This window comes from Actinopolymorpha sp. B17G11 (assembly GCF_040196095.1).
Lineage (GTDB): Bacteria > Actinomycetota > Actinomycetes > Propionibacteriales > Actinopolymorphaceae > Thermasporomyces.
In genome coordinates this window covers 1-115,343 of the sequence record NZ_JBEFTW010000009.1, presented here as the reverse complement: position 1 = coordinate 115,343, position 115,343 = coordinate 1, and the positions used below count along the sequence as shown (strand labels likewise).

At 68.8% G+C, this 115,343-nt stretch carries 98 protein-coding genes, 1 other RNA gene and 1 pseudogene (1 of these 100 running past the window's edge); 30 read left to right on the top strand and 70 right to left on the bottom strand.

The genetic code is table 11. From position 1 onward, the window contains the following. From ABN028_RS12335 to hppD, 10 genes are all read right to left on the bottom strand, one after another. Positions 1-772, bottom strand: partial view of an acyltransferase family protein gene (locus ABN028_RS12335; protein WP_349696684.1) — the 5' portion only. It extends 509 nt beyond the left edge of the window; 772 of the gene's 1,281 nt are visible here — the first part of the coding sequence; its start codon is at positions 770-772; its stop codon lies off the left edge, out of view. A gap of 139 nt (positions 773-911) precedes the next feature. Next, a complete protein-coding gene (locus tag ABN028_RS12330; protein WP_349327216.1) occupies positions 912-1,772 on the bottom strand; it encodes an ABC transporter ATP-binding protein in 861 nt (286 codons plus the stop codon). After that, positions 1,769-2,782, bottom strand: a complete 1,014-nt coding sequence (locus ABN028_RS12325; RefSeq protein WP_349696683.1) for an ABC transporter ATP-binding protein — start codon at positions 2,780-2,782, stop codon at positions 1,769-1,771. The genes ABN028_RS12330 and ABN028_RS12325 overlap by 4 nt, the downstream gene beginning before the upstream one ends. Before the next feature lie 8 nt (positions 2,783-2,790). Beyond that, complete coding sequence (locus ABN028_RS12320) at positions 2,791-3,825, bottom strand: ABC transporter permease (protein ID WP_349696682.1); 1,035 nt, start codon at positions 3,823-3,825, stop codon at positions 2,791-2,793. Then, a complete protein-coding gene (locus tag ABN028_RS12315) occupies positions 3,825-4,832 on the bottom strand; it encodes an ABC transporter permease (RefSeq protein WP_349696681.1) in 1,008 nt (335 codons plus the stop codon). Before ABN028_RS12315 ends, ABN028_RS12320 begins: the two co-directional genes overlap by 1 nt. A gap of 55 nt (positions 4,833-4,887) precedes the next feature. After that, positions 4,888-6,672 carry an ABC transporter substrate-binding protein gene (locus tag ABN028_RS12310; protein ID WP_349327212.1) on the bottom strand — a complete coding sequence of 595 codons (1,785 nt, stop codon included), beginning with the start codon at positions 6,670-6,672 and terminating at the stop codon, positions 4,888-4,890. A 349-nt stretch (positions 6,673-7,021) separates the two neighbouring features. Continuing rightward, on the bottom strand, positions 7,022-8,416 hold the full coding sequence (locus tag ABN028_RS12305; RefSeq protein WP_349327210.1) for an FAD-binding oxidoreductase: 1,395 nt from the start codon (positions 8,414-8,416) through the stop codon (positions 7,022-7,024). 269 nt (positions 8,417-8,685) lie between these two features. Beyond that, complete coding sequence (locus tag ABN028_RS12300) at positions 8,686-9,648, bottom strand: quinone oxidoreductase family protein (protein ID WP_349327209.1); 963 nt, start codon at positions 9,646-9,648, stop codon at positions 8,686-8,688. A gap of 206 nt (positions 9,649-9,854) precedes the next feature. Next, positions 9,855-10,358 carry a CHRD domain-containing protein gene (locus ABN028_RS12295; RefSeq protein ID WP_349696680.1) on the bottom strand — a complete coding sequence of 168 codons (504 nt, stop codon included), beginning with the start codon at positions 10,356-10,358 and terminating at the stop codon, positions 9,855-9,857. A 100-nt stretch (positions 10,359-10,458) separates the two neighbouring features. Continuing rightward, positions 10,459-11,778 (bottom strand): 4-hydroxyphenylpyruvate dioxygenase, encoded by a 1,320-nt coding sequence (hppD, locus tag ABN028_RS12290; RefSeq protein WP_349327206.1) that lies wholly within the window; start codon positions 11,776-11,778, stop codon positions 10,459-10,461. Between the two features lie 195 nt (positions 11,779-11,973). On the opposite strand from hppD, the gene ABN028_RS12285 reads away from it, so the two are divergent. Continuing rightward, entirely contained in the window at positions 11,974-12,468 is a 495-nt protein-coding gene (locus ABN028_RS12285; RefSeq protein ID WP_349696679.1) for an Lrp/AsnC family transcriptional regulator, read from the top strand. Here the strand turns inward: ABN028_RS12285 and ABN028_RS12280 are convergent. The 6 genes from ABN028_RS12280 to ABN028_RS12255 form a co-directional block, all read right to left on the bottom strand. Next, the gene (locus ABN028_RS12280) at positions 12,465-12,953 is read right to left on the bottom strand and encodes a YbaB/EbfC family nucleoid-associated protein (protein WP_349696678.1); all 489 of its coding nucleotides are present in this window, start codon (positions 12,951-12,953) and stop codon (positions 12,465-12,467) included. The genes ABN028_RS12285 and ABN028_RS12280 overlap by 4 nt on opposite strands. Before the next feature lie 29 nt (positions 12,954-12,982). Then, positions 12,983-13,618 (bottom strand): pentapeptide repeat-containing protein, encoded by a 636-nt coding sequence (locus ABN028_RS12275; protein ID WP_349696677.1) that lies wholly within the window; start codon positions 13,616-13,618, stop codon positions 12,983-12,985. Then, positions 13,618-14,628, bottom strand: coding sequence for a WXG100-like domain-containing protein (locus ABN028_RS12270; RefSeq protein WP_349696676.1), 1,011 nt, complete (start codon positions 14,626-14,628; stop codon positions 13,618-13,620). The genes ABN028_RS12275 and ABN028_RS12270 overlap by 1 nt, the downstream gene beginning before the upstream one ends. Next, on the bottom strand, positions 14,628-14,966 hold the full coding sequence (locus ABN028_RS12265) for a hypothetical protein (protein WP_349327200.1): 339 nt from the start codon (positions 14,964-14,966) through the stop codon (positions 14,628-14,630). Before ABN028_RS12265 ends, ABN028_RS12270 begins: the two co-directional genes overlap by 1 nt. A gap of 75 nt (positions 14,967-15,041) precedes the next feature. Continuing rightward, positions 15,042-15,686 carry an O-methyltransferase gene (locus ABN028_RS12260; RefSeq protein ID WP_349696675.1) on the bottom strand — a complete coding sequence of 215 codons (645 nt, stop codon included), beginning with the start codon at positions 15,684-15,686 and terminating at the stop codon, positions 15,042-15,044. Further along, positions 15,683-17,620 carry a DEAD/DEAH box helicase gene (locus ABN028_RS12255; RefSeq protein WP_502879177.1) on the bottom strand — a complete coding sequence of 646 codons (1,938 nt, stop codon included), beginning with the start codon at positions 17,618-17,620 and terminating at the stop codon, positions 15,683-15,685. The genes ABN028_RS12260 and ABN028_RS12255 overlap by 4 nt, the downstream gene beginning before the upstream one ends. 291 nt (positions 17,621-17,911) lie before the next feature. Here ABN028_RS12255 and ABN028_RS12250 point away from each other — a divergent pair, with 291 nt between their 5' ends. Next, positions 17,912-18,247, top strand: a complete 336-nt coding sequence (locus ABN028_RS12250; protein WP_349696674.1) for a hypothetical protein — start codon at positions 17,912-17,914, stop codon at positions 18,245-18,247. 12 nt (positions 18,248-18,259) lie between these two features. On the opposite strand, the gene ABN028_RS12245 is transcribed toward ABN028_RS12250, so the two are convergent. Next, positions 18,260-18,655 carry a VOC family protein gene (locus ABN028_RS12245; protein ID WP_349696673.1) on the bottom strand — a complete coding sequence of 132 codons (396 nt, stop codon included), beginning with the start codon at positions 18,653-18,655 and terminating at the stop codon, positions 18,260-18,262. Between the two features lie 253 nt (positions 18,656-18,908). Here ABN028_RS12245 and ABN028_RS12240 point away from each other — a divergent pair, with 253 nt between their 5' ends. Next, positions 18,909-19,061: a hypothetical protein gene (locus ABN028_RS12240; protein WP_349327194.1), complete on the top strand. Its 153-nt coding sequence runs from the start codon at positions 18,909-18,911 to the stop codon at positions 19,059-19,061. Between the two features lie 150 nt (positions 19,062-19,211). Here ABN028_RS12240 and ABN028_RS12235 read toward each other — a convergent pair whose 3' ends face one another. The 5 genes from ABN028_RS12235 to ABN028_RS12215 form a co-directional block, all read right to left on the bottom strand. Further along, positions 19,212-19,481 carry a DUF3039 domain-containing protein gene (locus tag ABN028_RS12235; RefSeq protein ID WP_349327193.1) on the bottom strand — a complete coding sequence of 90 codons (270 nt, stop codon included), beginning with the start codon at positions 19,479-19,481 and terminating at the stop codon, positions 19,212-19,214. 64 nt (positions 19,482-19,545) lie between these two features. After that, the gene (locus tag ABN028_RS12230; protein ID WP_349327192.1) at positions 19,546-20,109 is read right to left on the bottom strand and encodes a YqgE/AlgH family protein; all 564 of its coding nucleotides are present in this window, start codon (positions 20,107-20,109) and stop codon (positions 19,546-19,548) included. Positions 20,110-20,194: 85 nt separating this feature from the next. Next, entirely contained in the window at positions 20,195-21,634 is a 1,440-nt protein-coding gene (locus ABN028_RS12225) for an NAD-dependent malic enzyme (RefSeq protein WP_349696672.1), read from the bottom strand. Positions 21,635-21,869: 235 nt separating this feature from the next. Then, positions 21,870-22,667: an ABC transporter permease gene (locus tag ABN028_RS12220; RefSeq protein WP_349327190.1), complete on the bottom strand. Its 798-nt coding sequence runs from the start codon at positions 22,665-22,667 to the stop codon at positions 21,870-21,872. Then, entirely contained in the window at positions 22,664-23,737 is a 1,074-nt protein-coding gene (locus ABN028_RS12215) for an ABC transporter ATP-binding protein (RefSeq protein ID WP_349327189.1), read from the bottom strand. The genes ABN028_RS12220 and ABN028_RS12215 overlap by 4 nt, the downstream gene beginning before the upstream one ends. A 492-nt stretch (positions 23,738-24,229) precedes the next feature. Between ABN028_RS12215 and srmL the strand changes: the two genes are divergently transcribed. After that, positions 24,230-25,366 (top strand): PheS-related mystery ligase SrmL, encoded by a 1,137-nt coding sequence (srmL, locus tag ABN028_RS12210; RefSeq protein WP_349696671.1) that lies wholly within the window; start codon positions 24,230-24,232, stop codon positions 25,364-25,366. Positions 25,367-25,955: 589 nt separating this feature from the next. Here the strand turns inward: srmL and ABN028_RS12205 are convergent. Beyond that, positions 25,956-27,152 (bottom strand): MFS transporter, encoded by a 1,197-nt coding sequence (locus ABN028_RS12205; RefSeq protein ID WP_349327187.1) that lies wholly within the window; start codon positions 27,150-27,152, stop codon positions 25,956-25,958. Between the two features lie 205 nt (positions 27,153-27,357). Here ABN028_RS12205 and ABN028_RS12200 point away from each other — a divergent pair, with 205 nt between their 5' ends. Beyond that, complete coding sequence (locus tag ABN028_RS12200; protein ID WP_349327186.1) at positions 27,358-27,840, top strand: VOC family protein; 483 nt, start codon at positions 27,358-27,360, stop codon at positions 27,838-27,840. Here ABN028_RS12200 and ABN028_RS12195 read toward each other — a convergent pair. The 5 genes from ABN028_RS12195 to ABN028_RS12175 form a co-directional block, all read right to left on the bottom strand. Beyond that, on the bottom strand, positions 27,837-28,463 hold the full coding sequence (locus tag ABN028_RS12195; RefSeq protein WP_349327184.1) for a DUF1707 and DUF4870 domain-containing protein: 627 nt from the start codon (positions 28,461-28,463) through the stop codon (positions 27,837-27,839). The genes ABN028_RS12200 and ABN028_RS12195 overlap by 4 nt on opposite strands. A gap of 228 nt (positions 28,464-28,691) precedes the next feature. After that, entirely contained in the window at positions 28,692-29,759 is a 1,068-nt protein-coding gene (locus tag ABN028_RS12190) for an alpha/beta hydrolase (protein WP_349696670.1), read from the bottom strand. 3 nt (positions 29,760-29,762) lie between these two features. Then, positions 29,763-30,017 (bottom strand): hypothetical protein, encoded by a 255-nt coding sequence (locus ABN028_RS12185; RefSeq protein WP_349327181.1) that lies wholly within the window; start codon positions 30,015-30,017, stop codon positions 29,763-29,765. Further along, positions 30,010-30,729, bottom strand: coding sequence for a response regulator (locus ABN028_RS12180; RefSeq protein ID WP_349327180.1), 720 nt, complete (start codon positions 30,727-30,729; stop codon positions 30,010-30,012). Before ABN028_RS12180 ends, ABN028_RS12185 begins: the two co-directional genes overlap by 8 nt. Beyond that, positions 30,726-32,096, bottom strand: a complete 1,371-nt coding sequence (locus ABN028_RS12175) for a sensor histidine kinase (protein WP_349696669.1) — start codon at positions 32,094-32,096, stop codon at positions 30,726-30,728. The genes ABN028_RS12180 and ABN028_RS12175 overlap by 4 nt, the downstream gene beginning before the upstream one ends. Positions 32,097-32,298: 202 nt before the next feature. Between ABN028_RS12175 and ABN028_RS12170 the strand changes: the two genes are divergently transcribed. The 3 genes from ABN028_RS12170 to ABN028_RS12160 all read left to right on the top strand — a co-directional run bounded on the left by ABN028_RS12170 (position 32,299) and on the right by ABN028_RS12160 (position 35,785). Continuing rightward, positions 32,299-33,018, top strand: a complete 720-nt coding sequence (locus ABN028_RS12170) for a class I SAM-dependent methyltransferase (RefSeq protein ID WP_349696668.1) — start codon at positions 32,299-32,301, stop codon at positions 33,016-33,018. 150 nt (positions 33,019-33,168) lie between these two features. Beyond that, the gene (locus ABN028_RS12165) at positions 33,169-33,954 is read left to right on the top strand and encodes an NAD-dependent epimerase/dehydratase family protein (RefSeq protein ID WP_349696667.1); all 786 of its coding nucleotides are present in this window, start codon (positions 33,169-33,171) and stop codon (positions 33,952-33,954) included. A 37-nt stretch (positions 33,955-33,991) separates the two neighbouring features. Continuing rightward, on the top strand, positions 33,992-35,785 hold the full coding sequence (locus ABN028_RS12160; RefSeq protein WP_349696666.1) for a sulfatase: 1,794 nt from the start codon (positions 33,992-33,994) through the stop codon (positions 35,783-35,785). On the opposite strand, the gene ABN028_RS12155 is transcribed toward ABN028_RS12160, so the two are convergent. The 3 genes from ABN028_RS12155 to ABN028_RS12145 all read right to left on the bottom strand — a co-directional run bounded on the left by ABN028_RS12155 (position 35,757) and on the right by ABN028_RS12145 (position 38,202). After that, on the bottom strand, positions 35,757-36,938 hold the full coding sequence (locus ABN028_RS12155) for an esterase-like activity of phytase family protein (RefSeq protein WP_349696665.1): 1,182 nt from the start codon (positions 36,936-36,938) through the stop codon (positions 35,757-35,759). The genes ABN028_RS12160 and ABN028_RS12155 overlap by 29 nt on opposite strands. 114 nt (positions 36,939-37,052) lie before the next feature. After that, the gene (locus tag ABN028_RS12150; protein ID WP_349696664.1) at positions 37,053-37,571 is read right to left on the bottom strand and encodes a hypothetical protein; all 519 of its coding nucleotides are present in this window, start codon (positions 37,569-37,571) and stop codon (positions 37,053-37,055) included. Between the two features lie 43 nt (positions 37,572-37,614). Next, on the bottom strand, positions 37,615-38,202 hold the full coding sequence (locus tag ABN028_RS12145; RefSeq protein ID WP_349696663.1) for an HdeD family acid-resistance protein: 588 nt from the start codon (positions 38,200-38,202) through the stop codon (positions 37,615-37,617). Positions 38,203-38,796: 594 nt separating this feature from the next. On the opposite strand from ABN028_RS12145, the gene ABN028_RS12140 reads away from it, so the two are divergent. After that, positions 38,797-39,627: an MEDS domain-containing protein gene (locus tag ABN028_RS12140; protein WP_349696662.1), complete on the top strand. Its 831-nt coding sequence runs from the start codon at positions 38,797-38,799 to the stop codon at positions 39,625-39,627. Then, entirely contained in the window at positions 39,624-40,571 is a 948-nt protein-coding gene (locus ABN028_RS12135; RefSeq protein WP_349327167.1) for an anti-sigma factor RsbA family regulatory protein, read from the top strand. The genes ABN028_RS12140 and ABN028_RS12135 overlap by 4 nt, the downstream gene beginning before the upstream one ends. A 4-nt stretch (positions 40,572-40,575) precedes the next feature. Here ABN028_RS12135 and ABN028_RS12130 read toward each other — a convergent pair whose 3' ends face one another. From ABN028_RS12130 to ABN028_RS12100, 7 genes are all read right to left on the bottom strand, one after another. Further along, complete coding sequence (locus ABN028_RS12130; RefSeq protein WP_349327166.1) at positions 40,576-41,076, bottom strand: peptidoglycan-binding domain-containing protein; 501 nt, start codon at positions 41,074-41,076, stop codon at positions 40,576-40,578. Between the two features lie 780 nt (positions 41,077-41,856). Beyond that, positions 41,857-42,230: a transfer-messenger RNA gene (ssrA, locus tag ABN028_RS12125) on the bottom strand. A gap of 148 nt (positions 42,231-42,378) precedes the next feature. After that, positions 42,379-44,241, bottom strand: coding sequence for an ABC transporter ATP-binding protein (locus ABN028_RS12120; protein ID WP_349327163.1), 1,863 nt, complete (start codon positions 44,239-44,241; stop codon positions 42,379-42,381). Positions 44,242-44,246: 5 nt separating this feature from the next. Then, positions 44,247-45,179: an ABC transporter permease gene (locus ABN028_RS12115; protein WP_349327162.1), complete on the bottom strand. Its 933-nt coding sequence runs from the start codon at positions 45,177-45,179 to the stop codon at positions 44,247-44,249. Then, positions 45,176-46,171 (bottom strand): ABC transporter permease, encoded by a 996-nt coding sequence (locus tag ABN028_RS12110; protein ID WP_349327160.1) that lies wholly within the window; start codon positions 46,169-46,171, stop codon positions 45,176-45,178. Before ABN028_RS12110 ends, ABN028_RS12115 begins: the two co-directional genes overlap by 4 nt. A 217-nt stretch (positions 46,172-46,388) precedes the next feature. Further along, a complete protein-coding gene (locus tag ABN028_RS12105; protein ID WP_349327159.1) occupies positions 46,389-48,074 on the bottom strand; it encodes an ABC transporter substrate-binding protein in 1,686 nt (561 codons plus the stop codon). Next, a complete protein-coding gene (locus ABN028_RS12100; RefSeq protein WP_349327158.1) occupies positions 48,071-49,138 on the bottom strand; it encodes a LacI family DNA-binding transcriptional regulator in 1,068 nt (355 codons plus the stop codon). The genes ABN028_RS12105 and ABN028_RS12100 overlap by 4 nt, the downstream gene beginning before the upstream one ends. A 132-nt stretch (positions 49,139-49,270) precedes the next feature. On the opposite strand from ABN028_RS12100, the gene ABN028_RS12095 reads away from it, so the two are divergent. Next, a complete protein-coding gene (locus ABN028_RS12095; protein WP_349696661.1) occupies positions 49,271-51,682 on the top strand; it encodes a beta-galactosidase in 2,412 nt (803 codons plus the stop codon). A gap of 185 nt (positions 51,683-51,867) precedes the next feature. Here ABN028_RS12095 and ABN028_RS12090 read toward each other — a convergent pair whose 3' ends face one another. After that, positions 51,868-52,488 (bottom strand): cellulose binding domain-containing protein, encoded by a 621-nt coding sequence (locus tag ABN028_RS12090; protein ID WP_349327154.1) that lies wholly within the window; start codon positions 52,486-52,488, stop codon positions 51,868-51,870. Between the two features lie 154 nt (positions 52,489-52,642). Between ABN028_RS12090 and ABN028_RS12085 the strand changes: the two genes are divergently transcribed. Continuing rightward, the gene (locus ABN028_RS12085) at positions 52,643-53,626 is read left to right on the top strand and encodes a phosphatase PAP2 family protein (protein WP_349696660.1); all 984 of its coding nucleotides are present in this window, start codon (positions 52,643-52,645) and stop codon (positions 53,624-53,626) included. A 59-nt stretch (positions 53,627-53,685) separates the two neighbouring features. Here the strand turns inward: ABN028_RS12085 and ABN028_RS12080 are convergent, their stop codons facing one another. Then, a complete protein-coding gene (locus tag ABN028_RS12080) occupies positions 53,686-54,678 on the bottom strand; it encodes a hypothetical protein (RefSeq protein WP_349696659.1) in 993 nt (330 codons plus the stop codon). Between the two features lie 257 nt (positions 54,679-54,935). On the opposite strand from ABN028_RS12080, the gene ABN028_RS12075 reads away from it, so the two are divergent. Further along, complete coding sequence (locus tag ABN028_RS12075; RefSeq protein ID WP_349327148.1) at positions 54,936-56,855, top strand: acyl-CoA dehydrogenase family protein; 1,920 nt, start codon at positions 54,936-54,938, stop codon at positions 56,853-56,855. A 192-nt stretch (positions 56,856-57,047) separates the two neighbouring features. Then, positions 57,048-58,067: a LacI family DNA-binding transcriptional regulator gene (locus ABN028_RS12070; RefSeq protein WP_349327146.1), complete on the top strand. Its 1,020-nt coding sequence runs from the start codon at positions 57,048-57,050 to the stop codon at positions 58,065-58,067. A gap of 132 nt (positions 58,068-58,199) precedes the next feature. Here ABN028_RS12070 and ABN028_RS12065 read toward each other — a convergent pair whose 3' ends face one another. Beyond that, on the bottom strand, positions 58,200-59,312 hold the full coding sequence (locus tag ABN028_RS12065) for a GlxA family transcriptional regulator (RefSeq protein ID WP_349696658.1): 1,113 nt from the start codon (positions 59,310-59,312) through the stop codon (positions 58,200-58,202). Between the two features lie 192 nt (positions 59,313-59,504). Here ABN028_RS12065 and ABN028_RS12060 point away from each other — a divergent pair, with 192 nt between their 5' ends. Then, on the top strand, positions 59,505-60,788 hold the full coding sequence (locus ABN028_RS12060) for an MFS transporter (protein ID WP_349696657.1): 1,284 nt from the start codon (positions 59,505-59,507) through the stop codon (positions 60,786-60,788). Positions 60,789-60,864: 76 nt separating this feature from the next. On the opposite strand, the gene ABN028_RS12055 is transcribed toward ABN028_RS12060, so the two are convergent. After that, complete coding sequence (locus tag ABN028_RS12055) at positions 60,865-62,247, bottom strand: MFS transporter (RefSeq protein ID WP_349696656.1); 1,383 nt, start codon at positions 62,245-62,247, stop codon at positions 60,865-60,867. A 161-nt stretch (positions 62,248-62,408) separates the two neighbouring features. Here ABN028_RS12055 and serA point away from each other — a divergent pair, with 161 nt between their 5' ends. Further along, entirely contained in the window at positions 62,409-63,629 is a 1,221-nt protein-coding gene (gene serA / locus ABN028_RS12050) for a phosphoglycerate dehydrogenase (RefSeq protein WP_349696655.1), read from the top strand. Positions 63,630-63,719: 90 nt separating this feature from the next. Here the strand turns inward: serA and ABN028_RS12045 are convergent, their stop codons facing one another. The 18 genes from ABN028_RS12045 to ABN028_RS11960 form a co-directional block, all read right to left on the bottom strand. Then, entirely contained in the window at positions 63,720-64,460 is a 741-nt protein-coding gene (locus tag ABN028_RS12045; protein WP_349327138.1) for a class I SAM-dependent methyltransferase, read from the bottom strand. Between the two features lie 95 nt (positions 64,461-64,555). After that, a complete protein-coding gene (locus tag ABN028_RS12040; protein WP_349327137.1) occupies positions 64,556-64,999 on the bottom strand; it encodes an HNH endonuclease in 444 nt (147 codons plus the stop codon). 189 nt (positions 65,000-65,188) lie between these two features. Then, positions 65,189-67,663, bottom strand: a complete 2,475-nt coding sequence (locus tag ABN028_RS12035; protein WP_349696654.1) for a glycoside hydrolase family 31 protein — start codon at positions 67,661-67,663, stop codon at positions 65,189-65,191. Between the two features lie 93 nt (positions 67,664-67,756). Next, positions 67,757-68,842 (bottom strand): acyl-CoA dehydrogenase family protein, encoded by a 1,086-nt coding sequence (locus ABN028_RS12030; RefSeq protein WP_349696653.1) that lies wholly within the window; start codon positions 68,840-68,842, stop codon positions 67,757-67,759. 44 nt (positions 68,843-68,886) lie between these two features. Continuing rightward, on the bottom strand, positions 68,887-69,771 hold the full coding sequence (locus ABN028_RS12025; protein ID WP_349696652.1) for a hypothetical protein: 885 nt from the start codon (positions 69,769-69,771) through the stop codon (positions 68,887-68,889). 258 nt (positions 69,772-70,029) lie between these two features. Continuing rightward, positions 70,030-70,509, bottom strand: a complete 480-nt coding sequence (gene smpB, locus ABN028_RS12020; RefSeq protein WP_349327133.1) for an SsrA-binding protein SmpB — start codon at positions 70,507-70,509, stop codon at positions 70,030-70,032. A gap of 130 nt (positions 70,510-70,639) precedes the next feature. Further along, entirely contained in the window at positions 70,640-71,923 is a 1,284-nt protein-coding gene (locus tag ABN028_RS12015; RefSeq protein WP_349696651.1) for a peptidoglycan DD-metalloendopeptidase family protein, read from the bottom strand. Between the two features lie 52 nt (positions 71,924-71,975). Further along, the gene (gene ftsX / locus ABN028_RS12010) at positions 71,976-72,875 is read right to left on the bottom strand and encodes a permease-like cell division protein FtsX (RefSeq protein WP_349327131.1); all 900 of its coding nucleotides are present in this window, start codon (positions 72,873-72,875) and stop codon (positions 71,976-71,978) included. 58 nt (positions 72,876-72,933) lie between these two features. Further along, complete coding sequence (gene ftsE, locus ABN028_RS12005; protein ID WP_349327130.1) at positions 72,934-73,623, bottom strand: cell division ATP-binding protein FtsE; 690 nt, start codon at positions 73,621-73,623, stop codon at positions 72,934-72,936. An 868-nt stretch (positions 73,624-74,491) separates the two neighbouring features. Next, a complete protein-coding gene (gene prfB, locus ABN028_RS12000; RefSeq protein WP_349327129.1) occupies positions 74,492-75,601 on the bottom strand; it encodes a peptide chain release factor 2 in 1,110 nt (369 codons plus the stop codon). Between the two features lie 67 nt (positions 75,602-75,668). After that, positions 75,669-76,211 carry a pilus assembly protein TadG-related protein gene (locus ABN028_RS11995; RefSeq protein WP_349327128.1) on the bottom strand — a complete coding sequence of 181 codons (543 nt, stop codon included), beginning with the start codon at positions 76,209-76,211 and terminating at the stop codon, positions 75,669-75,671. 8 nt (positions 76,212-76,219) lie between these two features. Further along, entirely contained in the window at positions 76,220-76,702 is a 483-nt protein-coding gene (locus tag ABN028_RS11990) for a hypothetical protein (RefSeq protein WP_349327127.1), read from the bottom strand. Continuing rightward, positions 76,699-77,148 (bottom strand): TadE family protein, encoded by a 450-nt coding sequence (locus tag ABN028_RS11985; protein ID WP_349327126.1) that lies wholly within the window; start codon positions 77,146-77,148, stop codon positions 76,699-76,701. The genes ABN028_RS11990 and ABN028_RS11985 overlap by 4 nt, the downstream gene beginning before the upstream one ends. Next, positions 77,148-77,360, bottom strand: coding sequence for a hypothetical protein (locus ABN028_RS11980; RefSeq protein WP_349327124.1), 213 nt, complete (start codon positions 77,358-77,360; stop codon positions 77,148-77,150). The genes ABN028_RS11985 and ABN028_RS11980 overlap by 1 nt, the downstream gene beginning before the upstream one ends. Before the next feature lie 56 nt (positions 77,361-77,416). After that, complete coding sequence (locus tag ABN028_RS11975) at positions 77,417-78,355, bottom strand: type II secretion system F family protein (RefSeq protein ID WP_349327123.1); 939 nt, start codon at positions 78,353-78,355, stop codon at positions 77,417-77,419. Further along, a complete protein-coding gene (locus ABN028_RS11970) occupies positions 78,352-79,218 on the bottom strand; it encodes a type II secretion system F family protein (RefSeq protein WP_349696650.1) in 867 nt (288 codons plus the stop codon). The genes ABN028_RS11975 and ABN028_RS11970 overlap by 4 nt, the downstream gene beginning before the upstream one ends. Then, on the bottom strand, positions 79,218-80,456 hold the full coding sequence (locus ABN028_RS11965) for a TadA family conjugal transfer-associated ATPase (protein ID WP_349327121.1): 1,239 nt from the start codon (positions 80,454-80,456) through the stop codon (positions 79,218-79,220). Before ABN028_RS11965 ends, ABN028_RS11970 begins: the two co-directional genes overlap by 1 nt. Before the next feature lie 400 nt (positions 80,457-80,856). Further along, positions 80,857-85,818, bottom strand: a complete 4,962-nt coding sequence (locus ABN028_RS11960) for an NAD-glutamate dehydrogenase (protein WP_349327119.1) — start codon at positions 85,816-85,818, stop codon at positions 80,857-80,859. Positions 85,819-86,093: 275 nt separating this feature from the next. On the opposite strand from ABN028_RS11960, the gene ABN028_RS11955 reads away from it, so the two are divergent. The 3 genes from ABN028_RS11955 to ABN028_RS11945 all read left to right on the top strand — a co-directional run bounded on the left by ABN028_RS11955 (position 86,094) and on the right by ABN028_RS11945 (position 87,483). Then, the gene (locus ABN028_RS11955) at positions 86,094-86,669 is read left to right on the top strand and encodes a DUF2505 domain-containing protein (RefSeq protein WP_349696649.1); all 576 of its coding nucleotides are present in this window, start codon (positions 86,094-86,096) and stop codon (positions 86,667-86,669) included. Then, entirely contained in the window at positions 86,666-87,184 is a 519-nt protein-coding gene (locus ABN028_RS11950; protein WP_349327116.1) for a ribonuclease FAU-1 family protein, read from the top strand. The genes ABN028_RS11955 and ABN028_RS11950 overlap by 4 nt, the downstream gene beginning before the upstream one ends. Before the next feature lie 113 nt (positions 87,185-87,297). Continuing rightward, positions 87,298-87,483 carry a hypothetical protein gene (locus ABN028_RS11945; protein WP_349327114.1) on the top strand — a complete coding sequence of 62 codons (186 nt, stop codon included), beginning with the start codon at positions 87,298-87,300 and terminating at the stop codon, positions 87,481-87,483. Between the two features lie 91 nt (positions 87,484-87,574). Here ABN028_RS11945 and pruA read toward each other — a convergent pair whose 3' ends face one another. The 7 genes from pruA to ABN028_RS11910 form a co-directional block, all read right to left on the bottom strand. Further along, entirely contained in the window at positions 87,575-89,200 is a 1,626-nt protein-coding gene (gene pruA, locus ABN028_RS11940; protein ID WP_349696648.1) for an L-glutamate gamma-semialdehyde dehydrogenase, read from the bottom strand. Positions 89,201-89,378: 178 nt separating this feature from the next. Continuing rightward, complete coding sequence (gene ku, locus ABN028_RS11935; RefSeq protein WP_349696647.1) at positions 89,379-90,353, bottom strand: non-homologous end joining protein Ku; 975 nt, start codon at positions 90,351-90,353, stop codon at positions 89,379-89,381. 311 nt (positions 90,354-90,664) lie between these two features. Continuing rightward, positions 90,665-91,630: an N-acetylmuramic acid 6-phosphate etherase gene (gene murQ / locus ABN028_RS11930; protein ID WP_349696646.1), complete on the bottom strand. Its 966-nt coding sequence runs from the start codon at positions 91,628-91,630 to the stop codon at positions 90,665-90,667. Then, the gene (locus ABN028_RS11925) at positions 91,627-92,550 is read right to left on the bottom strand and encodes a MurR/RpiR family transcriptional regulator (RefSeq protein ID WP_349327107.1); all 924 of its coding nucleotides are present in this window, start codon (positions 92,548-92,550) and stop codon (positions 91,627-91,629) included. The genes murQ and ABN028_RS11925 overlap by 4 nt, the downstream gene beginning before the upstream one ends. Before the next feature lie 129 nt (positions 92,551-92,679). Beyond that, positions 92,680-94,407, bottom strand: a complete 1,728-nt coding sequence (locus tag ABN028_RS11920; protein ID WP_349696645.1) for a serine hydrolase domain-containing protein — start codon at positions 94,405-94,407, stop codon at positions 92,680-92,682. A 52-nt stretch (positions 94,408-94,459) separates the two neighbouring features. Beyond that, a complete protein-coding gene (locus tag ABN028_RS11915) occupies positions 94,460-95,806 on the bottom strand; it encodes an exo-beta-N-acetylmuramidase NamZ family protein (protein WP_349696644.1) in 1,347 nt (448 codons plus the stop codon). Positions 95,807-95,851: 45 nt separating this feature from the next. Beyond that, entirely contained in the window at positions 95,852-97,699 is a 1,848-nt protein-coding gene (locus ABN028_RS11910) for a glycoside hydrolase family 3 protein (RefSeq protein WP_349327104.1), read from the bottom strand. Between the two features lie 336 nt (positions 97,700-98,035). Here ABN028_RS11910 and ABN028_RS11905 point away from each other — a divergent pair, with 336 nt between their 5' ends. Both ABN028_RS11905 and ABN028_RS11900 read left to right on the top strand, forming a co-directional pair. Further along, a complete protein-coding gene (locus ABN028_RS11905) occupies positions 98,036-98,410 on the top strand; it encodes a response regulator (RefSeq protein WP_349327331.1) in 375 nt (124 codons plus the stop codon). A 55-nt stretch (positions 98,411-98,465) separates the two neighbouring features. Beyond that, positions 98,466-99,650: a glycoside hydrolase family 5 protein gene (locus tag ABN028_RS11900; protein WP_349327103.1), complete on the top strand. Its 1,185-nt coding sequence runs from the start codon at positions 98,466-98,468 to the stop codon at positions 99,648-99,650. Between the two features lie 98 nt (positions 99,651-99,748). Here ABN028_RS11900 and ABN028_RS11895 read toward each other — a convergent pair whose 3' ends face one another. Together ABN028_RS11895 and ABN028_RS11890 are read right to left on the bottom strand one after the other, a co-directional pair. Next, complete coding sequence (locus ABN028_RS11895; RefSeq protein WP_349327102.1) at positions 99,749-101,401, bottom strand: GAF domain-containing sensor histidine kinase; 1,653 nt, start codon at positions 101,399-101,401, stop codon at positions 99,749-99,751. Continuing rightward, positions 101,398-102,045: a response regulator gene (locus ABN028_RS11890; RefSeq protein WP_349327101.1), complete on the bottom strand. Its 648-nt coding sequence runs from the start codon at positions 102,043-102,045 to the stop codon at positions 101,398-101,400. Before ABN028_RS11890 ends, ABN028_RS11895 begins: the two co-directional genes overlap by 4 nt. 441 nt (positions 102,046-102,486) lie before the next feature. On the opposite strand from ABN028_RS11890, the pseudogene ABN028_RS35330 reads away from it, so the two are divergent. From ABN028_RS35330 to ABN028_RS11850, 9 genes and pseudogenes are all read left to right on the top strand, one after another. Then, positions 102,487-102,903: pseudogene (locus ABN028_RS35330) on the top strand (GtrA family protein); the annotation flags it as partial. A 25-nt stretch (positions 102,904-102,928) separates the two neighbouring features. After that, positions 102,929-104,233: a glycosyltransferase gene (locus tag ABN028_RS11885; RefSeq protein ID WP_349327100.1), complete on the top strand. Its 1,305-nt coding sequence runs from the start codon at positions 102,929-102,931 to the stop codon at positions 104,231-104,233. Then, positions 104,223-105,794 (top strand): ArnT family glycosyltransferase, encoded by a 1,572-nt coding sequence (locus ABN028_RS11880; protein WP_349327099.1) that lies wholly within the window; start codon positions 104,223-104,225, stop codon positions 105,792-105,794. Before ABN028_RS11885 ends, ABN028_RS11880 begins: the two co-directional genes overlap by 11 nt. Positions 105,795-105,848: 54 nt before the next feature. Next, on the top strand, positions 105,849-107,255 hold the full coding sequence (locus ABN028_RS11875; protein WP_349693451.1) for a hypothetical protein: 1,407 nt from the start codon (positions 105,849-105,851) through the stop codon (positions 107,253-107,255). A gap of 54 nt (positions 107,256-107,309) precedes the next feature. After that, positions 107,310-107,822, top strand: a complete 513-nt coding sequence (locus ABN028_RS11870; RefSeq protein WP_349696643.1) for a hypothetical protein — start codon at positions 107,310-107,312, stop codon at positions 107,820-107,822. Then, the gene (locus tag ABN028_RS11865) at positions 107,819-109,735 is read left to right on the top strand and encodes a PAS domain S-box protein (RefSeq protein WP_349327094.1); all 1,917 of its coding nucleotides are present in this window, start codon (positions 107,819-107,821) and stop codon (positions 109,733-109,735) included. Before ABN028_RS11870 ends, ABN028_RS11865 begins: the two co-directional genes overlap by 4 nt. After that, the gene (locus ABN028_RS11860; RefSeq protein WP_349696642.1) at positions 109,732-110,565 is read left to right on the top strand and encodes a response regulator; all 834 of its coding nucleotides are present in this window, start codon (positions 109,732-109,734) and stop codon (positions 110,563-110,565) included. Before ABN028_RS11865 ends, ABN028_RS11860 begins: the two co-directional genes overlap by 4 nt. After that, entirely contained in the window at positions 110,562-111,968 is a 1,407-nt protein-coding gene (locus ABN028_RS11855; RefSeq protein WP_349696641.1) for an MFS transporter, read from the top strand. Before ABN028_RS11860 ends, ABN028_RS11855 begins: the two co-directional genes overlap by 4 nt. Positions 111,969-112,082: 114 nt before the next feature. Further along, entirely contained in the window at positions 112,083-112,628 is a 546-nt protein-coding gene (locus tag ABN028_RS11850) for a hypothetical protein (protein ID WP_349696640.1), read from the top strand. 32 nt (positions 112,629-112,660) lie between these two features. Here the strand turns inward: ABN028_RS11850 and ABN028_RS11845 are convergent. Continuing rightward, positions 112,661-115,343 (bottom strand): NEW3 domain-containing protein (locus ABN028_RS11845; RefSeq protein WP_349696639.1); only part of this gene is annotated, 2,683 nt, incomplete at its 5' end.

Genomic DNA, 115,343 nt, shown 5'->3' with positions numbered 1-115,343 from the left:
GCAGCCACCAGCCGCGTCGTACGAGCCGTCCGCGCGCCCAGGAAACGCCGAGCTGATAGGCGAAAAGCCAACCAGGCAACAGGTTCACCAGGCCGACCCAGCTTGGCACCGCGTCCTGCCACGGTCCGTAACGCAGCAGGTCGCCGGCTGCGACGATGGCGAAGAGGGGGAGTGCCGCCCACGCGCCCAGACGGCGGTCGGCGGCGACGGCGTACCTGGTCAACGCCGTCAAGGCCGCGTAGACGAGGACGAACCAGAACGGCTGGACCAGTAGAACGACCCAGGTACGCAGCGTCCCGGTGGGTACCCCGACCGCGCCGAGCACCAGGAGACACGCCGCCGACACCGAAATGGCCGCCACCACGGGACGCCCGAGCCGGACGAACCGCCGCAGCACCCAGTCGCGATAGGACTCGCCGCGCGACTGCGCGCGCGCCTGGCTCGCGACTGCCGAATAGCCGCCGACCAGGAAGAACAGGCCGAGCATCTGCAGCATCCAACTGGCCGGGCCGAGCCAGCCGAGGGTCTGCAGCGGACTCGAGATCTGCAATGCGCCGTCCGGCTGGACCACCAGCGCGCCCACCAGCCAGTGGCCGACGATCACGCCGAGAGTCGCCAGGGCGCGCAAACCGTCGATGGCCCGGTCACGCTCGGGCGGCGTCGCGGCATCGATCCGCGAGCGGAACGACTCCCCACGCGACGAACGTTGCCGGGGCGGCAGTGGTTGCGGAGCCGGCGCGGCAGCGGGCTGACCCGCGACGACATCGGTCATACCAGCGACGCTAGGAAGAATTCACCGCCGCTCCCATCCGGAACGCCCCCGAAAGCGTGCCGGGGTCACCCGGGGATTCCCGCTACCGCAGGACAATATCGGCCCCAGGGTCACTCTCCAGGGACTCGACGGACCGAACTCAGTCGAGGATGTTCTCGTGCAGGCGGGGGACGTCGGCGAGCAACCGCTGGGTGTACTCGTGCTGCGGGTTGAAGATCACGTCGTCGGTCGGCCCCTGCTCGACAAGCTCGCCCTGACACATGACGAGCACCCGGTCGCTCACGTAGCAGGCCTGGCCGATGTCGTGGGTGATGAACAGGATCGTCAGGTCGTAGTCGGTACGCAGGTCACCGAGCACGTTGAGGATGTTCGCCCGTAGCGAGGCGTCCAGCATCGAGGTGGCCTCGTCGGCGACGAGAATGCGCGGCTGCAACATCAGGGCCCGGGCGATCATCACCCGCTGCCGCTGTCCGCCGGACAACTGGTGCGGCCACTTGTCGAGCACCTCGGCCGCCGACATGCCGACGTGCTCGAGTGCCCGCGCCATCTGCGCCTCGGCATCGTCGCCGGCGGCTTCGGAGGCGAGGGACAGCGACCGGCGGAGCAGCCTACGTACGGTGAAGAACTGGTTGAACGCACTGAACGGGTCCTGGAAGACCGCCTGCACGTCACGCCAGTACGTCCGCAGCCGCCGGCCCGTCAGCGCTGTGACGTCCTGGCCGTCGAGGTGCACGGTGCCGGCCGTCGGGTCGAGCAGGCGCAGCAGCAGCCGCGCCAGGGTCGACTTGCCGCTGCCGCTCTCCCCCACGATGGTGACGACTTCCTGCCGTCCCAGGGTGAACGACACGTCGTCGACAGCCCGGACGAGACTGGCGCCGTGGCCGAACGTCCGGCTGAGACCACGGGCCTCGAGCAACGGTGCCTTGTCGCCAGCCGTTCCTCGCGCAACGCCGCGCGACTGGTCGACCGCCGTGCCGGTGGATCCGTCCTGCGAGGTCACCCTCCCACCTCCACCGACTCGCCGGGATGTTGGTCAGCCCACCAGCACCGCGAGAAGCGCAGCCCTGCGCCCACCTGGGGTGGTTCGTCCGTACGACAGACGTCCATCACCATGCCGCACCGGGGATGGAACCGGCAGCCACTCGGCGGGCTCGCCAGGCTGGGCGGCGCGCTGGGGATGCCGCGGACCCTCGTGCGTCGCATCTGCGGCTCCGGGACGAGGACGGAGGACAGGAGCGCCGCGCTGTACGGATGCCTCGGGCGGTTGATGATCTCGCTGGTGTAGCCGACCTCGGCGATCTGGCCTGCGTACATGATGGCGATCCGGTCGGCGATGGTGTTGAGCACCGGAAGGTCGTGGGTGATGAAGATGACGCCGCCGATGATCTCCTGGCTCAACATCTCCCGCAACATCTCGATGAGGACGCGCTGGGACGACACGTCGAGAGCGGAGGTGGGTTCGTCGGCGATGAGCAGGCGCGGGTCGAGCAGGGCCGACACCACCGTGACGACGCGCTGCTTCATGCCGCCGCTGAGCTGGTGCGGGTAGTAGTCGAGCACGCGGGCGGGCAGGTCGAGCTGCTCCAGCCGCTGGCGGGCCCGGTCGATGGCCTCGTCCCGCTTGACGCCGGGTCGGTGGGCACGCGTCACGTCGTAGACGAAGTCGCGGATCCGGAGGGTCGGGCTCAGGGAGTTCATGGCTCCCTGCGGCAGCAGTGACACGACCTCACCGCGCCACTCCCGTGGCGGGTTCCGGTCGGGACCGAGGTCGAGTTGTTGACCGTCGACCTCGAGCTCGCCGCCGAGCACGAACAACGGCGGGCGGACCGTCAGCGACAGGACCGCGCCGAGCGTGGACTTGCCACACCCCGACTCCCCCGCCACGCCGAGGACCTCGCCCCTGCGGACGTCGATCGACACGTCGTCGACCGCCACCACCTGACCGCCACCGATGCTGTAGGCGGCACGGAGGCCGCTCGCCCGAAGCAGCGACTGAGTGGACGTCGTCATCAGATCGCTCATCCTCTGCTCGCCCCTTCGTTCGAGCCGGCCGCGGACGCCGACCTGCTCGGCCCGGTCGATCCATCGTCGGCTCCGGGTCCTGGCAGATCGCCGGCGTCGAGAGCGACCGGCTCCGGCTCCGGTTCCGGTGGTAGCGCACTCTCGCCCACGACTCCCACCTGCGCCAGCGCGGCACCCGCACCGCCGCCGGTCCGGCGAAGGCTCTGCCCCCGCCGCAGCCGCGGGTTGAAGACCTCGTCGAGGCTCGACTGCAGCATCAGGAGGGTGAATGCCACCAGGGTGAGCAGCAGTGTAGGAGGTACGAAGGCCCACCATGCTCCGGTGCGCAGGGACTCACCGACCAGCGCCCAGTTGAGCATGATGCCGAGCGAGACACCGTCGCTCGGGCCGAGTCCCAGCAGCGACAGCCCCGCCTCGGCGAGGATCGCGCTCGACACCTGGAGGACGAAGGCCATGGCGATGTAGGACATGAGATACGGGAGGACGTCCCACAGCAGGATGTTCCAGGTGCCTGCTCCCGACAACCGGGCGACGTCGAGGTGCTCGCGGGTCCTGACACTGCTCGCCTGGGCCCGCACGGCCCGCGCGGTCCACGGCCAGCTGGTAATGGCAATCACGATGGCCATGGCGAAGATCGACCGGAAGTCCAGAGCGACCGAGAGCAGGATCAGGACGACGATCGAGGGAATCGCGAGCGCGACGTTGGTGACACCCATCAGCGCTTCTTCGAGGACGCCACCGTGGTATCCGGCGAACAGACCGATGGCGACGCCGATGAACGTCGCCACCGCTCCTGACACGAGGCCGATGATGAGCGAGGTGCGGGTCCCGAACATCAGGCTGGTGAAGATGTCGTGCCCGAGGTCGTCGAGGCCGAGCCAGGCGTCGGCTGACGGTGGTTCGTACTGACCTCCGACGCTTTCACCGATCTTTCCGCCCAAGAACATCGGGCCGAGAATGCCGAACGCCGCCACGAGGAGGAAGAACAGCCCCGAGATCCAGAACCGCGGTGTGAACCGGACCATCCGCATCAGCGCTCACCTGCCTGTGCCGCCCGGATCCGTGGATCGACGAAGCCGTAGGCCACCTCGACGAGGAAGTTGGCGACCAACACCGCGACGACCACGATCAGGGTGATCGCCTGGATCACCGGATAGTCGTTCTGTCCGATCGCGCTGAACAACAGATAACCGATCCCTGGATAGGAGAAGACGATCTCGGTGATCAGCGAGCCACCGACCAGGGTGCCGATCGACAGCGCCAGACCCGTCACCTGCGGCAGCATCGCGTTGCGGAAGATGTAGCGCACGATTCGGCTGTCGGGCAGTCCTAGCCCACGACCGTAGTTGACGTAGTCGGAGTTCAGCTCGTAGATCGCCATCGACCGCATGCCCACCGCCTGCCCGCCGACGAAGATGATGACGAGCGAGAAGAACGGCAACCAATAATGTCGAAGCACGTCGATGATGAACGGGAACGTCAGCGCAGGGGTGTGGATGGGTTCGTATCCGCCGCCGGGCGGCAGCATCGGCAGCGCGACAGCGAAGCCGTAGAGCAACAGGATCGCCAGGCAGTAGTACGGCATGCTCGACAGAAAGAGTGAGCCGAGAAACGCACCACGGTCGAACCATCCGCCCTTGAACGCCGCGATCGCGCCGAGCGCGTTGCCCACCAGCCAGCCGATGAGGATGGCCGGCAGCTGAAGCCCGATGCTCCACGGCAACGCCTCGAGGATCAGGCCCTCGACCTTCGCCGGGTACAGCGCGAACGACGTACCCATGTCGAAGTGCAGGAGGTTGACCACGTAGGTGATGAACTGCTGCCACATCGGGTCATTGAGGCCGAACTCCGCGACGTAGTGCTCATGGATCCGCTTGAGTGCCTCCGCCTGGGTGCCCGACCGGCCGAGCTGCGCGACGATCGCGTCGACCGGGTTGCCGGGTACCAGGCGAGGCAGCAGGAAGTTCAGCACGATCGCCACGAGGAGCGCGCCGACGTACCAGAGCGTCTTGCCTACCAGGTAGTTCCGCAGCCGCATTGCGCTCCTTCACGTCCGCGGGCAGGTGTCATGGGCGTGAGCTTCCGGCGACGACTCACGCCTCCGACAGGCGCTTGATCTTGTAGAGCCACGACACACCGGCACCCTGGAACATCGGTGGCGCGTAGTCGTTGTCCTCGCTCGGGAAGTTGGTCCAGTTGACCTCGTTGAACTCGAAGAACTCCAACGGCCGGTACATCAGCGGGACCATCGGCGCGTTCTGCATGAAGATCGTGTCGAGCTCGGTGTAGATGTCGCCGACCTCAGCCTCGTCTGCTGCCGCCGCCTGGTCGAGCAACTTCGCCACCGCGGGATCGGAGAACCGGCCGTAGTTCCAGAACGCCGGCTGGCCGAGCTTGGCGACCCCGCGATCGTCGAGGACATCGCGGAAGCGCTGCCACGGCGTACCGGCACTGGTGGCGGCGACGCCCCACAGAGCGACGTCGAAGTCGCCGGCCTGCACGGCGGTCGTGACGGCCGGTGCCTGCGGGAACTTCGTTCGGATCTCGATGCCAGCTTCCTTCGCGTTGGCCGCGACGATCCGCAGCGCCTGCTGCCAGTCGCTCCATCCCGTCGGGCACTGCGCCGTCCACGGTCCGAGGCGGGTGCCGTCGGTCAGCACGTAGATGCCGTCCGATCCCTTCTTGGCGCCGAGGTCGTCTTCGAGAATCTTCCTGGTCTGCTCCGGGTCGTATGTCCAGCCGTTGGCGTCGACGTTTTCCTGGTTGAAGAACTTCTCTTCGGCGCCGACCGGAAGGATGACGCTGGAGTTCGCCGGCTGGGAATACCGCGACATCGCCTTGTCAGCGATATCGGCGTAATTGATCGCGAAGGCGAGAGCGCGGCGAACCTGCGGGTCGTTCAGGCCTTTCTTGGTGGTGTTGATGACCAGCATGGGAATGCCGCCGGGAACGTGGTAGGGCTCCTTCTTGAACCACGTGGAGACCGCGAGGTCCTTGTCTTCCCACATCTTCCAGATGCGCGGAGTGAACTGCTGCATCACGTCGACGCCACCGCGCTCGAACGAGATGTCGCCGTCCTGGTTGCCCTTGAAGATCGGGTGGATGATTCGCTTCGGCTTGGGCAGTCCGCCGTTGACAGTCTTGCCCCAGTAGTCGTCGAAACGATCCAGCGAGGTCTGCTGCTGGTTGTATGCGCCGAGCTTGTAGGGCCCGGATCCGACCGGCTCGAGGTTCTCGTGCTCGCCCATCGGCTTGCCCTGCTTCTCCAAGGGCTCCCAGACATGCTTGGGCAGGATGTAGGTCGTCGCGAGGTTGTTCTTGACCAGGGCGGGGTTGTAGGTCTTCTGACTGAGCCTGACCGTCACCGTGGCGGGATCGGTGGCCTCGACGGCGTCGACGTAGTCCCAGAACGACGCATAGGACAACTCGGTGTGCTGCTTGGCCAGCTCAAAGGTGTAGACGACGTCATCGGCAGTAAGTGGCTTGCCGTCCTGCCACGTGGTTCCTTCTTGGAGCGGGACGACGAAGGTGTTCTCGTCGGGCTCCTGAAGCTCCGTGCCCAGGCCCGGCTCCAGGCTTCCGGTGAGCAGGTTGAAGCGGACAAGGGTTTCGTAGATGAGCTGCATGTTGTTCTGCCCGCACGGCCACGCGGTCGCCTGCCCCAAGGGATTGAAGTGGCTCTGTGGACCCCACTGGAAGCCCGCGATGAAGAGGATCTCGCCTTCTTCGCCCGCCCGCCCCGTCGAGTCACCGCCTCCGGCGCCACCCTGGCCGCAGGCCGCCAGCGCACTGCCCCCGATCCCCGCCGCAGCACTGGCCAGCACTGCCCCGCGCAGGAACTGGCGGCGCGACCGCCGCGCCATACCGAACTCAGACATCGTTGCACGTCCCTTCGGAAACCCTGGCCTTCGCGACGCGAGAAACCTCACGCGCAGTCATCGGGTGCTGGATGCCCAGCAGGTTACGGCCAACGAGTTTGGGAAACCAGAACTACGCCGCAACGAAATCCTTTCGTTGCGTTCGAGACACGGAGACAAGTCTTGCACTTCAGCTGCCTTTGGCTACGAATTGAATTCGCACAATCGCCGTCGGTATTTGGCGACCGGATGCGGCCAGAATTGATGTCAAGACATGAACGCACAGCCGCGTCCGAACCGTCTCTGGACAGGGGACACTCCCGTCGTCCGGGATTTCACGGGCCCAGGATTTCCACCGACTTGCGCGTCCTCAGGCGAGGACCTTCCCGGGATTGAGGATGCCCGCCGGGTCTAACATCCGCTTGAGGTCGTGATGCACCCGTAATGACACCGGACCGAGCTCCTGAGCGAGCCAGTCCCGCTTCAGCATCCCCACGCCGTGCTCCCCCGTCACCGTGCCGCCCATCGCCAGTCCGAGCCGCATGATCTCGTCGAACGCCTGACGCGCCCGGCGCACCTGGTCCTCGTCGCCGGCTTCGAAGACGACATTGGGATGGACGTTCCCGTCGCCCGCGTGGCCGACGACCGCGATCGTGAGATCGACGTCGGCCGAGACCTTCTCCACGTGCTGGACGAACTCGGCCAACCGGCTGACCGGAACGCACACGTCGTCGATGAGGCGGCCGGTGCTCAGCTCTTCGAGCGCGAAATGCATCTCCCTGCGGGCCGCCAGCAGCAGTTCTCCCTCGGCCGCGTCGTCGGCCTCGACCACATCGAACCCTCCGGCGTCGGCGAAGACGCTCGCCGTGGCTGCGATGTCCGCACCCGCCTGGTCGCCGGCCGCGTCGGACTGGGCGATCAGCATGGCCGCGGCATGCTCGGGCAGGCCCATGGGGCGATAGGCGTTCGCGGCCCGCAGAGACGCCTGGTCCATGAACTCCAGCAGGCTCGGCACATGGCGCCCCGCCACCACCCGCGCCACGGCATCACCGGCGGCCGCCACCGTGGGGAACAGCGCCGCCACGGTGCGCGGCTCGTGGCTTGCCGGTCGCAGGGCGAGTGTCGCCTCGGTGATGACGCCGAGCGTTCCCTCCGAGCCCACGAACAACCGGGTCAGGTCGTAGCCCGCGACACCCTTCGCGGTACGCCGGCCGGTCCGCAGGACCTCGCCGCTCGCGAGCACCACCTCGAGCGAACGTACGAAGTCGCTGGTGACGCCGTACTTCACACAGCACAGGCCACCTGCATTCGTCGCGAGGTTGCCGCCGATCGTGGAGATCTCCCAGCTGGACGGATCGGGCGGATAGAAGAGCCCGTGCTCGGCGACCGCGCGGGACAGGACGGCGTTCTTCACCCCCGGTTGGACGACGGCGATCCGGTTCGCCGGGTCGATCTCGACGATCCGGTCCATGCGTTCGAGCGAGAGGGTGATGCACCCGTCGATGGCGTTGGCGCCGCCGGAGAGACCGGTCCGGCCACCCTGGGGAACTACCGGTACGCCGTGCCGGGACGCCACCGCGAGAACGTGCTGCACATGAGCCACCTCCCTGGCCAGCACCGCGGCGACCGGCTTTCCCGCTGGGCAGAACGACGCCATGTCCCGCTGGTACGAGCTGAGCCGGTCGTGGTCGGTCACGACCACCTCAGCCGGCAGGCGGGCGGACAGCTCGGCAACAAGATCGGTGAACGGAGCCTCCTGGGTCATAGGACCCACCGTACGGGCGACCCGGCCGGCCGCGAATGACCACGCTGAGCAGGCCTGTGTACGGGCGACCTGGCCGGCCGCGAATGACCACGCTGAGCAGGCCTGTGTACGCCAGACGGGTGTCGACGCCTGTTCCAGGTACCACAGGCCTGCTCAGCGTGGTCATTCGCGCGGGCAACAGGCCGGGCAACGGGTCGGGCAACGGGTCGGGGCGCTGGGCCAGGCCGTGAGTCGGGCGCTGGGCAGGTCGCCCTGTGGGCGTTCGATGGTCAGGGCACGAGCACGAGTTTCCCCGTCGTACGCCGGCTGTGCAGGTCCTCGTGCGCGCGCCGCGCGTGGGTGAGCGGATAGCGCCCGCCGATCCGGACGGAGAGGAGTCCGGTGCCGATCCAGCTGAAGACCTCGCCCACCCGGTCGAGCAACTCGTCGCGGTCGCGGGTGTAGTGGGCAAGGGTCGGGCGGGTGACGTAGAGCGAGCCCTTGGTGTTGAGCAGCTGCAGGTCGAGCGGAGGGACCTGCCCACTCGACGCGCCGTAGAGGACCATCATCCCCCGCGGCCGGAGCGCGTCGAGGCTTCCGTCGAAGGTGCTGCGGCCCACGCCGTCGTAGACGACCGGGAATCCCTCGCCGCCTGTCAACTCCTTGGCCCGGTTCACGAACTCGTCGTAGCTGGCCACCTCGTCGGCACCGGCCTGACGGGCCAGCTCGGCCTTCTCCGGCGTCGACACGGTGGCGAGGACGTGCCCGCCGCACAGCTTCACCATCTGGGTGAGGAGGAGGCCGACACCGCCCGCGGCGGCATGAACGAGCGCCCAGTCGCCAGGCTGGATCTCGTACGTCGACTTCACCAGGTAGTGGGCGGTCGAGCCCTGGAGCAGAGACGCGGCCGCAAGCTCCTCCGAGACCCCGCTGGGAAGCGGGACGAGCTTGTGGGCGGGAACGACGGCCTGCTCGGCGTAGGACCCGAGTACACCGCTCCAGGCCACCCGGTCGTTGACCTTGACTCCTGTGACGCCCTCGCCGAGTGCGCGGACGGTCCCCGCGCCCTCATTGCCCAGGACGAACGGCGGCTTGACGTGGTACTGCCCGCTGCGGTGGTAGGTGTCGATGTAGTTGACGCCGGCGGCCGTGACGTCGACTAGGACTTCGCCAGGCCCGGGTTTGGGCGACGGGAGGTCGGCGAGTACCAGTACCTCGGGTCCACCGTGCTGCCGGACATGGATTGCGCGCACCACATCACCTCTCTGCGATCGTCGGCCATGTCATCGTCATGTCATGTCGTGGACGCATCCTCACCCCGCGCGGAAACTTTCGGCAGTACGCCGGGCAAGGAGTACGCAGCGAAAGGGCCCCTGGAGCACGGATGCCGACAAGGGCCCTATTTCACACTACAACGCGCCGCTGGGTACGGCGTCAGAACAGACACTCGGTGCCGACGTCAGAACAGCTGACCGCGGATCGCACCTGCCGGGAAGCTCGCGGTGTGGACGTTGACGTAGAAGCCGGACCGGTCGGACCGGATCGACGCCAGTTCGCTCTCCGACAGCGTGGCCGTGGAGTTCTGGTCATCGGGAACCGCACGGATGCAGTCTGCTGAGTACCCGCCGACCGGAGCGATGAGGCCCACCACGATCGGGCCAGCTGCCCCTTCCGGGGCGACATGAATGTGCGCGGCCATCGGTTCCTCGATCCTGCGGGCCACGAGCACATAGCAGAGCAGGTCGCCCTTGACCTTGCCGACGAAGAGCCCGCGACCATCGTCGTCTCCCGGGCCCGGAACCTCCGCCGCGCCGGTCAGAACGGCACCCAGCACCGTTCCCCCATGGGACCGCGCGTCCACGTTCCCCGCCGCCGTCGCCGCCTGAGCTGGTACCGCCCCGGCGGCAAGGACAGCGCCCATGCCGGCGAGAAACACCACTGTCCGCAGACACCATGCGCGCATCATTTCCTCCTCGCGCGAACCCCGGACCATCCGGGATCATTCACGAGGGGCACGTGCCCACCAGGCAGAAGGTTCAAGCTTCTGCCGCAAAGGTGTGCGCTCAGAGGTTTCCGCGGCGTTCCTGTTCGCGTTCGATGGCTTCGAAGAGCGCCTTGAAGTTTCCTTTTCCGAATCCGAGCGAGCCGTGCCGTTCGATCAGCTCGTAGAAGACCGTCGGGCGGTCACCGACCGGCGTCGTGAAGATCTGGAGAAGGTAGCCGTCCTCATCGCGGTCGACGAGGACGCCGCGCCTCGCCAACTCCTCGACGGGTACGCGTACGGAACCGATGCGGGCTCGCAGCTCCTCGTCTTCGTAGTACGACGCTGGAGTGGCGAGAAACTCGATGCCGTTCGCCCGGAGAACGTCGACCGCCCGGAGAATGTCGTTGGTCGCCAGGGCGATGTGCTGGCACCCGGGCCCCGCGTAGAACTCGAGGTATTCGTCGATCTGGCTCTTCTTCCGGGCAACGGCCGGCTCATTGAGGGGGAACTTCACCCGGTGGTTCCCGTTGGCGACGACCTTGCTCATGAGTGCGGAGTACTCGGTGGCGATGTCGTCACCCACGAACTCCGCCATGTTCACGAACCCCATGACCCGGTGGTAGAACTCGACCCAGTAGTCCATCCGGCCGAGTTCGACGTTACCGACGCAGTGGTCGACGGCCTGGAACAACCGCCTGGGGTGCCCGGGTGGGCGGGTCACGGTCGTACGGCGTTCGACGTAACCGGGTAGATAGGGGCCCGAGTAGCGCGAGCGGTCGATGAGACTGTGCCGGGTCTCGCCGTAGGTGGCGATCGCGGCGCGGCGGACCGTTCCGTGTTCGTCGGCGTCGTCGTACGGCTCCTGCAGGATGGTGGCGCCCTGGGCGCGGGCGTGTGCGACGCACCTGTCGACGTCGGGCACCTCCAGCGCCAGGTCGATGACACCGTCGCCGTGCCTGCGGTGGTGGTCGAGCAGCGGGCAGTCCGGAGTGGCGCCGCCCTCGAACACGAACCGCGCCGATCCGGACTCGCAGACGTACGACCGGCGATCGGATCGCCCACTCACGGGGTCGGTGTATCCGGTCTCCGGCCCGGCGTAGGCCACCAGGTCCATGCCGAACGCGAGCTGGTAGAAGGACGCGGTCTGGGTCGCGTTGCCGACGCAGAAGACCACGGCGTCCATCCCGGTCACCGGGAAAGGATCATGGGAGGCGTCGTAGTCGACCAGGCCGACGAGCTCGCGGAGTTGGTCGAGACGGAGATCCGCCGACCGCTCGCGCGGGGTGAGCGCGCTGGTGCCCGGGCTGCCCTGCTCGGGGATGCTGGTGGCCTCGCCGATCTGGGCGTCTCCCCGTTCACTGGGGATACGGCTACCGGCGAAACGGTCGCTGTCGGACATGGCGGCCTCCTGTTCTCGCTGGCCTCTTCCTGGCGCGAGCCTGGTCCGACGTCAGCAACTTGCGCAACTGTCTGAGGTTTGGCTGGTCATACTGTTCAGACGTACGGCAGAATGAGGCGACACACTGTCCAGGGTGCCCATTCCCAGGCCGGCCTTTCCTGACTCACGCGGAACCTTGCTGTGGAGGCGCACAACGTGCCCGGACCCGTCGACCGGCTCGACGCCGAGATCGTGGCCCTGTTCGCCCGGGAACCGCGGGTCGGCGTCCTCGAGGCCTCCCGCCGACTCGGTGTCGCGCGCGGCACCGTACAGGCCCGGCTCGACCGGCTCGCGCGCAGCGGTGTCGTGCGCGGATGGGGGCCCGAGATCGACGCCGAAGCGCTCGGGTTCGGCGTGACGGCGTTCGCGACGCTGGAGCTCCAACAAGGCGTCGGCCACTCTGTGGTCGCCCGGCACCTTCGGACGATCCCGGAGGTGCTGGAGGCGCACACCATCACCGGGAGCGCCGACATGATGGTCCGGCTCGTCGCGCGTTCGAACGCCGACCTGCAGCGGGTACTCGACGAGGTGCTCGCCGGCGGAGGTGTCGTGCGTACGTCCACCGTGATCGCGCTGGCGACGCAGGTGCCTGCGCGCGCTCTGCCACTGCTCGGGAAGGCAGCGGATGGATCCGCGTCGCCCGACAGTTAGGTCGGGCGGCGGCGGTGGAGCTCGGAGATCCGCTGGACGGTCGCGATCGCGTCACGAATTCCCCGGCTGGACTCCGCCATCGCCCTGAGCGACTCGGCGGAGAACTCGTCGAGGGTGCTGGTGAGATCCGCCAGCGAAGGGACACCGGGGAGTCCGGAGGTCACCTCGGCGTTCTGCGCATCGATCGCCGCGTTGGTCGCGTCACGGATCGCCGCGGCCAACTCCTCGCTCGGCGTACGCAGGGCACGCGGTTCCAATACGACCTCGCTGACGTGGCCAGCCGACACCGTGATCCGTACCTTCCCGTCGAGCGCCTCGCCGATGCCGGTCGGCGACCCCGCGCCACCGGTTGGATCGGCGCCGGCGTCGCCAGCGGCGTCCAGGTCGGCGTCCCGCTGATCGGGTGGCGCCGCATGCTCGAGGCGCGCCAGCTCTTCGCGCAGCCGGTTCACGATGTCCTGCGACGCACGAGACGGATCCGTCATCGGCCTTCCTCCGCCACGCCACGGGTTGCTCATTCGCCGATCTCCGGCTGTTGGCCGGGCCGGAATTCGCTCACCTGCGCCCCCGCCGCGTTCAACGCCGCGACCGCGTCAACCGGAGAGCCGTCGTCCTCGACGACAACGGTGCTCCCTTCGAGGATGTACCCCGTACTTCCCGTGAAGTCTGCACCGCCGATCTTGTCCTCGCTGAATCCGGTACGACTGAACCTGGCACCTCGAAATTGGGCTCGTCGCAAATCCGTGTGGAGAAAGAAAGTCTTGGTGACCTCGCAGCGGTCGAGGGTCGCCTCGACCATCACGGCCCGAGGACAATCCGTGCGCAACAGCCGCGCCGCGCTGAGATTCGCTCCGCTGAGATCTGCTTCGGTCAGGTTCGCCTTGTAGAGATCAGCATCCACAAGGCGCGCACCTTGAAACTTCGCACCCATCATCAGGGCATGGGTGAAATCGGCACCGGTCAGGTCACACCCGGCGAGGTCAGCCTCGATGAGAATCGACCCGTCCAACGCGACACCGCGCAAGTCCAACCCGCGCAGTGATCGTCGCGTGAGGTCCAACTGTCGGCCGTGGTCGCGACCTATCCGGTTCCATTCCCCGTGTTCGCGTACGAGCGTGTCAAATTCTGATTGCGATATCGAGCCGGACACTAGTAGATCACCACCTTGTCACCCCACTCCGGGTGATTGGCGACGAGGTCCTGGAGATCCTGGAAATCCTCAGCGGAGAGCTTGCTGGTGTCCAAGGCGACGTTCTCCCCTGCCTGCAACTCCAAGTGGATTGCTGATTCGGCATCAGTCCGATCATAGGTACCACGCTCGCCGGGGTAGGTACCAAACTGCTTGACGTCCCAATCCTGGCCCGAACCATCTGTGAAATCAGCACCTGCGTGCTGAGGCCGCTCCATCGGTGGCTCAACGGTACCGGTCGCCTCGAGCGCGAGCGCCACCTCGGCTTCGCGCCGACTCTTGTCGCTAGCCGCGCCGCCATGCGCTGGGTCCATCGCCAACTCATGCTTGCGGCGTTCGTACTCGTGGGCTGCTTCTTCGCGTTCCTCGCGGGTCTCGTACGCATCGACTCCGTGTTCGGACGCGTGGATCGGCCGACCGTCGAGACGCTGGACCTGTTCGTTCAGGAGGTCGCGGACCAGCCGTGCGAGCACGGGACCGAGCGTGCGTACCAGCGTGGTCGTGAGTTGGACCGCGATGACGATCACCCGGTTCACCGTGACGGCAGCCTCGGCCGCCACGGCCAGCGAGGCGCCGACCGTGAAGAACGCGGCGGCGATCGCGGCGGCGAGGATGATGGTGAGGGCAATGAGCTGGACGATGACGAGCAGCTTCAGCACCAACACCAGCATCGCCGCCTGGAAGAACGCGACCGCGATGCCGATGGCGACGATCTCGGAGCTGACGAGGTAGCCGCGCTCGCCCGCGACCTTCTCCCAGTAGTCCTCGAACGCGTCGATCCCCGGTCCCTCGTTCTCCCGGGCCATGCCGTCGACGGCGAGCACCGCCTGCTCGGAGCTTCCCTCGGCGCTGAAGGCGAAGCCGAGCCAGGCCTCGCCGCAGCGCTGCAGCGCGGTCTCGTCGGCTTCCGGCCAGTAGCAGCCGGCGTAGTGGAGGGCCTGGACGAGACCGGGCGGAAGTTCGAGACCCATCAGGGAGTGTCCAGGCTGTCCAGGATGGCCTCGACCCTGGTGGCCTGCTCGGTGTTGTCCGCCTCCACCCTGGTGTAGGCATCAGCGAGCTGGTTCATGGCGACGGCCGTCTCCACGACGCAGAATCCGGTCTCGGCGAAGTAGGTCAACGCGGCCGGGCCCGCCGCTTCGTACATCTCCTTGAGCGCACTCCCGAGCCCGTCGCCGCCGTACGGATCCCCGGTGGCGTCCATGTGTGAGGTCAGCTCCTCGACGGACTCACCCCAGTCCTGGCCCGCCCCGTCCACCTTGCGCGCGGCAAGGTGGATGCTTTCGGGACGTACATGGACCTCCGCCATGCCGGAACCGTAACAAGATCAGCGCGCTCCGCAATGATCTTGCTCACGGCCGCTGTGGACAACTGCCGCTCCTGGTCAGGTCGCGGAGACGACGGACAGCGACAGGCCATCGCCGAGCGGCAGGACGGTCGAACGCAGCCGCGGGTCGCTGGCGATCCGTTCGACGTAGGTGCGGATGGCACGCACGCTGGCGTCGTCCTCGGAGGCAGCGGCCAGCCGGCCACGCTGGTGGATGTTGTCGGCAAGGATCAGCCCGCCGGGCCGGACCAGGCGCAGGGCGTGGTCGAGATAGCTCGGGTAGCCCTCCTTGTCGGCGTCGATGAAGACCATGTCGTACGCACCATCCAGCGACGCGAGCGTCTCCCCCGCGTCTCCCAGGTGGACGGTCACCTTGTCACCGACGCCAGCCCGGTCGAACCACTCCCGTGCGGCTTCGGCGTGGACCGGCGAGAGTTCGAGAGTGTCGAGGTGACCTTCGTCGGGGAGCGCGCGGGCGAGCCAGGTCCCGCTGTAGCCGAAGAGGGTGCCGACCTCGAGGATCCTGGTGGCCTTGACGGCGTGGACCAGGGTGGCGAGGGTCGCGCCGGCCTCGGGGCTGATGTTGATCCGCGGCGCACGCGCGGCGATGTCGGCGCGCAGGTCCTTCAGGAGCTGGTCTTCTGCCCAGAACCGCCCGGCGAGATAGTCGTCAAGGGCGGCTTGCGATGTCTGCTCGGTCATGAGACCGCAGTACAGCACGATCGTGGGTGCGGTGTGGCCGACTGTGTGCGACACCACGTGGCGTGGGCGGATGTTGGCCAGCGTCGTGGGTCGCCCCGAGCCGACCAGCCCGGGACCTGCGGGCGGCCGGCACCTGGTCCGGGCCGCGTCAGGAACGGCGAGCGGTAGCCCAGGACCTGATCATGTCGATCCGGTCCTGCAACTGTTCGGCCGACGCCTGGATCGCGAGCGGTCCGCCGCAGACCCGGCGCAACTCGGCGTGGATGGCGCCGTGCGGCTGGCCGGTGCGATGGTGCCAGGCGGCGACCAGGCCGTTGAGTTCGCGGCGGAGGACCCCCAACTGTTCGTACGCCGGACCGGGCGCGGCGCGCTCCGTACCTGCGGAGCCACCCGCCGCCGTTGCCCCACCCGTCGTCGGCGCCGCGTGCGTCGGCGGAGGGCGAAGGAGACGTACGCCGCCGACGCAGCAGCTCGCTGACCTGATGCGGCTCCAGCAGCCCGGGAATGCCGAGGAACTCCGTCTCGTCCGCGCCCAGCTCTCCCCCGAACTCGTTGCCGTCGTAGACCAACCGGTCGAACGCCGCCTGCGATCCCAGCGCCTGGAACCGCTTCTCCTCCAGCAGGTCGGCCTCGGAGTCGCCCCGCGCCGCCTCTGCGAGCAGCGCCTCCTCGGCGGCAAAGATGTCGTCGTCGTCATGGACCGGCTTGCCCAGGACGTGGTCGCGGACGGTCTCCATCTCCGCGGCGTACTGCAGCAGCACCGGGACCGTCGGCAGGAACAGGGACGCCGTCTCGCCACGTCGTCGCGCCCGCACGAAACGCCCCACCGCCTGTGCGAAGAACAGCGGCGTCTGGGTGGCGGTCGCGTAGACGCCGACGGCCAGCCGCGGGACGTCGACACCTTCGCTCACCATGCGCACGGCGACCATCCAGCGGCGTTCGTCGGCGGCGAACTCCCCGATTCGTTTGCTGCCGCTCGGTTCGTCGGACAGCACGACGACCGGTCGTTCACCGGCGATCTTGCCGAGGATCTTGGCGTAGGCGCGGGCCGACTCCTGGTCGGTCGCGATCACCAGGCCGCCGGCGTCGGGCACGTGCCGGCGTACTTCGGTGAGCCTGGTGTCGGCGGCTCGCAGCACGGACTGGATCCAGTCGCCGGCCGGATCCAGCGCGGTACGCCACGCCTGGGCCGCCATGTCCTTGGTGAGCGGGGTTCCGAGCCTGGCTGCCACCTCGTCGCCGGCACTGGTGCGCCACCGAAGATCGCCGGAGTACGCGAGGAACAGAACCGGTCGCACGACCCCGTCGGCGAGTGCCGGCCCATAGCCGTAGCTGTAATCGGCGGCACTGCGCGGCGCGCCGTCGGTGTCGGACACATAGGTGACGAACGGAATGGGGTTGGTGTCGCTGCGAAACGGCGTGCCGGTGAGACTGAGCCGCCTGGTCGCGGGCTCGAACGCCTCCCGCACCGCGTCGCCCCAGGTGAGCGCGTCGGCCGCGTGATGGATCTCGTCGAGGATGACGAGCGTCTTGAACCGTTCACAGCGCACCCGCAGGGCGAGCGTCGCCGCCGCCACACCGGCGTAGGTCACGACCACACCGGCGTAGTCGCGGCTGGTGCGCCCCTTGCGTCCGGAAAACGCCGGATCGAGCGCGATCCCTCCGCGAGTCGCAGCGTCGGCCCACTGGCGTTTCAGGTGCTCGGTCGGAGTGACGACGATCAGGCGTTCGACCACCCGGCGGGCGAGCAGGTCGGCGGCCACGGTCAACGCGAAGGCGGTCTTGCCCGCGCCTGGCGTCGCGACCGTGAGGAAGTCGCGCGGGCTGGCCGCCTGGTAACGCTCGAGTGCCTCCTGTTGCCATCCGCGGAGGTGTCCCCACGGTCCTGGAACGGCGGTCTGGCGAAGCTGGCTTGTCGACCCGGACGCTGTCACACCCGTCCCTTCCGATCGAGCAGGACATACCGACGAATCTGCGCGAGCCTAACCCGGCCCGCGGACATGTCCCGCCGGGCCCGGACGGTCCTGCCGTCGCGGCGGTTTGATATCCGGGCCGCACTGGTAGGTGGATGGCTGGTGGGTCCGCGACGCGGCGCGGCCTTCGGCGATTTCCTTGAGGAGGCTTGACCAACCTGTAATCATCTGGCAACCGAGTGTGGGGAATATCGGAGCAGAGACCGACCTCGGCGCACACGCCATGTCGGGGGGACGCACTGAGGAGCAACGATGGCCGACGATGCCGCAGCGGGGTCTGGCGCGACATCCGTACCACCCGCACCACGAAGCTTCGTGGACACCGCGCGGAGGGTCGTCGGACGGATGGTCGCCTGCCTCCCCGGCCTCGACGGCGACGCCGCGCAGCGCAACGCCTGGGAGGCGGTCTGCGCCGACCTGCAACGCCGCCAGCAGTGGAACGACGTGGTCGAACTCACCCTCAACGCGACCAGACACCCGGCAGGGACTCCCGCCGGCCGTTCGACCAGGCGTCCGACCCGGCGGCGTACGACCGCGCCGGTGTCGGGAGGGACCAACCGCCAGGCAACGTCCCGAGCCCAACCCTGAGGCTGCGCGTGGTCAGGGTCCTTCCCGCTGGGCGGACGCCTCGGGCTGGCGCGGCGGGAGGACACACAACTCGTTGCCCTCGGGATCGGCCAACACCACCCAGCGCGCCTCGGCCTGACCGATGTCCACGCGCCGCGCACCGAGTGCAAGCAGGCGCTCGACCTCGGCGTCCTGGTCGGCCGGGCGAAGGTCGAGGTGCAGCCGGTTCTTGCCGCGCTTTTCGTCGGCGACCTTGACGAAGAGTAGGTCGGGTACGACGTCGACCAGGCCGCTGTTCTCCGGTGGTTCGACGACCGACTCGGCATCGTCTTCGTACGTCACCCGCCAGCCAAGTGCGGACGCCCAGAAACGGGCAAGCGCCGCAGGTTCTCCCGAATCGATGACCAGGCACTGAATTCGGATAGTCATGGCTGAAGCCTGTCGTACAGTTCCGATGCCGACCAGCTGTCTCCGGTACGAACTGCGGCCGAATCCCCTGGCCTGGCACGGTTTTGCCGACCTGCCGTCGACGGGGTTTGACCCCGCGGCAATCAGGACGCAACATAGCGCGGAAAGCATGGGGGCAGCAGTAAACGCCGTCGGAAGGAAGGCCGCCATGGCACGTTCCGCGACCGCAACCACTCATACGCGGAGACCGGCAGTCACATCGCGGCGAAGTGCCATGGCGGCCGCCCGCGGTCTCGTGGGCGGCCTCGCCGTGCGACTCCCGGTCTTCGACACCCGCGCCGCACGGCGCAACGCGTGGGAGGCCGTGTGTGCCGACCGCGAACGCCGCCGCCAGTGGAACGACGAGTCGCCGACAGCCCTCGGCTGAGGCAGTGACCCTCGGCTGAGCCAGGGACCCTCGGCTGAGGCAGGGAGCTGAGGCGGGAGCCTCAGCCCTCACCGCGGCTGCCGGCTCTGGGCTGAGGCGGGATCGTCAGCCCTCACACTTGCTGCCAGCTCTGGGGATGAGGCCGGAACCTCAGGACTCGCCGTCGCCGTCGCCGCCCTTGGGGATGCCTTCCCAGATCTCCTTGCATTCCGGGCAGACCGGATACTTCTCCGGGTCCCGGCTCGGCACCCACACCTTGCCGCAGAGCGCGATCACCGGGGTTCCGGTGACCATCGCGTCGACGAGCTTGTCCTTAGGCACGTAATGGGAGAAGCGCTCGTGATCGCCGTCGTCGCCGTGCGACGGGACCGTGCGCGTCTCTTCGACCGTCTGTGCACCGGGGCTCAGCTGCGTACTCACGCCGGCCAGTGTAGTCACGGGTAGCCACCGGGATCACGGGTCGCGCGGCCCTGGCGATCGGGTGTCAGTTCATGGTCGGGTCGTCGGGGAACGTCGCGACCAGGGCCAGCTCGTCCCGCTGGCGGCGGAGGACGCGGCGCCACAGCCCGGCGGGATCAGCGGTGAACGCGTCACCGTGCTCGGCGTCCACGACGTACCACCCGCCGTCCTTGATCTCGAGCTCGAGCTGGCCAGGCGCCCACCCGGCGTAACCGGCGAAAACTCGGAGGACCTCGAGACCACCGGCGAGTAGTTCCGGCGGGGCGTCGAGATCGACCAGCCCGAGCCGGTCGTAGAGCCGCTTCCACCCGACCGGGCCTCCGCCGACACCCGCAGGCAGCTCGGCCAGGCCGAGGGCGGAGTCCGTCGCCACCGGACCGCCCTGGAACAGGACGTCGGGTTCGCAGACCAGGCCCGTCCACGACTCGAGCACGGACGTGACCGGCAGCTCGGTGGGCCGGTTGACGACGACGCCCAGTGCACCGTCGCTGTCGTGGTCCAGCAGGAGAACGACGCTCCGTGCGAAGTTCGGGTCGCGCAGGACCGGGGAGGCGACCAGGAGCTGCCCGGTGTAGTACTCCTTGCTCATAGGTTCATGATCTCGCGTACCACGCCGTCAGACGAGCGGACCTGCCCTCCACGCCGTCAGACGAGCGGACCTGCGCTCCACGCCGTCAGCTCCCGCCGGTCGCGCCCGCCGCCCCACCGGCACCTGGCGCGCCCGCCGCACTCGCGGAGACGGCAGAGCGCACCGCCGCCGCCACCGCACCGTGGACGTCCGGGTGGAAGACGCTCGGGATCACGTAGTTGGCGTTGAGCTCGTCGTCGGTGACAACGGCGGCGATCGCCTGGGCGGCCGCGAGCAGCATGCCCTCGTCGACCTTGTGGCTGTGCGCGTCGAGCAGCCCGCGGAAGACACCAGGGAACGCCAGGACGTTGTTGATCTGGTTGGGGTAGTCGCTGCGGCCGGTCGCGACCACCGTCGCGTGCTCCCGGGCCTGTGCCGGGTCGACCTCGGGATCGGGGTTGGCGAGCGCGAACACGATCGCGCCCGGGTTCATCGTCGCGATGTCGGCGCCGGTGAGGATGTTCGGCGCCGAGACGCCGACGAAGACGTCCGCGTCGGCGACCGATCCGCGAAGATCGCCGGCATACTGTGCGTGGTTCGTACGGTCGGCGATCCAGCGCAGCTCCGGCGACAGTCCGTCGCGTCGGGCGTGGATCACCCCCTCGACGTCGGCGACGATGACGTCCTTCGCCCCCGCCGCGAGCAACAGGCGCAGGATCGCGCTGCCGGCCGCGCCCGCGCCGGACATGACGATGCGGATCTGGGCGATGTCCTTGCCGACGAAGCGCAGGGCGTTGGTGAGGGCGCCGAGGACCACGATCGCCGTGCCGTGCTGGTCGTCGTGGAAGACGGGGATGTCGAGCTGTTCGCGCAGCCGGCGTTCGATCTCGAAACAGCGGGGGGCCGAGATGTCCTCGAGGTTGATACCGGCGAAGCCGGGGGCGATGCACCGGACGACCTCGACGATCGTGTCGGCGTCCTGGGTGTCGAGACAGATCGGCCAGGCGTCGATCCCGGCGAACCGCTTGAACAGTGCCGCCTTGCCCTCCATCACCGGCAGGGCTGCCTGCGGGCCGATGTTGCCGAGCCCGAGTACGGCTGAGCCGTCGCTTACCACGGCGATGCTGTTGCGCTTGATGGTGAGTCGGCGGGCGTCGTCGGGGTTGCGGGCGATCGCCTGGGAAACCCGGGCGACGCCGGGTGTGTAGACCATCGACAGGTCGTCACGGTTGCGGATCGGGTGCTTCGCCTGCATCTCGATCTTGCCGCCGAGGTGCATGAGGAAGGTCCGGTCGGAGACCTTGTGGATCGTGACGCCGGCGACCTCACGCAGGACCTCGACGAGCTGGTCGGCGTGGGCCGTGTCGGTGGCCGCACAGGTGACGTCGATCCGGAGACGTTCGTGGCCAGAGGCCGTGACGTCGAGTGCGGTGACGCTGCCGCCCGCGTGCTCGACGGCGGCCGTGAGCTCACTGACCGCCCGCCCGCCGGCGGGGACTTCCAGTCGTACGGTGATGGAGTACGAGATGCTCGGAACCGAGGCCACGGCCGTCCTCTCTGACGAACGCTGATCCGCAGGTGGTGGTCTGCTGCGGCTCCGATCGTCTCACTGCCCGCCCTTCCAGCCCAGTCACCCCCGCCCGCCGCTGGGACGGGGAATGATCACGTTTGCGTGATCATTCCCCACGATGCACGGCAAGTTCGGCGTGCATCGCCCAAGAAATGGCGTGCATGGTTTCCCCCGCGGGGCGGCATCCCCGGAGCTGTCGGGCGCGCGGGAGTCAGGCGTCGCGGCGGTGGAAGAGGGCGATGGCCGGCGCCAGGATGACCGCCACCCACGCGGTGAACGTCACCGCGCTGGTCGCCCGTCCCGGCGCGTCCCCGAACGGCGACTCCGCGCCCCCGCCGAACGCCGACGGATCCACCGACTGCGACATGGCGTTGCCGGCCGTGAACGGCAGGTAGTAGACGAAGTCGCGGATCGACTCGAGCGCCGGCAGGAGTGCGAGCGCGCTGATCAGGGGCTCCACGACGAGGGGGACGACGAGCAGGATCACGATCGCGGCCGGGAGGTTCCGCAGCAGCGACCCCAGGCCGAGGCCCAGCAACGCCCACAGCACCACGTAGCCGAGATATCCGATCAGCGCCGGACCCGCGGGGTCGTCGGTGACGGGCAGCGACTGGCCCGCCAGCGCGCGGGCGACCGTCCAGTTGAGGCCGACGCTGACGGCGGCGGCCACGAAGGACCACACCGCGAGGACGACACACTTCGCGACCACCAGCGCGGTGCGGCGCGGCGCGGCCGTCAGCGTCGACAGGATCGTGCCGTGGCGATACTCGTGGCCGAAGGCGAACACCCCGATGATCCCCATGAAGACAGCCGTGAACGGCAGTGGGCTGAACGCCGTGCCGCCGGTGAGAATCACGCCGGCCTGACCGGCGTCGATCGGGTCGTCGCGCATGACCCAGGCGATGATGCCCGCGACCGCCGCGCTCAGCAGCAGGGCCAGGCCGGTCAGCCAGTACGTCGAACGGAGGGTACGCATGCGTACCCACTCGAATCGCAGTGCGTCGATCATCGGCCGTCTCCCCTGGTGGTCTCGGCGTCGGCGTGGCGTCCGGGCGCAGCCGCTGGGGCGGTCGGCGGTCCGGCCGGCGGAACACCGGTCCCTGGCAGGCCGCCCCCTGACGGGCCCCCTCCTGGCATTGCGCCCCCTGACGGGCCCCCTCCTGGCGGGCCGCCGAGCTGGGCAACGTACTCCTGTGCTCCCCCGGTCGCGGAGAGGAACGCCTCCTCCAACGTGGCCGTCTTCGTCGTCAGCTCGTGCAGGACGACGCCTGCCGAGAACGCCAGCTCGCCCACCTTGGCCTGGTCAGGTCCGCTGATCACGTAGGCGCCGTCGGGCTGCGGCTCCACTGTGGCGGCCACGTTCCTGAGCGCGTCGAGCAGTTGCTCCGGCTGAGGCGTACGCACGAGAACCGACCGGCTCGACACCGAGTGGACGAAGCTGTCCACGCTGCCCTCGGCGATCAACCGGCCGAGCCCGATCACGACGAGCCGGTCGGCCATCAACGCCATCTCGGCGAGCAGGTGGCTGGAGACGAACACCGTCTTCCCGCCGGAGGCGTACGACTTGAGGAAGGTGCGCAGCCAGGTGATCCCCTGCGGGTCGAGGCCGTTGGCGGGCTCGTCGAGGATCAGCGTGTGCGGGTCGCCCAGCAGCGCGCAGGCGAGGCCCAGTCGTTGGCCCATGCCGAGGGAGAACGTCTTGGGTCGCTTGCGTGCCACGTCGGTGAGTCCGACGTACTCCAGCACCTCGTCGACCCGCTGACGCGGGATCCCGTTGGCCGCCGCGAGCATCCTGAGATGGTTACGCGCAGTACGGGTCGGGTGGAACGCCTTCGCCTCGAGCACCGCCCCGACGTGACGCATCGGATGGTGCAGGTCGCCGTAGTGCTTGCCGTCGAACGTCGTCTCACCCGGCCCGTGGTCGAGGCCGAGCATGAGCCGCATCGTCGTCGACTTGCCCGCGCCGTTGGGGCCGAGGAAGCCGGTGACTACACCCGGCTCGACCGTGAAGGAGAGTCCGTCGACGGCGAGCTTGGAGCCGTACCGCTTGGTGAGGTTGGTCGCCTCGATCCGTGCCACAGTGTCTCCTCCGGATGCGGCCTCCGGCCGCATCGTGGTTTCGGGTACCGGTTCTGACCGGCCTGCCTTCCCCGGGTTCTTCACCGTATGCGTACCGATGGGCCGGGATCTGGATCGGCAGGCCGAGTTTGTCCCGGCCGGCTCTCCACCCTGAGGAGGAGGGGCCGTCGTTTCCGTTCTCCCCTACACTGGACGGGTGGACGTAGGAAGTAGGCGATTTCTTCGCCCCGGCCGGCACAGTGGTGCCGTCGGGGTGAGCCGCCTGGTGCGCTCTGCGATCTGACGATCTCCTGGTCTGACCCGTCCATCTGGCCGCCGTGGTCCGCGCGGCCTCGATCGGACCGGGACGTGATCGGACCGTTTCTCGCGAGCGGGCCGTCGTCCTGCCTCACCGGAATCTCCACGGCCGACCGGGGTGTGCGACACCTCCGTGCCCAGCGCCGAGGCTGCGCCGACGCGTGCGCCGACCACCTTCCTCACAAGGAGATTCCCGTGTCGATCTCACCTGCCCACCTGTCCGCCGCCGAGTTGCGGCGCTGTCTCGACCTCCGCGACCTCGCCGATCCGGCGCACGGCCCCCATGCCATGCAAGCCATCGTTGACAGCCTCGTCACGTCACTCACCGAGGCGTGGCGTGGCGATCTTCGCGTCGTACGCACGAGTCCGGTCGTCACCATGGCGGACAACTACGACAACCTCGGCTACGCCCCTGACGCGGTGACGCGGGAGGAGCGGTACACGCGGTACGTGGACGCCGGCCACGTCCTGCGGAGCCATTCCACGGCCGCCATTCCCGGTGCCCTTCGCGCGCTGGCGGCCGAACCCACCCCACCTCGCGACCTGCTGATCGCGACCCCCGGCGTCTGCTACCGGCGTGACGCGGTCGACTGGCAGCACACCGGAACCCCGCAGCAGCTGGACCTGTGGCGGCTGCGCCAGGGTCCCGGGTGTGAGGACGCGGACCTGGAGGAGATGATCGGGCTCGTTGTCGATGCCGCCTTGCCTGGAGCGATATGGCAGACGATTCCGAAGGTCCATCCGTACACCGAAGGCGGGCGGCAGATCGACGTCCGCTGGCACGACCAGTGGATCGAGATCGGCGAGTGCGGGCTGGCGGGACCTGCCGTGCTGCGTCGTTCCGGCCTCGACATACCGCCGTGGTCGGGCCTCGCGATGGGCCTCGGGCTCGACCGGTTGCTCATGCTGCGCAAAGGGATTCCCGACATCCGGCTGCTGCGGTCGACCGATCCCCGGGTGGCCGCGCAGATGCTCGACCTCGCGCCGTACCGTCCCGTCTCGCACATGCCGCCGGTACGCCGGGACCTGTCGATCGTGGTCGGTCCCGACGTCGACGAGGAGGTGCTGGGCGACCGCGTGCGCGACGCCCTCGGTAGCGACGCCGACGCCGCGGAGACCGTCGAGGTGCTGAGCGCGACGTGGTACGACGACCTGCCGGCGGCGGCGCGGGAACGCCTCGGAATCGGTCCCGGCCAGCGGAACCTGTTGATCCGGCTGGTCCTGCGTCCGCTGGACCGGACCCTTACCGATGGCGAGGCGAACGAACTCCGCGACCGCGTTTACGCCGCCCTCCACGAAGGCACGGCCACCCAGTGGGCGGCCCGGGGGTGAGCCGGTGGGCGGCCCGGAGGTGAGCGCAGCGGGTGACCCGGAGGTGAGCGCAGCGGGTGACCCGGAGGTGAGCGCAGCGGGTGACCCGGAGGTGAGCGCAGCGGGTGGCCCGGGGGTGAGCGCAGCGGGTGGCCCGGGGGTCGCCTCGGTCATGATCATGCGCGGGAAACCGGTGGTTTCGACTCCCCGCAGCCACCGGTTTCTCGTGCATGATCATGACCGAGGCCGACCAAACCGGGTCCCCATATGACGACAGCTCGATGCCGTGAGTCCGCCGATCGGAGGCAGCGACCCCGGCCCGGCCGCGGCGGTAGCGACCATCGCCTCCATCGACGCACTCGCCTTGCTCATCGCCTCGCCGGCGGCCGGGCCGTGGCCTGTGCTGCCAGGAGAACGTCGCGACAGTCCGGAACGGCCCGAACGACGCCGCACCCGACCACGGCGACGCCGGTGAAGGGTGTGCGCACTGCCGCCCGTGTCTTCATCACGGCCCTGTCTTCATCACGGCCCTGTCTCCATCACGGCCCTGTCTCCATCACGGCCCTGTCTCCATCACGGCGGCCGTGACGACGCCACGCAGATGCGTGGCTCAGCCGTCGGTCGTCGCCGGGCCGTGGGCGTGAATCGCGACGTCCGCGGACTCCGTCCCCGCACCCCCGGCCGCCCCTCGGAGCAGACCCGCCGCGACGATGATCAGTACGACGAACCCCAGCGGAATCGCCAGCGCCCATGCCAGCCCCACGTGTTGCGCGACCACCCCGATCACCACCGGCCCGACGACCGCTCCGACGTATCCCGCGGAGACGACCGGCCCCAGGACCGACGACCGCCGTCTGGTCCGCGTGTTGCCCGCGGCGCTGAACACCACCGGCACCGCCGGTCCGAGACCGAATCCCGCGAGCGAGAAGCCGATGAGAGCAAGGACGGGCGACGGCGACAGCAGGAAGACCACATAGCCCACGGCGCTGATCGCCGCCCCGGCCCTGGCCACGACGACGGGACCGAACCGGGTGCCGATCCGGTCCGCCACCAGCCGCGACGCCGCCATCGCCCCGGAGAAGACCGATAGGCCCAGCGCCGCGAATGCCACCGACGTGCCGAGGTTCTCGTTCAGGTAGACCGCACTCCAGTCGGCGATCGCGCCCTCGCCGAGGAACGATCCGAACCCCATCACCGCCATCATGATCACGACGAACAGCGCGGCCGGCGGCCGGGCCGCCTGCGAGGTGGCGACGTCATGTCCGGTGATGGCGGCCTCGCGATCAGGCTTGAGCAGACCGGTCAGGAACGGCGCGCTGACCACCGCGACCAGCACCCCCGCCACGATGAAGTGGAGGCGTACGTCGACGCCCTCGCGGGCCACGAGCGCGGCGATCGCCGAGCCGACCATCGACCCGATGCTCCACGCACCGTGGAACCCGGACATGATCGGCCGGCGGTAGAGGCGTTCGACCGCGACGGCGTGGGCGTTCATGGCGACGTCGAGCATGCCGCCGAGCAGCCCCAGGAACGCGAGGGCGACGGTCAGGGTGAGGAGGTCGATGGCGTACGCCGGTGCGATCAGTGCGGCCGACTGCGCGGGCACGAGGATCCGTATCGCCAGACCGGTCCGGCCACGTTTCTCCATCCGCCCGGTGAGACGCGTGCCGATGAGCAGGCCCACCGCGAGCCCACCGAGCGCGATGCCCAGATCGTCGTGGTCGAGCCCGAGCCCCTGCTTGATGGACGGGATGCGGGGAGCCCACGTCGCGAAGGTCGCCGCGTGGACGAGGAAGGTCACGGTCACCGCGAGGCGTGCACGTCTTACCTCACGTGACGGCGAGGTCGCGCGCATCACCTGGCGACCCTAACCGTGCGCTGCCCGTGGTCCGGCACGGCCCGGGCTGCCCGTGGTCCGGCACGACCTGCGCTGTCGGTGGGCGGGCGTACGGTCTGCACCGTGTGTGGCGCTCATGATCCTGCCGGCGGTCCACGGAAGGACGGTCCCACCGATGCGCATGACCCACCTCCGGTTACTTGTCGATGAGTACGACGCCTGCTTTCGGTGGTACCGCGACGTCCTCGGTCTTCGGCCGTACTGGGGCGAGGAAGGTTCGGGATACGCCGACTTCACGGCCGGTGAGGGCAGTAACGACCTCGCGTTGTTCAGCCGTTCGGCCCAGGTCGAGGTCAGCGGATCGCTCGGCGGCGGTGATCGCGACCGGGTGGCACTGGTGTTCCGCGTCGACGACGTAGACCGGACCGCACAGGCCATGCGCGCCATGGGTGTGGCGGTCGTCGCAGGCCCGAAGGATCAACCAGGCTGGGGCATTCGCACCCTGCACCTGCGCGATCCCGACGGCAACGTCGTCGAGCTCAACTCACCCCTGCCCGCCGATCGGTGGTCCGAGGATCTGCGCGCGGATGCCCAGCGGTTCGAGGAGCAGTACGCCGGCCGGCGCGAGCCCGGCCAAGATCCACCGGATACCCCCTAGTGTCCTCCGCCGAGGACGCGGACATTCCACGGGTAGCGCCAGCGGTTGCCCACGGCGGCGGACAACCCACCCATGCCCGTGAGGACGAGCCACACCATCGCGAGCGGGACGAAGAGCAGGCCGGCAAGCCCGAAGGTGAACGCGGTCGCCATCCCGACCGCGATGTTGGCGCCGATGAACGTGAGCTGGAAGTTCGCGGCCTCCCATGCCTGCGTACGCACGAACTCCGACGTTCTGCCCTTGGTCATCGCGATCAACGCGGGTACGACGAACAACGTGAAGATCCCGGACCAGTGTGCCGCGAGGGCCCACAGTCGTTCGCTCCCCGACGGAGCAGGCGGGGAAGCGTCGGGGCCAGGCGCAGGTACCCCCGCGCTCCGCGTAGCCGTCCGCTGAGGCGCTGGCGGAAGCCCGCGCAACGCGCCGGACAGGTCGGACCGGTCGCGCGCGTTCAACGCCTCCCCCACGCGATGATCCAGTTCGGAGTGGTCGATCCGGCCTTCGGCATAGGCGTTCTGCACCATCTGCACCGCCTGCTCGCGTTCCTCGTCAGAGACCCGCAGCGCCTGGGCGGTCGGCTCGAGTGGATTGTCGCGCCGCGACGGCGGTGGAGGCTGGCTCATGCCCCCATCGTCGCCGCGACCGGCTGGACGGACATCCGGTAAGTCCCTGAACGCTTCCCTGACCACGACACCACCGACGGACGGCCCGGCGCAGGCGAACCTCGCCGGCGGGCAGGAGCACCATTGATCATGGACGTCGAGGGGTCTGCCGGGCGGCGACCTGTTGATGATCATGGATGCCGACGCCGGTCTCCTGGCGTCTCCGCGATTGGCACAGCCGAGCGCGGCTCATCGGTTGGGCGCCGTGAGACTGACCTCCGTGGTCCGGTCGAGGGCGATCCGGGCGAAGTTGCGAAGTGACTCGCTTCCGATGTCGACGTAGCCGCTGTGGCCCTGCGCGCCCGATGTCGCCATCACCCGCGCGCCGAACGCCGGATCGACCGGGTTGGGACCGTGCCCATAGTCGCCGAACCGCATCGCCGGAAGCCACCGGATCGGGTCACTGTCGGCGAGGGCGGCCCAGACCCGTGCGGTCCGGGAGAGTCCGGTCGCGGTGGCATGACGTACGCCGGGACTTCCGTACACCACGATGTCGCTGACCTGCTTCGGCAACGGGGTCATCCCGCAGACCACGGAACCGTAGCTGTGGCAGAAGAGCCCGATCGGCGCGGAAGTGTAGGCCGCCAACCCGGCAAGGAAACGATGCAGACGCCTGGCCCCGTCACGGGCGAGGTCACCCTGCATGGCCGACGGATCCGGTTCGTTCGGCGTGGGGTAACCCGCCCAGGCGACCACCGCGAGGTTGGTGCCCGGCTCCTGGCGTTCCGCCTCGGCCAGCAGCGCACGCGCACTGGCGGCGACCCCGCCGCGGGTGTCCAGATGGTCCAGGTCTGCTCCGGCGCCAGGCACGATGACGGCAACGCGGTCGGCGGTACGCAGGTCACCGACGACCTCCACCGCCAGGCCGCGGTCCCGCGGATCGAGGGCCAGGAACTGCCGGCCGCGAAGATCGATCCGGTGGTCGACTCCCTGGCTCGCGGCCTCCTTCTGGTTGGCGGCGTACCGGAGTCCGGGAGGGGCTCCGTCGAGGTTTCCGACGATGGCCGGGAACCGGCGAGCAAGGGCTCCGCCCTCGGTGAGTGGCAGCGAGTCGAAGAAGTCGGCCACCGCTGCCGGGGAGGCGCTGACGGCAGCTCGCATCGGCAGGCCCGCCTGGCGCGCCGCACGCCACGCCGCGGCTCCCGGGAAGCTGGTCAGGACGTCGCCGGCGATCGTGGGCTGTGCACTGGGACCCGCACCGCTGGCGAGCACCACAGTCGCCAGCGCGGCCACCACGATTCGTCGTGTCCGGGCCATCGGCTACGTTCCTCCGTTCCCTTGCCGGCCGTCGAGTACGACCCGCATCGGAACGGTACGGACCGGGTAGGTGCCGAGAAATCCCCCTGGAGTGCTGCCTTCGGCGTAGCGCCGCAAGGTTAGGCCAGCCGCACCTTCACCCACCAGGGCGGCGTCCAGGCTCGGCCGATGATCAAGATCTGCCCCCTCATACGGTACGAATCGCCACAAGCCAACCGCCGCCTTGGCGATGATCGTGCCGGGGCCGCCGTCAGCCACGTACCCCACGCACACCGCGCGCCGAACCTGTCCCGACCTCGCCCGCGCCAGGGGCGACCAGCCCGCTCTCGTACGCGAAGACGACCGCCTGCGCACGGTCGCGCAGGTCCAGCTTGGTGAAGATCCGGCCCACGTGTGTCTTGACGGTCTGCTCCGCGACCACGAGGTGGGTGGCGATCTCGGTGTTGGAGCAGCCGCGGGCGATGAGGGTGAACACCTCCCGTTCGCGGGCGGTCAGCGTGGCGAGCCGCGGCGAGCGGGTACGCACGGCCGGCCTGGCGCGGGCGAACTCCTCGATGAGCCGCCGGGTCACCGTCGGCGCGAGCAACGCCTCTCCGGCGGCCACGACGCGGACGGCACCGATGAGGTCCGCCGGTGGAGCGTCCTTGAGCAGGAACCCACTCGCGCCCGCCCGAAGCGCCTCGTACACGTAGTCGTCGACGTCGAACGTCGTGAGCATCAGGACCCGCGGCCGGTGCTCGACGCCACGGGGAGGGTCGAGGAGTTGCCGGGTCGCCTCGAGCCCGTCGAGCTCAGGCATCCGGATGTCCATGAGGACGACGTCAGGACGCAGCCGTCGCGCCATCGCCACCCCGGAGCCGCCGTCACCGGCGTCACCGACCACCTCGAGGTCGGGTTGCGCGGCGAGGAGCGCGGCGAAGCCTGCCCTGACCATCGCCTGGTCGTCGACGATGAGTACCCGGATGTTCACCTTCCCCTCCGTTCGCCGATGGATCGGCCGCCGGAGGTGGCCCGCTGGAAGCTGGTCTCCTCGTTGACCGCCCTCGTCCCGCCAGCGTTGCCGGAAACTCGGCTCCCCACGACCTCCCCGTCCGCCGGCGCGGACCGGTCGGTGGCCGGACGCAGCGGCAAGGTCGCCTTGACGGCGAAACCGCCGCCCGCGCGCGGGCCGGTCTCGAGATCGCCACCGAGGATCTGGACACGTTCCCGCATCCCGGCCAGCCCGTGACCGGCCCGTGGCGCCTCCACGGGGGCGACCGGCTCAGGCGGCTGGTCGTTTTCGACGGCGACGACCAGCCCACCGTCGTCGCATCTCATGCCGACGCGAGTCGTCGCACCCGGGCTGTGGCGTACGACGTTGCTCAGCGCCTCCTGCACGATGCGGTACGCCGTCAGGCCGACCAGCTCAGGCAGGCCGGGTGGCACGGAGTCGACCGCGAGGCTTACCGGCGTACCCGCCCGGATCGTCGCGTCGACGAGCTGAGCGAGATCGTCGACCCCGGGTTGCGGGGTACGCGGCCGGTCGTCGTCCTCGTCGCGGAGGACCCGCAGGAGCCGGCGCATCTCGGTCATCGACTCCCGCGCCGCCCGACCGATCGACGCGAACTCCTCCCGGGCCGACGGCGTGAGGCCGTCCAGGCGGTACTCCGCGGTCGAGGACTGCACGGCGATCATCGACATGTGGTGCGCCACGATGTCGTGCATCTCGCGCGCGATGCGAGCGCGTTCCTCAAGCAGGAGCCGGCGCGAGCGTTCGCCCTCGGTGAGGCGTTCCTCCTCGGCGAGGCGCACCTGGGCCCGCTCCCAGAGCCGCACCGACGTGCCCACGACGAGCGCGAACGCCGACAGCAGGGTGAACAACAAGACGTCCTGGCCGGCGTCCAACCGCTCTGCCCCGGTGTCGGCGACCACCATCACGGACAGGACGCCCAGCAGCCACGTCGGCACCGCGACCAGCAGCCGGTGGCGACGCGCGACGGCGTACTGCACGACCAGGTAGGCGATCAACGCCGTCGGGAGCAGCGGCCACGGTTCCGAGGGATCGATCGGCCGCACCGCCAACGGCACGACAAAAACCGAGGCGATGAACGCCGACCAGCCGACGAACGGACGGAAGAGCGCGATGAGGACCGGCATCGCCTGCCACACGGCGAACCAGATCGCGAACTCCGGCGCATAGCCGACCAGCTCGTAGTTGGTGCGGGTGAACGTCGCGCCAGCGGCACCGAGGATCAGCGTCAACGCGATCGCGGCGGTCGTCAGCAGGGGGCGACGCCACCAGCCGGTCGTGGTCAATCCCACACCGGCCAGCGTTCTTGCCCGCCGTTGCCTTGTCATCGGCGCCAGCCTAGAGCTCGGGGGCAACCCCAACCCGCACCCAGGGGATGTCCCGTAGCTCCGAGGTATCACCTCGCCACGGTGAGCACGGCCTCCCGTCGTGGTGGTGTTTCCCTCCGTCGTACGACGAGATCGGCCCCACCACCGCCCTAGCGTCCCGGCAGCCGGACCGACGAGTCCGTTGGACGCCACGGGAGGACCCATGCCGGAGATCACGGAACGTTTCGTTGCCAGGTTGTACGACAAGCACGCCGACGCACTGCTGGTCGCCCGCAAGGAACAGCGGGAACTCCGCGCATCGCTGCCCCACATGAAGGCACAACTCGACGACATCGAGGCCGAGATCACCTACCTGCTGCTCCGCGAGTTTCGGCCGAGCATCGTCGTCGAGATCGGCGCCCTGCACGGCTGGTCCACGACCTGGATCCTGCGGGCGCTCCGCGACAGCGGCCGCGGGCACCTGCACACCTACGACCGGGTCGACCATGCGGTACGCAATGTGCCGCCCGAACTGTCGGCGCGGCGGTGGACGTTCGTGCACGGTGATGTCCGCGGACATGTCGATCGGCTGCCGTACGGCATCGGCTACCTGTTCATCGACGCAGCGCACAGCGGTCGGTCCGCCCGGTGGTATCTCGACCGGCTCCTGCCGCGGGTCGCACCCGAGACGCCGGTGAGTGTGCACGACGTGTTCCACGGCAGGAGGCCCTGGCCGTTCAGCGAGGGAGCGGTGCTGGTCCGGCGGCTCGCCGACCGAGGGATGCCGTTCTTCACGGCGGCGCGGGCGAAGGCGCCGGACACCCATGCCCGACTGGACGGGCACCGGGTCCGACTGGGCCTCGTCGAGCCGATCGGCACACGTACCGCCAACCCCATGGTGTTCTTCCGCGCCGGCCAGGTCCGGCCCCCTGCGCCGCGATGAGCAGGTCACGGGGTTCGCCCGTGGCGGGGACGAGCCCGTCGCGGGACGGCCCCTGTCGCGGGGGATCGGTCCCGTCGTACGGTCGAGTGTCGGCAGTTCGCGATCGTCCGGTGGACCACTGGTCCGCCTTGACCGGCGGAGGGAGACCTTGTGCGAGTCCTCGTCATCGGTGGGTCGGGCCATGTCGGGAGTCTCGTACTCCCCTATCTCGCCGAGCATCACGACCTGGCCGTGTTCGACCTTAAGCCGCCGATCGCGGGTGTCGAGGTGGAGTACCTTCCGGGTGACCTGCGCGACGTCGCCGCCGTACGCCGGTCCTTCGACGGGATCGACGCCCTGGTGTTCATGGCGATGGGGCCGCTCTCGGGCTGGGGAAGCCCCGAGAACGCCCAGGCGCACCTCGACGTCGCGGTCCCCGGCCTCTATGCCGCACTCGCCGCGGCCCACGACGCGGGAGTCGACCACGCCGTCTACACCAGCAGCATGTCGGTGTTCGCCCTGCGATACGACGGCCGCGCGGGCACGCACGGCACCGAGGATGGAGCACCGGTCGGTACGAACGATGGTGCGCCAGCCGGCCCGCCGCGCTATCCGGACGAGTCGACGCCGCCCGACGCCACCGATTTCTACGGCCTGGCGAAGCGGCTCGGCGAGGAGGTCTGTCGCAACGCCGTCGCCGCCTGGGGTATGAGCGTGGTCGCCCTTCGACTCTGCCATCCGACGGCCGACGCCGAGTTCCCACGGACCGAGAGCCCGATCCGGCAGACCATCTGTACGTCCGCTCGGGACACTGCGGCGGCCATCCTCGCCGGTCTGGAGTATCGGGGACACGGTTTCGAGGCGTTCGGCATCTCCGGCGACGCGGCCGGGCGGACGGTTTCGATCCGCAAGGCAGGCGAGCTCCTGGGCTGGCAGCCGCTCGACCGTACGACCTGACACGCGCCGAGAAAGGACTACCGATGAAGGCGATCCCATGAAAGCGATACTGGTGTTGTTCGACACGCTGAACCGGCGCTATCTCCCGCCCTACGGCAACGACTGGGTGCACGCACCCAACTTCGCCCGGCTGGCGCAGCGTTCGGTGCGGTTCGACAACTGCTACGGCGGGAGCATGCCGTGCGTACCCGCCCGCCGGGAGCTGCACACCGGGCGCTACAACTTCCTGCACCGCGGCTGGGGCCCGCTGGAACCCTTCGACGACTCGATGCCGGAACTCCTTCGTGGCAAGGGGATCTACACCCACCTCGCCACCGACCACCAGCACTACTGGGAGGACGGCGGCGCGACCTACCACGGACGCTACAACTCCTGGGAGTTCTTCCGCGGCCAGGAGGGCGACGCCTGGAAGGGCCACGTCGGCGACCCGGACATCCCCGACGCCGTGAAACTTGCCCGCGGCGAGACCTGGCGGCAAGACTGGATCAACCGTGGCTACCTGCAGACCGAGGAGGACCATCCGCAGACGCGGACCTTCGATGCGGGGGTCGAGTTCCTGCGGACGAACGCGGGCCACGACAACTGGTTCCTGCACCTGGAGACCTTCGACCCGCACGAGCCGTTCTTCACGTACAAGCAGTACAAGGATCTCTACCCGCACGACTACGCCGGCCCGCACCACGACTGGCCCGACTACAAGCGGGTCACCGAACGGCCAGAGGTCGTCGACCACGTGCGGTACGAGTACGCCAGCCTGCTGAGCATGTGCGACCACTCCCTCGGCCGGCTGCTCGACCAGATGGACGCGCTCGAGCTGTGGGACGACACCATGCTGATCGTCTGCACCGACCACGGTTTCCTGCTCGGTGAGCACGGCTGGTGGGCCAAGAACGTCCAACCGTGGTACGACGAGAACATCCACAACCCCTTGTTCGTCTGGGATCCCCGGGTCGGCCACGCGGGTGAGAGCAGGCGCAGCCTGGTGCAGACGATCGACCTCGCGCCGACCCTGCTGGACTACTTCGACGTCGTACGCCCGCCTGACATGCAGGGCATTCCCCTGCGCGACACGATCGCCACCGACGCCCCGGTGCGCGAGGCGGGGCTCTTCGGCAGCTTCGGCGGTCACGTCAACGTCACCGACGGCCGCCACGTCTACATGCGCGCCTGCGTCGACGAGACGAACGGTCCCCTCTACGAGCACACGCTGATGCCCACCCACATGCGGAGTCGGTTCTCCCCCGAGGAGCTGCGCGACATCGAGCTCGCCGAGCCGTTCGACTTCACCAAGGGCTGTCGGCTGATGCGGGTCGCCGGACGGCCGCAGGTCAACACGTTCGCACACGGGTCGATGCTGTTCGACCTCGAGACCGACCCACACCAGGATCACCCGTTGGTCGACGACGCCGTCGAGCTGCGGATGGCCGGGCTCATGGTCGCGCTGATGCGGGCCAACGACGCACCGGCCGACCAGTTCGAGCGGCTCGGCCTGCCCGTGACTGGCGACGTCGGTCCCGAGCACCTGCTGCTGCGGCAGCAGTACGAACGGGTGACTCAGGTGCGCGCGCCCCTCCCTGACCTCGACGACCTGCCGGTCGGGCGCTACGACCTGCACACGCCGGTGTCGGATCTCCTGGCCGATTCCGATGCGGTCACCGCGATGCGTGCCGCCGTTCCCGGCCTGCTCGACAACCCCCGGCTGGCCACGCTCGCCCACCTGTCCCTTCGGGAGGTCGCCGCCATGGCACCAGGCGTCCTCGACGGCGTGCGCCTGCGTACGCTCGCCACCGGACTGGCGTCGGTCAGCGCACGCGCAGAGCCAGAGCGATGACCTGGCTCACCTGTGGGGCGTTGAAGTTGTCGTCGGACACGAGGACCAGGGTGCGTTCGCCGGTCGGGAGGCGCGGGCCCCACGCCATGCCCTCGACGTTGTCGATGTGGGACAGGTCCAGGTCGGCGAGATCGACCACCAGCCGCTTGCGGACCGGTCGGTAGTCACCGTCGGCGAGGCTGGTGTCGTCGAGGGTGTTGGTCGCGCCCCGCACGTCGATCGCGTAGAGCCGGATGCTGTTGCCGACACCGGAGATGAACGCCCGCTCCAGCACGAGCAGCCGGTGCTGGTCTATCGGGAGCAGTTCGACGACGCCGTTGTCCGCTCCGGCCGTCGGCGGGTCCGGCACCGCGGGGATCGGATCGATGTCGTAGGCGAACTGCCGCACGGGCGCGCCGCTCCGCTTGTCGTACCACGTCAACCGGCTCACCGCACCGGTCGTCGGCGTCGGCAGCGGGCCGTCGTCGTACAGCGGCCCCTCGAGGGAAGCCACGAGCTCCCGGCGGTCGGCGGTCAGCGTGAGCCCTTCGAAGACGGCGTTGCGTCGAGGGCCCTGCTCCCCTGCGCTCATCGTGAACTGCGAGGGCTGACGGAACTCACGAATGTGCCGCCCGCCGAGTGTCATCTGGCGTACCCACGGATCGACCAGCGCCGCCGGTGAGCCGTCGGTGGGAACGTCCCGCTTGCCCTCGCTCGACCAGTAGAGCGTGCGGCTGCGGGGGTCGAGCCGGATCGCCTCGGGATCGGCCACTTCGGAGTCGTCGCTCGCGAGCGGCGGGAACGGCGTGCCGTCCGTGCGCAGGATCCGGGTGGCGCCGATGAAGCGCACCCGTGACAGGCCGTGGGCATCGAGGTCGAGGTCGGCGGTGTAGAAGCGTGCCGGTGCTTCCTCGGAGTCGTCCGAGATGAGGTACCACAGGCCGTTGCGGGCGTCGTAGTCGATCCCGGACAACTCGCCGATCGGCATCCCGTCGACGGCGAGGCCCTTCGGGATCGTCTCCTCGCCGAGGACGCGGACGGCAGGCCGGTCCGGGCGTTCCGGGGACTCCGCCGGAGCCGCGGTCGCGGACACGGCTGCCACGACCGCCGTCACGGCGACAACAGCGACGGCCACGACCAGTCTTCGTACGGCAAAGGGCACGCGAAGTCTCATGGCTCCCATCCAACCGGAGCCCGCCGACAGGTGGCCATCACCCGAGCCCGAACGTGTCACAGCATTCATCCTCCGGACACTCTCGCGGCGCTTGGGCGCTGCGCTCACGAGGTCTCAGTGCAGGCCCACCTCCAGCAGGACGATCAGCAGGCCGAGCACCAGGTTGCCCACACCGGAGGCGGCGACCCCCCGCCTGCGTACTCCCGCGGCCGCCGCCGCGACCATCGCCCACCCGACCTGGCCAGCCACGGCGATCCCGAGCGCCGCCCACGTCACCGCCCCGGCCGGGAAGCCGGCGAAACCGCCGATCAGCGCCACCGCCGCCGGCGGCAGAGCAGCCTCGACCATCGGCCACTCCCTGCGGGCGACGTCACCCACTCGCTGCGCGGTCAGACTGACAGCTTCAGTTCGCGAGTCACTCCGCGAACCGGCTCCTGGTGAACCCGGGCGTGGCCGCTCCCCGACCACGCGTGCGTAGACGTGGGCGGCCCAGAACACCACGCCGGTCCCGACCAGGGCGATCGCCAGATCCGTCGGCGCGAGCGGGGTGCCGTCGGCGCCCGCGCCCACCACCACCGCGGCGGCGAGAAGCGATCCGTAGACGGCACCGGCGTAGTCGGTCTCCTTCCGCACGCGACCGGTCCGGGCAGAACCTGTACGGACGGAACCGGCCACGTCAGCCGGTAGCCACCGCGTGCTGGTTCGGGGTCCGGCCGTCGCCTCTCCCTACGCGCCGCATCTGCCACGCGACACCCGCGGTGAGCACACCGAACACCACCAGCCAGCAGCCGAAGATCACCGTCAGGACGACCAACGACGGGCTCGGGTAGACGAGGACGACGATCCCGGCCGCGATCGCGAGGAACCCGGAGAGGACCGTGAGGCCACGCCCTGGTCGGGCCCGTCCGAAGAACGCCAACATGACGGTGATGACGCCGACGGCGATCCAGAACAACCCGAGGAGAGTCGCCAGCGCCACGACCGTGTGGGTCAGGTCGCGCAGGGCGAGCACGCCGACGATGAGGGCCACCACACCCATCACAGCGGCCAGGACGCGTCCGCCCCCCTCACCGTCTTCCGCGGTGATGGCGTGCGCCACGCAGTACACGCCGAACAGCAGGATCTGCAGGGCCACCAGGATGGCGACCACGCCGAGCGTCGCCCCCGGCCAGACCATCACGAGCACGCCCAGCACGATGCTCGCGACGCCGAGGAACATGACCGAACCCCAACTGTCGCCCATCGCCAACAGCACGGTCGCCATGCCGCGACTCGGGCCGCGGCGGGTCGTCGGCGGACGGCGGTTGTGGTCCCGCGCCCTCGGCTGTTCCCGTCCGCGTTCGTCCTGAGTGGGAATGGCCCCTTCGGCAGCGCGTCGTTCACTTCCGGACGACTGCTGCGGAGATGTCTGTTCCGGAATGTCACGGCGGGTGCCGTGCGGCGCTTCGTCCGAGCCGGGCCGGGACGGTTCGGACGGGCGTCCCGATCCGGTCGAGCCACCCGAGACTGGATCAGACGGCATCGCTTTCGCCCCCTTTTGGTGCGGGTCGCCTTGCGGGCGTCCCCTCAGGTCGTACGACCGGACTGAATGCGTGCGTACGACGAGATCTCCGTTGTCGATCTGACAAGAACCTCATCCATTTTCACGGATCGGCGCCCTCAGGTTGGCGATATTCCGGAGCGAAAATGTCATCCACCAGGGGTGAGTCCGCTGACGATTCGAAGAGGTAACGGCAGGCACGAAGGCGATGAACCATCGGCTGGGCCTGGCAGTCACTGTCACGCTCAGGTGAGCGTCGTATGCTGGTGACAGCGTGAGGCACAGGCTCCGCGTCACGCCACGAAACGGGTAAAAACTGTGGTGTTTAGCGAGGAACTCCAAAGCGCTCTCGGCTGGGACGGCCACCTTCTGCTGCTGCACCAGACGGAGCCGGAGCGGCATCTCGAACTCGCCGCGTGGGTACGGCATGGCCTGAAGCGCGACGAGAAGATCATTTATACCCAACTCGAGGACGAGCCGCCGGCCCGCTCAATTCTGACGCTGCTGGCGAACCAGAACATCAACATCAACGGCGCTCTCCGACGCAAGCAATTCGAATTGCTGCCACTTCACGAATTCTATTCACCCGATGGCCAGCTACCGCTCGTCGAAATGGCACTTGCCGAGGGTTATCGGGCGGTACGGCTGTCAGCTGAGGCCAACGCCGCACTGTCGATTCTTCCCAAGGCGAGGCACCACGAGCTGGAATCCGCCATGGAGGAAATGTGCCGGACCCACCCGGTTTCGGCACTGTGCCAGTACGACCGGGCGATGCTGACCGACGACCGTCTCCATGAGGTGGCATCCACCCATGTGAGAGGCGTCCGCGCGTCCCAGTTGCACACCGGTGGCCAGTCCGACCACCTGGTCCTCGCCGGCGAACTCGATGCCTCGACCTCCGACCTGCTCGCCGCGGTCCTTCGCGCGGCCGGGACGGGTTCGCCCGGTGTGCTCAGGCTCGACCTGAGTCGGGTCACCTTCCTCAGCGTTGTCGCCGCTCGCGCCCTCGTCGAAGGCACGCAGGGCTTCCGCGCCTGCGGGGGCAGGGTGCTGCTCGTCGCGCCACCTACCGACATCGAGTGGTTCATCCGCGCCCTCGGAGTCGACCGGCGCGTCCGCGTCGAACTGGCGGGGGAGGCGGCACTGTGACCAAGCCCAAGCCGTCCAACTACGTACACGACGCTCTGTTCTACGCCTCTGACGACGAGTTGCTCACCGCTGCGGTTCCGTTCCTTTCAGAAGGTCTCGCCCGGGACGAGACCGTCCTGGTGGAATGTCGCGACCACATCAACCGGTTGCTCACCACCGCGCTCGACGACGATCCGCGCGTCGTGTGCTTCCCCCGGCCCGGTTCCAGCGGCCGACCCGCCGGCACGATCGCGTGGTACCAGGAGACCCTGCAAGCCGAGGTTGACGCCGGCATCAGCCAGGTGCGTGGAGTCGGGGAGGTCGACTTCGGTCCCACGCCCGCGCAGTGGGCGGAATGGGCGCGCTTCGAGTCGGTCATCAACCAGGCGTTGGCACGGTATCCCTTGTGGGGCGTCTGCATGTACGACACTCGCGTACTCCCCGAGGAGATCGTGCATGCCGGCGAACGCACCCACCCGCACCTCATGACGACGAAGGAGCGGATCGCGAACCCGCAGTACGTGGATCCCACCGACTTCCTGCGCAGCATGCCCCCACCCGGACCCGATCCCCTGGCATCCGCTCCACCGGACGTGCACATCCCCGACCTCACCAACCTCGCGGACGCGCGGCGGAGGATCCATCGCGCCTGCCTGGCCGGTTCGGCCGTACCGAAGAGCTCCGTGGCGGAGTTCGTCTACGCCATCAACGAGGTCGCGACCAATGCCGTCCGCCACGGGCGCAGGCCGGTGTCGGTCCGGCTGTGGACCTCGCCGGAACGGCTCCTGTGCACCGTCACCGACCACGGCACCGGATTCAACGACCCCCTCGCCGGATACCTGCCCGGTTCCTCCGACGCCGCCGAGCCAGGCCAGGGACTCTGGCTCGCCCGGCGACTCTCCGACCACGTGGACGCGGCCCGTACCTCCGAAGGGTTCTGCGTACGTTTGACCACCGGACGATGACGGGCTATGGGCAACCTGGCCCGTCGCCTCTCAGCAACGTCATCATCGCGGCCGACTGCGGGCCGTAGACGCCGTCGACGACAAGCCCGAATATCTGTTGGAAGACCCGTACGGCTGACTCGGTCAGCGGACCGAAGTCGCCGTCGACGGCCAGCCATCCGCATCCCATGACGGCGTTCAGGTCACGTTGCAACTCTTTGACCGCCTCGCCCTGCGAACCACGCCGGAGGGATCCGATACCTAGCTTGGGATCGGCCTCCCGCGGAGTGGCACGTGGAGGCGCGGGTTCGGACTGCGGCGTCGCCGTCCCGCGGGCCGACGGCGGCCCTGTCCGGGGGACCTGCGAAGGCGGGCCGGGCGTGGCTGTGGCGAGCGGGGATGTCGTCGAGGGGGACGCCGTGCGGTCCGCAGCAGGAAGCGCGCTCGGCGCCCTGTCCTGACGATCGGAACAGCCGCCGAGTATGACGAGGACGCTCACGGCGACCGCGACCAGGACATTGCTCATAATCCCCCCGCCAAAGTGCACGACCGTTTCACCCACAGGTCCGGCTGATCTTGTTTCGGTTACGCCCGACCCGCGGATCCGACCCGATTGAGAACCCCTCGACGACTTCTGGCGTACCGGGAACATCACCCAGGCCTCGAGCGAGTGGGAGCAGATCATGAAGGCACGAAGCGTCACCCGGCTGGCCCTGCTCGGCATCGCGGCCGGACTGGCCGGGCGAGGGTGATCCCAAGACGCCGGTCCCGGCCGAGCCGATGCCCGACACTGGACAGGCTCGACTCGCTCCGTCCGACCACCAGCGCACGCGGAGTGGACGCCTTCGTCGCCTCGGCGAAACGCCGGAATGTCGACGACAACGAAGCGATCGCTCCTTTCGACTGGTCCGTGGAGGCCTACGCGGTCTGCGGCCGCAACCTGCCTGGTTACCAGCACGTCGTCGCCAAGGACGTCGCCCTCGACCAACTGGCACCTGACACCGACGGGCAGGTCCGTGACCGTCACCGGCGTCGACGACACCACCGACGGCGTGCGGCCGGCGTTCCGCAGCGTCGGACGAGACGGGCCACACCGTCATCTCCGAAGCGATGTTGGCGCAGTTGGTCGCAGACCCAGGTCGTACGGCCCCCTCGTCTACGAGGATCACCGCGAAGAACGTCGAGTCACTGTAGGAGAACGACCTCACGGCGGTCACGATCTGCGCCAGCTGACGGTCGTCGCTCAGCCAAGCAGCGGCGCACACGCGAAAGCCGCGGCCGGCAGATGCCGGCCGCGGCTTTCACACGGTGGAGGTGGCGGGATTCGAACCCGCGTCCTTCGTCGATGTTTCAGGACTTCTCCGGGCGCAGCCTGCATAGTCGTGTTACTCGGCCCCGGCGCTCTCGCAGGCAAGTCGCCGACAGGCCCAGCCGCAGTGAATGTCCCCGCACGGCCCCGCGGCCGGTCCGTGCGGGTGAGCCTCCTTCATGAGGCCAGGATCCGGGTCGGAGGCGTCCCCGGGCTGACCCTTCGCGTTAGCTCGCCTTAAGCGGCGAGGGCGAAGTCACTGCGCTTGGAATCGGCAGTTATTGGTTTCCAAGGATCGTTAACGAGATGACCCTGGGTCCTCGGCCCGCTTCTCCTGAAGCGATCGAGCGAAGTCGAAACCATTCACCCCCCTGTTGAGTTGTCAAACCCGCCAAGGACGGACGAACCGTCCCGACGAGGCCCACCATACCGTCAACGCGCCCGAGGATCACCCGCATTCCCGCCGCGTGATCGTCCGGCCCCTGCCGATCACGGACCGGAGCCGTCGCGGCGCTCCCCTCAGGAACGCTGGCCCGCGAACGGGTTCGGGATGGCGTCGAGCAGTTTGCGGGTGTAGTCGTCACGTGCTTCGCGGATCACCTGCAGTGTGGGTCCGGTTTCGACCAGCTTGCCCTGGTGGAGTACGAACACCTCGTCCGCAAGCACCCGCGCACTGAGAAGGTCGTGGGTGATGTAGAGCATCGCGATGCCGCGTTCGCGGACGAGCCCGTCGAGAAGCTCCAGAATCTCCGCCCGGATCGACACGTCGAGCATCGAGATCGGCTCGTCGGCGACGATGATCTCCGGATCCGGCGCGAGCGCCCGCGCCACCACGACCCGCTGTTGCTGCCCGCCGGACAGCTGGTGCGGGTACTTGTCGACGTACATCGAGGCCGGCGAGAGCCCGACGGACTCCAGTAGGTCCGCGACCCGGCCCGTCAGATCGCGGCGTCGGACGTCGCGGTAGTTCGCCAACGGGCGACTCAGGGTGTACCCGACGGTGTGGGTCGGGTTCAGGGCGGCGAACGGATCCTGGAAGACGAGCTGGATGTGTTTGCGGTACGCCCGGAGACCGCGGCCGCGAAGCCGGTCGACCCGCAGGTCGCCGAAGCTCACCGTGCCAGTCGTCGGGCGTTCGACACCGGTGACCATCCGCGCCAGCGTCGTCTTTCCGCTACCGCTCTGGCCGACCAACGCCGTCACGGTTCCCGCCCGCAGGGTGAGCGACACGTCGATCAAGGCGTCGGTCGTGGTGACCTTGAACCCACGCCGGGTGCGGTACTGCTTGTGCACCCCGTCGACTTCCAGAATCGGCGTACGCTGGTCGATCCGGGCCTCGCGGTTGACTGACTTGGTGAAGATCTCTCCCGCCCGAAGCGCGTTCTCACGCAGCCCGTCTCCCCCGGCGTAACCCGCCTCGGCGACATGGCATGCCGCCTCGCCCGGCCCCATCGCCAGCAGCGCCGGCTCGTCGACGCTGCACCTGTCAATCGCTTCTTGACAGCGAGGCGCGAAGAGACAACCGCTTCCGGGCAGCGACAGGTCCGGCGGCCGTCCCGGGATGTAGGCGATCTCCACCGTCTCCGACCGCGGATCGGCGTAGGCGCCCAACAATCCGCGGGTGTACGGATGCATCGGCTCGGTCAGCATCGTCGCCGAGGCCTGGTCCTCGACGATCTTCCCGGCGTACATCACCATCACCCGGTCGGAGACCTCCATCACCGTGCCCAGGTCGTGGCTGATGAGCAGGACCGCGAAGCCATGCTTGCGTTGCAGGGCTCGTACGTTGTCCAGGATCGATCGTTGCACGATCACGTCGAGGCCCGTGGTGGGCTCGTCGAGCAGGACGAACCGCGGTTCCAGCGCGAGGGCCAACGCGAGCGCGACCCGCTGCTTCATCCCACCGGAGAGCTCGTGCGGATAGAACCGCATGTACGACGGGTCGATCATCACGGTCTCGAGCAGTTCGGCGACCCGTCGCCGAACGTCCGACCCGCGGGTCGACGTGTGTTCCTCGATGACGTCGCGGAACTGCGTCTCGATGGTCAACACCGGGTTGAGAGAGTTCATGCTGCTCTGGAACACGGTCGACATCTCGCGCCACCGCAGCCTTCGCAACGCCTCCTGCGAAGCGGTGGTGATGTCGTTTCCCAGGAAGCTGATAGTGCCGCCACTGATCTTGCCAGGCGCCGGAAGCAGCCGCAGGATTGCGTTGCCGAGTGTGGTCTTGCCGCTTCCCGACTCCCCGAGCAGACCGACGAACTCGCCATCGCCGATCTGGAACGAGACCTCCCGCACCGCTCGAGTGGCGCCATAGGACACCGACAGCTCGCGGATGTCGATGAGACTCGACGTGCTCGGCCTCGACTGGACTGTCGTCACCAGTGTCACCCTTCCCGCAAGTGTGGGTTACTCAGGGCGTCCACACCGAAGTTGACGAGCGTCAACGACGTCAACAGGAATGCGATCGCCAGCCCGGGAGCTCCCAACCAGATCCACTGTCCGGTCGACATGGCTCCGGAGTTGTTCGCCCAGAAGAGCATGGTTCCCCAGCTGACCGTGGTCGGATCGCCGAGGCCGAGGAACGCAAGGCCCGCTTCGGCCCCGATCGCACCACCGGCCGCACCGAGAAATCCCGCCACCACGAGCGACATCATGTTCGGCATGATCTCGGCGAAGACGATCCGACCCATGCCCTCGCCGGCGAACTTTGCCGCTGTGATGTAGTCACGTGCCCGAAGGGTGAGAATCTGTGCCCGCTTGATCCGTGCTCCCCATGCCCAGCCGGTCACCGAGATCACGAAGATGATCAGCCAGAGTCCGCGTACGCCTTCTGGTGAGTACGCCGCCAACGTGACCATCAGGGGCAACACGGGCACGACCAGCGCAAGGTTGATGAGGAAGGACAGGACCTCATCGACAACGCCTTGCAGATAGCCGGCGGTCAGTCCGATCAGCAAGGCGATGAGGGTGACCAGAAGGCCGGCAACGAGTCCGACGACGATCGACGTGCGAGCACCGTAGACCAACTGCGAGAGGATGTCGTTCCCGTTGGCCGTCGTACCCAGCGGGTGCGTCGCGCTGGGCGGAAGGGTCCCCGCGAAGTCGCTCACCCGCGGATCGTGGGGCGCCACCAGCGGCGCCAGGAGGGCCACGAGCACGAACATGCCCAACACGATGAGGCCGAGCCGACTCTTCTTGTTGGCCCACAAGATGGTGAGCCACCGAGGCATCCGTGACGCGCGAACCACGGCGGCTTCGCGGGCGATCTCGGCGCTGGACTCCTCAGCCGTCTGCACCTGGCCGAAAGGGGTGGTCATGCCTGTGCCTCCCGTCGTACCCGCGGGTCGAGGATGCCGTACAGGATGTCCGCGAAGAGGTTGGCGAGCAGCACACCGATCGTGGTGAAGAGGAAGATGGTCTGCATCAGCGGATAGTCGCGGTTGGTGATCGCAGTGAAGAAGAGCTGCCCCATGCCGGGATATCCGAAGATCATCTCGACCATGAGCGTGCCGCCGAGAATCGCGCCGAGGCCCAGGGCGAAGCCCGTGACATTGGGCAGAATCGCAAGTCTGGCGCTGTAGGTCAGCATCACCCGACGCGGCCGGAGCCCTTTTGCCTGGGCCAACCGCGTGTAGTCCTCCCCGAGCGTGTGCACCATGTTGTTCCGCATCTGCAGGATCCAGCCGATCGGCGCCGTGAGGAGCAACGCGAGTCCGGGCAGCAGGCTGTGATAGAGGGCGTCATACAGGAAGGGCCACGACAGCGAAGGCTCGATCGCTCCGCTGTAGCCCCCGGCGGGCGGGAACCATTGCACGGAGAATGCGAACACATAGATGAGGATCAGCGCTGTCCAGAAGAACGGAATGGTTCCCAGAAAGGTCGAGCCCAGGCTGACCACGGCGTCGAACTTGGTGTTGCGCCTCCATGCTGCCGCCGCACCGAGAAACGTGCCGATGATGAATCCCAGCACGTGGGTGACGCCCACCAGCACGATCGTCCAGGGCAGCGCCTGGACGATGACGTGCGTCACGCTGTACGGAAAGTAGGTGTAGGAGACCCCGAAGTCCAGATGAACAAGGGCTTTGAGGTACTCGACGTACTGCTCGAAAAGGGAGCCGGTCGGCAGTCCGAGCATGATCTGGACCGCCTTCACGGCGGCGGGATCGACCGCCTCGGTCTGACCGGTGAGCCGCTGGACCATGTTCTTCGCGGGGTCACCGGGCTGCAGGCGAGGGATGATGAAATTCAGCGTCACGGCCGCCCACAACGTCAGGACGAAGAAGCCCAATCGGCTCAAGAAATAGCGCATGCGCTCCCTCTCTTAGCTCGCACTCTCTAGGTCGCACTCCCTTGGCCGCCCTGTCGCGGGACTCGCGTGTTGTCCAGAGAGCACGGCAGGCAGGCGGCGGGCCCGGGCTGTGCCCAACGCTATGAGCACAACCTCGGGTCCGCCTGTGCAGCGGCCAAGTGCCTGGGCGACCGACATGAGGCCGGCCGGATTCCGCCCGGCCTCATGTCCAGGATCCTCAGCTACCGCTGTCGCCCGGGGGCCGCAGGCGAGTCATGATCTCGAGGGAGTCACCCGACCCGGCGTACGGATCCTCCTCACTGGGCCACCCCACGGCATTTTCCGTGCGGTATTCGAACCACTTGGCGCCGTACCAGAGCGGGATGGTCGGCACCTTCTCCACCATCATCTGCTGGAGCCCGTGCACGATCTCCTTCTGTGCGGCCTCGTCTTCTGCCTTGACGAGCTGGTCGAGGAGCTCGTCGGTTTCGGCGTCCTTCCACCGGATCATGTTGGTGGGCGCGGGCTTTCCGATGGGCGCGGTCTGACTACTGGCGAACGGGTCGTGGTAGGCGCTGTAGAGGTTGCAGTCGCCGCCGAACACGCCGAACGCCATGTCGAAGTTGCCGGAGGCGACATCTTCGCCCACCACGTCCGGGTTGGAGTTCTGCACCCTCATGGTGATGCCGATGGCCTTGAGGTTCTTCTCGATGATCTGCGCCGCCTGGATCCAGTCGACCCAGCCGGCCTGCACCTTGAACGTGAAGGAGGGCAGCGGCTTGCCGTCCTTGCCGAGCAACTTGCCGCCAGGGCCGGCCTCGTATCCCGCTTCGGCGAGAATCCGCTTGGCCTCTTCGGGATCGAAGGGCACGTAGCCCTCGTCCTCGATGCCCGGCGCCATCCACTCGTCGTGCAGGGAGTAAGTCAGACCGGTCTGGCTCGCGGTCTCGACATAGCCGAACTGCGGCTTCTCCTTGATCTCGTCCTTGTCGATCGCGTAGGTCAGCGCGCGACGGAACTCAACGTCGTCGAACGGCTTCTTGGTGAGGTTCATGTAGAGGCTGATGTTGCCGCCCGAGGCGAACCAGTACTTGTTGTGCTCGGGATCCTTCGCGACATAGGTCTTCTCGATGTCCGGCACGAACATCGCCGCCCAGTCGAACTCTCCCCGGCTGAGCTGGAGCTTCTCGACCTCGGCACTACCGGTCGGCTTGGTGAACTTCAGCTGCTGGACCTTGATCTTGTCTGCCTGCCAGTAGTCCGGGTTGCGTTCGAGGATGAGCTGCTGTGGGTTGATGCTCTTGACCTTGAACGCACCAGTCCCGACGGCATCCGGGTTGGTGAACTTCTCCACGTCGTCCTGCTTCGCCCAGATGTGCTCAGGAACGATCGGCACGCCTTCGGCAATCTGGTTGAACGTCGGTACCGCGGCATCCTTGAAGGAGAACGTCACCTGGCTGTCGCTGTCCGCGGTGACGCTCTCGAGCTTCTGCCAGAGACCTTGGAAGTCGAACGCCGGCGCGGCCTTGAGCATGTTGAACGTGAACGCGACGTCCTTGGCGCTGAACGGCCGCCCATCGGACCACTTCACTCCCGACCGGGTTTCGACGACGAGAGTGGCCGGGTCCTGCCACTCGTACGACGTACCCAGCAAGGGGTTGGCGTCACAGCTGATCTCGTTGATGTCGAACAACGACTCGAAGGTCCACGAGGTGGTGCTCGTGGTCGGTAGGTACGGATTGAAGATGCGCTGCGGGGTCTCCAGCTCGCTGAACTTCCCAAGGCTGAGCTGGGGGATCATGCCTTTGGCGGCCGATTCCGGCTTCTGCTCACTACCTGGCGAAGCACACGCGGCGCCCGCCACCGTCACCGCAAGTGACAGCAAGCCGGCGACCGTCCATCGTGCCCGAGCTCGTCTATTCACGTAGTCCTCCTGGATCGCTTTGCTAACGATCCCCCGTGGAGCCTTGCATCCCCGTTCTCGTCCGCACCGCAGCCGCAGCTGCCGCGGATCACGACCTGCGTCTCGAGCACGCGGTCGAGTGACGCATCGATCTGTCCCTCCACATGGCGAAGGAGTTGTCGCGCCGTCTCGGCGCCGAGCTCCCGCATGGGTTGGTGGACGGTGGTGAGGCCGGACGCCATGAGCCCAGCCATCGGGATGTCGTCGAACCCGGTGACCGCGATGTCCTCGGGCACCCGCAGCCCGCGGTCCATGACGGCGACGACGGCACCAAGGGCGGTTTCGTCGTTCGCACAGACGATCGCGCGTGGTTGCTCGCCGTCGTCGAGCAACCTGCTGACAGCGATGAACCCGTGTGACTGTTGGAGTCCTGTCCGGATCGGCTCACCAGGGGGTTCGGCCCCGGTACGCCTGTGCGCCTGCAGGAAACCCTGCCACCTCGCAGTGGCGTCCGGTGACCCGTCGGGATTGCCGACGAAGACCAGCTGCTCGTAGCCGTGGTCGGCCAGCAGGTGGGTGGTGAGCCGCGCCATTGCGGCGGTGTTCTCCGTACGTACGGTCGCAACGCCGACCATCGGGCCGCTCGCCAACAGGACAACGGGTTCACCGCGGTCGGTGAGGCGACGGACGGCCTTTTCCGGGATCACTCCGCCCATGACCGCGAGACCGTCCACGCGGTCGGCCATGTCGAGGACCATGTCGACGGACTGCCGCAGGAAGTGTGTGCCCATGATGAGGACACTCACTCGGGCGTTGATGGCCTCTTCCTCGAAGCCGTTGATGACATCGGAGTAGTAGGGCCCGGACAAGCCGGGGAAGACGATGCCGAGCGCAGAGTGCCGACGTTCGACGAGCGCGCGTCCGGCGTGGCTCGGCCGGAAGTGGTACTTGTCGATCGCCTCCTGCACTTTGCGCCGGGTGGCGGGTGACACCTGGCCCACTCCTCGCGCGACCCGCGACACGGTCGCGATCGAGACCCCGGCATCCGCCGCGATCTCCTGCAAGGTCGGACCTCGTCTGCCCATCGCCATCCTGTCGACGTTCACAAGCCGGTCAGGCGGCCGTGTAACGTGTTGCGGTAAACGTTTGCAGTGCAAAGTTTTCAGGATCGTAACGACCGAGCAATGCACCCGCAAGAGGCTGTGAAGGAGCGTTTCGTGATCGAGATCAGCCGCAAGCGCATCGTGATCGACGGTTCACCTCGCGTCCTGCTCGGTGGGGAGGTGCACTACTTCCGCCTGGCCCGCGAGGACTGGGCGGACCGACTCGACAAGCTCGTGGCGGCTGGTTGCGACACCGCGGCGTCGTACATTCCCTGGCTCTGTCACGAGAAGCCCGACGGCAGCTTCGACCTCGATGGCCGGACCCGGCCAGAGCTCGACCTCGGCGCGTTCATCGACATGTGCGCCGAACGCGGGTTGTACTTCCTCGCCCGTCCCGGACCGTTCCTGATGGCCGAGCTCAAGAACGAGGGCCTGCCGTTCCGGCTCTACACCGAGAACCCCGAGACCCACCCGGTGACCTGGGACGGGGCGCGGGTGACGAGCCGCACCGTGGACTACCTGGCGCCGGCGTACCTCGCCGAAGCCAGGAAGTGGTACGCCGCGGTCATGCCGGTGCTGGCATCGCGCCTGGTGACGAACGGTGGGCCCATCATCGGCGTCCAACTCGACAACGAGGTCGGGATGTTGTCATGGGTGACGAACTCCCCCGACCTCACCGACCACCTGCTGGACGACCTCGCCCGCTGGTTGGGCCAGCGGTATGACGCGGACGCACTCGCCGCGCGCTACCCCTTCGACCTCACCGACGCCGCGGCACGCGCCGAAGGCATCAGGTCGCCGCGCGAGGACTACGCACCCGCCCTGATGGCCGATCTCGGCACCTACATGCGCGATCGGTTCGCGCGCTACTTCGCGACGCTGCGGGAGTACGCCGAGGCCGAAGGCGTCACGGGCGTCCCGTTCTTCGTCAACATCCATGGCACCGGACACGGACGCGCCTGGGACTACCCGATCGGCATCAGCCAACTGATGGACAGCTACTCCGGGCTACCCGGCATGTTGGCCGGTTCCGACCACTACCTCGGCGACCTCACGACTCGTAACGCCGCGGACCTCTACCTGATCAACGCGTTCGGCGACGCCGTGCAGGACTCCGACCAGCCGCTCACGTCGCTCGAGTTCGAAGCCGGTGACGGTGACTACGGTCGCGACCTCACCCACCTGCACGACCCGTCGACGATCGACCTCAAGACCAGGCTCTGCGTCGCCCAGGGCAACCGGCTGATCAACTACTACCTGTTCGCAGGCGGCATCAACCCACGCCTCGACATGCCGGTCGGTGACGGCAACGACCGGATCAGCTTCACCGGCGAACGGCACGGCGTGGGTGCGCCGGTGGGGCCGGAAGGCCAACTGGGGTTGACATATCCGCGTACGGCCGAGGTCGTGCACGCGGTGCGCGCGGTCGCGGCGAAGCTCGCCACGATGGACGAGGAACACGACGACCTCGCGATGGGGTTCATCCCCGACTACTTCATGACCGAGTCGGTCTACCCGCAGGGCAAGGCGATGCGGGAGATCGTCGACAACCTCTCCCGGTACCGGTTCGGCGGACCGGGGCAGCTGATGGCGCGCGCGCTGCTGCTCGCCGGCTACCGGCATGGTGCGGTCGACCTGCAGAACGCGCCAATCGGGTCCGAGGCCGTACCCGTTCTGGTGCTCGCGGCCGCGCGCTATCTCGACGGGCGGGTGCAGGAGTCGCTCGCGGCCTACCTGTCCGGTGGCGGGAAGCTGCTGCTCGTCGGCGAGGTTCCGTCGTACGACATGGAAGGTCGGGAGTGCACGGTCCTGCGCGACGCGCTCGGCCTTGTCCCGCAGGGTTTCCGTCAGGGCGACCATGCGTACTTCCTCTCGGTCTGCGCCAGGGGGTGGGCGGCACCGCGCCCGGAGGTGGCGGTCTCCTACGCGCAACTCTTCGACGCCGAGCGCGGTGACGTCGTGGTGTACGAGTACGACTCCGGCCACGGATGCGGCTTCGACATCCCCGTCGGCAACGGCCGGGCGGTCGTCCTCACCACCAGCTATCCCGGTAGCGACATCGGGTTCTACCGCAGTGCCGTCGAACGGTTGGGCTGCACACCAGCCCTGCGCCACGACGCCGAGCGGGCGAGCCTGCTCATCACCTCGACCGCGAACGACGCCGGCGAGCGCTTCGTCCACGCATTGAACCTCGAGGGGTACGACGCGGTCTTCGGGCTGACCGAGAACGGCCGGCCGCTGTTCGGCGGGCATCAGGTTTCGCTGCCGGGACGGCGTGGCCTCATGCTGCCGGTCGACCTGGCGTTCGACGGTGCGCGGCTCGCCTACGCGACGAGTGAGATCGCTTCCCTGCAAGGGGATTCGGTGCGGTTCACTCCGCGTCAAGGCTCTCTTGTCGCGGCGTTCGAGTCCGACCGGAAGCTCGCCGTCGACGGGCCGGCCGAGGTGTGGACGGAAGCCGGTCTGCAGCTCGTCCGCGCGAGGTCCGGGGAGGTTGGCGACGGCGTGACCGTGACTTGGACCTGACGGCCGCCGCAAATGACCACGCTGCCCATGCCTGTCCCGCCGCAAATGACCACGCTGCCCATGCCTGTCCCGCGCAAATGACCACGCTGAGTGGGTCTGCGGTATCCAGACAGGTGTCGGCACCTGTTCCAGGTGCTGAAGACGTACTCAGCGTGGTCATTTACGCGACGAGCAGCCCCGTCCCCTCAGCCGCGACGGATGCGGCAGGACTGGCCGTTGAGGGTGCAGTCACCGACCCGTGGACGGTCGGTGCCCTCGGCGCGGAAGCCGAACTCCACGCGCTCGCCGGGCGCGACGACCGCGTTGTAGTCGAGGCCCCGCGCGACCACGACACCGGAGTCGGACTGGTCCAGGGTGGCCTGCCACACGTCGTCGATCTCGGCATCGTGGAGCTCGAAACTGAGCTCCCACGTCAACGGTGCCGCGGTCGTGTTGGTGATCGTGACGACGCCCACGAACCCGTCGTCCCAGCTGCTCGCCGGCCGGAAGGTCACGGTGGGCCGGTCACGACCGCGAACCGGTGCGACACCCGCCGCGGTGGACCGGCGCGACACGGTGGGCGAGGGTGAGGTCGCCCTCGCCCTCGCGGTCCTGGGAGTACGCGCGGAGTCGGCGGCGGGTGTCGCCCGTGTGGTCGACACGGTGGGCGTCGCCGCCGAGGCGTCCAGACGTGCCTGTGTGCTCGACCCGCTGCTGGCGAAGACGGCGGCCAGAACGAACGTCGTGGCCATCGCGGCCGCGATCACGCCCACGAGAACGATCGTGCGCTCCTGCGTCGACAGCGTGGGCACCTTGCGGCGCTCCATGGTGGTCCCTCCCCTGGACCGGCAGAGCCGGTTTCCGCCAGACGTTGACCGGGCCCAAACCCCCCAGCCGGACCCGCATGCGCCGAACACGGACGATTGTGCCACGGCGTCGAAGGTGGCACTTCTCGCGCGCAGGCTCGTCTAGCGTGGCGGTATGCCGTCCCGCACCCGCTGGCCACTTGCCGTCTGGCTGGTCTTGTTGGCGTTCGCCCAGGTCGGGGCGCTTGCCGTTATCTGGTGGGTGTTCGTACGCACCGCGGACGGTCAGTCCCTCGACGCGGTGGCCCTGTCGGGCAGATCCATCGGACAGACCAGGGTCGACGGGTTGGTCACCAGAGCCCTCAACACCATCACGGCGGTCTCCGTCATCGCCGCGACCATCGCCATCGGGTTCGTCGCGCTCGCCCGACGCCGGTACAGGCTCGCCGTCGTCGCCACCCTGCTCATCGTGGGCGCCAACCTCACCACCCAGCTGCTGAAACGCTCTCTCATCGAACGACCGGACCTGGGCGTCGAGGGGGTCGAGACCAACCTCAACAGCCTGCCCAGTGGGCACACCACGGTCGCCGCCTCGATGGCCGTCGCCGCGGTGCTCGTCCTACCGCCGCGGCTCCGTGGCGGAGTGGCGCTCGCCGGCACCTGCTACGCCGCCCTCGTCGGGATCGCCACGCTCGCCGAGGGGTGGCACCGGCCGAGCGACGCAGTCGCCGCCTTCCTCGTCGTCGGTGCGTGGTCCGCGGCTGCCGGTTTCGTCCTGGTCGTCACCGAGCGCGAGTCAGAGCGCTCGACTCCGCCGTCCGGCAGGGAAAGGCGTTGTTCGCCGGCATCAGGGACGTCCTGGTCAGACGGCGCTCATCCGTACGCGCTGACCCTGCTGTTCGTCGCCGGTCTGGCCCTGCTCACGGTCGCGGCGGTCGCGCTCGGCATCACCGATCAGACCCCTCACCCCGCTCCGGAGAACCTGAGCTGGCGCCGCCTCTTCGCCGCGTACTCCGGAGCAGCCGCGGGGATCGCCGGCACCGCGTGCATGGTGATGGTGATGGTGCTCGCGACGGTGCACCGTGTGGTGCCGAGCCGGGACACGTCGCAGCCACCCGGACCGTCGAGGCGAAACGCCGTCACGACAGGCCCGCACTGATCCTCCGCCGTAGCCGCCGAAGCCGCCGGAGCGTCAGGGTCTCAGGGCCCGGCAGCGCCTCAGAGCCGCCACATCCGGCCGGAGTACCGGTCGCGGAGCCAGCCGAACTGTCCGTACGACGCGACTGTCATACCGAACTGGTCGGGCGACGGACGGTCGCTGTCGACCCACCAGCGGTACGCCTTCTCGACCATTCCCCACAACGTGGAGAGGCCGTAGTGCTCCCAGTGCGGGTCACGGCCATCGGCGGAGACGCTGACGCCGGCCCACGCCTCCTGGTCGTACACCCAGCGCATGATCCGGCCGGATCCGTCCGGGAACTCGGCCTGGGTGAACCGGAGATCCGGAAGCTGCATTCCCAACGCGAACAGGGCATCGCGGTCCGACCAGAGGGCGTCCGGGTCGAGTCCGCAGGAGGCGGGCGCGCCGGAAAGCAACGTGTCGGCGTGGATGTCGAACACGTTGGTGTCACCGGCTGTGGCGTCGCCCGAGTGCGCACCTCTGTGGTCGCCCGAGTGCGCACCTCTGCGGTCGCTCGAGTGCGCACCTCTGCGGTCGCTCGCGCGGTCACCGGCGCGGGCGTCCGCCTGCTCGCCCATGGCTGGAAGTGGAGTGACGAACCGTCCGTACGCACGTTCGTCCTCAACCGTGAGCCTGGCCAGGCTCGGTCCGGCGAGCGGGTTGGCCCACGGCACGAGCAGCGTGCCACCGTTGCGGACGGACTCGACCAGTGCGTAGGGAACGACCGCCAGCGGCACACTGACCAGCACGCGGTCGTAGTCGGTACAGCCCGGCAACGCTGGATCGGTGGGAGAGCCGCCTCCGGCACGCTCGGGCGGCCCCAGGTCCGGCGGCGACAGGTGGCCGGCCGAGAGATGGTCGACCGGGATCACGTCGACGGATCCGCGATGAACATGGTCGTGCAGCTCCGCGCTCGGGTGCGTAGCGCCGGCCGTCACCTCGAGCACACGCACCCCCGGTGCGAGGTCCAGATGGGACACCATCGTCGCCACGGCCGAACCCTCAGGTCCCTCGGTTCCCTGCGACCCCATGCCTGCTCACCTACCCACCGATTACGACGTCAGACAGACATGTCGGTTATTCCGCCATCTTCTCGGCAGAATCGGGCAGAGGGGGCGAGCTGTCAATGGCGGCCTTTGTCACGACGCTCTCGCGCGGTTGACGCCTGCCGCAGCGTCTCGCCATGCGGACGCGCCACGCATCGCCAGGAGGTTTGACGAAAGCGCTTGGCGGCGTGCTACCAGCGAGTAACACTGGTGGGTAGCAACAGGCGAAAGGGTGAGAAGCCATGAGCCAGACCCGCCGCGTTTCCGAAGTCGACGCCCGCGCTGTCGCCGAGGCGGCCCGCGAGGCCACCTGGGTCAAGCCGAGCTTCGCGAAGGACCTGTACCTCGGCCGATTTCGCCTCGACCTCGTCCATCCGGCACCCCGCGTGCCGGAGGACAAGGCGGCGAAGGGAGCGGCCTTCCTCGAACGCCTCAAGGCGTACTGCGCGACTCTCGACGGCCAGGTCATCGAGCGCGAGTCCCGGATCCCCGACGAGTACGCCAAGGGCCTGGCCGCGCTGGGCGTCTTCGGGATGAAGATTCCCGAGGAGTACGGCGGCCTCGGGCTGTCGATGCTCGACTACGGCCGGGGCCTCATGCTCGCCGGCTCGGTCCACCCGAGCATCGGTGCGCTGCTCTCTGCCCACCAGTCGATCGGGGTCCCCGAGCCGGTCAAGATGTTCGGTACCGAGGAGCAGAAGCGCGAGTTCCTCCCCCGCTGCGCACGCGGGGCGATCAGCGCGTTCCTGCTCACCGAACCCGACGTCGGTTCCGACCCGGCCCGGCTGTCGATGACCGCGATGCCATCCGAGGACGGTTCGGAGTACGTCCTGGACGGGGTGAAGCTCTGGACGACCAACGGTGTCGTCGCCGAGCTGGTCGTCGTCATGGCCCGGGTGCCCGAGAGGGAGGGGCACCGGGGTGGTGTGACGGCGTTCGTCGTCGAGGCGAACTCGCCTGGCATCACCGTCGAGAACCGCAACGCCTTCATGGGGCTGCGCGGCATCGAGAACGGCGTGACCCGCTTCCACCAGGTGCGGGTGCCTGCCGCGAACCGGCTGGGCAAGGAGGGCCAGGGCCTCAAGATCGCCCTGACGACACTCAACACCGGCCGGCTCTCGATCCCGGCACTGTGCGCCGGCGCCGGCAAGTGGGCCCTCAAGATCGCGCGTGAGTGGTCCGCCGAGCGCGAGCAGTGGGGACGACCGATCGGCCAGCACGCCGCGGTCGCGCACAAGATCTCGTTCATCGCGGCCACGTCGTACGCCTTGGAGAGCATTCTCGAACTCTCCGCCAACATGGCCGACGCCGGAACCTACGACATCCGGCTCGAGGCGGCGATCGCCAAACTGTACGCAAGTGAGAAGGCCTGGACGATGGTCGACGAACTCGTCCAGATCCGGGGCGGCCGCGGGTATGAAAGCGCGGAGTCCCTTGCCGCACGGGGCGAACGTGCCATCCCGGCCGAGCAGATGCTCCGCGACATGCGGATCAACCGGATCTTCGAGGGATCGACCGAGATCATGCACCTGTTCATCGCGCGGGAGGCGGTGGACGCCCACCTGCAGGCGGCCGGCGAGCTGGCCAACCCGCACGCCCACGCGGACGCGAAGTTCCGGGCGGCGGCGAAGGCGAGCGGCTTCTACGCGAAGTGGCTGCCACGGTTGATCGCCGGAAAGGGGCAGTTCCCGCTCTCCTATGACGAGTTCGGGACGCTGGCACCGCACCTGCGGTTCGTCGAACGCTCCTCGCGCAAGCTGGCCCGCAACACGTTCTACGGGATGGCACGTTGGCAGGGCAAGCTAGAGTTCCGCCAGGGCTTCCTCGCGCGGGTCGTCGACATCGGGGCGGAGCTCTACGCCATGACCGCGGCATGCGTACGCGCCGAGATGCTCCTGCGGGAGGATCCCGCCCGCGGTGAGGAGGCCTACGAGCTGGCGGACGCCTTCTGCGCCCAGGCACGGGTCCGCGTCAAGGAGCTGTTGACGCGGCTTTGGCGCAACGCCGACTCCAGTGACGACGCGCTGGCCAAGCAGATCCTCGAAGGCCGCTACACCTGGCTCGAGGAAGGCGTACTCCATCTGTATCCCGACGCACCGTGGATCGCGTCCTGGACGCCGGGAGACTCGCAGAAGGAGAACCTCGCCCGCCGGATGATCTGACGGCGGCGGCGGCAATGACCACGCTGCCCATGCCAGTGGGCCCAGGACAGGCGTGTACGCCTGGCTGGGGTACCGCAGGCATGGGCAGCGTGGTCATTCGCCCCAGGGGGCATGGGCAGCGTGGTCATTCGCCCCGGCGGCAGGGACGGCGCGGCGGTGAGGGCCCGCGGAATGCTTTACGCTGCCCTTGCGATGCCCACGATCTACGATGTCGCCCGCCACGCCCAGGTCTCGCCCTCGACCGTCTCCCGCGTCCTCAACGGCAAGCAGACGGTCGACCAGGCCCTGGCCGATCGGGTGCGCGCGGCAGCCGAGGCGCTCGACTATCGGCCCAACGCCCTCGCGCGGAGCCTTCGCCGGAGCCAGACCAACCTCTGGGCCGTCCTGGTCTCCGACATCAACAACCCGTTCTTCACCGCCCTCGTGCGTGGTGTGGAGGACGTCGCCCAGACCTCGAGGTACTCCGTCGTGCTCTGCAACAGCGACGAGGATCCCGCGAAGGAGGCGGGATATGTCGCCGCGATCCTCGCCGAGCAGATAGCTGGCGTCATCATCTCCCCGACCAGCCACGGCGAACACGTCCGCGACCTGGTGGACGCCTCGGTGCCCATCGTCGCCATCGACCGGCAGGTACGCGGCGCCTCCGTCGACATCGTCACGGTCGACAACGAACGCGCCGCCCAGCTCGCCGCCACCCACCTGATCGACGAGGGTTTCGCGCGGATCGCCTGCATCACCGGCCCCCGCGACATCAGCACAGCGCGGCAGCGACTCGAGGGATACCACCGTGCCCTCGAGGCGGCCGGACGCGCCGTCGACCCGCGCCTGGTGAAGTACGCCGACTTTCGCGAGACCGGCGGCTACACCGCGATGGCCGACCTGCTCGACCACACGCCCAGACCCGACGCGGTGTTCCCCACGAACAACCTGATGACGGTCGGCGTCCTGGAGTGCCTGGCCGACCGGGGCGTCCGGGTTCCCGAGGACGTCGGGATCTTCGGCTTCGACGACGTACCCTGTGCGGCCCTGATCCGGCCCCCGCTCTCGACCATCACCCAGCCGACGTACGACATCGGCAGGACCGCGGCGGAGCTGCTGCTGCGCCGCATCGCCGAGCCCACCCGGGCGCCGTCGGTCACCGTACTGCCCACCGAGCTGCACGTCCGCGCGAGCTCCCTCAAGCGAGCAGCCACCACGTCAAGCCACCCGTGACGCCCGGACGTGTCGGCCCGCGCGGCTACCCCCGGACGCCTCCACCAAACGCCGGGTGATCAGGTTCCGACCATGGTCATGCGTCACGAGCGGTTCTTCCGAGCGCCGGAAACGGCCATGAGTGACGCATGATCATGAAACGCCACGGAAGGTACGCCGGTAAGCCAGCGGTGCCACGCCGAGCGCCGTCCGCAGGTGCTGGCGCATCGACGCCGGCGTACCGAATCCGGCGTCACGCGCCACCTGGTCGACGGGCAGATCGGTCTCCTCGAGCAGGTGCCGCGCGCGTTCGATCCGCTGTCGGACGAGCCAGATGCCCGGACTCAGCCCGGTCTCCTCGCGGAAGCGCCGGGTGAAGGTCCGCACGCTCATCCGCGCGTTCCTGGCCATGGTCGCGAGGTCGAGCGGTTCGCCGAGCCGGCTCAACATCCAGGCCCTCGTGGGTTCGGTCGTCGAGCCCGCCACCGGTGGAAGCGGGCGTTCGATGAACTGCGACTGCCCACCGTCGCGCCAGGGAGGTACGACGCACGTGCGTGCCGCACCATTCGCGACCTCTACTCCGTAGTCGCCGCGGATCAGGTGCAGGCAGAGGTCGATGCCGGCACCCACCCCGGCCGAGGTCAGCACGTCACCGTCGTCCACGAACAGCACGTCAGGGTCGAGCCGCACACGAGGATGGAGCTGACGGAACCGCCGCGCGTACTTCCAGTGGGTCGTCGCCCGGCGACCGTCGAGCAGGCCTGCCGCGGCGAGGACGAACGCCCCCGTGCAGATCGACACCAGCCGCCTTCCCGCCTGGGCCGACGCGCGCAGTGCCTCCGCGACCTTGGGGTCGATGGTTCCGTCCTCCACTGCCGGACCGTGGTGGATTCCTGGTACGAGCACCGTGTCGGCGTCGCTCACCACGTCGAGGGAGTACTCGGGCTGCAGGTGGAACCCTGCGGTCGTACGCACCGGCCCGCCGTCTGCCGTACACACCTGGACCGCGTACAGCCGCAGGCCGGAGGAGTCGCGGGCCGAACCCAGGACCTGCGTGGCCGTGCCGACGTCGAACGGCACCACGTCGTCGATCGCGAGAACGGCGACCCGATGCGGCCGGACCGGCGTCCGGTCTGTCGGGGCCGTCGGGTCCGGCAGGTTTGGTGGGCCTGGCAGATCTGGTGGGCCTGGCAGATCTGGTGGGCCTGGCAGATCTTGTGGGCCTGGCGGGTCCGGTCGGCCGGGCAGACCTGGCGTAGCGGGCATGGCCGGATTCTTTCACATGATGGCTTTCGGGCCACTGGCCGACGAGCGGGCGGAACGGACAGGCTGGTCATCGTGACGCCGACCGAACCTCGCGATCCCGCCACACCCGATTCTTCAGGACAAGGCCCGGCCGGTCCCGCTCTGTCCGTCCCGCATCCCGCCGCTCCGCGGTCCCCCCGCGGGCGCGGCAGGATGAAGCGCCCGAGCATCCACCGGGCGTGGATCGTCGCGGGCGTCGCGCTGCTCGCGCTCGTCGGCGCCGCCGGTTTCGGCGCTGTCCCCGGCGTCCTGGTCACCCCGCTGCAGGAGGAGTTCGGGTGGTCGCGAGGCACGATCTCGCTCGCCGTGTCGATCAACCTCGTGCTGTACGGCGTGACCGCACCTTTCGCGGCCGCCCTGATGGAACGCTTCGGCATCCGCCGGATCCTCGCGGGCGCCCTCGTCCTCATCGCCGTCGGCAGCGGGCTCACCCTGTTCATGACGGAGAGCTGGCAGCTGGTGCTGTGCTGGGGCGTCCTCGTCGGGCTCGGTACCGGCGCCATGGCCCTCGCGTTCGTCGCCACCATCACCGGACGGTGGTTCGTCCGCCACCGCGGCCTCGTGACGGGCATCCTCACCGCCGGCGGCGCCACCGGCCGGCTGATCTTCCTTCCGCTGCTCGCGAGCCTGGTCGTGTGGTCGGACTGGCGTGCGGCGGCTCTGGTGGTCACGCTCGCCGCCCTGGCGGTCGTGCCCCTCGTTCTGCTCGTCATCCGGAACCGGCCGGAGGACGTAGGACTACGCCCTTACGGCGTACCCGACGACGCCCCGGTCGCGGCCGCCGACGCGGTGCCGACCCCGCATCCGGCAGCCGGGACGGCGCTGGGAGTCCTCGCCGGTGCCGTACGCACGCGCGCGTTCTGGCTGCTCGCCGGCGGCTTCGCGATCTGCGGCATGTCGACCAACGGCCTGATCCAAATCCATTTCATCCCGGCGGCGCACGACCACGGGATGGCCGAGCCGGTCGCGGCGTCACTGCTCGCCGCCATCGGGATCCTCGACATCGTGGGTACGGTCCTGTCCGGGTGGCTCACCGACCGCCTCCCCGCGCCCTTCCTGCTCGCCATGTACTACGCCCTTCGCGGCGCTTCCCTGCTCCTGCTCCCCTTCCTGATGGACGACACGGCACACCCGAGCCTGCTCGTCTTCATCGTGTTCTACGGGCTGGACTGGGTGGCAACAGTCCCGCCGACCATCGCCTTGTGCCGCCAGCACTTCGGCAGTGCCGGTCCCGTTGTGTTCGGGTGGGTCTTCGCCTCCCACCAGATCGGCGCCGCGATCGCCGCCACCACAGCCGGGGTCCTGCGCGACACGACGGGGAACTACGTCCTGGCGTTCACCGGAGCTGGACTGCTCTGCTTCGTCGCCGCCGCGCTCTCGGCGCGGGTGGGCGTTCATCCGCCGACGCCCCGGCCATCCGTCGGGAGCGCACACTGACGGGACGGCACGTCGTCGTCCCCGAGAACGATCCAGGCCCGCGGCTCGGGCACCGGCAACGGTCGCGGGTCAACCGTCATGCAGGGCGTCGCCCGACCGCGACCAGCCCGACCGCCCCGAGCACACTGGTCGCCGTACAGATCATCATCACCCCCGTGTAGGTCCCGCTTTGCGCGTGCAGCCACGCGGCTCCCAACGGTGCGGCCGCCTTCGTCACCATGAGAAACGCCGCCAGCAGACCGCTCAACGTCGCGTACGCAGCGACACCGTAGCGATCGGCCACGAGCGCGGGGCGGGCGATGGTCCCGACGCCGAAGCCGATCCCGACCGCCAGGACGCAGGCGATCGCGCCGACCAGCCGGTCACCGACCCAGGGCAGGAGAAGCGTCCCCATCGCCTGTAGGACGAAGATCGCCGCGACGACGGCCGTCAGGCGCACGCGCCGGCTCACTGCCGTCGTCACCACCCGCCCGGTCACCGACAGGACTCCCAGCAGGCCGGCGACCGTGGCGGCGGTGGTCGGCGCGTGACCGAGTTCGGTGAGGTACGCGACGACATGAACGCTGATGACGAAGGTGCCGATGCCCTGGGCGACGAACGACACGGCGATCAGCCAGTACGCCGGATCACCGAACGCCGTGCGCAGGGCGGCCGAACGCCGGTCCGCCGGGTCCTGGTCGGCGTTGGCCCGATCCGTGCGCGCCCGTTCGGTACCGGCCCGATCCGTACTGGCCCGATCCGTACTGGCCCGTTCGGTACTGGCCCGATCCGTACTGGCCCGATCCGTCCGGGCATCCGAACCGGTGACGGATTGGCTGGCGATGCTCGGCGTACCGCCGGATCCGGGCTCGTCGGCACCGACAAGGGCGAGCGGTCGGCGTACGACCAGGTGCAGCGGGACAGTCACGGCGCCGTAGATGACCGCAAGCACGACAAGCGCCTGCCGCCAGCCGTAGAACTCGACCAGCAGACCGGACAACGGCAGGAAGATCGTCGAGGCGAACCCTCCGACGATCGTGATCGCGAGGATCGCAGTCCCGCGACGCTGGCCGTGAAACCACGTGACCACCACGGCGAACGCCGCCTCGTAGAGCACACCCGCCGCCGCGACGCCGAGCCCGACGAAGACGGCGTACAGCGCGACGACGTTCTCGACCCGCGACCAGGCGAGCAGACAGCCGGTGGCGAGCACCGAGCTGAGGACCATGAGCCGTCGCCCTCCACTCCGGTCCAGCCATCGCCCGACAGGAACGGCGACGGCCGCGGAGGTGAGCAGGCTGAGGGCCGGGGCCACCGTCAGCGCGGTCCGGCTTGCGTGCAGGTCGGCCTGCATGGGGACGAGGAAGACCGCGAACGCGTAGGCGAGTGCGCCGTAACCGGCGGTCGTCGTCAGCGCCAGAGCGGCGACGATCCACCAGCCGTACGACACTCGGGTGGGAGTCAACCGGACGGCGCTCACCCCGCTGCGGAGGCGATGTCGGCATCCACGTCCCCATCCTCCCGGACTCACCCGAGTTGTCAATACAACTTCCCTCACGCCCGACTCGACCAGCAGCCCGGCCCTGCCGCGCTGCCCGCCCCCGCGCTGCCGGGTCACTCCCGGCGCGGCACGATGGAGCCATGAGCCCGATCGCCACGAACGAACTCAGCGCCCTCCTGCTGGAGAACATCCACCCCGACGCGACCACACTGCTGTCCTCGGCCGGATGCAAGGTCGAGACGTACGAAGGAGCACTGAGCGCGGATGAGCTCGCGGACCGGATCAGCGGCGTCCACCTGCTGGGGATCAGGTCGACGACGCAGCTGACCGAGGCGGTCCTCGACAAGGCCAGCGATCTCGTGGCGGTGGGTGCGTTCTGCATCGGTACGAACCAGATCGACCTGCCGGCGGCGACCAAGCGCGGGATCGCGGTCTTCAACGCCCCGTTCTCCAACACCCGCAGTGTCGTGGAGCTGGCGATCGCGGAGATCATCGCGCTCACCCGGCGGCTCACCGACAAGAGTCGCGACATGCACGCGGGCATCTGGGACAAGTCGGCTGCGGGCAGCCACGAGATCCGCGGGCGGCGGCTCGGCATCGTCGGTTACGGCAACATCGGCAGCCAACTCTCCGTCCTCGCCGAGACCCTCGGAATGTCGGTCTCCTTCTTCGACATCGCCGACAAGCTCGCGCTGGGCAACGCGACGCGCTGCGCGTCCCTGGAGGAGCTGCTCGAGTCGGTCGACGTGGTGACGCTGCACGTCGACGGACGGCCGGGCAACCGGGGAATCTTCGGCGACGCGGAGTTCGCGCGGATGCGGCCGGGCTCGCTCTTCCTCAACCTCTCCCGCGGGTTCGTCGTCGACCACGCCGCGCTGCGGCAGCGGATCGAGTCCGGGCATCTCGCGGGTGCCGCGATCGACGTGTTCCCACGCGAGCCGAAGCGGCGTGGCGAGGCGTTCGAGTCCGAGCTGCGCGGCCTGCCCAACGTCATCCTCACCCCACACGTCGCCGGATCGACCGAGGAGGCGCAGCAGGACATCGGCCGATTCGTGGCCTCGAAGCTGCGGCACTACGCCGTGGACGGCACCACGTCGCTCTCGGTCAATCTGCCGGAGCTCGCGCTACCGGAACGGGCGGGTACGCACCGGCTGGCACACGTCCACGTCAACACACCCGGCGTACTCGCGACGATCAACGGCGTTCTCGCCGAGCACGGCGTCAACATCGAGGGCCAGTTCCTCGGCACCCGCGGCGAGGTGGGGTACGTGATCACCGACATCGGCGCGCCGGCCGAGTCCGATGTCGTGCGTACCCTCCAGGACATGCCCGAGACGATCCGTCTGCGCCACCTCTCCTGACCACACCGACCGCCCATGCGGCCGACCGCCAACCCAGGCCGCACCCGACTACAGCGCCGCCGTCGCTCACCGGGTGACCGTGCTCGTCGATCAAGCGCCAGTGGCGATGGTGATGATCTCAGGCAGTTGCTCGGTGAATGGACGCCGATCCCAGAGGCCGTAGCGCTCCATGACCGCCAACCCCGCCTCTGACAGGAATTCGTCGAGCTCGTCGACCTCGACGAACCGGAAGCGGCTGGGGCACAGCACCTCGTACTCCCAGTGTGGGCTGGCGAATCGGCCGACCACCTCGACGATCCCGCGCTCCACCAGCCGCGGGTTGGTGTTCGCGGCGCTGACCACGGCGCCATCGGAGGCGACGACCTCCGCCTGGTTCGTCCACGTCTCCCAAGGGCGTAGCCCGGGGTTCAACGTCTCGAAGGCGAACCGGCCACCGTCGGTCAGCGCTGCCTGGACCGCCGTGAGTGCCGCCGCGATCTCGTCGTCGGTGAGATACGCCTGGAAGACGTGACGGGTCATGATGACGAGCTCGTACTCCTGACCGTAGGAAGCGGTCCGGAGGTCGCCCAGGATCCAGTCGACATCGGTACATGACTTGGCCTGGTCCAGCATCGCCGCTGCGGGTTCCAGACCGACCAGCCGCCCGGTGTGGCCGGCCGTGCGCGCCCTCCGAAGCACACTGCCGGTGCCGCAACCGACGTCCAGCACGGACTCTGCCGCCATGACGAGGTTGAGGTAGAAGTCGAGATCCGGCCCCCAAGGGTTGAGCTGGTCGTAGAAGACCGCGAGGCGAGGGTCGGTGTAGTCGTCGCTGTACTCTCGCCGGGGCATGCGGACAGTGTCGCGGCGAGATCACGCAATGTCGCCTCGATTCCCCGAGCAGGTGGCCCGCCGACGCGATGCCAGGCCGCCGAGGCACCGCCCGATCAGCGCCGAGCCAGAGCCGCCCACGACGGGGCTACCAGCGCCCACCGCAACCTCATACCCGCCTCGACGGGCGTGCGGTCTCCCTTGGCGCCGTTGCAGCCGCCGCACGCTGCGACGGTGTTGGTCCACGTGTTCTTCCCGCCCCGACAGCGGGGTAGGACATGATCGACGGTGTCCGCGAGACCACCGCAGTAGCCGCACCTCTTTCGGTCCCGCGCGAGGACGCCGCGCCGAGACCAGGACGGACCAGAGTTGTAGCGCCATCGCGTGACGACGTACCGCACGAGGCGTACCACAGTCGGACGGGGCCAGGCGCCGATAAGCCGGTCGGGCACCGCCTCATGCACCTCGGCGACTCGACGGACCAGCATGCCGACCGCGTGTCGCAGACTGACCCGGTGGAGCGGTCCGAGATCGGCGTTGATGACGAGAACGGTCTCCACCAGATCCTCCTCCTCTACGGTCTATGCCTGCGATGGTAGAGGGACCGGACGGGCGAGGACTCGAACCAGTTGCTCCAGGGTTGAGAACCCGACGACCTCATCCATGGTCGAATCGGCGTACCGCGGGAAGGTTTGCGACGAATCGTCCCGAAGATGGCCAGATCGGGCGCTCTCACCGGACCGGGCGGCTCAGCTGTCGCCGCGGAACCAGCGGACGTCGTACGGAAGTGAGTCGGCGGGACCGTCATAGGCCACCACCGGTTCGCCATCGGCTCCCACGGCGATCGTGAACCGCTCCTCGACCGGCGGCTCGTAGCCGTCCCCAGCGTCGCTCACGAGCGACCCGCCCGGCCCCGGATCGCTGTCGGCGGGGAGGTACGCCTCCAGAACCACCGTGCCGTCCTTGTCCACCGGGACGACGGCACCCGCCCGCACCAGGACAGGCGTCTCGTCGAGCGGCGCCTCGACGGTCACATGCCCAGGCCCGTCATGGGCGACGCCGGTCCGCCGGTCGTACCAGCGTCCGCGCGGCAGCCGGATCGTGCGTTCGCGGGCTCCCTCTGCCAGCACCGGCGCCACCAGCATCGCCTCACCCAGGAGGAACTGGTCGTCCTCCCAGCGCAGGCCCGTGTCGGATGGATCGGCCCAGAGCAGCGGCCGGACGTACGGTGCGCCCGTCCGGTGCGCCTCCCACGCAAGGGTGTACCAGTACGGCAGGAGTTCGTACCGCTCCCGCAGCGCCGGACGGACCTGGGCGAGCACCTCAGGCCCCAGTGCCCACGGCTCGCGGGCGGGCAGGGCGGCGGCGCAGTGCACCCGGAAGAACGGCAAGTAGGCGCCGAGCTGGAACCACCGGACGTACAGCTCATCGGACGGATGCCCGTCGAAGCCGCCGATGTCCGGGCCGGAGAACGGCATCCCGGAGCAGCCGAGTCCGAGCGTGAACGTCAGGCTGATCCGCAGGCCCTCCCAGGACGTCCCGATGTCGCCGGACCAGGTGCCGGCGTAGCGCTGGATGCCGGCAAACCCCGACCGCGACAGCAGGAACGGCCGGCGCTCCGGCCGCAGCCTGCGCACACCGGCGAAGCCGGCATGGTTGAGCAGCAGGGCGTAGACGTTGTGCGCCTCCCGGTGGTCGCCGGACTTGCCGTCGAGGTCATGCCGCGTCGACAACGGCAGGGTCCCGTCACCCCATGCGGCGAACACGGATGGTTCGTTCATGTCGTGCCAGAAGCCGTCGACGCCGAGTCGGACGTAGGTGTCGTAGCGCTCGCTCCACCACTGCCGGGCGGTGGGCGCGGTGAAGTCGGGGAACACCGTGGAACCCGGCCACACCACGCCAGTGATCACGTGGCCCCTGGCGTCGCGGCAGAAGACGTCGGCGGCGAGGCCGTCCTCGTAGGTCGGTTCGCCTGGCTGCTTGGCGATCCCCGGATCGGCGATGACCACGACGTGGGTGTCCCGCTCGGCCAAGGTCGCCGTGAGGGCGCGCAGATCGGGGTAGCGGGTCTCGTCGATCGTGAACGGCCGGTTGTCGACCGAATGGTCGATGTCGAGCCAGAGGCCCGACACCGGCAGGTCGTGGCCGGCGAACTGCTCCGCCACCTCGGTCACGACCTCCTGGCTGGCGTAGCCCCAGCGGCACTGGTGGTAACCCAGCGCCCACCGCGGTGGCAGCGCCGGGCGCCCGGTCAGCGCGGTGTAGCGCTCCAGTGTCGCCGCCGGCTCCCCCGCGAACACGTAGTAGCGCAGCGGCCCACCGTTCAACCGCGCGACGATCTCCTCGCCGACCTCGGTGGTGCCGTCACAGGTGTTGTCGTAGAAGGCGAGGTGGCAGCCCGCGTCCGCGACGACCGTGTAGACCGGGATCGACAGACAGAGCGGGTCGTCGCCGAGTGCATAGGTGCCGCCCGGGTCGGAGTTCCACAGCCGATACGTTCGACCCTTGCGGTCCAGCCGCGCGCTTCGACCCCCGAGGCCGAGCACGGCGGCATCGCTGTCGAGCACGCTGCGATGGGTCCACGCGGCGCCGTCCCAGTGTGGTGCGGCATCATGCCGGAGCGGTACGTCGGGAACGTCGTCGCCCGCTCGGTCCCCCGTCCGGAACGTCAACGCGCCGGCGGCGCCGACCTCCACACCGAGAGCGGGCGTATGCACCGACCAGCCGGTCCCGGCCCGCGTCAGCTGGCTGTCGGTGGCGTAGTCGATCTGCGTGGCGTCGGCGCCTTCGAACGTACCCAGGGAGTACGACGGCGTGGGCGCGACACCGTCCCAGCCGACGAAGACGCCGCCACCTGCGAGGAATCGGACCTCGAGGATGAGAGCCGTCGCCGAGGCCGCCTCCGCGCCGCCGCCGGGCCCGGTCGTGAACGAGAACCGCGCTCCGCCGGGGACCGTCTCGGCCGCCTGGAGTACGCCTGGCTCGCGCGCCGGCGCCGGGCCGGTGTCCAGGGCCACCGCGCGGTCGAGCCGGTCGCGGCGCAGGCTGTAGGAGACCGCCAGCATGCTGTTGCGCCACCCGATCAGCTGGAACGACTTCCACAAGGCATGGATGCGGTCGAAGACGCTCTCCCGGGCGCGCAGGCGAAGGTGGCGCAGCCAGCCACCCCACCACGAGGGCGGCTTCTCGGCGGGCTCGGACGACGGGAACCCGATCGGCTGCATGCGTACTCCGTTCCGGACTCAGAACGCAACGGTTGGCCCAGCTTAGGGCGCCGACCCGACATTTCAGGCCCCTGCCGGACGGGAGTCGGACCCTCAGCTCACCCACTGCCGTAGCAGCACCTCACGAGCGGGTCGGGTCTGAGCCTGGACGAGGAGGAACGCCGCCTCCCGGGCGAGCCGCTGGGCCGGATCCGTCAACGTCAACGAGCGTCCAGCCCCGGCGACCACGAGTGCGGTCGTCGCGTCGACCATCAGTCGCTGGACCTCGGCACGGAAGGCGAGCCGTTCGTCGTGTGCCTCGTCGGGGGGTACGTGGTCGAGCAGACGGTCGGCCTCGGCCTGCGCCGCGGCGAGGCGCTCACCCAACCGCCGGGCGGCTGCGACGCCCACCGCCAGGTCGGCGTCCTCGCTCCGGGTGGCCAGGTGACGGATCGCCGCCTCGGTCACACCGAACACGGCGGGGTTCGGATTGACGGTCTGCCGGCGGTCGGAGCGCAGCCACGGCTCGATCGGCGTCCGCGAGACGATGAGGGAGTCGGGTACGACCAACTGGTCAAAGCGCAGCCGCACGGTCCGCGTCGCCGTCATCGCGGCCATCCGGATCGGGTCCGACGCCATGAGCCCTGGTTGAGGCCGGGCGTCGATGATGCCGAAGACCACTTCCCCGTCGGTCGTCGCCCCGCCCAGGGCGCAGACGTCGTTCAGGCCCCAGCCGGTGAACCACGGCGCGTCGCCGGTGAACCGCCAGCCGCCGGACACCCGCTCCGTCTCGACCGGGCGGTCCGGCCAACGGCGCAGGTGGGCGAACGCCGTGCCCGCGATCTGCTCGCCGGTGACCAGCCGGGGCAGCAACTCCCGCCGACACTCAGCATTGCTGTCGGCGACCATGCGTACGGTCCCGTGGTGTTGGGCGGACACGAACCAGGTCGCGCAGTCGGCACCGGCCAGCACCTGCTGGATCCGCCGGGCGAGAGCGGGCGGCGCGTCGCTTCCGCCGTCCTCCCCCGGTGCCGCGATGCCCAGCAGGCCCGCCTTCCCGAACGCGTCCAGGTGCGTACGCGGGACCGTCGAGGCGTCGACCTCGGCCGCGTGAGGGGCGAGCAGGTCCCTCGCCAACCGCTCGGCGGCTCGCCACAAGGGCGACGCACGCCAGTCCTCCGAACCTTCCGCCGGTTCCACGCCCCGCATCCTGCCATGCACGCCGGTCCAGTCGGTCGCGCTGCTCACCGGGCGCGGGCCGCGTCCCGGAGAGCGAGTTCGCCCGCGTCCACCTGGCGCATCCGGGTGCTGAGGCGGGCCACCTCGTCCTCGTGCACGTCGCCGTGGTCGAACTCGAGCCGTACCAACTGGTCCCCGACCGTCACAAGGAAGCGTTGCGCGGTGTTCCGCTCGAAGCCGGTCCAGGCCGGCGTGCCGTGCCGCGCGCCCGCCCCGCCCGTCGTGTCGCCCTCGACCGGGCCGCTCTCGACGGCCGGGCCGCCCACCGGCCCCAGCAGGTCGACGGAGAGTGAGTTGTCCGCGCCCGGATTCTCATAGCCCACGCTGACATACCGCCGATCCGGCGAGACGTAGACGTAGTCCAACTCCCAGGCCGGGTCCTCGACGACGATCGGGCGTACGCCGGTCGAGAGGATCTCCCGCCGTTTGACCGCGACGTCCAGTGAGCCGGCACACCACCATTCGCAGACCGCGAGGGCGCCGAGCGCGGCGAGCAGCCCGAACCGCAACGACCACGACCGGCCGGGCGCGGCCGCCCACGCCCACCAGCCGGCCGCCAGCATGACGACGAGCAGGGCCGCACCGGCGACCGTCAGGCGTACGACAGTCGCGCCCAGGAAGAGCAGCCGGCCGAGGCACGCGGACACGATGACCGCACTGCCCGCCGCGAGCACCGGCACGAGCCCCGGCCTTGGCACGTCGAGGTACCACAGGAGCGCCGACGAGATGAGCCACATGAGCGGCAGGGCCACGACCAGCCGCGCAAGGTCGAGGTCGTATCCCGTGGCCAGCCACCGCACCCGCGCCACCCGCTCCCCGGCGAGCCACAACCGTGACACACCGAGGACCGCACCACTACATCCGAGCGCCGCAAGAATCGTGTCCCGCATCGGCGTCCTCCGAGACTGTTCGACGAGACGGTGTCACCGCCCGTGTGATGGAGGCTCCGCACATCGACAAGCTTGCTGGCCCGCAGGATGTCGTCACATGAGTACGCCGACCCAGATCGCGGTGGGTGAACTACTCAAAGCGCGGCGTCACAAGCGCTGGAGGGCAAGCGGCGGCGGGGATGTGCCGACCGCGTGCGGCGTCGCCCCTCCGGCTCGTCACACCTCGTCGTGGCCGCGCTGAGCGCGGACGACTGCCGCTCAGCGGTCGCGACCGCTGTTCTTGTGCGCCATCGCGCGGGCGGTCTCCCGGTCGGCCTCTCGCTTGGCGATGGCCTGCCGCTTGTCGTAGTTGCGCTTGCCGCGGGCCAGACCGATCTCGATCTTCACCCGGCCGTCCTTGAAGTACATCGCGAGCGGGACGATCGTGATCCCGCTCTCCCGGGTGGCCGCGCCGATCCGTTCGATCTCCTTGCGGTGCAGCAGCAACTTCCGGGTACGCCGCGGTGGATGGTTGGTCCAGGTGCCTTGGGTGTATTCGGCGATATGGACGCCTTGGAGCCAGATCTCACCGTCCATGACCACGGCATAGCCGTCGGCGAGGGTCGCACGTCCGGCGCGGAGGGACTTCACCTCCGTACCGGTGAGGACGAGACCAGCCTCGAACGTCTCGTCGATGTGGTAGTCGTGCCGCGCCTTGCGGTTCTGCGCAATCAGCCGGCGTCCGCGCTCCTTGGCCATCCCTCCATCTTCCCGGACGGCCGCAAGCGCCTTTCGGGAGGATCCCTCGCGACGTGACGCTCATCCGAAAATCGACGGTCAGTGGGCAGCCGGACGCTGCCGGCCTGCCCACTGACCGTCGATTTTCGGATCAGAGGTAGTCCATGGGATCCACCGTGTCCCCGTCGCGGTAGACCATGAAGTGCAGGTGACAGCCGGTCGAGTAGCCGGTCGAGCCGACGTAGCCGACGATCTCCCCCTGACTCACCCGCTCGCCGCTGCTGACGGCGTAGCTGGACAGGTGGTTGTACGCCGTGACGATCGAGTCGCCGTCGATCAGCCCGTGGGAGACCAGCACCCGGTTGCCGTAGCCCTCGTTGTAGTAGCGGGACATGACCGTGCCCGACGCGGCGGCCCGGATCGGCGTCCCACAACTCGCGCCGAAGTCCGTACCGTCATGCAGTTTCCACACCCGCAGGACCGGATGGAACCGCATGCCGTACTGCGAGGTGATCGGCGCGTCGACGGGTCGGATCAGGTCCCCGACTGAGCCACCGCCGCCGCCCGCCCGATCGCGCTCGGCCTGCTCCCGGAGGATGCGTTCGATCCGCTCTCGCTCCGCGACCAGCGCCTTGTACCTGCGTGTGTCCTCCCGCTTGGCCCGCTCGGCGGCCGCCTTGGCCGCCTGCCGCTCGTCCACGAGCTGGCGTACGGCGGCCTCCGCTGAGCGGGCCTGACGCTCGAGCTGCCGCATCCGGTCGAGGTTCTCCGCCGCCAGCTGCCGGTGGGCCTGCACCGCCTGTTCCGCCGTGACCCGCGCGTCCCGCCGGCCGGCGAGAGCGACCCGGGCGGCGTCGAGCCGGTCCATGGCTGTGCGCTGCGAGTCACTGACACTCGCAACGATCTGCGCCGCCGAGAGAAGGTCGGTGATGTTCTTGCTCTTGAGCACGGCCGAGATCTCCGCGGCCCGCGATCCCTGGTAGCTCGCGTTCGCGAACGCGGCGATCTCGCCAACCTGGGCCTCGAGCCGTTCCTCGGCACGAGTCTCCGCTGCGACGGCGGCGCTGACCGCGCGACGCGCATCGGCGAGTTGGGCCGCCATCGCGGCGTCCTTCGCCCGCGCCGCGGCGAGCTTTCCCCTGGCCGCCGCCAGTCTGGTTCTGGCCGTCGCCAGCGCCTTCTGGGCCGACGACGCGGCACGGATCGCCGCGACCAGGTGTGCCGAGGAATCGTCGAGGTCGGACTTCGCACCGTCGATCTGGCGTTCGACCCGGCGCTTGTCATCCTCCGGATCGGCGAGTGCCTGCGGCAGCCCCGCGCAGACGGTCAGCACCGCCAACGCGACCGCGACTCCGATCAGTCGGCGCCGACGCCCGCTCCGGTTGGTGTTCCACGACGCACCGTTCCCGCCGATATCGGGGAATTGTCCGACCACGACCCGCCCCTCATTTGTTCCGGATGTCCGGGACGACAATAGGGGATAACGCTCAGACGGAGAGGTATTTCCGGAGAGTGACGAAAGATGCCACAACCGCGAGTAAACCGCCGACTCCGATAAGCACCGGCATTGCCGTAAATGTCTCTTCCCACCCGATCCACGGAACCACTCTGATATCGGTCCGTAGCCGGGACGTGACATAGGGGGTGAACGCGAGCGTCCCGCAGGCAAGTAGCGCACCAACGAGTGCCGCCACAACGCTTTCGACGATGAAGGGCAGTTGGATATAGAAGTTCGACGCACCGACCAGCCGCATGATGCCGATCTCACGTCGGCGGCTGAACACCGTCAACCGGATCGTGTTGCTGATCTGCAGAACACCCGCTATCAGCAGGCCCCCCGCCAATCCGATCGAGATCCACTGGAGGCCGTTGAGGCCCTTGAAGAGCGGCTCGAGCACCTCACGGGAGTCCTGCACGCTGAACACGCCCGGGAGTCCCTGCACGGCCGACTGAACACCCTGATATTCCTGCGGGTCCTTCAGGCTGACCCGGAACGACTCCTGCAGATGCTTTGCCTCGACGATGCCCGCTGTCGCCGAATCCTTGTAGATCTCCTGGTAGCGCTTGAATGCCTGCTGCTGCGACTCGTGAAAGACCCGCTTGACCTCAGGATTGCTTGTCAACGCCTGCTTGATGTCGCTCTTCTGTCCGGCATTAACCGCGCCGCTCGCACACTGCGGTGCCGAAGACACGTCATTGCACATGAATACGGCAATTTGGACTTTGTCGTACCAAAAGCCCTTGACGAGATCCACTTCGGAACGGACGAGAAGGCCGAGCCCGAACAGCACGAGTGAGATCCACACGGTGACGATGACGGCCACCGTCATGGTGACGTTACGGCGGAGGCCGGTGCCGAGTTCGGAGAAGGCGTACCTGATCTGCATGACGTCCTAAAGTCGGGTCGGGGGCATCTTCATGGCGGGCGAGGCCGCGGCGTGCGCGCTAGGTCTGGTAGCCGTAGACGCCGCGGGACTGGTCGCGGACAAGCCGGCCCCCTTCGAGCTCGATGACCCGCTTGCGCATCTGGTCGACGATGTTGGCGTCGTGCGTGGCCATGATCACCGTGGTGCCGGTGCGGTTGATCCGGTCGAGCAGCTTCATGATGCCGACCGACGTCGACGGGTCGAGGTTTCCGGTCGGCTCGTCGGCGATGAGGATCCTCGGCCTGTTGACGAACGCCCGCGCGATCGCCACCCGCTGCTGCTCGCCTCCGGACAACTCGTCCGGCATCCGGTCCTCCTTGCCGTCGAGACCGACGAGCGCGAGGACGTCCGGCACGACGCGGCGGATCTGACCACGCGGCTTGCCGATCACCTGGAGGGCGAAGGCGACGTTCTCGAAGACGGTCTTGTTGGGGAGCAGGCGGAAGTCCTGGAACACGGTGCCGATCTGGCGTCGCAGCCGGGGGACCTTCCAGCTGGCCAGCCGGTTGAGCTCCTTGCCGGCGACGAAGACCCGCCCCCGTGACGGGCGCAGCTCGCGGAGGGCGAGCTTGAGGAAGGTGGACTTGCCTGAGCCGGACGTGCCGACCAGGAACACGAACTCGCCCTTGTCGACATCGAGGGACACCTCGGCGAGCGCGGGGCGGGTCTGTCCGTCATAGACCTTGCTGACGTTCTCGAAGCGGATCACGGCATGCTTCCTGGCCGGGTCGGGGGGTTGCCCACCGCCGAGCGACATCCCCGAGGTTGGGGCCGGGGGGGACGGCGCCACCACGAAAGGCGTGGGCATGTGCGGCCAACGCCCGAGTGTACGACGCGAACCGGCCGCAAGCGCCCATGTCCCCGCTTTGTGCCGGATTTCCTGACCCCACCCGGACGGCCTTTCCCCCTCGGCCGCCCGCGCCCTCCCCCGTGATCATGATCGTGATCATGAAGACTTTCGGGACGTATTGCCCCGTCTGCCTTCATAGTCCGGTTTCGCTTCATGATCAGGCGACTGGACGCCCGGGCGGACGGACTCAGGGGCCAGTGCGGGGAGGCGGGCGCCGCGCGGCGGGATGCGGGACGGCCGGGCGAGGGCGCGGCGAGGCTGCGGGGGTGGGCGAGGCTGCGGGGGTGGTGCGGAGGGCGGCGAGGGCGCGGGGCGGTGGCATTCGGCACAGGGCGGACCGGAGGTTCGACCGAGCGGAGGTTCGACCGAGCGGAGGTTCGACCGAGCGGAGGTTCGACCGAGCGGGCCACGGAATCGGCCGAACGCCCACGGCCGCCCACATCGGCACCCACACGGACCAAAGCATCGAGGGAGCAGTCCACGGGGCTCGACGGTCCCCGCCCGGACGCTCGGGTGCGCACCTGCACCTGCGCCGGGAGCTTCGGCGCCGGCCGGGCACCGTCTCCCTCGAGAGACGATCGCACGGATCATGAAGCCAAAGCGGGTCGTGAAGCGAAACCGGGTGATAGACCCCGGAAGCCTTCATGATCACGATCATGATCACGGGAGAGAGGGCGGTCGGCGTTGCGCCGGGCCCGACGACTACTGGATGCGCGGTTGGCAGCTCCTACGCGGCGTCGCTGGTACGCCGCCAGCGGATTCCGGCCTCGATGAAGTCGTCGATCTCACCGTCGAAGACCGCCTGCGGGTTCCCGGTCTCCTCTTCGGTACGCAGATCCTTCACCATCTGGTACGGGTGCAGGACGTAGGAGCGCATCTGGTCGCCCCACGAACCGGCGACATCACCCCGGAGTGCGTCGATCTTGGCCCGCTCTTCCGCCTTCTTGAGCGCGAGCAGCTTGGCCTTGAGGATGGTCATGGCGGTGGCGCGGTTCTGGATCTGGCTCTTCTCGTTCTGGCAGGAGACCACGAGTCCGGTCGGCAGGTGAGTGACGCGGACGGCCGAGTCGGTGGTGTTGACGCTCTGTCCGCCCGGCCCGGACGAACGGTAGACGTCGATCCGGATCTCGTCCTCAGGGATGTCGATGTCATCGGACTGCTCGACGACCGGCACCACCTCGACGCCGGCGAACGACGTCTGCCGGCGGCCCTGGTTGTCGAACGGCGAGATCCGGACGAGCCGGTGCGTGCCCTGCTCGACCGAGAGCGTGCCGTAGGCGTAGGGCGCCTTCACCGCGAAGGTCGCCGACTTGATGCCGGCCTCCTCGGCGTAGGACGTGTCGTAGACCTCGGCCGGGTACTTGTGCCGCTCGGCCCACCGGAGATACATCCGCAGCAGCATGTCGGCGAAGTCGGCCGCGTCGACGCCACCCGCACCGGCCCGGATCGTGACCAGTGCCTCGCGGGAGTCGTACTCCCCCGCCAGCAGGGTGCGGACCTCCAGCGCCTCGATCGCCCGGCGCAGGTCGGCGAGCTCCTTCTCCGCTTCGGCGCGGGTGTCGGCGTCGTCCTCGGCCTCGGCCAGCTCGATCAGGACGGCGAGGTCGTCGAGGCGCTGGCGCTGGCTGGTCACGCGGTCGATGTCGGCCTGCTTGACCGACAGCCGGCTCGTCACCCGCTGCGCGTTGGCCTGGTCGTCCCAGAGGTCAGGTGCGCTGGCCTGCTCACTCAGCTCGGCGATCTCTTTGCGCAGTTTGTCGAGGTCAAGCACGGCCTCGATGCTGCGAAGCGTCGAATCGAGGGCCTTGAGCTCTGCGTCGAAGTCGGGTCCAGCCACAATGACCAAGCCTACGCGCAAGGCGCCTCCGGCCAGGCGAAGGTGGGCGGCATGCCAGCGCGCAGGCTCACGGTGTCGCGAACGTCTCCGCGGAGGACTGGACCTCGATGGTGATCGTTCCCTGTCCGGAGATCGTGTTGACGATGGGCAGCGTCATCGTTCCGTTGCAGGTCACCGTGGTCTCGGTGAGCGTGGCGTTGACGTCGGCGTCGCAGCTCACCGGGCCGTTGTAGTTGCCGGCCGCGACGTACTGGTCGACCTCCGCTTGGGCGAGCCCCTCGCTGAGGAGCACGCGATCCTGGACCCCACCTTGGTAGATGGCTTCCTTGTCGATGCCGTTGCTCGCGGCGAGGACCGCGCCGTCGGCGATGGCGTTGAGGGCGCGCCGGTACGTGAACGCCTGCGCGGCATCCACCACTACCGAACACAGCAGGACGACGATGATGCCGAAACCGATGATGAGCGGGATGAGCTGCCCGCGCTCGTCGGGTGCCTGCGTCCCCCGCCATGACCGCCGCGTGGCACCCCGCCACACTCCCTGCGTTGACCGGCACCACGACAGCCGCTGCGCCAGGTGAGGAGGCCGCTGCTGGACGACTCGTCTCCGCATCGTCGCCATCACCTCGACTGCCGGTAGTCGCCGTAGGGAGTGCGGTGGACGCTCGTCACCGGGAACGACACCAGCGGTCCGCCGATCGCGTCCGGGATGAACGGGAACCTTACGACGTAGCGAACGGTGATCTCGACACTCGACCCGGACTGCAGGCAGCCGCCCTGGCAGGCGGATCGGAAGGCGTAGCCCTGTCCCAGTCCCTGGTCCGCCATGGCGATACGCGCCGCCTCCCGGGCACGCGCCTCCGCCTGGCCGACGTTCGCCGACAGGACGTACGCACGGCCGGCGTCGCGGGTCGCCGCCGAGACGCCGTACATCGCTCGCTGCACGTCGAAGACCGCCAGCATGATGTAGACCAGCGGGACGAGGAACAGGATCCCCAGGTAGCAGAACTCCACGATGGCGTTGCCGCGTTCGCCACGCGTGCCGCGTCCGGCGCCGCCGACGCGCGCGCGGACCTGACGGGCCCACCATCGACCGACCCTCACGGCGTCGGCTCCTTGACCGCATGTCCTTCCACCGTGAAGTCGAACGTCGGACCCCAGAGGCCCATCGCCGGCATCGTCGCGGTGACCCGCATGACGACGAGATCCTGGCCGGCCGCGGAGTCCGGGACAGGGTCGATGTCGCGGGCCATGCCGGCCGACAACACCCCGCTGATGCAGTCGAAGGTCGCGGCCCGCCCGTCACCGAGGGAGGCGTCGTAGTTCGCGGCCTGCCGGGCCCCCTCGTGCGCACACGCCACGAGGGTGTTGCGGACATGGAGAAACAACCCCAGCTGCAGAATTCCGAGGAACAGCGGCAGCAAGATGATCATGACCAGGACGAACTCGACAGCTGCCGATCCCTCCTCCGCCCGTCGCCCACCGCTTCTCACGACACGCCGCCCAGTGCCGTGCCCCGGCCGACGTTCGAGGCCAGCTCCATGCCTCATCAGGGCATGCTGCCCCTCGCCCTCATGATCGCCTGCCGGAGCAGCTGCTCGAGCTCAGGGCCCAGGAAGGCCCACAGGACGGCGATCAGTCCGGCGGTCATCACAGTGATCAGGATCCAACCCACCAGGTCGCCGCGCTCGCGTCCCCGGGTGACGACCCGCGCATGGAGCCGCGCCGCCAGGGTCCGGAGCGTAGGTGTTACGGCGTTCATCGTCGGTCCTCTCTCAGTGACTTTCACGGGAGATCTCTGGCTTGTCGGACAACACGTCAGGGGGAGATCATCTGTAGTCCGATGACACCCGGGAAGAACGCGAAGAGCACGGTGACGGGTAGGACGAGGAAGACGATCGGCACCATCATCCCGATCTCCTTGCGCCCGCCCGCCTCGATGAGCTGCCGCTTGCCGGCCTCGCGGACATCGGCCGCCTGGGCGCGCAGGACGTCGGCGAGCGGCGTGCCGCGTTCGACGGCGATCGCGATGCCGTCGACGAACCGGGCCAGGATCGACACGTTGGTCCGGTCGCCGACGCTCTCCAACGCCTGCACGAGGTTGGCGCCGGTGCGTGCCTGCGCCAGTGCGTACTTGAACTCGCGTGCCAGCTCTCCCCTGCTGACGTTGGCGACCCGCTCGAGCGCGGCCACCGGTCCCTCGCCCGCGGTCACCGACAGAGCGAGCATGTCCGCGACCGTCGGGAACTCCGCGAGCATCTTCGCCTCCCGCTTCTTGACCTGGTCGACGAGCCGCCGGTCGCGCAACAGCACTCCCGCGACGAACGCCGTGACACACAGGACCAGCAGCGGAATCGCGTTGGTACCCCGGCTGATCAGCACCATCACCGAAAGCGCGAGCGCACCGGCGAAACCGCCGGCGCCCCAGAGCAGCTGTTCGACCCGGAACTCCTCCACTCCGATGTCGAGCCCCGCCTGCTGGAGCCGACGACGGATGAGGCTGGTGCCGCCCAAGGTGCGTTCGAGCCCCCGCGCGCCGCTCGCGAGGTACGGACGGAGGATGTGTTCGAGCGTCGGGAACGGCGTGAACGTACGGTCGGACAGGTCGTAGGCGCCGGGACCGGCCGCGTCCCGCACGTAGGGTCCGAGCCGGCTCTCCAGCGACGGCCGGCGCAGCATCGGCAGCCGGAAGATCGCCAGCGCCAGACCGAAGCCGGCGATGAGTCCGAGTAGTGCGCCGTACCAGCTGAGGTTCATCGCAGCACCCGCTCTTCTTCCGGCAGCCGTCCGATCCGCAGCATCAACCGATAGGCGACCGCGCAGACAACCGCACCGATGAGGAGAACGAGGAAGCCGACCGGGGAGTTGTAGCGGGCGATCACGTCGCGCTGGAAGGACATGAAGGCAAGGACCATCCAGGGCGCCGCCACCGCCAACCGGGCGCCGTTGACCGTCCACGACTGGCGGGCTTCCAACTCCGACCGCGTGCGGGCGTCCTCCCGCAGGAACGACGAGAGGGTACGCAGCAACCGGCCCAGATCGCTCCCGCCGACCTCGCGGGCGATCCGCAGGGACTCGACGATCCGGTCACCCACCGGGTCGGCGAGGTTGCGCTTGAGCCGGTCGAGGCAGTCGTTGAAGCGTCCCGTGGCGCGGTAGTCCTCGGCGAACCGCTGGAACGGGCGCCGGAGCGGTTGCGGTCCGCGGACGCTGATCTGGGTGAGCGCCTCGGACAGCGACAGTCCCGCCCGGACGCTGGAGGCGAGGTTGTCCACGACGTCCGGCCAGAGCTCGCGCAGCTCCTGGCGTCGCGCCCGGGCGCGGTAGCGCACCAGCGCGAACGGCGCGTACGCCGCCATGAGGCCGAAGGCCAACGCCACCGGCACCGCACGGGACACGACGAACATCACCAGGAAGATGAAGAACCCGACGCCGATGCAGGCTCCGAGAAGCTGGCCGGGTGTCACCGACTCGATGCCCGCCTGGACGAGCAGCTCGTCGGCCCGGTCCCGCAGCGAACGGCCGGACGCCTTGCCGGCGGCCCTCGGGGTGGGCGCGACGAAGGTCCTGATGATCAGGACGAGGCCGAGGCCCAGCATGAGGCCGAGCAGGATTCCCATCAGGCGACCCCTTCGAAGCGGGGGGCGAGGAGCCTGGCGAGGTCGTAGCCGATGCGTTCGAAGCGGTCGGGGTGCGGGGGGTAGCCCTCGCCGCGCACGAGGCGGTCGCCTCGCAGTGCGAAGATCGACTCCAGCTCGATGATCTCACCCTCGACCCGGCCGGGGACGGCGCAGATCTCGCGGACGCGGCGCCGGCCGCTGTCGATCAGCTGCGTGTGCACCACGATGTCGACGGCACCCGCCACCGTGGGAACGACGAACCGCGAGCCGATGTTCTCGCCGGCGAGCAGCGGCAGCGTGCACATCTTGGTGATCGCCTCGCGCGCGGAGTTGGCGTGGATGGTGCACATGCCGGGCAGGCCGGAGTTGAGCGCGATCAGCAGGTCGAGGCACTCCTCGGCGCGGACCTCGCCGACGATGATCCGACTCGGCCGCATCCGCAGGGCCTCCTTGACCAGGTTGCGGAGGCGGATCTCGCCGGTGCCCTCGAGGTTGGACTGCCTGGTCTGCATCGGCACCCAGTCGGGCAAGGGGATCTTCAGCTCGAAGACCTCCTCGCAGCTGATGATCCGCTCCCGAGGAGGCACCGCGGCGCCGAGGCAGTTGAGCAGCGTCGTCTTGCCGGCCTGCGTACCGCCCGCGACCAGGATGTTGAGGCCGGCCACCACGCAGGCCTCGAGGAACTGCGCGCCCTGCGTGCTGATCGTGCCCAGCGCCACGAGGTCTTCCAGGTGGGTCGCCCGGACGACGAACTTCCGGATGTTGACCGCCCAGTGCGTCCGCGTGATGTCGGGGATCACCACGTGCAAGCGGCTGCCGTCGGGCAGCATCGCGTCGACGAACGGCGTCGAGAAGTCGATCCGGCGCCCGGTGGTCTTGAGCATCCGTTCGACGAGGTCGCGCACTTCGTCGTTGGTGAGCACCGTGGTGGTGAGCTCGCTCCGGCCGTTGCGGGCGATGAAGACGCGGGAGGGCTCGTTGATCCAGATCTCCTCGACGGTGGGGTCGTCGAGGAACTTCTGCAGCGGGCCGAAGCCGGCGACGGCGTTGAAGACCTCGCGGGCCACCTCCCGCGGATCACCCAATGGCGGCAGGGTGGCGACCAGGGTGCGCTCGTCGTACCTCAGCACGGCCTGCTCGATGAGCCGGCGGATCGCCGCCGGCTCCTTGAGCGGATCGAGGCCCTCCCGGCGGACGGCCTCGCGCACCTCGGCGTCGATGATGTCGACCGCTGTCATGAGGTCGATACACCTCGCGAAGCTCTCACGTCTGCCGCCCCCTGCACCGCTGTTCGAGCCCTGCACCCGTCCGTGGTTCACAAGTCGCCCGAGGATTCTGTCATGCGAACCCGGTGCTGGCGACTGACCGTCCACAGACCCCGGTCTCTTCCGACCGCGACCCGCCGAACTGATCTCAGGGCATGGTCGGTTCGGGTCCCCGATGATCACGCCGGGTGCTCATAACCGATCGCGCACTGTCCCGGCAGCGCCGACGGGCGTACCGCGCCGGGTTGTTCGCCTAGCTGGCCAGGCCCAGCTGCTCGCCTGGCTGGCCAGGCCTGTCGACGTGGAACAGGCGTCGATGCCCTGCCCGGGCACCACTCGCATACCCAGCGTGGTCATTTGCGCCTGGCGTCGGCTAGCCAGACGTGGGGAGGAGGCGGCGTACGACACGGAGCCCGACGGAGAGCCGGGCGAGATCGGCGACGTCGCCTTCGACGATCTCGGCGAGGGTGGCGCGGGTTCGGCTGACGAGCTTGGCGTCGCGCTGCTCCCAGGCGGCGACCCGCTCGCTCGCGTCGGCTCCGGTCGGGCTGACCGCGAGGACGTTGCGGGTGAGTTGGGCGTGGACGCTGTGCAGGTCGTCGCGGAGAGTCGCCCGGGCCGTGGTCTGCCAGCGGTCGTGGCGGGGGAGGGCGAGGATGCGTTCGAGGAGCCGGCCGAGCTCGAGGCGTTCACCGAGGGTGAAGTGGACCCGGGCGACGTCCACGACGTCGGCACCGGTGCGGGCCGCGGTCTCGGCGATGCCCAGACCGGCGTAGGCGGGTGGCAGCACCGCGACCGTGGTGGCGAGTTCCTTGGGTACGCCGGCGGCGAGCAGCAGGTTGCGGCGCGCCTCGAAGAGCGTGTGCTCGCGCCCGCTCAACACCTCGGGCAGAGCTGCGGTGAGCCGCGCCATGCCGTCGGCGAAGAACTCGACCGCCTCGGCGATGTCGATCGGCGACCGGCGATTCTGGACGAGCCACCGGCTGGCCCGTTCGGCGATGGTCCGCACCTCCAGGCGCATCTTGGTCTGTACGTCCGCGTCGATCTGGTTGTCGAGCGCGCGCACAGCCGCGAAGGTCCTGTCGACATCGAAGATCTCGCGCGCGACGAGGTGAGCGCGAGCCAGCTCGTCCGGCGGTGCACCGGTCTCGAGCGACAGCCGCGGGTAGTAGGTGATACCGGCGATGTTGACCATCTGGTTGACGACCTGCGTCGTGATGATCTCCCGACGCAGCGGATGGGTGTCCATCCCGGCGGCGAACCGCTCGCGGATCGCCGAGGGGAAGTACGCCGCGAGCGCGTCCCGGAGGTACGTGTCGTCGGGCAGCGTGGAACCCAGCAACTCGTCGGCCAGCACGATCTTGGTGTAGGCGAGCAGCACAGCCAACTCGGGCGTGGTGAGCCCGGCGGCCTGGGCCTCCCGGTCACGGAACTGCTTCGGGCTCGGCAGGAACTCCAGCTCCCGGTCGAGCACCTTCAACGCCTCCAGCCGGCGTACCCAGTCGGCGTGGACGTGCAGCAGGGCAGGTGCGCTCGCGGCGGCGTTCTGCAGGGCGACGTTCTGCTGGTAGTTGTCGTCGAGGACGAGCGCGGCCACCTCGTCGGTCATCGCCACGAGGGTCTGGTTGCGCTGCTTGCGGGTCAGGTCACCGTCGGCGACGAAACGGTCGAGCAGGATCTTGATGTTGACCTCATGGTCGGAGGTGTCGACGCCGGCGGAGTTGTCGATGAAGTCGGTGTTGATCCGCCCACCTTCGCGGCCACCGTCGGACTGGCCGCCGCGGGTGGCGTACTCGATCCGGCCCAGCTGGGTCAGGCCGAGGTTGCCGCCCTCACCGACGCAGGCGCAGCGTAGGTCGGCGCCGTCGACGCGGACGCCGTCGTTGGTCTTGTCTCCGACGCTGGCGTGGGTCTCGTCGGTGGCTTTGACGTACGTGCCGATCCCGCCGTTCCACAACAGGTCGACCGGTGCGGTGAGGATCGCGCGGATGAGCTCGTTGGGGGTCAGGGCCCTGATGCCCTCGGCGATACCGAGCGCTGTGCGCATCTGGTCGGTCAGCCGGACCGACTTCGCCGACCGGCGGAACACCCCACCGCCGGCGGAGATCAGGTCGCGGTGGTAGTCGCTCCAGCTCGACCGCGGCAGACCGAACAGCCGCTGGCGTTCGGCGTAGGACGTCGCGGGGTCCGGGTCAGGATCGACGAAGATGTGCCGGTGGTCGAACGCCGCGACCAGCTTCGTGTGCGGTGAGGCCAGCATGCCGTTGCCGAACACGTCGCCGGACATGTCGCCGATCCCGACACAGGTGAACTCCTGGGTCTGGCAGTCGCGGCCCATCTCCCGGAAGTGCCGCTTCACCGACTCCCATGCGCCCTTGGCGGTGATGCCCATCGCCTTGTGGTCGTAGCCGTCGGAGCCGCCGGAGGCGAACGCGTCCCCGAGCCAGAAACCGTAGGAGTGGGCCACCTCGTTGGCGATGTCGGAGAAGGTCGCGGTGCCCTTGTCGGCGGCGACGACGAGGTAGGCGTCGTCACCGTCGTGGCGTACGACGTCGACCGGGGGGATCACCTCGCCGCGCTGCAGGTTGTCGGTGACGTCGAGCAGCCCGCAGATGAACGTCCGGTAGCAGGCGATGCCCTCACCCAGCCACGCGTCGCGGTCGGCGGGGTCGGGCAGCTGCTTGCAGTAGAAGCCGCCCTTGGCGCCGACCGGAACGATCACGGTGTTCTTCACCATCTGGGCCTTCGCCAGGCCCAGGACCTCGGTACGGAAGTCCTCCCGGCGGTCCGACCAGCGCAACCCGCCGCGGGCGACCGGGCCGAACCGCAGGTGCACGCCCTCGACCCGCGGCGAGTAGACCCACACCTCGAACGTCGGCCGCGGCTGCGGAAGATCCGGGTTGGCCTGCGGGTCGAGCTTGAACGACAGATAGGGCTTGGGCCGCCCCTCGGCGTCGCGCTGGAAGTAGTTCGTCCGCAACGTGGAGCGGACGAGCGTGAGGAACGAACGGATGATGCGGTCCTGGTCCAGGCTCGCCACCTCGTCGAGGGCGTCCTCGATCCGGGTCACGACGTCGCGGGTACGGGACTCGCGCTGCGCCGTGTCGAGGCCTGACGCCGGGTCGAGCCGGGTCTCGAACAGCTCCACCAGCAGCCGGGCGAGGTCGTCGTTCACCGTCAGCGAGTCCTCGACGTAGTACTGGCTGAACGTCGAGCCCGCCTGCCGGAGGTACTTCACGTAGGCGCGCAGGATGCTGACCTGCCGCCAGGTGAGACCCGCGCGCAGGACGAGAGCGTTGAGCCCGTCGCTTTCGGCCCGGCCGGACCACACCGCGGCGAACGCGTCCTGGAAAAGCTCCCGCAGCTGACCCGCCGGCGCGCTGACCGCACCGGAATAGACCAGGCCGAAGTCGTAGATCCACGCTTTCGTGCCGTCGGAGTTCTCGATGGCGTACGGGCGTTCGTCCACCACCTCGACGCCCATCCACGACAACCTCGGCAGGACGTCGGACAGCGACAGCGGCAAGCCGGTGCGGTAGAGCTTGAACCGCCGCTCGTCAGGGGCCGCGTCGACGGGTTCGTAGAGCGACATCGCCAGCCCGCCTTCGGCTGGGAGCTCCTCGATCCGTCGCAGGTCGGCCACCGCCGTCCGGGCCGGGAAGTCGTCACGGTAGGCCGCGGGGAACGCGTGGGCGTACTTGCGGTAGAGCCGGGCCGCCTCCGCCTCGCCGACCCGGTCATACAGTGCCTCGGCGAACTCGTCGGTCCAGCTCCGGGTGGCGTTGGCCAGCCGCTGCTCCAACTCCCCCACATCGACGTCCGGGATGGTCTCCCCCGGCCCGACGCGTACGACGAAATGCAGCCGGGCGAGCACCGACTCCGACAACCGCAGCGCGAAGTCGATGCTCTCGCCGCGGTAGGCCTCGAGCAGGATGTCCTGGATCTTCAGCCGGATCTGGGTGGAGAACCGGTCCCGCGGGAGGTAGACGAGGCACGAGAGGTACCGGCCGTAGTCGTCGCGCCGGACGAACAGCCGCAGCTGCCGGCGTTCCTGCAGGTAGAGAACGCCCAGCAGGGTCGGCAACAGCTCGTCGACCGAGACCTGGAACAGCTCGTCCCGGGGATAGGTCTCGAAGATGTCGAGCAGCACCTTGCCCGAGTGCGCGTCCGGCGAGAACCCCGACCGCCTGACCACCTCGGCGGCCTTGCCACGGAGTACCGGGATCCGCGTCACGCTCTGGGTGTAGGCCGCCGACGTGAACAGCCCCAGGAACCTGCGCTCGCCCGTGACCTCGCCCGCCTCGTCGAAGGTCTTGACCCCGATGTAGTCGAGGTAGGCCGGTCGGTGCACAGTCGATCGGGAGTTGGCCTTGGTGAGGATGAGCAACTTCTTCTCCCGGGCCTTCGCCCGCACCTCCGGCGGCATCTGGGAGAACGCCGTCGCCGTGCGCGGATCCGACCGCAGGATGCCCAGGCCGGTCCCCGGCACCGCCCGCAGGATCGTGTCGTCATCCTCCTCGACCAGCGTGTACTCGCGGTAGCCGAGGAACGTGAAATGATCATCGGCGAGCCAGCTCAAGAGCTCCCTGGTGTCGGCGATCTCCTGCTCCGGCAGGTCCTTCGGCGGCGAGCTGGCCAGCTCGTCCACCACCTCCAGCGCCCGGGCCCGAAGCTTCGGCCAGTCCTCGACCGACTCCCGTACATCACTCAGGACCCGACGGAGGTCGGCCTCGATCTGGGCAAGATCGCCCGAGTCCGTCTCCCGGTCGATCTCGACGTGGATCCACGACTCCAGCAACCCCTCGGGGCGGGACTCCCGCCCGTCAGCCCCTGCCGTCGGCCGACCGTCGTGCGCACCGACGATCTCCAACAACCGCCCGGTCAGGTCGCGGCGGACCCTCAGCTGCGGGTGCACCACCAGGTGGATTCCGCGATCCTGGCGCGACAACTCCATCGTCACCGAGTCCACCAGGAAGGGCATGTCGTCGGTGACCACCTCGACCACCGTGTGCGTACAGGACCAGCCGTGCTCCTCGACGGTGGGCGTGAAGACGTTGACCGCCACCGAACCCTGCGGCCGGTTTCCCGCCAGCCGGTAATGGCTGCGGGCGGCACCGTAGACGTCGACCGGATCGCGGTGCACCAGATCCTCGGTCGCCACGTGCCGGTAATAGGCGGCCAGCAGCGCCTCGACCTGGGACATCGACAGCGCTCCCGCTGACCGGCTGTACTCGGCGACCTTCGCGGCGTCGGCGAGAATTGCGGCCTTCTCGTCGGTCCGGGTACTGCCGGCGACGGTGCCGTGCTGGCCTATGACCTCACTACGTTCGGTCATGGGACCTCCTTCGTCGGACCCATGACCACGGTGCTCTGCTGGCCTATGACCTCACTACGTTCGGTCATCTGCACGTCCCTGCCCAGATCTCTCGCCGCCGTCCAGGCGTCGAGGTCGTACGACGTTGTACGGACCTTTCCGACCTTAGTCCTTCACTCCGGCACTGGGATCCCCCGTTCGCCGTTCCGGTGGGAGGTGCGTCCCGGCATCCGGTGAATTGTGCGTGCCCGCACCGACGGGGTGGTGGAGTCCCCGCGTGCGGGCATCGGAGGTCGGTGGCCCAGCGGCGGGTGCGGTGCGCCCCCGGCGAGATCCGGGCAATCGCCGCGATCATCGTGTTGGATCTCCCCATGGACCTTCACCGGGAAACCAAGTACGCGGCCGACCCCACGACCGTGTACACGATGCTGACCAGCGAGAGCTTCATCCAGATGCGGGCACGGGCGGCGCATGCCGTCCGCTACGACGTGGCGATCGAATCTGCCGGTTCCGGACGGAGGACGCGGACCCATCAGACGCTGCCGGCAGACGTGCCCGACTTCGTCCGCAAGCTCGTCGGCCAGCACATCGAGCTCGACGAGACGATCACCTGGGGCGGGGCGAGCCCGGACGGTTCACGCAGCGGCACGCTGCACGTCGACATCCAGGGCGCACCGGTCACGTTGCGCGGCACCATCCAGCTGGTTCCCGAGTCCGGAGGTACGGCGACCCGTCAGGTCGTCGACGCCGAGCTGAAGGCCTCCGTACCCCTCATCGGCCGCAAGATCGGGGAGGCCGCCGCGCCCGCCGTTCTCGCCGGCCTCGACGGCATGGAGGAGCTCGGCCGCAGCTGGTTGGCCGAGAACACGTGATCCATCCTCCGCACGTCACGTGCTGGGACGTCGCGGACGGCAGGAATGTCGACCGCCAGGGTGTCGAGCGTCGGTTGGACGACTGGAGGGTCACCGAGGTCGGCCTCTACGTCGCCGTGACCGTGCCCGAGCATCCGCGGGTCCAGAGCCTGCAGTCGTGGCTGCTTCCGGACCGGGGGCTGCGCATCACGACCTTCGCGTGGCGCCCACAGCTGGAACGCGACTACGACTACTACATCGACGTCTGCGACGTGACCGTCGACGGCACACGGTGGAAGTCGGTCGACCACTACCTCGACATCATCGTGCGGACGGGGCTGGAGGCGCGGGTGGAAGACGCCGACGAGTTCGTCGCCGCCGTGCTGGCCGGCCACCTCGGCGCCGCCGACGCGCAGCGTGCCCTGGAGGTCAGCTACCGCACGCTCACCGGCCTCGCCACCCACGGGTTCCACCTCGACGCCTGGCTCGACTCGCTGGGCATCACTCTCCGCTGGTACGCCTCCGAACGCCAGTGAGGCCGGCATGTGTCGGCCGCGCGTATCTCGGCGTGTCGGACCGCGATTGTCGGCGGTTCCTGGGACGGTGATGGGTGAGGTAGTGGTGATCCGGACAAGGGGAGGTCCCGACCGTGACGGAAGCCACCTATGACTGCCCCAGTTGTCGCCGTCGCCAGGCGTTCGAGCAACCACCCTGCAATGACGGACACGGCGAGGGCTGCCCGGAGTGGACCTGCGTCGTCTGCGGAATCGCCCTGTGGGTGGACCTGTCCGCCGATGCGGTCGGAGTCCGACCTCACCTGACCCAGGTCGCCTGAACCACCCGTCGCCGCGCGTACGACGATCTTGCCCGGCTTTGTCCGCCTGAAGCTTGTCACCGACGAGGCCTACCCAAGAGGGCGGGCTTTCCTACGCCATGTGGGGGTAGCGGTAGTCGGTCGGCGGGACGAACGTCTCCTTGAGAGTCCGCGGGCTCACCCAGCGGATGAGGTTCCACACCGAACCGGCCTTGTCGTTCGTCCCGCTCGCCCGTGCACCGCCGAACGGCTGCTGCCCGACGACCGCGCCCGTCGGCTTGTCGTTGACATAGAAGTTGCCGGCGGCATAGCGCAGCTTCTCGGCAGCCGTCGTGACGGCCGCCCGGTCCTGCGCGATGACCGCGCCGGTGAGGCCGTACGCCGCGGCGGAGTCGATCTGGCGCAGGACCTCCGCATAGGCGTTGTCGTCGTACACGTAGATCCCGAGAATCGGGCCGAAGTACTCGGTCGTGAAGATCTCGTCGGTCGGGTCGTCGCTTCTCAGGATGGTCGGCCGGACGAAGTAGCCGGTGCTGTCGTCGCAGGTGCCGCCCGCCACGACGGTGACCGACGAACTCGCCCTGGCGCGTTCGAGGGCCGCGGCGTGCTTGGCGTAGGCACGGGCGTCGATGACACCGCCCATGAAGTTGGACAGGTCGGCGACGTCACCGACCTCGAGCTCTTCGGTCTCGGCGATGATCTCGTCGCCGTGGCGGTCCCAGATCGAGCGCGGAATGTACGCCCGGGACGCCGCCGAGCACTTCTGCCCCTGGTACTCGAACGCACCTCTCACAAGTGCCGTCCTCAGCACCGCCGGGTCGGCCGACGCATGGGCGACGATGAAGTCCTTGCCACCGGTCTCCCCCACGATCCGCGGGTAGTTGTGGAACCCGTCCAGGCCCTCGGCGACCCCGCGCCACAACCGCCGGAACGTCGTCGTGGACCCGGTGAAGTGGATGCCGGCGAGTTCCGGGTGGCGCAGGGCGACGCGGGAGACGGCGAGGCCGTCACCGGTGAGCAGGTTGATGACACCTGGCGGGAGTCCGGCCGCCTCCAGCATCCGCATCGTGTGGTGCGCCGCGAGGGTCTGCGTGGGAGACGGCTTCCACAACACGACGTTGCCCATCAGCGCCGGCGCGGTCGGCAGGTTGGTCGCGATGGCGGTGAAGTTGAACGGGGTGACCGCGTAGACGAAACCCTCCAGCGGCCGGTACTCCACCCGGTTCCACACGCCGGGTGAGGAGATCGGCTGTTCTGCGTAGATCTGCCGGGCGTAGGCGACGTTGAACCGCAGGAAGTCGATCAACTCGCAGGCGGCGTCGATCTCGGCCTGCTGGATCGTCTTGCTCTGGCCGAGCATCGTGGTGGCGTTGAGGGTGTCGCGCCACGGACCGGCCGCGAGGTCGGCGGCCTTGCAGAAGATCGCCGCCCGGTCGTCGAGGGACATCTCGCGCCAGTCGGCGGCCGCGTCGTGCGCCGCCTTGATCGCGTCCTCGGCGTCCTGCTCGGTCGCGTTGTGCATGACCCCCAGGACGTGCCGGTGGTCGTGCGGCATGACGACCGGTATGGCGTCGCCGCCGCCTGGTCGCTGGACACCGCCGATCGTGAGCGTGAGGTCGGCATGCTCGGCCGCGAGGTCCGCCAGCCTGCGCTCGAGGCTCGCCCGTTCAGGGTTGCCTGGTGCGTACGTCTTCACCGGTTCGTTCCGCGGTGGGGGTACCTGGGTGACGGCATCCATGAGGTCGCTCCCGCATTGGTGGTGGCTGCGGACCGTTGTGCAGGACGCATCCCGGTCGGGGAACGCCCCTACCGCCATCGTGCCACCGCGCCGGCCGCCGGTGAAACAGCTTCCGCGATCTCCGTCCCGGTGTGTCGAGAGGGCGCCCGGGCGGCCGGCCACCCGAGGGCGCAGCCGGTCAGGCCGACTTGCGGGCGGGGGCCTTCGCGGCCTTCTTCGTCGTACGCGAGGACGCCTTCTTGGCGGTCTTCTTCGCGGCCTGCTTGCCGGTCTTCGCCGGTTGCTTGCTCGCCGCCTGCTTGCCGCTGGCCCGCTTGTCGGCCGGCCGCCCCGCTGCCGCTCGCGTGCCGGCCGGCTTCTCAGCCGACTCGCCGCGCTGCTTGCGGGCCTCGTCGACGCTGGCCTGGAGTGCGGCCATCAGGTCCACGACATCGCCCGCGGCGGGTGCGGCCTCGGCCGGTGCCTCGACCTCGAGCCCGGCCGTCTTCGCCTCGATCAGCTGCTCGAGCGCCTCGCGGTAGTCGTCGTGGTAGCGCGCGGGATCGAAGCTGGTCTCCAAGGTCTGGATGTAGGACTCGGCCATGGCGATCTCCTGGGACCGCACCTCGACGTCCTCGTCCGGTGCGGCGAAGGAGGCATCACGCACCTCGTCGGGCCACAGCATCGTCTGCAGGATCAGGATGTCGTCCTTGGGCCGGAGCAGCGCCAGAGCCTCCCGGTTGCGCAAGGCGACCTTGACAACCGCCGTCTGGCCGGTGCGCCGGAGCGCGTCACGCAGCAGGACGTAAGGCTTGGCCGCCGGGCCCTCCGCCTGGAGGTAGTAGCTGCGGGAGACATAGATCGGGTCGATGTCCTCCGCAGGCACGAACTCCAGCACTTCGACGACCTTGCGGGTCGGCAGCGGAAGGTCGCTCAGCTCGTCGGCGTCGAGAACGACCATGTTGCCGTCGGGAAGTTCGTACCCCTTGGCGATGTCGGCGTACGGCACCTCCTGCCCGTCGACCTCACAGACCCGCCGGTAACGGATCCGCCCGCCGTCGGCGGCATGGACCTGCCGGAACGCGATGTCCTTCTCCTGGGTGGCGGCATAGACCTTCACCGGGATCGTCACCAACCCGAAGGAGACTGAGCCCTTCCAGATTGCCTGCGGCATGCGGACCTCCGCCACGGTTCGTGGGCGCGCCGACTCCGGAGAGGCGCACCTCGCACCTCCACCCTGAGCCGTTCCTACCCTGCGTGCAAGCCCACAACCGGTCATGCGTTCGAGGGAGTGCCCCCCATCAGCGCCCTAGCCTCGGTGGGATGGGGTGAGAGTACCCGTCGCACGAACCTTGGGGCTGATGAGGACGGGCGGCCTCCAGCCTCTCCCCAAACACGGCCGATCCGGGGCAATCTCGTCGATCGTCCGATCAGAGGTGCAAACGGCCTTTCCCTGCGGCCGGGCCGCGAAGTCCCCGACGGCTTCTACGGTCTCCCGAGTTGGGCGAGCGCGGCGTGGACGTGCCCACCGGAGTCGGCGAGCGCGGCCCGTGCGCGTCCGGGTTCCACGTCGCCGAGGACGGCCACCAGCGCGGTCTTGAGTTCGCCGCCGGCCTCGGTCAGCGCCGCGGCGCAGGTCGGTTCGTCCAGACCGGTCGCTTCGCCGAGGATGTCGAGCATCCGCCCGCGCAGCTTCGCGTTGGTGGCCACCAGGTCGACCATGAGATTGGAGTACGTACGACCGAGGCGGATCATCACCGCGGTCGAGAAGGCGTTGAGGACCAGCTTCTGCCCCGTACCTGCCTTCATCCGAGTCGACCCCGCCACCACCTCGGGCCCGGTGTCGACGGCGACGAACACGTCCACCTCCGCCGAGAGCGGAGCGTCGGGGTTGGCGGTGACGAGGACCGTCGCGGCGCCGCGTTCGCGCGCCGAGCGCAGGGCACCGGCGACATAGGGCGTACGACCACTCGCGGCGAGGCCGACGACGACGTCGCCGGCGGTCACGGAGTCGGCGATCTCCTGGTGGCCGGCTTCCTCGTCGTCCTCGGCACCCTCGATCGCACGTAACAACGCCGCCGGGCCGCCGGCGGCGTGGGTGACGAACCACTCGGGAGGTACGGCGAACGTCGGCGGCAGCTCGGCCGCGTCTAGCACCCCGAGCCGTCCGGACGTGCCGGCGCCTACGTAGTGGACCCGCCGGCCGCGCCGGAGGGCCTCGACTGCCAGGTCGACGGCGCTCGCCACCTGGGGAAGCGCGGCGCGGACCGCCTCCGCCACCTGCCGGTCCTCGTCGTTGATGAGGCGGAGTACGTCGAGTGTCGACACCCGGTCGATGTCGGTGGTGCGGGGGTTGCGGGCCTCTGTCGGCGAGGTGACGTGAACGACCGGCTTGAGGGCCGGCTGGCCGGACTCCGCGCCTGCCGCGTCGGGGCCTGGGCCGGTCTTCACCGGCGCCCCCGCGACGGTGGCACCCGTCGGCTGCTGATCGCGTCGAAGGTGGCCTCGAGCGCGCCCAGGGTCTCCCGGTAGTGCCGTCGGGCGATGCCCACGAACAGGCAGTCGACAACCGTGAGCTGGGCGATCCGGCTCGCGGTCGCACCCGATCTGAACGTCGTCTCGCGGGCGGCAGTGGTGAGCACATGGTCGGCGACGGCGGCGATGGGCGAGCGCGGGAAGTTGGTGAGCGCGACGGTGGTGGCGCCGTGGTCGCGGGCCTGGGTGAGGACTTCGATGGTGTCGCCCGTGGCGCCGGTGTGGGAGATGCCGACGGCGACGTCGCCCTTGCCGAGCAGGGCGGCGCTGGCGAGGGCGGCGTGGGTGTCCATCCACGCGAACGCCAGCCGCCCGATCCGGTGCAGCTTGGCTTGGAAGTCCTGGGCGACGAACGCGCTGGCGCCGACGCCGAAGATCTCCACCCGGCCCGCCTTCGCCAGCGCCTCGCTCACGGTGTCGAGGACGCCGACGTCGAGTTGGCTCGCGGTCTCCTCGACCGCTCTCGCGTCGGCGAACGCGACCTTCTCCACGATCTGCGCCATGGTGTCGTCGGGGCCTATGTCGCTGCCGACCGCACGGCCGCGATCGCCTTCGCGCGCGGACTCGCGGGCCGACTCCGCCGCGAGCCGCAGGCGCAGCTCCGGATAGCCGGGGAGCCCGAGGACCTTGCAGAAGCGGATGACGGTCGTCTCGGAGGTTCCGGCAGCCCGCGCGAGCTCCGTGATCGTGCGCGACGACGCTCGCGAGGGATCCTCGAGGACCAGGCCGGCGACCCGTTGCTCGGCTGGGGACAGGGAGGGCGCCAGCGCGCGGATCCGGATCACCACACCCTCGGCGACCGGATCGGCTTCAGGAACCTTCGAACTCTTGGCCATAGTGGAAAGTAACTTACCCTCGCCTGCGCATCATGTACCCCTCGCCGATGCCCGAATTCGGTGAGAACGTACGGTTTCGCCTCGTATCTGCCCACTCAGCGACGCGTTATACATCGTTGACCAGGGAGATCAGCGCGAAGCTTCGGACCAGCCGTCGGTGACGAACCTCTCAGGAGAACGCTCGCCGTCCAGCAGCAGGCCGTCGGCATCGCCCAGCCTGATCCCGTCGACGTAGACGCCACGGCCCTGGTGGAGCGCGTCGGTGACGTATCGCCAGCGGATCTGGACCTCCCCTGCCGGTCCCTCGATCTCGGCCGCGGCCTGTTGCCAGTGCCGTCCGGTGAACCCCGAGATCGTGCCGTCGTGCGGGCTGATCCGTCCCCGGCTCGAGACGACGAACGGCTGCGGCTCCCAACTCGCTCCACCGTCCCGCGACACCTCGAGCGTCAGCAGGTCGGTCTCCTCGGAGTCGACGAAGAGGTGGAACCCGAGCCGGGTCGAGTCCGCCCGCAGGGTCACGGGCAGGGTGAGCGTCGCCGTGGTGCCGTCCTGGCGGCCGGCGAACCACGCCGTGGCACCCTGACGCGGCGTCACCGCGAGCGCGTGCGCGACCCGACCGGTCACCGCCCGCCGGGCGGCGTTGACGTTGCTCCACTCCCGCCGCGGATGCACGCGGTTGCTCAGCAGGATCACGAACGACCGGGACAGCGGGTCGATCACCAGCGACGTGCCGGTGAACCCGGTGTGCCCGGCGGTCGACGGCGATGCCAGGGCGCCCATGTAGAAGCGCTGGTTCAGCTCGAATCCCAACCCGTGCGCGTGCCCGGGGAAGCCGGCGTTGTAGTCGGTGAGCATCTGTTCGGTCGTATGCCTGGACAGGATGGTGCGTCCGTCGTACGTCCCGCCGTTCAGCATCGCCTGCGCGAGCACCGACATGTCGTGCGCGGTGGAGAAGATGCCGGCGTGGCCCGCGACGCCGCCGAGCGACCAGGCGTTCTCGTCGTGGACACTCCCCCGCACCATGCCCCGCGCCGGGTCGGTCTGGAACTCCGTCGCGGCGATCCGGTCCAGCTTCGACGCCGGCGGGTTGTAGCCGGTGTCGACCATCCGCAACGGCTCGGTGATGCCCTCACGGACCAGGACGTCGAGCGGCTCGCCGCCGACCCGTTCGACGAGGACGCCGAGGGTGATGAGGTTGAGGTCGGAGTATTCGTACAGCGTCTCCGGCGGCGCCTTGGGGGCGACGGAGAGCACCGCCTGGATCCGCGACTCCCTGTCCGGATAGGGGCGCCAGAGCCGCATCCACGACGGCAGGCCCGAGGTGTGAGTGAGCAGCTGCCGGACGGTGACGGCCTCCTTGCCGTTCGCCGCGAACGCCGGGAGGTACGACGCCACCGTGGCGTCCAGGTCGATCCGGCCTCGTTCCACCTGCTGCATCACCACGATCGAGGTGAACAGCTTGGAGATGCTCGCGATGTCGAAGATCGTGTCGGGGGCCATCGTCACCTGCTGGTGCGGCGGAAGCTCGGAGCCTTCGGCGTCGGCGTACTTCACCGCATGGCCCATCGCCTCGTGCACGGCAACCTTCCCGTCGTGGGAGGCGAGCACGACCGCGCCCGGAAACAGCGGTCGGCCCGACGGCTGCGGCAACAGGTAACCCGCCAGCTCGGCGAGCATCGCGTCGATCTCGGCGGTGTTCAGGCCAGCCTCCTTCGGTGTGGTGGTCCGCAGCCGGGTCGACGGGGGCGCGAACCCGGAGTACGGCTCGTCGAAGCCTCGACCCGCCTGGTGTCCGTGCGCCAGAGCCGGCTGCGCCGACGACGCGAGGAACGCCGTCGCGAGAACGACGGGCACCATACGCGCCACGAGCCAGCCTCGACCCGCCCGACGCGCCCGACGCGCCCGCATGTCAGCCTCGCCGCCCGGGATAGAGCAGATAGGGCTCGCGCTGTGCCTCGAACGCGGCCACCTCGTCCGCCCAGGCGCCCACCACCTCGTCGGCGTCTGCTCCGGCGTCGATCATCGTCCGCAGCCGGGGTGAGCCGGACAGCTTGTCGATCCAGAACGGTCGCTCTGGATCCCACGAGTCCTGCCGCCAGGCGAACTCGTCGTACCGCGTCGCCTCGACCAGCATCGCGGCCGCGGTGCGGATCGGGTGGAACGCCCGCTGGTCGGTGACGTGGACCTGCACGCCCGCACATGTCTCGTCGACGTACTTCGAGAACGTCGGGACGAAGTACGCCTCGCGGAACTCCACGCCCGGCAGGTTCCGCGCGTTGAGCCGGTCGCCCCACTGGTAGTCGAGGTACGGAGCGCCGATCAGCTCGAACGGCCGGGTGGTCCCGCGGCCCTCGGAGATGTTGGTGCCCTCGAAGAAGCAGGTGCCGACGTAGGCGAGCGCCGTGTCGGCCGTCGGCATGTTCGGCGAGGGCGGCGGCCAGGGCAGGCCGTGCTCCTGGGCGCGGGAGTCGGGCTGCCAACCCTGGACCTTCACGACCTCGAGGTCGAGCTGGCTGCCCGCCGCCTCGGGCAGGAACTCGCCGTTGTAGAACCGCGCCAGCTCGCCGACCGTCATGCCGTGCTGCTGCACGATCTCCTTCAGCCCGACGCCGGACGTGTAGCCGGCGGTCATCAGCGCACCGTCGGCCCGTCCCCCGATCGGGTTGGGGCGGTCGAGGACGACGTAGGAAAGACCCAGCCGAGCGGCCACGACCATCGAGTTGTAGAGGGTCCAGATGTAGGTGTAGAACCGCGCACCCACGTCCTGGATGTCGAAGACCATCGTCTCGACGCCGGCCTTGGTGAACAGCTGGGCGAGCTTGTCCTGGTTGGCGCCGTACGCGTCGTAGACCGGTAGGCCGGTCCGCGGATCCATCGTGTCGCCTTCGGACCCGCCGGCCTGGGCACTGCCGCGGAAACCGTGTTCGGGCCCGAACACCCCCACGATGTCGAGGTCCTCGTACGTCGCGAGGTCGTCGACGATGTGGCGGGTGTCGGGAAGGACCCCGGTGGGGTTGCTGAAGATGCCGAGCTTGGTGCCGCGCAGCATGGACCAGTCGTCCGCGGCGGCGACCTCGGCACCGGTACGCAGGCGCTTGCCGCCGTTGGCGGGCCCTGACCCGGACGCCGCAGTCGCCGCCCAGGCAGGTGCGGCGTCACCGCTGAGAGTCAGGCCGGCGGCCGCCGCCGCCCCTGACGCGGCGACGCCACCGAGCAGGGTCCGGCGGGTGGGATGGGGGTGCGAGCTGGACGCCATGGGGCCGTCCCTCCTTCTCGTCTCTGTCTCGTCTGCGTCTCGGGGTCACCACGTCAGGCCGTGGCCGTACGGATAGAGCGGGGTCGCGGGATCGGCAACGCTGGGGATGGACACGGGCAGTTTCCCTCGCGGGCTGACCTCGCCGAACAGCACCCGGGCGCAGGCGCGCATGGCCACGGCGTTGCCGGCGTAGGTCACCAGGTAGGTCTGCGCCTCGGTGAAGTGGGCGATGTCGTACGGATCGTTGACGGCCACCACGACAACGGCCCGTCCGGTCGCGACGAGGGCGTGCACGAGCCGCTGCTGCCGGGCCTGCGGGTCGGTCTCCTTGGTGTCCCACGCCTTCTGGGTCAACACGATCGTGAGGTCGCACGCGGCCGCCCGCTCCACCGCGGTCGCGATCGCGGTGTCGGTCGGCCGGGTGCCGGTGGCGTAGGACTCCGCCGTCGCACCGCGGTCGGTCATCGCCTCGGCCAGGGTGGCGGTCGCCGCGACGCCGCTACCCGTGACGAGGACGGTACGCGCGCCGGGTGCCAGCGGAAGCAGGTCGGCGCCGTTCTTGACGAGCGTCGTCGTCCTCTCGGTGATCCGGTCGGCGCGCGCGAGGTGGTCGGGCGTACCGACGATCTCGTCCACCTCGTCGACGTCGACGTATGGCTCGTGCACGATGCCCTCGGCAAGCTTCAGCCGGAGGATGCGGGTCACGGCCTCGTCAAGGCGGCGCCGGCTGATCTCCTGCGCGCGGACCGCCTCGAGCAGCGCCTGGTGCGCGAGGTCGAACGCTGGCGGGCGCAGGAGCATGTCGACGCCGGCGTTGACGGCGAGGACGACCACCCGGTCGTCGCCGTACTTGTCGCGGACGCCCTGCATACCGAGCGAGTCCGTGCAGACCACTCCGTCGTAGCCGAGCTGCTCGCGCAGGATGCCGGTCATGATCGGGTACGACAGCGTGGCCGGGTCCTCGCTCGGGTCCAGCTCGGGAAAGACCAGGTGGCCCGTCATGATCGACCCGATGCCGGCCTCGATCGCCGCCTCGAACGGGGGCGCGTCGATCTGCTCCCACTGCTCCTTCGTGTGCCTGATCACCGGGATCTCGGTGTGACTGTCCAGCTCGGTGTCGCCGTGGCCGGGAAAGTGCTTGGCGGTGGCGATGATGCCGGCGTCGCGTTCGTACCCCTTCACCTGGGCGGCGGTGAGGGTGCGGGCGAGCGTGGGGTCGGCGCCGAACGACCGTACGCCGATCACCGGGTTGGCGGGGTCGACGTTGACGTCGGCGACGGGCGCGTAGTCCTGGTTGATGCCGAGCGCGGCGAGCTCCTTGCCGGTGATGGCGGCCGCTTCGCGTGCGGCGGCGGCATCCCTGCTCGCGCCCAGAGCCATGTTGCCGGGGAACTGCGTCGCCGGCGGGCCGACCCGCACGATCGTGCCCTGCTCCTGATCGGTGGAGATGAGCAACGGTACGCCCGCACCGCTCTCGACGGCGGCCCGCTGGAGGCCGTTGGAAAGTCCGGCGACCTGGCGCGGCTCGCTGATGTTGCCCGACCAGGTGAAGTAACAGATGCCCCCGAGGTGGTACTTCGCCACGATTTCGGCCGGTGTGGCGACGCCGTAGGTGCTCGTGTTGCGCGCGTCGGGTGTATCGGCCGTGGCGCCGTAGACGTGCGTCACGAGGAGCTGGCCGACCTTCTCCTCCAGCGACATCCGGCGAACCACCTGGGCGATCCACGCCTCCGCGGCCGGTCCCAATCGGCGTGGCGGGCCGACGCTCGTCGTCCCGGCGGCCGCGGCCGCCGGGCCCGTGACCCCGAAGCCGGCGACCGCTCCTGCAGCCGCGGCGGCGACGACGGTACGACGCCGCGGGGCACGCGACGGCGGCGTAGGGATGGTCACCATCTGGGGTCCTCCCACTCGGAGCGGAGTCGGTCGACGGCCGAGCGGCGCGATCGACCGTAAACTTCCTACACGTTCTACCCCCGTGCCCGGAACCTACCTACGGCGACGGGGTCGGTCAACGCCTCCCGCCGGAACCGGTGACATCCGGGCCACCGTGCCCTGTGCCCGCCGGGTCGAGCGCACGAACCACGACTCAGCCGATTGGCCGTCATCCAATTGCACTACATCGGCCTGACGCAGTTGACATAGCGAAATTTCAGCCGCTCGTACGGCGAACTCACCCTCCTCGGATCACTAGGTTGTTCGGAATCCAGATCGCTAGTACCTGGAGGAGCTATTCGAAAGAGTCGCGTTGTCGTCGTTGGCGACCATCCACAACTAGTCGACGCACTTGTGGATCTGATTTCTGAAGAAGCCGACATCGAACTGGTCGGGGTCGCCCGCAATGGCGCGGAGGCAATTGCGTTAGCTCGCACCGCCGAGCTGGATGTCGTTCTTTTCGACCTGGAAGCAACCACGGCGGGCGCCGAATTGGCGTCGGTCATCTATCACCTTAGCCATCACGAGCCCCGGATACGCCTCATCGCGTTGTCAAGCTACGACGACGACGCTGCCGTACGCCGGATTCTCGGTGCCGGTTTCCATCGCCACGTCAGCAAGATCTCTGGCGATGAGGATCTGGCAAAGATTGTGCTGGAGGAGCATGTTTAACTGGCTTAGTTCTCGATACCGAAACTCCACGAAGTCCGTTCGCGCCGCTGTCATCATGGCGCCTGTCGCCATCACCATCATCGCTTTGCTGGCCACCGGTGTCTTCGGCCCGAACTCGCAGAGCCAACCGGATGCCGCGGCCGCGGTCACGCCGACCGTTCCGTTGAAGGCTGACGGCGGGAAGATCGTTGACGCCAACGGCAACACCGTCGCCCTGACCGGCGTGAACTGGTTCGGTTTCGAAACCGAGACCTTCTCTCCCCACGGCCTGTGGTCACGCAACTATGAGGACATGCTCGACCAGATGAGGGACAGCGGATTCAACACGCTGCGCCTTCCGTACACCAACGAGATGTTCCTCGCGGACAGCAAGGCGACCGAGATCAACTACCGCAAGAACCCCGACCTCAAGGGGCTCCACGGCCTGGAGTTGATGGACCGCATCGTCGACGCCGCGACCGACCGTGGCCTGATGGTTCTGCTCGACCGGCACCGTCCGACGGCGCAGGCGCAGAGCGACCTGTGGTACACCGAGCAGGTCAGCGAGCAGAAGTGGATCGAGGACTGGACCATGCTGGCCCGCCACTTCGCCGACAACCCACTGGTCATCGGTGCCGACCTGCACAACGAGCCGAAGATCACCGCGACCTGGGGAAGCGGCGACGCCAAGACCGACTGGCAGCAGGCCGCCGAGCGGGCCGGAAACGCCGTGCTGGACGCCAACCCCAACTGGCTGATCGTGGTCGAGGGCATCGAGTCCTACAACAAGGACTACTACTGGTGGGGCGGCAACCTGCAGGGCGCCAAGGACCACCCGGTACGCCTGAAGGACCAGAGCAAGCTCGTCTACTCCGCGCATGACTACGGTCCGGGCGTGTGGAAGCAGAAGTGGTTCGACGCGCCGAACTTCCCCGACAACCTGCCGGCGATCTGGAAGAAGCAGTGGGCATACCTCCCGATGGAGGGCAAGGCGCCGGTTCTGGTCGGTGAGTTCGGTGGCCGGTCCGTGAGCCCGAAGACGACAGAAGGTGTCTGGCAGCGCAACCTGGTCGCCTTCATGAAGGAGAACGGGATCAGCTACACCTACTGGACCTGGAACCCGAACTCCGGTGACACAGGTGGTGTTCTGAAGGACAACTGGAAGTCCGTCCACAAGGACAAGCTGGACCTGTTGAAGACCTACCAGGCGCCGCAGGTCCAGGCGCCGGAAGATCCGGAGGACCTGGCCGACAAGAGCTAGGACCGCCGCAGCTCGGCGACGGAGCGGCTGTTCCGTTGCGAGAGGGGACCCCTCATCCAAAGGCCTGTTGGATGAGGGGTCCCCTCATGCGTGCGACGTCAGCGCCAGATGCCCGTGGGCGCGCGCGCCCGGACCTGAGTCCCCTGCCCAGGGGAACTCGTGAGATCGAGGACGCCACCGATCTCCGTGATCCGTTCCCGCATCGATCGCAGGCCCAGGTGCCCGGGGAACGACGCGTTCGGGTCGAAGCCGATCCCGTCGTCACCGATCTCCAGGGCCAGCGCCGCCGGCGTCTCGGTCAGCCGGATGGTGACCCGGTTGGCCTGCGCATGGCGGGCGATGTTCTGCATGGCTTCCTGGGCGATGCGGTACAAGGTCTGCTTGACCTTCAGGGCACCTGACGGTTCTGCGCCGAGCTCGGCGTGTGTCGCGACGCCGTGCCGCGCCTGGAGGGCGGCGAGCTGCTTGCGGAGGGCGGCTACCAGTCCCTCCTCGGCCAGCGCCTGCGGCCGGAGCTCGAAGATCAGTGCCCGCATGTCAGCCAGCCCGGCCTCGGCCAGCGCCAGGATGTAGCCGATCGGCGCCTCGACCTGGCGAGGGTCGCCGTCGAGCGTCCGCAAAGCTGTGCGCGCGCCAAGGGCGATGCCGTACAACGCCTGCGACACCGAGTCGTGCAGCTCCCTCGCGAGGCGCTGCCGCTCCTCGAGCGCGGCCTTCTCCTGCGCCGCCGCCACCAGCTGGGAACTGTCGACCGCCGTTGCCGCCTTGCCCGCCACCACCGTGAGGTAGGCGAGCTCGAGCTTGCTCGGAGGCGAACCCGCCGGACAGTGGCAGCACAGGACGCCGAGCACCAGCCCCCGGGACAACAGCGGTACGCAGACCAGCGCGGTCGCACGTGGCGGGTCGCCGGCGGCTGGGCCATTCCGCTGGCGCGGCCCACCAGGTTCGTCCGCCAGCACGCGTTCGTGCACGATCGCGGTACGCGCCGCGATCGCGGCCTGCGCCACACTCGGGCCCGCGGCACACATGCCGGCGTCCACGACGTGATCGGGGTCGAAGGAGGATGCCCGCCGCAGCGACAAGTCGTCGTCGATGACGTGCACAGCACACGCGAGCGCACCGGTCGCCGCGACGACACCGCTGGTCAAGGTGTCAAGTGTCTGTTGCAGCGACATCGTGCCCGGGGTGGTCGTGATCGCCAACCGTTCGAGGTCGGTGCGGGCACGGTCATGCTCGATCTCCATGCCGACACTCGCCGCGAACAGACCGACCGTCCGCGCGTCCTCCGGGGTGAACCGGCGGCCTGCACCGTCGGCGACCTCGATGAGACCACCCGGCCGCTCGTATCCAGGTACGGGGACGGCGAGTACGGCGGGCAATCCGACCTTGCCGTGCGTGCTGTCCGTCGCGTCCGGGACGATCACCGACTGCTGCCGTCGGACGACCTCACCTTCCACCGTGTCTGCGGTCCGGACCCACGTGCCGGCCAGGTCCCGTACCGCCTCACCATCGGTCGAGCGGATCAGCAGGACATCGCCGTCCTCCAGCGTCATGATGGTGCAGGCCGCGGCACCGAGAAGGCTGCGGACCTTACGGGCCACCAGACCCAGCACGGCGTCGCGGTCGAGGCCGCCGCGTACGGCATCGTTGACGTCGGCGACCGCGCGCAGCGGATCCCCCGGCAGGCGGGCGTCGCCACCACGCTGGGTGGGGACGCGCCGCGCCGACACGTGTCGACTGGTATCGGTCATGGCTGTGCGAGCTCGTACGTCGAGACCAGGCCACTCTGCACGGCATACAACGCCGCCTGAGTCCGGCTGGACACGTTGAGCTTCTTGAGAATGCTGCTGACGTAGGTCTTGACGGTCTGCTGGCCGATCGACAGCTCGCGGGCGACCTCCTTGTTCGAACGCCCACGGGCCAGCAGGATCAGCACCTCCACCTCCCGCCGGGTCAGCGGATCGGGTGTGCTCGGCACCCGCATCTCCCTGACCAGTCGGGCCGCGGCAGCCGGCGACAGGTGCACCTGACCGGCAGCGGCAGACCGGATGGCACGACGCAGGCCTTCGGCGTCGGTGTCCTTGAGCAGATAGCCGATCGCGCCGGCCCGCAGCGCGTCGGTCACCAGGTGGTCCTCGAGGAAGCTGGTGAGCGCCACGACCTCCACATCCGGAAGTTCCCGGCGAATCGCCGCGGTGGCACTGATGCCGTCCATGACGGGCATCAACAGATCCATCAGGATGACCGCGGGCCGTAGCTCATGTGCGAGCTCGACAGCCTCGCGGCCGTTGCGGGCCTCGCCGACGACCTCGACATCGTTGTCGAGCTTGAGAAACATCATCAAACCCTGCCGAACCACCGCGTGATCTTCGGCAATCAACAGGCGGACAGTCATGTCGGACCCCTCCCCCCGCGCTGCCGTCTCGACAAATCCCCAGCCACGGCCCAATTCGGATACAACTTCCCGTGGGGTGGTCCACTCGCTCGACAGCCTACTTCGCAGTGTCCGACACATTCGGCGAGTTCGGCAGCAGAACCAGAAACCGCAGCGGCCGCGGCACTCCGCGGGTCCGAATCGTCATATCCGCAGAGCCTCGGCCCGGACAAGTACGGCTTGTCCGCCACCGCCTGGGTGTGGAGCGGCTCCCCCGCCGGTAGGGGGGCCCGGCCCCCCCGAACGCACGCATTCATCCGTGATGAGTGAGGGAGTCTGCGCTACCCCGCCGGAACAGAGGATGGGGAGTGCAGGGAGGGAAATCGAACCGGTCCGGTCCGCCGACATCGTGGAGCTAGTCGACACGACCGCGCGGGGTGGGTCATTGGGGGGCGGCGCCTCATGTGCGCCCAGATACACAAGGTAACTCGGTTGTATCCGCACTGGTACAGCCGTCCGCTCGGACTGCTGCGGGACGGGCGCGTGTGGCGTTTCTCCGTTGTGGGGGTCACCGGCGTCGCGATCAACAGCCTGGCGCTGTACGTCCTGCACGGCCGCTTCGGGGTGCCGCTGGTGCTCGCCTCGGCGTTGGCGGTCGAGTTCGCCATCGTCAACAACTACATGCTCAACGAGATATGGACATTCAGTTCTCGACGCCCGTCACTCGGCCGCTTCGCGAAGTTCAATCTCACCGCATTGGTCGCGCTCCTGGTCAACGTCGCGGTCGTGTGGGTGATGGCGAGCATGGGAGTGCTCTACCTGGTGGGGAATCTGTTCGGCATCGGTGCGGCGATGGCCATCAATCTCACCGTCAGTACGACATGGATATGGGGGCGCAAGTCCGATGGAATCGCTGGTGTTCGCCGGCCTGGTAGTGGTCTCGATCCTTCTTTCCCTCCAGGCAGGGCACATTCTCTACATGATGATCTACACCTGGGATCAGCCGGAGGCCGAGCGGCTGGCGAAGGGACCAGAAGAGCTGGTCGAACCGCACCTTTCGTTCACAGCGATCCTGCCGGCCCGCCACGAGGAGGCGGTCATCGCCCGGACGATCGATCGCGTCGTCCACTGCAACTACCCCGCAACCCTGCTGCAGGTTCTGGTCGTCTGTTCCGCCGACGACACAGGGACCATCGAGCAGGCGAGTCAGAAAATCGATGAGCTGCGGTACGACGGCATCGTGAACGCGGCCATGGTCGTCTTCGAGGACGAGCCCATCAACAAACCGCACGGGCTGAATTGCGCGCTGCGCGAGGCGACCGGCGACGTCATCACGATCTTCGACGCCGAGGACGAGATGCACCCCGACATCTTCGCCGTCGTCAACACCCTGATGGTGACCGAAGAGGTGAACGTCGTGCAGTCCGGCGTTCAGCTGATGAACTACGAGTCCAACTGGTACTCGACGTTCAACGTCCTCGAGTACTTCTTCTGGTTCAAGTCCAGGCTGCACTACCACGCGCGGCATGGATCGATACCCCTCGGCGGCAACACCGTCTTCTTCAAGCGCGCACTCCTCGAAAGCATCGGCGGCTGGGACGAGTCGAACCTCACCGAGGACGCCGAGATCGGGTTGCGGATGAGCAGCCTCGGTGAGCGGATCCGGGTGATCTACGACGACGAGTACGTCACCAAGGAGGAAACGCCGCCGACGCTGCAACAGTTCATCAAGCAACGGACCCGGTGGAACCAGGGCTTCATGCAGACGTTGAGCCAGGGCGCCTGGCGGGAGATGCCGACCTTCCACCAGCGGGCACTCGCGTTCTACACACTGTCCTTTCCGTACGTGCAGGCCTTTCTCGGCCTCTACATGCCGCTGGCGTTCCTGACGATCTTCATCGTGAACACACCGGTTCCGGTGGCGTTGCTGACCTTCGTCCCGGTTCTCCTGCTCACGGCACACTTCATCACCGCCGTGGTGGGTCTCTATGAGTTCACCGAGGCGCACGGCCTGAAGGCGACGCCGTGGACGGTCGTGAAGATGGCTTTCACCTGGCTTCCCTACCAGCTGGTACTCGCCTACGCCTCCATCCGTGCACTTCGCCGACACCTCGCCGGACGTCGCGACTGGGAGAAGACCCAGCACATCGGCGCGCACCGCACGCCCATCGACGACGTGGTCGAGAAGGAGGTGAGCAGTGGCGCCTAAGCGGGCCTTCGACCTGCGGCGGCCGAGCACGCTCCTGCTCGTCCTGTCGCTGGTCATGGGGGCAATCTCGCACGGATACCACCTCTTCGAGTATCCGTTGCACATCACCGACGAAGGCATCTATGTCCAACAGGCCTGGTCGGTGCTGCGCCAGGGCGCGCTCTCGCCGTACACCTACTTCTACGACCACGCGCCCGCGGGTTGGTTGACGATGGCGGCGTGGGCGAACGTCCTGCCCGGACAGTTCCAGGCGTTCGGAAACGAGATCGACACGATCCGGGTCCTCATGCTCGTCGCGCACGTCGCCAGCGTGGGTTTCCTGTTCGAGATCGTCCGGCGATTCTCCGGCAGTGCTTCGGGCGCCTTCATGGCGTGCTTCCTGTTCAACGTCTCTCCGCTCGCGGTCTACTACCAGCGGCAGGTGCTGCTGGACAACCTGATGGTCTTCTGGCTGCTGCTGGCGACGTTCCTCCTGGTTCGCGCGAGCGACCGGCTGGTGCCGGCCATGGCGGCGGGTCTGGCGTTCGGGATCGCGATGATCACCAAGGAGAACGCGATCTTCTTCGCACCCGCGATCGGTTATCTCGTCTACCGGCGCGCCAGCGGGCGGCGAAACCGGCGCTTCCTCATGTCGTTCTGGTGGTTCGCCTCGGTTATTCCGGTGACGTGGTACTTCCTGTTCGCCCAACTCAAGAACGAGCTGCTGCCGACCGGTTTCAACTTCGATCTCGAAAGCCAGCCGACCGACCACGTCTCGCTCCTCTACACGATGTGGTGGCAGGTCAACCGGGTGGGCCCGAGCGGCCGGAGCCTGTTCTACGAACTGCTCGAGAACACCTGGCTCCCCCGCGATCCGGTCCTCCCCCTCGTCGGGCTGATCTCGACGTTCATCGTGCTGTGGCTGTGGTCGCGCGACCGCGATCGCCGTCCCGGATATCTGGTCAGCGCCCTGATGACGCTGGGCTACGGCTTCTACATGGCGCGCGGCAGCGTCATCCTGGACTTCTACGTGGTGCCGCTGGTCATGGCCTTCGCCATGAATGCGGGGGTGCTGTACGGCACGTTCATGCGCTCCGTACCACGTGGTTTCCGGATCGGCCTGACGAGCATCATCATCGCGTTCGCACTGGTTGTGCCAGGTGGGTACTTCGTCGTCCGGAACACCGAGGGCAACCTGAAACCACACGACCTCTACGAGCTCTCGGTGACGCCTCTCCAGCAGGCGCAGTACGAATGGGTGCGGGCGAACATCCCACCGAACTCCCGCATCATCATCGACGACGAGATGTGGACGGCGCTGCACGACCGCAAGCCCTACTACAAGTACGCACACTCGCACTTCAAGGCGGCGACCGACCCTGATGTGCGGGGCAAGGTGTTCGGCGGCAAGTGGCAGAACATCGACTACGTGGTGATGTCCAACAAGATGCGCGCGGCGATGGAACGTAACAACGCCGGCGGAGTCGAAGAATACATGCTCGACGCGATCGACAACCACGGCCGGGTGGTTTGGGAGTTGCATCGCGGCGACATCCACCTAGAGGTTTACGAGATTCAGTAGGAAACAACCGGGTGCGTCTTCACGGGCGACCAAACCTGGCAGGGAGTAAACGACATGAAAACGACGACATCGAAGAGGCCGCAGAAATCCAAAGGCCCGCAACGGTCCTGGAAGCGCGCCTTGATCGTGGTAGTCGCAGCGCTGGTCGTCATCTCTCTCGGGCGATCGCTGATCCCGCTCGGCGGTTCTGGTCCCAGCCCGCTGAACATCACTGGGGGTGGCCGCGAGGGGACGACCACGAAGGAGCCTCCGGCCCAACAGCCGACCAAGATCGTCCAGTTCAACGGCAAGAAGGTCCCGATCGGGGAAGGGCCGGTCGCGGTCCTCAATCCCGGACTTGCACGGCCCGGCGGAAAGGTCGGGGTGAACGGCTCCGGGTTCGACCCGGGTGCCCGCGTCAACGTGATGCTGTCCAGCGGTAAGGGCCGGGCGACCATCATGGCCACCAAGAAGGCGAACAAGTACGGCGTCATCGACGCCGAGTTCACCTACCCCGTCGGAGCCGGCAACTCCGGCAAGAAGCAGTCGGTCACGTTGGCCCAGGTCGGCAGCACCAAGAAGGTCGCCAAGGCCGAACTGGTGGCACAGGCCGGCGTCGGCCTGGTGGAGCTCAGCGACCAGGTGGGCAAGCCCGGCACACCGCTCACGGTCGACGCGGACGGTTTCCTGCCCAACGAGAAGATCAACGTCTTCTGGGGACGCCTCACCGGCACGCCGTCGCAGGTTCTGCGCGCCGACCCGGACGGCAAGCTGCAACACGAGTCGCTCCGCGTCGGCGTCGGTGCCGTCGGCGACAACACCGTCATCCTGATGGGTGCGAAGAGCAAGACCACGGCGATGGCGCCGTTCCAACTGCTCAGGCAGTACCCCATGGTGCTGACCAAGCCGTTCAGCGCCCGCGCGACGGAGACGATCCACGTGACCGGCAAGGGCTTCGCCCCGAATGAGCGGGTCCTCGGCTACCTCGGTCAAGCCGGTGGCATGCCGGTCATGACGGTCCGGGCCGACGAGGACGGGTCGATCGGCAACATCGCCTTCAAGGTGCCGTTCGACCTGAAGGGCCGGCAGACGCTGATCTTCACCGGTGAACAGAGCCGGGCCTCGGCGAAGGCGGGCTTCCTGGCCCAGCAGTACATGCCGGTCGTCCGGGGCAGCACGTGGGGTGGCCTGCCTGGCACCGTCATGAACTTCTACGCCAAGGGGTTCGCGCCCAACGAGGCGGTCCACGTCTACGTCGGTGACGAGCTGGTCTCCGCGTTCCGCGTGGACTCGAAGGGCAAGGCGGTCGCCGCCGGCAAGTACATGATCCCGTCCGACGTCGAGAAGTCGGTCGAGTTCCAGATGATCGGCGCCCGCAGCGGCGGCGTCGGGAAGCTTTCGGTCAAGGTCGACAAGTCCGAAGGCATGGTGCAGATCCCGAAGCAGCCGAAGTACAAGCTGCCGAAGGACCTCCGGCGGTGACCTCGCCGCACCTGCGTACGCAAGCTGACTGGCACGGCCGGAGGGAGCGCGGCGATGACCGATGTCTTCGGACCCAACACGCGGGGGGTGATCCACCTGATCTCCCACCTGGGCGAGCTCGGCAGTCGGGAGATCGACAGCGTGGTCGAGCTGTGGAAGCGGCGGCCGCGTGAGGATCGGGCCGCGGCCTGGGCGGCGATCGGTGCCGCGACGACGCTCACGGAACGGCGGGCGATCCTCGACGCGGCCGGGCTCGCCCGGAGGGAGGCGATGGCCGTGGCCCGCCGGCACGGCTCGACCGACTGGGCGTTCTGGGCGGCTGTCTGGGACGCCGCGGCCGGTGTGGCCGCCAGCGACCGGGTAGACGAGCACCACTACCAGACCCTGATCGGCCCCGTCGCGAGCGGCCTGCCGTGGCTTGCGTCACGGCAACCGGACCGCATGGAGGTCTCCGGACTGCAGGCAGCCATCACGCGGTACGGCGTTCCCCAGGGCTGGGGCGGATCCGGTGAGGTCGGCGGATCGGCCGAGGTCGGCCGAGCCGAAGACAGCGGAGGGGCCCGATGACCGAACCTTCGACGCGGGTCCTGATCGCCGACGACGACCGCGCCGTCCGCGACGCCCTCGCCGACCTGATCACCGGGCAGCCCGGCCTCGAGCTTGTCGGGGAGGCGGTGAGCCATCCGGATGTCGTCCGGCTGTCGGCGAGGGACCATCCGCGGGTCGTGGTCCTCGACGCGCGGATGCCAGGGGGCGATGCGCCCGCGACGATCCGTTCCATCCAGGACCGTACGCCGACCACGTCGGTTCTCGTGCTTTCCGCGTACGAAGATCCGAGTGCTGCGGTCGAGGTACTGGCGGCCGGAGCGACCGGCTACCTGGTCAAGGGCATCGCAGACGAGGAGATCATCGAGGGGATCGCCCGCGCCGCCCGCGGCCAGGTCAGCATCTCCCTGCCGCTCGCGAAGGAGTGTCTGAACCTGCTCCGCCGCGACCTGGAGACCGAGCGCCGGGCGAGCGCTGCGACCCTGCAGAGCGCGAACGTCCTACGCCAGCTCCTCGACCGGATCCGCGCCGCGTCCGTCCTGGTCGGCGCCAACGGCGCGATCGAGATGATCAACGCGCCGGTCCAGCAGCTGTTCGGTTACCGCCGGGCGGAGCTGATCGGTGAACCGATCACCAACCTGGTGCCGCTGTCCCGGGGCGGCGAGCCCGTCGACGAGCTGATCTACCGGCTGCTGAGCCGTGAACCTCCAGGGGAGTACGGACCGGAGGCGCATTTCACCGCCACCGGGCGTCGCAAGGACGGCGGGACGTTCCCCGTCGAGGTCTCGGCGAGCCTGATGCCCCACGGACAGCGCGGCGTCGCCGTCATCCTCCGCGACCTGAGCGAGCTGAGCCTGGCGGAGGCGAGGTACCAGCAGCTGTTCGAGGCCTCGCCGGATGCCACGGTGATCGTCGACGACTCCGGCACCATCAAGCTGGTCAGCGCAGCCGCGGAACGGCTGTTCGGCTATCCACGCGAGGACCTGCTCGAACGCACCGTCGACACGTTGCTCCCCGATCATCCGGTCACGATCTACCGGAAGGAGAGCGACGAGGTGCCGGCCGAGGACGGTGGCGTGGCGGCCCCGCTGGGATTCGAGCTGGTCGGCCGGCGGCGCGACGGCACCGAGGTCCCGGTCGACGTCAGCATCGGCCGGATCCGTACCGAGGAAGGCGTCCAGGTCGTCCTGTCGATCCGCGACATGACCGAGACCGCGGGGTCGCGAGCCGTCCTCGAACACAGCGTGGAGGTGTTGCGAGCGGCCGGGCAGGACCACCGCAACGTTCTCGTCGACCTGGTGGGCGCGCAGGAACGCGAGCGGCTCCGGATCGCCGCCGGCATCCACGACGACAGCCTGCAGGTCATCACCGCGGCGGCCCTTCGGCTGCAGCAGTTGCGCCGCCGGCTCAGTGACCCGGACGACCTGCGGGTGCTCACGAAGCTGGAGGAGACGATTCGGCTCGCGGCCGACCGTCTCCGCCGGATGATCTTCGACTTCCGCCCTCCAGCGCTGGAGCACGAGGGGCTGGTCGCGGCCCTCCGCGCCTATCTCGAGCAGCTCCGCGCCGAGACCGGGGTGGCGTACGAACTGGACAACCGACTCGAGGAGGAGCCGCCGACCCAGACCCGGGTGCTGATCTACCGGATCGCCCAGGACGCCCTGATGAACGTCCGCCTGCACGCCCAGGCGTCCCATGTGCTGGCGCGGCTGAGCGGCGTGGACGACGGTTGCCTGGTCGAGATCATCGACGACGGCGTCGGCTACGACCCGTTGGAGGCCGAGACCGAGCCCGGTCATCTCGGCCTCACCCTGATGCGCGACCGGGCCGAGATCGTGGGTGGCTGGTGCCGGATCGAGAGCGCACCCGGAGCCGGTACTACGGTGGAGTTCTGGGTCCCACGCGAGTCGGGGCTCGCCGGAGGCGCCACGTGAGCACATCGCCCGAACCTGGGCCGCCACCTGCACCTGGGCCGCCACCTGCACCTGGGCCGCCGCCTGACGCCGGGCCGCCCGACGCCATCATCTCGGTCCTCATCGTCGAGGACCACGCAGTGGTGGCCGAGGGCCTGGTGGCGCTCTTGGCCGAGCATCCCGACCTGCGGGTCCTCGGCTGGGCACCTACTGTCGCCGAGGCCACCCGGCTCGCCGCCGAGTCTCCTGTCGACGTCGCGGTCGTCGACTTCTGGCTTCCGGACGGCACCGGGGTCGACGCGGCGGCAGGCATTCGTACGTCCCGCCCGGATGCGGTCGTGATCTTCGTCAGCGCAGACGACAGCGACCAGGCCATGATGGCGGCGGTCGAGGCCGGCGCGTCCGGCTACCTCATCAAGACCGCCACCGGGCAGGAGATCGTCCAGGCGGTACGCCGGGCCGCCGACGGCGAGATGCTCATCCCCGCGCCCCGGCTCGCCGAACTCCTGGCGCGCAGCCGGGAGTCGGTACGACGGGAAGCCGACCGGGCGCAGCAGCTGGGAAGTCTCACCGCCCGCGAACGCGAGATCCTCGACCTGATGTCGAAGGGCCTGACCAACCGCGAGATCGCGGCCCAGCTGAGCATCGCCTATCCGACGGTACGCAGCCACGTCCGCAGGGTGCTGGAAAAGCTCCACGCCCGGTCCAAACTGGAAGCCGTCGTCAAGGCCGCATCGGCACAGGGCAGCGACCACTCGACCGACCCCGGTGATGACGCCGGACCGGGCCAGGCAGTGCCGCCGCCGGGCCCCTCCGGCACATCTGGACCATCTGGCCCATCTGGCCCATGATCTCAGTGCAGCTGAATCGCTGGACCCTCTGGTTCGGCGGTCTCGCATTCTTCAGCTGCTACCTCGGGCAGACGGTGCTCGGCGTCGTTCAGCCGACGATCGCGGCGGAACTACGCCTGTCGTCGGCCGAAGCCCAGTGGGTCGTCAACTCCTTCTTCTTGACCCTGGCGCTGTTCGCGCCCGCTGGGGGGCGGCTCAGTGACTACTACGGGCACCGGAACGTGCTGCTGGTCGCCCTGTCGGTGTTCGCCCTGGGCTCGTTCTCCGCCGCGGTCTCCCAGGGCTTCTTCTGGCTGGTATCCAGCATTGCCGTCGCCGGCATCGGCGCCTCGACGCTCTACCCGGCGAGTGCGGCGATGATCGCCAACCGGGTCCCCCTCCGGAGCCGCGGCGACGCTCTCGGGAAGTACTCGGCGATCGGCGTGTCGGTCTTCGTGGTCGGGCCGCTGCTGGCCGGCGCATTGACCGAGGTGGTCAGCTGGCGGGCCCTGTTCGGCGTCCAGGCCGCGGTCGGCATCGGTCTGGTGCTGATGGGTTGGCAGAAGGTCGAGGACCGACCGGTCGGGGAGCCGGAGCGCTTCGACGTCCGGGGGCTCGTCGTCGTGATGTCAGGGCTCACCGCCCTGCTGGTCGCTCTGATGCAGGCACTCACCTGGGGCTGGGACTCGGCGGCGACGCTCGCCCTCGCCGGGTGCGGCGTCGTGGTGCTCGGCGCGTTCTGCCTTCTCGAGTTGCGTACGCCGCATCCGCTGCTCGACGTCGGTCTGCTGCGGCGCCGCGTGCTGTGCGGGATCGTGCTCACGATGTTCACCGCCCAGTTCGTCATCACCGGCTACATCATCTACGCCGCCACCTACTTCCAGCACGTCCTGGGATACGGGCCGCTGCTTGCTGCCCTCGCGATCGTTCCCTCGATGCTCGCTGCCCCGGCGTTCAACGTCATCGCCGGCCGGGCGACGGACCGAATAGGGGCCCGCCTGCCGGCGATCCTCGGGTACTTCGCGACCGCGGTCGCGTTCGGATGGCTGGCGGCCTTCCTTGACGAGAGGCGCTACATCCTGTTGCTGCCAGGGCTCCTGCTCCTCAGCACGTCGTTCTCCCCGATGTTCACGTCCCTGCTCACCGGGCTCAGCAACGCGGTCGCGGCGCAGGAGCGCGGCGACGCCAACGCGCTCGTCCTCACCGTGCGGTGGATCGGGGCGGCCGCCGGGACGATGGTGCTCGGGGTCATCATCCATGCGGGCAGCGAGTCCGCGAGGGTCCCGACGGCTCCGCCGTACCAGACGGCCTTCGTCGTCCTCAGCGCAGCCGCCCTGGTCGGCGGCCTCATCTGCATCCTGCTGCTCCGTGATCCGGCACCGGAGCAGCGGCCGATACACCACCACTTCAGGCCGCACTTCTGAGCCGTTCGCCTCGAGTGCTGCACCACTGACACCCGCAGCCACGCGGTCCGAGCTGGCGTGGGCGGGCGCACTCACCCGTCACCGCGGGTGCGACCACCTGGCAGGCTGACCCGCATGCCTCCGACCGCCCTCCTGCGAACCGTCGTTCTCGTCCTCGTCGGTGTCTCGGGGGCGAGCTTCGGCGCACTCGCCCTGATTCCACCGACACCACCTCACGACCTGGCATTCGGCCTCGTGCTGTGCGCGGGCGGCGTCCTGTTGACCTGGGTGGGTCTCACGTCTCGCCGGGTGGGCCGGATCGCGTGGCTGGCAACGGTTGTGGTCGCTTTAGCTGGCTTGTTCCTGAGCCTGTTGGTTGTCCGCGAGGACGTCTGTTGCATGTACGCCTACCATCGCGGGCTGGGCTTTCCGTGGGGCTGGTTGGACAGCGGCGCCACCGTCGCGACCCGGGCCGCGGTCGAGGAGTTACAGGCGAATCCGGGACAGTTGGCCACGCAGATCGACGTCGCCAAGATGGGGCTGGACACCGCGTTCTGGTGGTACGCCGGGGTGCTCCTCTGCATTCCCGCCAGCAGGATGCTCCAACGCCGACGGCCCAGTCCGAGGCGTCGTGGCGGCGCCCACGCACGGGTTGGCGGGCGTGGACGACGAGGACTGTGACGACCCGAGCACCCGTCGGCGTCGGCAGAAGTTCAGCGGCGAACAGCCGCGCGGCAGGCGATCACGAACCGCACCGTCGGCGCGTACTGGCAGCGGCCGAACCACATCACCTTCGCCATCGCCCACGCATGACCCGGCTCTGCGTCAGGGGGTACGACGACCGGGAAGTCGACGATCGTCCGCGCCCGCGCCGGCAGGCTGAAACCCGTCAGGGACTGGGGAATCGCGTGCCAGGTGCCCCACGGCGAGACGAGCTGGACCTCACCGCGGATCTCGTCGCGCGTCTGGTTGGTGAGCGTCACGGCGATCGTTGCGCGGGCGCCGGGACTGACCACGACCTCACGGTCCACGACATCGACGACCAGTCCGGTCCCACGGCCGGCCGTGGGATGGGAAGCCGCTCCACTCCCGTCCATCGGCGCCGCAACCCGGTCTGTCAGAACAGCGGTCTCGTCGGTCGGCATGGCGTCCACCGCCTCACCGGTTGAGGACCCGGACGCGGCTACGGACGTCCCTGCCGACGCCGGCACGCGGGAAGCGGGTGCGGACTCCGACCTCGGTTCGGGGATGGGTACGACGGAGTCGCGCCGGCGTCCCCGCTCGGCCGCGACAACGACAGTGGCGATGTCCTCGACAGGCGTACCGGCGTAGGAGATCTGGGCGGCAACGAAGTACGTCCCCTCCTCCGCATCCTCAGCCGGCGTCACCGTCGCCGCGAATCGCAGGTGCCCACCGGCGGGGAGCTCGTACGCCTGTTCCGCCGGATCGACCGTCCATCCCGCGGGCACTCGCATCCGTACGGCACTCTCATGGGCCGCGTCGCGCAGCTGGCTCGCGAGCACGACCTCGATCTCCAGCGGACCACCGTCGGTCCAGGGCAGTGAGCGCGGCGACACGGCAACGGTCACCGGTAGGTATCCCATCGGCGCCGGACCACGGTTGTGCAGCCAGTAACGGGCGTACTCGGCATGTGGCCGTTCGGCCGACGGCCCCAGCATCTCTGCGTCGGGTGTGCCAGGTGTGTCAGGTGTGGCGGCGTCCACCGGCATGGCCACGATGGTCGCCACCTCGAAGCCGGCGAGGTCGAGGCTGAGATCGGTCGGCTCGAGTGGGCGTTCGAGCAGGTTGGCCCGCCGCGCGTCGGTGAGCCCGAGGGCACCGCCGATCGTGGCGCGGCGCCCGAGCCCGGTGCTCTCGGCCAGCCGCAGGGTGATCCCACGCACGGGATCCGAACCGCCGGCGCTCCCGGTCGCGATCGGGTTGCCGGTCGGCTTGACCGCGCTCAACAGGACCTCCCGCGCCGGTTCGATACGGACGAGCGAATGCCGCCCCGGCAGCCGCTCAGCACGAGGAACCGAGTGGGGAACCGTACGCGGCGCCCCTCGGGGCAGGGCGCGGGCGTGCAGTGGTGTGCAGTACTCCTGGCCGCGCGACGGCAGCGCCAACGCGCGCCAGTCGCCGTCACCCGCCACGAGGGCGTAGCAGAACTCGTGCGTCCACCGCTGCAGCTGGAACGCCGACCCGTCCGGTGCCGCCCGGCGCGGCGGATCGACCCAGACGCCGGACGGCCAACCGGTGCAGGACCGGAGCAGCGACAGGTGCAGCGCCCCCGTCGGGTCGACGGCGAACCCGGGCAGCCCGTAGGTCATCAGGGCGACGGTGGCATCGGTGAGCGGTTCAAGGGGGACGTCGAGCCCGACCGCCTCGATCGCCGCGTCGTCGAGGTCGGCGACGAGGCAGTCGACCGGGCCGACGGCGAGCAGTGCGGGCAGGGCCCGGACGTCGCGCAGGTCGGCGTTCGGCCGCCACACCGCCCGCAGCGGCTGCTCGGGCGGTACCCACAACAGCACCCGTCCGGTCGCCTCGAGCTGCCGGTCGAACTCGGCGGAGTACTTCGCGTCGCACCGGGCCAGCAGCTCCCGCGCGATGGCGTTCTCGTCCGGGCCGCCGAGGACGATCCGGAAGTCAGGCAGGTTGGAGTCGACCGACAGCCATCCGTACCTCGCCCACTGCGCACCGGATGTCGTCGCGGTGACGCCGACGCGGGCGAGAGCGACGACCAGGTCGCGGGCGCTGGCGGCGGCACCGACCTGACCGACGACCACCTCGGCGACGCCGAGCGCCCGGTCGCCGAGCCGGTTGCCGTCGGGGTCGACCAGCGAGACCCGTGCGGTCGAACCCAGTCCGAACCACGTGTGGGCGGGATTGTCGAGCGTCCACGGCGCTTCGGCCGCGTCGACGTCGGGCATGCCGAAACCGCGTCCCACGACCGCCGCCGCGACCCCCGACATCGGCAACGCCCCCGGCAGGTCGACCGGGAACCTCACCCGCAGCAGCTTGTCCGCGCCGCGATGGTCGAGCACCCTTGTCCGGAAGTCGACGCGATCCACCCCGTGCCACAGGGTCACGGTCTGCTCGAAGGACAGCACGTCCAGCGTTCCGGTCGTCACGAGGCGCTCACCCAACGGCCCGATCTCCCGGCGGACCGTGGCGGGCGTGGTCGCCGACCCGACCACCGGACCGCGCGGAATGAGGTGGCGCGGTCCTTCGCCGAAGTCGGGATGGGTGGCGTACTCGTCGTAGAGCAGCAACTCGTTGCCGACCCCGCGCAGCAGCTCCCGACCGCTGTCGAGGTCGACGAGCGAGGTCAGTCCGCCGCCGCGGTCCGGGTCGGCGCGGAGTCGGTAGCGGTGGTCGTCGACGAGGCCCGCGACG

Coding starts and splice junctions, on each gene's coding strand:
- ABN028_RS12325 (WP_349696683.1), bottom strand. CDS start 2,782: ATGACGACGTCCACTCAGTCGCTGCTTCGGGCGAGCGGCCTCCGTGCC.
- ABN028_RS12320 (WP_349696682.1), bottom strand. CDS start 3,825: ATGCGGATGGTCCGGTTCACACCGCGGTTCTGGATCTCGGGGCTGTTC.
- ABN028_RS12315 (WP_349696681.1), bottom strand. CDS start 4,832: ATGCGGCTGCGGAACTACCTGGTAGGCAAGACGCTCTGGTACGTCGGC.
- ABN028_RS12310 (WP_349327212.1), bottom strand. CDS start 6,672: ATGTCTGAGTTCGGTATGGCGCGGCGGTCGCGCCGCCAGTTCCTGCGC.
- ABN028_RS12305 (WP_349327210.1), bottom strand. CDS start 8,416: ATGACCCAGGAGGCTCCGTTCACCGATCTTGTTGCCGAGCTGTCCGCC.
- ABN028_RS12295 (WP_349696680.1), bottom strand. CDS start 10,358: ATGCGCGCATGGTGTCTGCGGACAGTGGTGTTTCTCGCCGGCATGGGC.
- hppD (WP_349327206.1), bottom strand. CDS start 11,778: ATGTCCGACAGCGACCGTTTCGCCGGTAGCCGTATCCCCAGTGAACGG.
- ABN028_RS12280 (WP_349696678.1), bottom strand. CDS start 12,953: ATGACGGATCCGTCTCGTGCGTCGCAGGACATCGTGAACCGGCTGCGC.
- ABN028_RS12270 (WP_349696676.1), bottom strand. CDS start 14,628: ATGGGTCTCGAACTTCCGCCCGGTCTCGTCCAGGCCCTCCACTACGCC.
- ABN028_RS12265 (WP_349327200.1), bottom strand. CDS start 14,966: ATGGCGGAGGTCCATGTACGTCCCGAAAGCATCCACCTTGCCGCGCGC.
- ABN028_RS12260 (WP_349696675.1), bottom strand. CDS start 15,686: ATGACCGAGCAGACATCGCAAGCCGCCCTTGACGACTATCTCGCCGGG.
- ABN028_RS12250 (WP_349696674.1), top strand. CDS start 17,912: ATGGCCGACGATGCCGCAGCGGGGTCTGGCGCGACATCCGTACCACCC.
- ABN028_RS12245 (WP_349696673.1), bottom strand. CDS start 18,655: ATGACTATCCGAATTCAGTGCCTGGTCATCGATTCGGGAGAACCTGCG.
- ABN028_RS12240 (WP_349327194.1), top strand. CDS start 18,909: ATGGCGGCCGCCCGCGGTCTCGTGGGCGGCCTCGCCGTGCGACTCCCG.
- ABN028_RS12230 (WP_349327192.1), bottom strand. CDS start 20,109: ATGAGCAAGGAGTACTACACCGGGCAGCTCCTGGTCGCCTCCCCGGTC.
- ABN028_RS12220 (WP_349327190.1), bottom strand. CDS start 22,667: ATGATCGACGCACTGCGATTCGAGTGGGTACGCATGCGTACCCTCCGT.
- ABN028_RS12200 (WP_349327186.1), top strand. CDS start 27,358: ATGCGCATGACCCACCTCCGGTTACTTGTCGATGAGTACGACGCCTGC.
- ABN028_RS12195 (WP_349327184.1), bottom strand. CDS start 28,463: ATGAGCCAGCCTCCACCGCCGTCGCGGCGCGACAATCCACTCGAGCCG.
- ABN028_RS12190 (WP_349696670.1), bottom strand. CDS start 29,759: ATGGCCCGGACACGACGAATCGTGGTGGCCGCGCTGGCGACTGTGGTG.
- ABN028_RS12175 (WP_349696669.1), bottom strand. CDS start 32,096: ATGACAAGGCAACGGCGGGCAAGAACGCTGGCCGGTGTGGGATTGACC.
- ABN028_RS12170 (WP_349696668.1), top strand. CDS start 32,299: ATGCCGGAGATCACGGAACGTTTCGTTGCCAGGTTGTACGACAAGCAC.
- ABN028_RS12160 (WP_349696666.1), top strand. CDS start 33,992: ATGAAAGCGATACTGGTGTTGTTCGACACGCTGAACCGGCGCTATCTC.
- ABN028_RS12155 (WP_349696665.1), bottom strand. CDS start 36,938: ATGAGACTTCGCGTGCCCTTTGCCGTACGAAGACTGGTCGTGGCCGTC.
- ABN028_RS12145 (WP_349696663.1), bottom strand. CDS start 38,202: ATGGCGACCGTGCTGTTGGCGATGGGCGACAGTTGGGGTTCGGTCATG.
- ABN028_RS12130 (WP_349327166.1), bottom strand. CDS start 41,076: ATGAGCAATGTCCTGGTCGCGGTCGCCGTGAGCGTCCTCGTCATACTC.
- ABN028_RS12115 (WP_349327162.1), bottom strand. CDS start 45,179: ATGACCACCCCTTTCGGCCAGGTGCAGACGGCTGAGGAGTCCAGCGCC.
- ABN028_RS12110 (WP_349327160.1), bottom strand. CDS start 46,171: ATGCGCTATTTCTTGAGCCGATTGGGCTTCTTCGTCCTGACGTTGTGG.
- ABN028_RS12100 (WP_349327158.1), bottom strand. CDS start 49,138: ATGGGCAGACGAGGTCCGACCTTGCAGGAGATCGCGGCGGATGCCGGG.
- ABN028_RS12090 (WP_349327154.1), bottom strand. CDS start 52,488: ATGGAGCGCCGCAAGGTGCCCACGCTGTCGACGCAGGAGCGCACGATC.
- ABN028_RS12085 (WP_349696660.1), top strand. CDS start 52,643: ATGCCGTCCCGCACCCGCTGGCCACTTGCCGTCTGGCTGGTCTTGTTG.
- ABN028_RS12080 (WP_349696659.1), bottom strand. CDS start 54,678: ATGGGGTCGCAGGGAACCGAGGGACCTGAGGGTTCGGCCGTGGCGACG.
- ABN028_RS12075 (WP_349327148.1), top strand. CDS start 54,936: ATGAGCCAGACCCGCCGCGTTTCCGAAGTCGACGCCCGCGCTGTCGCC.
- ABN028_RS12070 (WP_349327146.1), top strand. CDS start 57,048: ATGCCCACGATCTACGATGTCGCCCGCCACGCCCAGGTCTCGCCCTCG.
- ABN028_RS12065 (WP_349696658.1), bottom strand. CDS start 59,312: ATGCCCGCTACGCCAGGTCTGCCCGGCCGACCGGACCCGCCAGGCCCA.
- ABN028_RS12060 (WP_349696657.1), top strand. CDS start 59,505: ATGAAGCGCCCGAGCATCCACCGGGCGTGGATCGTCGCGGGCGTCGCG.
- serA (WP_349696655.1), top strand. CDS start 62,409: ATGAGCCCGATCGCCACGAACGAACTCAGCGCCCTCCTGCTGGAGAAC.
- ABN028_RS12045 (WP_349327138.1), bottom strand. CDS start 64,460: ATGCCCCGGCGAGAGTACAGCGACGACTACACCGACCCTCGCCTCGCG.
- ABN028_RS12035 (WP_349696654.1), bottom strand. CDS start 67,663: ATGCAGCCGATCGGGTTCCCGTCGTCCGAGCCCGCCGAGAAGCCGCCC.
- ABN028_RS12025 (WP_349696652.1), bottom strand. CDS start 69,771: ATGCGGGACACGATTCTTGCGGCGCTCGGATGTAGTGGTGCGGTCCTC.
- smpB (WP_349327133.1), bottom strand. CDS start 70,509: ATGGCCAAGGAGCGCGGACGCCGGCTGATTGCGCAGAACCGCAAGGCG.
- ftsX (WP_349327131.1), bottom strand. CDS start 72,875: ATGCAGATCAGGTACGCCTTCTCCGAACTCGGCACCGGCCTCCGCCGT.
- ABN028_RS11995 (WP_349327128.1), bottom strand. CDS start 76,211: ATGCGGAGACGAGTCGTCCAGCAGCGGCCTCCTCACCTGGCGCAGCGG.
- ABN028_RS11985 (WP_349327126.1), bottom strand. CDS start 77,148: ATGAGGCATGGAGCTGGCCTCGAACGTCGGCCGGGGCACGGCACTGGG.
- ABN028_RS11980 (WP_349327124.1), bottom strand. CDS start 77,360: ATGAACGCCGTAACACCTACGCTCCGGACCCTGGCGGCGCGGCTCCAT.
- ABN028_RS11975 (WP_349327123.1), bottom strand. CDS start 78,355: ATGAACCTCAGCTGGTACGGCGCACTACTCGGACTCATCGCCGGCTTC.
- ABN028_RS11970 (WP_349696650.1), bottom strand. CDS start 79,218: ATGGGAATCCTGCTCGGCCTCATGCTGGGCCTCGGCCTCGTCCTGATC.
- ABN028_RS11965 (WP_349327121.1), bottom strand. CDS start 80,456: ATGACAGCGGTCGACATCATCGACGCCGAGGTGCGCGAGGCCGTCCGC.
- ABN028_RS11960 (WP_349327119.1), bottom strand. CDS start 85,818: ATGACCGAACGTAGTGAGGTCATAGGCCAGCACGGCACCGTCGCCGGC.
- pruA (WP_349696648.1), bottom strand. CDS start 89,200: ATGGATGCCGTCACCCAGGTACCCCCACCGCGGAACGAACCGGTGAAG.
- ku (WP_349696647.1), bottom strand. CDS start 90,353: ATGCCGCAGGCAATCTGGAAGGGCTCAGTCTCCTTCGGGTTGGTGACG.
- ABN028_RS11925 (WP_349327107.1), bottom strand. CDS start 92,550: ATGGCCAAGAGTTCGAAGGTTCCTGAAGCCGATCCGGTCGCCGAGGGT.
- ABN028_RS11920 (WP_349696645.1), bottom strand. CDS start 94,407: ATGGTGCCCGTCGTTCTCGCGACGGCGTTCCTCGCGTCGTCGGCGCAG.
- ABN028_RS11915 (WP_349696644.1), bottom strand. CDS start 95,806: ATGGCGTCCAGCTCGCACCCCCATCCCACCCGCCGGACCCTGCTCGGT.
- ABN028_RS11910 (WP_349327104.1), bottom strand. CDS start 97,699: ATGGTGACCATCCCTACGCCGCCGTCGCGTGCCCCGCGGCGTCGTACC.
- ABN028_RS11900 (WP_349327103.1), top strand. CDS start 98,466: ATGGCGCCTGTCGCCATCACCATCATCGCTTTGCTGGCCACCGGTGTC.
- ABN028_RS11895 (WP_349327102.1), bottom strand. CDS start 101,401: ATGACCGATACCAGTCGACACGTGTCGGCGCGGCGCGTCCCCACCCAG.
- ABN028_RS11890 (WP_349327101.1), bottom strand. CDS start 102,045: ATGACTGTCCGCCTGTTGATTGCCGAAGATCACGCGGTGGTTCGGCAG.
- ABN028_RS11885 (WP_349327100.1), top strand. CDS start 102,929: ATGGAATCGCTGGTGTTCGCCGGCCTGGTAGTGGTCTCGATCCTTCTT.
- ABN028_RS11875 (WP_349693451.1), top strand. CDS start 105,849: ATGAAAACGACGACATCGAAGAGGCCGCAGAAATCCAAAGGCCCGCAA.
- ABN028_RS11870 (WP_349696643.1), top strand. CDS start 107,310: ATGACCGATGTCTTCGGACCCAACACGCGGGGGGTGATCCACCTGATC.
- ABN028_RS11865 (WP_349327094.1), top strand. CDS start 107,819: ATGACCGAACCTTCGACGCGGGTCCTGATCGCCGACGACGACCGCGCC.
- ABN028_RS11855 (WP_349696641.1), top strand. CDS start 110,562: ATGATCTCAGTGCAGCTGAATCGCTGGACCCTCTGGTTCGGCGGTCTC.
- ABN028_RS11850 (WP_349696640.1), top strand. CDS start 112,083: ATGCCTCCGACCGCCCTCCTGCGAACCGTCGTTCTCGTCCTCGTCGGT.